Here is a 111251-nt window from a genome sequence, read left to right as displayed (position 1 = left end):
GGCGATGGACGACGAAGCCGTCGTCGTCACTGCTGGCCTGGCCGTCGCGGCTTGCGCTGCAGGGGTTCCATCGCGCGGAAACGACGCCCGTACTCGTCGGTGAGATCGCGCGCTTCCTGCGGGTTGCGGACGATGGTCGGCGTGAGCAGGACGATGACTTCGTTGCGCGTCTTGCTCGAACGCTGCGCTCCGAACAGGGCGCCGATCACGGGGATGCGGCTCAGTCCCGGGAAGCCGGACGCGCCACGCTCCACACCGTCGCTGATCAGGCCGGCGAGCATCACGGTATCGCCACTCTGCACGACCGCTTCGGTCTTGAGCTTGCGCGTGTCGATGCGCACGTTGCCATTGGGATCGGCCGTGTCCGGCGCACCGGGCGAGCTGACCTCCTGGACGATGTCGAGGAACACGACGCCGTCCTTCGCCACGCGCGGACGCACCTTGAGGATCGTGCCGGTATCCAGGTACTGCACCTGGCTGTAAGAGTTGTCGACGCCGACGCCGGGATTGACCGTGACCGAGGAGATCGGGATGCGGCTGCCGACATTCAGCGTGGCCTCCGCGTTGTTGCGCACCATCACCGACGGCGTCTGCAGCAGTTGCAGGTCGGTGACCGCGTCCAGCGCGCTGATGACGGCCGCCGCGTTGCGCCCGAGGAAGGTCCAGGCCAGGCCGGCGGGGTTGCCGGTGGCGGACTGGACGCTGCCGGCCAGCGTGCTCCACGTGGTGCGACCGACGGCATCGGGGAGGCCGGCGTCGGTGACCGCGCGCTCGAAGTACCAGTTGACGCCGTACTCGAGCTCGCCCTTGAGCTGGACTTCGACCACCTGCGCCTCGATGTGCACCTGCATCGGCATCACGTCCAGGCGCTCGATCACGTCGCGGATCGACTTCCACGCCGAAGGGCTGGAGCGGACGATGATCGAGTTGGTTTCCTCCACCGCAGACACGCCGACGCGATCGCCGTTGACGTCGAGCGTGAGGCTGGTGTTGCCGGCCTGCCGGCCGTTGAGCGAAAGGGAACCGCCCGAACCGCCTGTGCCCGAGCTGCCGCCGATGCCCGTGTCGCTGCCCGAATCGTAATTGCCTCCCAGCGTCGCGGAGCTGCCGCCGTCGGTGTCCTTCAGTTCCACCGATTCCAGGCCCGGCATCAGCGACGGAGGGCCGCCGCCGTTGTCGCCTCGCCCGGAGCGCCCGGAACCGAACACGTCCGACAGCCGGTCGGCGAGGTCCTTCGCCTTGATGTACTTCAGCTCGTACGAGTACAGCTGCACGCTGCCACCCGCGCTGTCGATGCGGTCCAGCCACTGCTGGATGTCGTCCAGGTAGTTCGCCTGCGAGGTGATGACCAGCACGGCGTTGGCGCCTTCCAGCGGCATGAAGCGGAACATGCCCGCGACCGGCGACTTGCTCTGCTCGCCGAAGACCTTCTCCAGGTCGGCCACGACCTTGGTCGCCTTGCCCGACTGCAACGGGAACACGCCCACCGACATGCCGGCGAGCCAGTCCACGTCGAACACTTCGATGGTGCGCAGGTAGTTTTCGAGTTCGGCGCGGCTGCCGCCGACGGTGATGACGTTGCGCGAGTTGTCGACGTTCACTATCGCGTTGGGTCGCGCGTACGGCTTGAGGATCTTCTCCATCTCCGTCGCCGAGACGAACTTCAGCGGCACGGTGCGCACTTCGAAACCGCGCGCGGTGTTGGCCGCGCCGGTGCGTGCGGCGACGTTGCCGGCCAGCGCCTGGTCGGAAGGCACGATGTTGTAGCGGCCACCGCTGTAGACCAGGCGCGCGTTGTTCCAGCCCAGCACCATCTCCAGCAGGTTCAGCGCTTCGGCCGGGCTTACCGGCTTGGGCGTGGCCAGCGTCACCGTGCCCTGCACGCCCGGCGCGATCACGTAGTTCTGGCCGAGCATGTCGCCCAGGATCGCCTTGACCACGGCGTGCAGCGATTCGCCTTCGAAATTGAACGTGGCCGAGCCGGTGGTGCCGCCCAGGTTCGGCGGCGGTGCGGTCGCGGCGCTGCGGTTGATGACCTGCCCCGTGCCCCGACGGATCTGCGGACGCGCATCGCCGCCCACGGTCGACTGCGGCAGCGGTTCCTGCGCGCCCGGTGCGGCGGCGGTGTTGCCGGGCTGCGGTCCGGGCACGCCGTCGCGTCGCACGCTGGGCACCGGCGCGGTCGCGCACGAGGCCAGCAGGCTGGCGATGGTGGCCGCAGCCAGTGCCTGCGTGGCGCACGCTCTGGCCTTGGAGCAGAGGGGACGTGGTGTTATCGGGCGGTGCTTCATGCGGTCTCTCATGGCGTCTGGCCGGGGGGCGCGGCTTGCTGCTGCCGCATCTGCGCGCGACGTGCTTCGATCCGCTTGCGGATCGCTTCCATCTGCGCCTCCGGCGTCATGGGCGCGTTTTCGCTGGGGTCGACCACCGGCGGCGTAACGGGGGTCGTCGGGGGACTGGCTGGCGTGGCGGCGTTGCGGTTCTGGGACGGGGCGTTGCCGCCCGAGGGCGGCGCCACGCGCTGGGCGGTGGTCTGGATCTTGTCGGCGCCCGGCGGTGGTGGCGGCACCGGCACGCCGACCGGCAGCGGACGGTTCATGCCGGGCGCTGCGGTGTTGATCGCGGTCGGCGGCTGGCCGCCCTGCCCGTCGAACACGCGCAGGGTCATTTCGCGGCGGCCTTCGGGTCCTTCGAAGACGGCGCTGCGCGCGTCCAGCGACGTCAGTCGCCAGGCCGGATGCGAGTCGGGCACTTCGCCCAGCCGCACACGCACCGACTCGCTGCCGTCGGCCGGCTGCAGGATCGCCATGCGCAGGTTCGGCGTGATCAGCACGCTGGTCAGCACGTAGTCGAACGCGGTCTGCTGCCCCTCGCCTTCGCCCTGCCCTTGCAGGAAGAACGGCTTGGGTTGGCGATCCTGCGTGAACAGCGGGCGCTGCGCGATGGCGGCGTATTGCGGGAACGGTCCCAACCGCTGCGGCGCCGACGCGCGCGCCTGCGGCAACGGGCGCAGCAGGCCGGGATCGGGTTCCAGCGCGTCGGCATGGCGCCCCATGCCGAGCAGCGCCAGCAGCCATGCAAGCAGTGCCCAGCCGGCGACGGTCGCCAGCAGCCAGGTGCGGGGGCCGGCGTCGTCAAGGCGCACGCGTCGCCTCCGTGCCGGTCGGTGCCGGTCGCAGGTAGCCGTAGAGATCGAACGACACGTCCAGGCCGCCGTCGCCGGTGGGCTGGGTGTTGCCCGGCAGGAAGTAACCACGCGAGGACAGCACGTTGAGATTGCCGACGAACAGGCGCGGTGCGCCGCTTTCCAGCGCGTAGAGCACGCTGGCCAGTTCCGGCGTGCCGCAGCGCATGCGCACCTGCACCACCACGCGCGCGTAGCGTTCGCGGCGGGGCTCGCTGAGCGGCGAACGGTTGCTGATCTGGCAGCTGCGATTGCCCGGACTGGCCTGCGCGACCACCGCCTCCAGCCGCTGCACGAGGCTGGCCGTGGCCAGTTCGGCGCTGCTCTCGGGCAGGAAACCCGGCGTGCGCGCCTGCTGCGCGCGCACCTGCGTCAGCCGTTGCTGCACCTGCGGCGCCTGCTGCAACTGCATGCGCTGGCGCAGTTCGCGCTGCTGCAGGGAGGCGATGCGTTCGTTCGCATCCAGCATCGGCACCGTCCACCACGGATGCACGAGCACCAGGTACCCCATCGCCAGCGCCGCGAACAACAGGCCCAGTGCGAGCCATTGGTCGCGGCCGATGCGGCGCGCGGGTGTGGCAGGCACGTGGGCGAGGGTCATCGGATCAGCCGCCATCGGCGTCCTCCGTCGATGGCGGCGGGGTTTGGGCGCGCGAAGCGGCGGCGGGCGTGGCGGGGCCGAGCTCCGCGGTCAGGGTGAAGCGATCCCGGCCGCTGGCCGGATCGGGCATCAGCGCGCCGGTGAGCGAAGGGGCGCGCCACAGCTTGGATTCCTGCAGGCGCTGGATCAGCGACGGCGCTTCGCGGCTGAGGCCGATCATCAGCAGGTTGTTGTCCTCGATGGCCAGCTTTTCCAGGTACGTGGTGTCGGGCAGACGACGGGTGAGTTCGTCCATCACCTCCACCGCAGTCGGACGCTGCGCGCGTTCGCGGTCGAGGAAGGCCTGGCCTTCGATCAGGTCGATCAATGCCTGCCGCTGCGCGGCGGCGCTGCGTGCGGCGGCGGCCTGGCTGGCGATGCGCTGCTGGAGTTCGTCCGCGGCGGCACGGCGGTTCTCCAGCAACTGCCACATCGTCGCCGCAGCGGCGACCACCGCCACCGCGGCGAGTGCGAGATTCCAGAAGCGGAACGCGTCGCCATGGCGGCGGCGCTGCGCGGGATCGAGCAGGTTGACGCCCAGCGGCGTGCCGTTCTCGGCGCACAGGTCCACGCCCGCCAGCGAGCGCGCGAGCGGGCCGAGCGCGGCCAGTGGCGCGTCCAGGCGCTGGCGCGGCACGACCACCAGTTCGGCGTCGATCAGGCCATCGCCATCGCGGCGTGCCAGCACGCGTGCGTCGTAGGCGACGGTCTCGACGGTGAAGGGCGTCTGCCGGTCGATCTCGAAGCCCACCACGTCGCGCAGTCGCTCGCCCGCGGCGGCGGGCAACGACAGGCGACGGCGCAGGCCGGTCGCGGCCGGCAGGAGCAGCCAGCGCGGCAGGTCGGTCAGGCGCGCGGGCAGCAGGGTCGCCAGCGGATCGACCGGGGCGACGATGGCGTTGTCGTCGGGCAGGCCCAGTTGCGGCACGGTGCCCAGGTCGCGCAGGTCGCCGCCTTGTTGCAGGCGAAGCTGCACGCCATCGCCTTGCAGTTGCAGCAGCAGGCGGCCCCGGTCGAAGCCGAGCACGCGCCGCACCCGCGCCGGCAGCCATGCGGCGAGGTTGTGCGCCCACCAGTGGACGAACCCGCCCGCGCCGGGCGCCAGCCGCGCGCCGAGGCGGCGCAGCGTGTCCTGCGCCCAGTCGGCGGCAGGCCGGTTTCCAGGCCGGCTTTCGCTCCTTGCGTTCATCGCGGTGATGCTCCCTCCTCCCAGCGCAACGGCACATACGCCATGCCAGGCAGGCCCCCTCCGCCCGTGCGAACCACCGCTCGCAGCAGCGACTGCCGACCATCCGGAAGCCGTGCGCGGCTGTCGATACTATAGGTGCCGCTGCCGGCGCCGACCATGTTCGCACCTGGCAGGGCTCCGTCCACGGGAAGGCCACCGCCCGGCCCTCGCCGCTGGGCAACCAGGTCGGTGCCGTTCATCCCCATCGCGTCGAGCACCTCCGCCGAGGCATACGCCGGGTCGGGCTGGGCACGGCCACTGAAGACGGTGAGGTCCGGCTCCAGCTTCGCGTACAGCGCCGGCGTCATGCCCAGCACCTGCTGGAGTTCGGCCACGCTCTCGAAGTCGGCATCCTTGGCCCCGTAGGGCCGGCCGGCGGCTTCGTAATCGCCGTCCTCGGCGCCACCTGCGGGCTGGGTGAGCGGATCGGAGTCGCGCCAGTCGATGATCGCCGCAGCGATTCGCTCGGCCTGCTGCGGCTCGGCTCCGGCCTTGCGGACCAGCGCCGACAGCAGGGGATGCCCGGCCTGGTTGAGATCGACCTTGCCGTTCTCGTCGACGATCTTCACTTCCACCTGCGCATCGCCGAAACGCCAGCGGTAGGGGCGTCCGTCGGGCTTCCATTGCAGGCGCGGATCGGTGAGCGGAATGCGGGTCAGCGCGTATTCGAGCCCGGCGCGCGAGGCGTTGGACGCGACCAGCCCGCGCACCAGCACGCGCCCCTGCAAGGCCTCCACGCGCGCGGCGAGGGCGAAGCCGCCGATCAGCGCCGTCAGCAGCACGATCAGCCACAGCACCAGGATGAGCGCCGCACCGCGCGACGCGGCGCCACGCACGGGAACCAGGGTACGCGCGCGACTCATTGCGTCTGCACCGGCGCGGCGAAACTGCTGAAGGCCGGCGCCAGCGGCAACGCGACCACCACCGGCGGCCAGGCGGCGCCGTTGCGATCGATCATCCTGACCTCGACCAGCAGCGGCAGTTGTTCGCTTGCCTCCCACTTGTCGAGCCACTCGCCCAGGCGTCCTTCCTCGTCCAGCGCGCGGTAGCGGAAGCGCGCTTCACGCAGTCCATCGACCAGCACTTCCGGCGGTCGTGCGTCGCGTTCCTCCACGGTCTTGCCGGCCAGCACCATGTTCAACGCCAGCGTCATGCGGACTCCGTCGCCGTCGTCCTCGACGGTGAAGTCGTGCAGATACGGGCCGCCGCGGCCGAGGTAGTCCGGCAGATCGGCGACGAAACGCATGCGCTCGGGCTCGCCGATGAAGCGCACCGCCACCGCGCGCGATTGGTCGAAATCGAAACCGACCGGACGCGAGCCGGTGATGCGCGTGCGCAGGAAACCTTCGACCGCGCGCATGCGCTCGCTGCGATCGGCCATCGCCTCGCCCCGCGTCGCGGTTCGCGTGGCGGCGCCGAGCGTGGCGAACGCCAGCGCCAGACCGGCCACGAGCAGCACCATCGCGATCAGCACCTCGATGAGCGTGAAGCCGTGCGCGCGCCTCATGGCAGCGAGCCCCCGCTGCCGGCCGCGGCGATGCGCAGCGTGCGCAGTTGCAGGCGCTGGTTCGGGCCGTCTCCCCACTGCATCGCCAGGGTGATCTCGAACAGTTCCGGCGCGGCCATCGCCATCGGTTGGTTACTCGCGGCCACGGCGGCATCGCGCCAGGGCGACACACGCAACTGCCAGCGGTAGCGGCCTTGCTCGAATTCGCCGTCGCGCTGGCCGGCGGCGATGCGTTCGCCCACGCCGACCTGGTCCATCAGCGACTGCGCATACAACGCCGCGCGTCCTGCATCGCTCGACACGCGCACCTGCCGCGCCGCGCCCGAGAGAATGCCCAGCAACAACGTCAGCGCCATCGCCAGCAGGGCGAAGGCGACGATCACTTCCAGCAACGTGTAACCGCGTTGGGCGCGTCTCATTGCGACACCTGCGCGCGCTTGAGCTTCACTTCACCGGTCAGCCAGGCGACGTCGATGTTCCATGCCGCCTTGCGCGCACCCAGTTGCACGCGACCGCCGGTGCTGGCGCCGTCGGGAAAGAACACGATCGCGCCTTCGCTGCGCCTGGGCTGGACTTCGCGCGCGCCGGTGAAGGTGATGCGCAGGTTTGGCGGAATGTCGCCGCTGCGGCCCATCGGCGCGGTCCACGCGTGTTTGGCCGGATCCAGCGTGAACCGCTGCGGCTGTCCGGTGGCGATGGCGTGCGTGCGTGTGAAGCGCAACGCCGCCGCCACCGTCTTGGCTTGCGAGCGCAGTTGCAGGCCTTCGCGTCCGCCGCTCATTGCCGACAGGGCGAGCACGCTGATCGCGGCGATCAGCGCGATCACCAGCAGCATCTCCAGCAGGGAAACGCCGCGTGCCCGACGATGCATGGGAAGACCCCGGACCTGTCTGGCTTACTCGTACTTGATGTCGCCGTCGACGCTGGTGCCGCCGGGCTTGCCGTCCTTGCCCAGGCTGACCAGGTCGAACGGTCCGCTCTCGCCCGGCGCGCGGTACTCCAGCGCGTGGCCCCACGGATCCTTCAATTCCGCCGGCTTGGCATACGGACCCAGCCAGCCGTTGACGTCGCTGGGCTGGGTGACCAGTTCATCCAGCGCGGTCGGCAGGCGCCCGGTGTCCATCTGGAACGACTCGATTTTGCCCGCCATCGTCTGCACCTGCGCCTTGGCGATGTTGTAGTCGCCACGGTCCTTGCCACCGAGCACGCGGCTGCCGACGAAGGCCAGCACCGCACCGATCAGCACGATCACGATGATGATCTCGATCAGGCTCATGCCGCGCTGGCGGGCGGACGACGGCGAACGGGTCAAAGAGCGGCGATTGCGCATGTGGGTTCCTTGTCGAAAGGCGTCCGGGGTGAACGTGGGTCGAATGATGATCGCAAAGCAGGGGTATCAGGGTGACTGCGCGGGACGGCGTTCAGTTCCATGACTGCGCAGAACGCTTGCCGCGTGAGCGCGATCACCCTATCGCATTGGTCAGTCCATACAGCGGCATCAGCACGGCCATGACGACGATGCCGACGACCGCGGCCAGCACGATCGTCACCACCGGCACTAGCGCCGCCAACATGCGGTCGAGCGCGAGCGAGGTTTCCTGCTCGAACGTCTCGGCCGTCTTCACCAGCATCGCGTCCAGCGCACCGGACTCCTCGCCCACCTGGATCATCTGCAGTGCCAGGCGAGGGAAGCGCTTGCCGCGTCCGAGCGCGGTGGACAGCGCGATACCGTTCTTCACTTCCTGCGCCGCCGCTTCCACGTCCGCCGCCAGCACGCGGTTGCCCAGCACGTTGCGGCCGATGCCCAGCGCGGTGATCAGCGGCACGCCGTTGCGCACCAAGGTTCCGAGCGTGCGCGCCAGGCGCGCGGTCTCGGCCTTGGCCACCAGGCCGCCGACGAAGCGTCGCTGCAACAGCCACGCATCGAAGGCTTCGCGGAATACCGGATCGCGGCGCTTGCGGTCAAACCACCACAGCGCCAGCGCGGGCAATGCCAGCAGCACGATCCACCAGTCGCGCACGAACAGGCCGATGCCGAGCACGATGCGGGTGAACAGCGGCAGCTCGGCGTCGAGGCTTTCGTACATCGCGCCGAACTGCGGGACCACGTAACCGAACAGGAACAGCAGGCTGCCGCCAACCATCACCAGCAGGATCGCCGGATAGATCAGCGCGTTGACGACCCTGCCTTGCAGGGCGCGCGTGCGTTCCAGGTAATCGGCCAGGCGCGCGAGGGTTTCCTGCAGGCTGCCGCCGGCTTCACCCGCGCGCACCATGTTCACGTACAGGCGCGAGAACGTGCCGTGCTGGCGTTCCAGCGCCGCAGACAGCGAACTGCCGCCGCGCACGGCATCGCGCACGTCGCCGATGGTGCGGCGTGCGGCCTCGTCTTCGGGCAACTCGAGCAGGATCGTCAGCGCGCGATCGAGCGGCTGGCCCGCGCCGAGCAATGTCGCCAGCTGCTGGGTGAACTGCACCAGGCGTGCGCCCGCAAAGGGCCTGGGCTTGAACAGCGTGCGCCACGTCGAAGCACCCGACGCCTCGCTGGCGAGTTTCGCCTCCACCGGCAGATGCCCCTGCTCCTGCAATCGCGCGACGACTTCGGCGCTCGTGCCGGCTTCCATCTGGCCGTCGAGCAGTTCGCCGCGCGGGTTGAGCGCCTTGTAGTGGTAGAGGGGCATTGTCGGCCGGGATTCGGGATTCGGGATTCGGGATTCGGGATTCGGGATTCGGGATTCGGGATTCGGGATTCGGGATTCGGGTAGAGCGCATCTGTGTTGCACGTCATTCCCGCGAAAGCGGGAATCCAGTGACTTCCTTGCGCCTCAGGTCGCTTGATCGCCGCTTTGGCGAGGATGACGAATAGGCGATTGCGCGCCTGTCATCTCCGGCCACAAGTCACGCCAATAGGGATTGCCCGCCTCGACAAGCTCGATCTTCCATTGCCGCCGCCACTTCTTGATCTGCTTCTCGCGTGTGATTGCCGACTCCATCGTCTCGTGCGCTTCGTACCAGACCAGACGAGTCACTTCATACCGATCACTGAACCCCTCGACTACATGCTCGCGGTGCTGCCAGATGCGCTTGACTGGATCGCTCGTCACGCCCAGGTACAAGGTGCCGTTTCGACCACTCGCCAGGAGATAAACGCAAGGCTGCCTTTCCATTCTCGTCCGTGAAAGATAAGTCGCTGAATTCCCGCTCCCGCGGGAATGACGTGAGGGGATGACTACGCTCCCGCCAACATCAGTACGCTCACGCATCCTCCGTAACGCGCAAAACCTCCTCGATCGTCGTCTCCCCGCGCAGCGCCTTGGCGATGCCGTCCTCGTACATCGTGCGCATGCCGTGCTGGCGCGCGATCTGCTCGATCTCGCCCATGCCCGCATGACGCATCACCGCGCGGCGCAGCTCGTCGTTCATCACCAGGAATTCCATGATCGTCGTGCGACCGTGATAGCCGGTCGTCGACAGCGGCGACGGCATCGGGTGGTACAGGAAGATCTCGCCTTCGGGCTGGTAGCGGCGCAGGTTGAACTTCTCGATCTCTTCCGGCGAGGCCGGATAACGCCGCGCATGCGTCGGCTCCAGCCTGCGCACCAGACGCTGGGCGAGGATGCCGTTGACGGTGGAGGTGAGCAGGTAATCCTCCACGCCCATGTCGAGCAGGCGCGTGATACCGCCGGCGGCGTTGTTGGTGTGCAGCGTCGACAGCACCAGGTGGCCGGTCAGCGCGGACTGGATCGCGATGCGGCACGTCTCCAGGTCGCGCATTTCGCCGATCATGATGATGTCGGGGTCCTGTCGCACGATGCTGCGCAGCGCATGGGAGAAATCCAGCCCGATCTGCGGTTTCGCCTGTATCTGGTTGATGCCTTCGATCTGGTATTCCACCGGATCTTCAACGGTGATGATCTTGACGTCCGGCGTGTTGAGCTTGCTCAGCGCGGTGTATAGCGTGGTCGTCTTGCCCGAGCCGGTCGGGCCGGTGACGAGCAGGATTCCGTGCGGCTGGTCCAGCACTTTCTGGAACTGCGGCAGGAACGCGTCGGTGAAGCCCAGCCGCTTGAAATCGAAGACGACGGTTTCGCGATCCAGCAAACGCATCACCACGCTTTCGCCGTGCGCGGTCGGCACGGTGCTTACGCGCAAGTCCAGTTCCTTGCCCTGCACGCGCAGCATGATGCGGCCGTCCTGCGGCAGGCGGCGTTCGGCGATGTTGAGCTTGGCCATGATCTTGATGCGGCTGATCACGGCGGCGGTGAGATTGGCCGGCGGGCTTTCGCCTTCGCTGAGCACGCCGTCGATGCGGTAGCGCACCTTCAGACGATTCTCGAACGGCTCGATGTGGATGTCGGAGGCGCGCAGCTCGACGGCACGCTGGATGATCAGGTTCACCAGTCGGATCACCGGCGCTTCGGACGCGAGGTCGCGCAGGTGCTCCACGTCGTCGAGGTCGCCCCCGGCGCCCTCGCCTTCGGCCGTTTCCACGATGGCACCCATCGCGCTGCGGCCCTGGCCGTACCAGCGTTCGACGAGGTCACCGATTTCCGAACGCAGCGCCACCGCCGGGCGGATGTCGCGGCCGGTGGCCAGGCGCAGGGCATCGAGCGTGTAGAGGTCCTGCGGATCGGCCATGAGCACGTCGACCGCGCTGTCGCTCTCGCCGACCGGACAGACGGCGAACTGCTTCATGAAGCGCATGGACAGCGTGACGCCTTCCGGTGGCAGCTCCGGCGCGTCCTTCACGCTGACCAGCGGCAGGCCAAGGACCTCGGCGCAGGTTTCGGCGTGGTCGCGCTCGGACACCAGGCCCAGTCGCGCCAGCAATGCGAGCAGGCTGCCGCCCGTCTCGTCCTGCAGGCGGCGCGCGCGGACGAGGTCGGCGTCCTTGAGGCGTCCTCTGGCGAGCAGCGCATCGACGATGCGTTCCTCGGCGGCGGAGGCCATGGCGATGTCGTGGGCGACTGCGTTCACGCTCTCCAGGTCGTTGCCGACCTCCTCCGCTGTGGTCCCGCCGACTTTAGCAGGCAGGCGTCGACGTTAGCGCGCATGCGGCAGGGCCCGGTGCACCGATTGAGACATTCACCGCACCCGCCCCCATTGGCGCCGCAGGCACTGCTTGCGTAGGCTCTCCCCATTCACCAGGGGAAACACGCATGAAGACCTCTCTCGCGGCCGTCGCGGCCGTGATCGTGTTCGTCGCGGGCGCCGGCGTCGGCTACACCGCACAGAAGCAGCAGCGCACCGCCACCGCGATGTACCACGCGAAGGAGAACCAGGACGCCGCCCGCGAACTGCTCGCCGTCGCCCGCATCCAGGCCGGCAAGGGCAGTTGGGAGCAGATCGCGGTGGGCCGCGTCTATTACCTGGGCGGCTACAAGCCGGACGGACAGGCGATCTTCGACGCGATCCTCGCCGGCAAGCACGAGGACAGCGACGTCTACCGCATCGCCCGCGTCTACAGCGAGGCCGGCGAATGGGACAAGGCGAAGGACCTGTTCCAGCGCTACTTCAAGGGCACCGACGACGATGCCGCCGCCTACGCCGAAGTCGGTGCGCTGTATCTGCTGAAGGGCGACCGTCAGACGGCCGAGCAGATGTTCGACCGCTCGGTGGCGATCGAACCGGAAGACCTGTGGGCGACGCTGCACATCGCCGGCGCGTATCTCAATGTGAAGCCGCAGGAGTAAAGGGAGCTTCCTTCTCTCCTTGGGGCGACCGTAGGAAGTGCAGAGCTGAGAAGGTGGTGCGAAGCGCCGAAAGAGGGACGCGCAAAGCGCGGGCTTTCCGTCGGCGCCCCCTCTCCCTGGTCGTCTTCGGCGGCCTGTCCCTCTCAGCTCTGCACTCCCTACGGTCGCTTCAAGGCGAGAGGGATGGCGCTTCCCTTGCTACAGCCGCTTCCATTGCGGCTGACATAGCGAAGGACGCCGCTCAGCCCACCCAGACCCGCGCGTTGCGGAACATCCGCATCCACGGCGAATCCTCGCCCCACTCGGCCGGTGCCCAGCTCAGGTTGGCGCTGCGCAGGGTGCGTTCCGGGTGCGGCATCAGGATCGTCGCGCGGCCATCGGCACTGGTCAGGCCGGTGATGCCGTCGGGCGAGCCGTTCGGGTTGAGCGGATAGCGCGTGGCCACGTTGCCGTTGCCGTCGATGTAGCGCAGCGACACGTGCGCGGCCGACTGGTCCAGCGAGCTGTCGAAATCCGCACGACCTTCGCCATGCGCCACCGCCACCGGGATGCGCGAGCCGGCCATGCCGCGGAAGAACAGCGACGGCGACTCGACGACTTCCAGCAGGCCCAGGCGTGCTTCGAACTGCTCGCTGCGGTTGCGCAGGAACTTCGGCCAGTGCTCGGCGCCCGGAATGATGGGCTTGAGTTGCGAGAGCATCTGGCAGCCGTTGCACACGCCCAGCGAGAAACTGTCTTCACGCGCGAAGAACGCGGCGAAGGCATCGCGCAGCGCGCTGCGCTCCAGCACCGACGTCGCCCAGCCACGACCCGCGCCCAGCACGTCGCCGTAGCTGAAGCCACCGCAGGCGGCGAAGCCCTTGAAGTCGGCCAGGTCGAAGCGGCCGGCGATGAGGTCGCTCATGTGCACGTCGACCGCTTCGAAGCCGGCGCGCGTGAACGCCAACGCCATTTCGACCTGGCCGTTGACGCCCTGCTCGCGCAGGATCGCCACGCGCGGACGCACGCCGGTGTTGATGAACGGTGCGGCGACGTCGTCGGCGGCAGCGAAGGTCAGCTTCGGCTTCAGGCCCGGCGCGTTGAAGTCGCGCGCGACCGTGCGCTCCTCGTCGGCGCCTTCCGGGTTGTCGCGCAGCTTCTGCAGCGCATGGCTGGTGGCCCACCAGGCGTCGAAAAGTTCTTCCCAGCGCCATTCGACCAGCGTCTTGCCTTCGTCGCGCACGCGGATCACCGGCGCCGTGGTCGGCTTGGCGATGCGCTGGGCGCAGTCGATCAGGCCGTGACGCGCGACGAGGTCGGCGAACTCCGCGCGGTCCTCGACGGACACCTGCACGATCGCGCCGAGTTCCTCGTTGAACAGCGTGCGGAAGGGATCGTCGCCCCAGCCGTCGAGGTTGATGTCCAGGCCCGTGCGCGAGCAGAACGCCATCTCGCACAGCGCAGCGAACGCGCCGCCGTCCGAGCGGTCGTGGTAGGCCTTGGCGATGCCGGCCTCGCGCGCGTCGCGGATGAGTTCGAAGAAGTCGCGCAGGCGCTGCGGGTTGTCGAGGTCAGGCACGCCCAGCGCGCCGGCGAACGCCGGCAGCGTGCCGTTGCCGTCGGCCGCTTCGGGGTGGCACTGCGCCAGCACCGAACCGCCCAGGCGCTGCTTGCCGGCGCCCAGGCCGATCAGCCACAGCTCGCTTTCTTCTTCGCGCGCGAGCAGCGGCGTGAGCTGCGCGCGCACGTCGACCACCGGCGCGAACGCGCTGACGATCAGCGACACCGGCGACACCGACTTGTGCGCCTTGCCGTCGGCATGCCACTGCGCCTGCATCGACAGCGAGTCCTTGCCGACCGGGATGCTGAGGTCGAGTTCCGGGCACAGCTCCAGGCCCACGGCCTTCACCGCGTCGAACAGGCGCGCGTCCTCGCCGTCGTGGCCGGCGGCGGCCATCCAGTTGGCGGACAGCTTGATGCGGTTGAGCGATTCCACCGGCGCGGCGCACAGGTTGGTGATCGCCTCGCCCACGGCCATGCGCGCGGCGGCGGCGGCGTCGATCAACGCCAGCGGCGTGCGCTCGCCGATCGCCATCGCCTCGCCGACGAAACCGTCGAAGCCGGCGAAGGTGATCGCGCAATCGGCCACCGGCAGCTGCCACGGGCCGATCATCTGGTCGCGCGCGGTCAGGCCGCCGACGGTGCGGTCGCCGATGGTGATCAGGAAGTTCTTCGAAGCGACCGCCGGGTGCGCCATCACGCGCAGCGCGGCGTCGCGCAGTTCCAGGCCGTCCCAGCGCAGCGCCGGCCACGGCGCGGCGGGCGGGCGGCGCGCGTCGCGGTGCATCTTCGGCGGCTTGCCGAACAGCACGTCCATGGGCAGGTCGATCGGCCAGTCGCGACCGGCTTCGCGCGCCGTCTCGCGCGTGGCGCCGTAGCCGACGACCAGGCGCTCTTCCGCCGTGGCGAAGCCGACGGCCGCGAACGGGCAGCGCTCACGGGCGCAGATCGCGGCGAACTCTTCGACGCGATCGGCGGGAATGCCGAGCACGTAGCGTTCCTGCGATTCGTTGCACCACAGCTGCATCGGCGACAGCGACGGATCGTCGCTGGGCACCTTGGCCAGGTCGATGATGCCGCCCAGGCCGGAATCGTGGAGCAGTTCGGGAATCGCGTTGGACAAACCGCCCGCGCCGACATCGTGCGCGGTGGCGATGGGGTTGTCCTCGCCGCGCGCGACGCAGCGGTCGATGACTTCCTGCGCGCGACGCTCCATTTCCGGGTTGTCGCGCTGCACGCTGGCGAAATCGAGTTCCTCGTGGCTGTCGCCGGAGGCCACCGAACTGGCGGCACCGCCGCCCAGGCCGATCAGCATGGCCGGGCCGCCGAGCACGATCACCGCATCGCCCGGCTGCAGGCCGAGCTTTTTCACCTGCACGCGGTCGATGGCGCCCAGGCCGCCGGCGAGCATGATCGGCTTGTCGTACGCGCGGGCGTGCGTGCCTTCGTCGAGCTCGAAGCTGCGGAAGTAACCCGCCAAGTTCGGGCGGCCGAATTCGTTGTTGAACGCGGCGGCACCGATCGGGCCGTCGAGCATGATTTCCAGCGCCGAGGCCATGCGCGGGTTGAGCGAACGCTCGCGTTCCCACGGCTGCGGCAGCGTCGGGATGCGCAGGTGCGAGACGCTGAAACCGCACAGGCCGGCCTTGGGACGGCCGCCGCGCCCGGTCGCGCCTTCGTCGCGGATCTCGCCGCCGTTGCCGGTGGATGCGCCCGGGAACGGCGCAATCGCGGTGGGATGGTTGTGGGTTTCGACCTTGATCGCGAAGGCCGAATCGACCTGCGCTTCCTCGCGGTACGCGTGCGTGAGCGGGTCCGGACGGAAGCGGCGGCTGGCGTAGCCTTCCACCACCGCGGCGTTGTCGCTGTAAGCCGAGAGCGTGTGCTCGGGCGTGGTCGCGTGCGTGTGCTTGATCATCTTGAACAGCGACGTGGTCTGCTCGACGCCGTCGATGGTCCAGGACGCGTTGAAGATCTTGTGGCGGCAGTGCTCGGAGTTGGCCTGCGCGAACATCATCAGCTCGACGTCCGCCGGTTCCCGGCCGAGCGCGGTGTAGCGCTCGCGCAGGTAGGCGATCTCGTCTTCGGCCAGGGCCAGGCCCAGGCGCGTGTTCGCCAGTTCCAGGTCCACCAGGGGGATGCGCTCCAGTTCGCCGCGGGCCGGCACGGAGAACAGCGCGACGGCGTCCTCGCGTGCGTCCAGCAGCGACTGGGTCATCGGGTCGTGCAGCACCTTCGCCAGCGCGCCCTGCGTGGGCGCGTCGGCCGGCCAGCCGGTCAGGTCGAACCGGGTGCCGCGCTCCACGCGCTTGACCGGCAGACCGGCGCCGTGGAGGAGCTCGGTCGACTTGCTCGCCCAGGGCGAAAGCGTGCCCAGGCGCGGCGTGACGTAGCGGGAAATCGCCTCCGGCGCGCGAGGTGCCTCGGCGGGCTCGGCCTGGAGGATGCGACGCAGCGCATCCGGATCGGGCGTTGCACCGGCCTCCGGCTCGACCCAGTAAACGGGCCAGGCGCCGAGGACGCGGATGGACGGATGGAGGGCTTGCAGGCGGGCTTGGAGCCGTTCCAGGCGGAACGGCGACAGGGCGGAAGCGCCCTCGAGGACGATCATGTCCGGGGAACCGTGCAACGTCGGGCCCGCCATTGTACTCAAAGCGCCCGCCTGCCCCACGCCGGAACCTGACCGATGTGGGGTCCGGAAACGCCGACGCCGCCCGTAGGGGCGGCGTCGGTGGGTCTGTCGGAGGTTTCAGGCGCCCGGTTTGGCGGGCGTGGCCGAGGCGGTATGCGCCTGCTCTGCCGCCAGCTTGTCCAGCGCCTCGCGCAGGGCGGCCGGCGGGATGTAGCCGCCGAGCTGGACGCCCTCGCGGGTCAGGATCATCGGCGTGCCGGTCAGACCGACGCGCTGGCCCACGTCGTACTGCTGGTTCACGCTCGACTTGCAGTCGGCCTTGGTCGGGCCGCGGTCGTTCTTGGCATCGGTCAGCGCCTTGCGGCGGTCCGGCGCGCACCACACGGCAACCATCTTGCGGTAGTCCTCGCTGCCCAGGCCCATGCGCGGGAAGGCCAGGTATTCGATGGCGATGCCCTGCCGGTTGTATTCGGCGATCTCGCTGTGCAGCTTGCGGCAGTAGCCGCACTCCACGTCGGTGAAGACGGTGACGGTGTACTTGGGCTTGGCCGGCGAGAAGACGATGCGCTCGCTGGTGGGAATGGTGCCGAGCAGGTCGCGGCGCACGGCGGCCATCGCGTCCTCGCTCAGGTTCTTTTTCGCGGCGACGTCGAACAGCGCGCCGCCGGAACCGGGCAGGAACAGGTAGCGGCCGTCGTCGCTGACATAGACGACCTGGCCGCTGACGATGGCCTCGCGGAAGCCGGGCATCGGCGCGGCGGTCACGTGATCGACCTGGACCTGCGGGTTGAGCCTGCGCACGGCCTCGATGGCGCGAGCCTCCGGCGTTCCCGCGGCCGGCTTGGGCGCGGCGGCCTGCTTCACCGGAGCGCTCGCGGCGGTGGGCGCCTGCGCGGCGGTTCCGCTGGGCGCCTGGGCGCAGGCAGAGAGGCTGATGGCGCCGAGCACGGCAAGGACGAGTCGCTTCATTCAGGAATCCTGTCGGGGCAGCCCGGGGCCGCTGGGGGAATGGCCGATTGTGGCACGCAGGGGCGGCGGGGCGCGTGTCGTTGGTCCCAGGCGAGAGTGGTGTTCAGGAGCGGAAGTTCTGCAGGGTTCTGGCGGGGAACGGAGGGGCCATGCACCGGGGCCGCGGGACTGCGGGCCTGGGTCCCGGCCTGCGCCGGGATGAAAGCGGGAAGTGCGAGGCTTCGGGCGTTCGGCAGGCCACGCGGCAGTGCCGCGTATGCAAGTGCTTCGAGCTGGTTGCCGTTGCCGTCCATGGCGGCACGTGACCCGCTTCGGGTCGCCCGGCCCGGCCATCCATGGCCGGGCGTTCGGCAGGCCACGCGGCAGTGCCGCGTATGCAAGGGCTTCGAGCTGGTTGCCGTTGCCGTCCATGGCGGCACGTGACCGGCTCCGGGTCGCCCGGCCCGGCCATCCATGGCCGGGCGTTCGGCAGGCCACGCGGCAGTGCCACGTATGCAAGGGCTTCGAACTGGTTGCCGTTGCCGTCCATGGCGGCACGCGACCGGCTCCGGGTCGCCCGGCCCGGCCATCCCTGGCCGGGCGTTCGGCAGGCCACGCGGCAGTGCCACGTATGCAAGGGCTTCGAGCTGGTTGCCGTTGCCGTCCATGGCGGCACGCGACCGGCTCCGGGTCGCCCGGCCCGGCCATCCATGGCCGGGCGTTCGGCAGGCCACGCGGCAGTGCCGCGTATGCAAGGGCTTCGAGCTGGTTGCCGTTGCCGTCCATGGCGGCACGCGACCGGCTCCGGGTCGCCCGGCCCGGCCATCCATGGCCGGGCGTTCGGCAGGCCACGCGGCAGTGCCGCGTAAGCGGCCTGCCTCACCCCCTAGGATGGTGCTTCGCGTGCAGTTGCTTGAGTTGCTCCCGCGCCACCAACGTGTAGATCTGCGTCGTGGACAGCGAGCTGTGCCCCAGCAGCATCTGCAGCGCGCGCAGGTCGGCGCCGTGGTTGAGCAGGTGCGTGGCGAAACTGTGGCGCAGTCCGTGCGGGCTGATCCGCGCCGGATCGATGCCGGCCAACGCGGCGTACTTCTTCACCAGTTGCCAGAACTGCTGCCGCGTCGGCACCTCACCACTCACGGCCAGGAACAGCGGCGCCAACGCGCGCTTGCCGGCGATCTGCGGGCGCGACTGCGCCAGGTAGCGTTCGAGCCAGTGCTGCGCTTCCTCGCCCAGCGGAACCAGGCGTTCCTTGCTTCCCTTGCCCATCACGCGAAGCACGCCCTGGCGCAGGTTCACCGCGGTGGCGGGCAGGTTCACCAGCTCGCTCACGCGCAGGCCGGCGGCGTACATCAGCTCCAGCATCGCGCGGTCGCGCAGGCCCAGCGGCGTGGCGATGTCGGGCGCGGCCAGCAGTGCCTCGATCTGGCTTTCGGCCAGGGCCTTGGGCAACGAACGCGGCAGCTTGGGCGGGTCGAGCAGCGCGGTCGGGTCGTCGCCTCGCGCGCCGCGGCGCACCAGCCACGCGTAATAGGCACGCAGCGCGGACAGCAGGCGCGCATTGCTGCGGGGCGAATAGCCCTGCTTCGAACGCCAGGCGAGGTAGTCGAACAGCGCAGCGCGATCGGCCCCGTCGAGCCCGCCATTGCGTGAACCACGCCAGCGCGCGAGCAGTTCGAGGTCGCGCCGGTAGCTGTCCAGCGTGGGCTGGGCGAGGCCGTTCTCGGCCCAGATCGCATCGAGGAAGCGGCCGATCTGCGCCGCATCGGCATCGGCCAGTTCCGGCAACGCCATGGCGATGGTGCGGCGTTGCGCAGGCGTGCGTGCAGTCATCGCCGCAGCTTAGCGGCTATCCTGATGCGATGGCATCGGCTCCCACTTCTTCCCGTCCTTCCGCGCTCATCGGCTGGCGCTTGCTCGCGATGGTCTACGACCTGTGGCCGGTGCTCGCGTTGTGGATGCTCGCCTCGCTGGTGTTCACCGTCGGCTTCACGCTGAGCGGGCATGCAAGCCGCGAAAACATCGCGCCCTTCAGCGGTCTGCAATGGCTGCTGTGGCTGGTGTGCTGGCTCATCACCGCCGCCTATGCGTTGCCGAGCTGGCGCCGCGGCGGGCAGACGCTGGGCATGCGTCCGTGGCGATTGAAGGTGGTGGGTGCGGATGGGATTGCTTCGCCGACGTGGCGCGCGCTGTGGCTGCGTTACGCCGTCGGAACCGTCTCGTTGCTTCTGGGCGGGCTGGGCTTTTGGTGGGCGTGGTTCGACCGCGACCGCCTTACCTGGCACGACCGCGCGAGTGGGACGCGGATGGTGCGGATGGCGAAGCAGGTGAAGTAGCGCACTGCCGTCTTTTGATCTACTCGCAAAAAAAGGGCGCCATCGGCGCCCTTTTTTCTTCAACCCGACCGGCGTTTGAACAGGAAGTACGACACCGCGAGCATGATGATCGTTGGCAGCAGGTAGGCGAACCGAAGATCGAACTTCACCACCTTCGCCAACCCGACCGCTTGTGTCTGCAACTGCCAGAAGATGAGCGAGAACACGATGCCGATGAACAACCGCTTGCCCATGCCGCCGCTGCGCAGCGTGCCGAAGGCGAACGGCACGGCCGCCAGGCACAGCGCCAGCACGTTGATCGGGTAGAACCAGCGGCCCCAGTAGTGCTCTTCGAACTCCGACGCATCCAGGTCGTTGCGCTTGCGGTACTGGATCGCATTGCGCAGGTCCATCGCGGAGAGATAGCGCGGTCGTTCGGTCCCCGCCGACAACGCGGCGGCGTCGAGCTGCGACTTCCAGCGCTCCTCCGGGATTTTTTCCTGGCGGACCGAACGTTCCTCGAAATGCGTGCGGGTCACGTCGCGCAGCAGCCAACCGCCGGGGCGGTGTTCGGCGATGCGCGCGTAAGCCATCGAATGCATGTGCCCATCGGGCGCGAACTCGAACAGCGTGACGCCGTGCAGTTCGAGCCAGCGGTCGCCATTGCGCTCGCGTTCCTGTCCGCCGGCCGCGCTGAGGATGGTCTCGCCCTCGCGCGCCCACAGGCCGCTGTACTGCGCCATCACCGTGTTGCCGGACTTGGCGTTCGCCTTCAGTGCGTCGGCACGCTGCTGCGTCCACGGCGCGATGCTCTCGCCGTTGATGACCATCAGCGCCGTCAGCAGTGCCAACGCGCCCGCGACCGCCAGGCCCAGTCGGCGACGCGACAGGCCGAGCGCGCGCAGCGCGGTCAGCTCAGACGTCGCGGCCAGTTGGCCCAGCGCCATCAGCGAGCCGATCACCGCCGCGTACGGGAACAGGTAATACAGGCGTCGCGGAACGCTGAGCGCCATGTAGACGAAGGCTTCGGACAGGCCGTACTTGCCCTTGCCGATGTCGCCGAACTCGCTCACCAGGCCGAGCATCACGTCCAGGCCCCCGAGCACCGCCCAGGTCAGCGCCACCGTGCCCAACACGGTGCGGCCGACATAGAGGTCGTGGAGCTTCGGGAACGGCTTCATGGCGTCGCCCCCGTGACTGCGGCCGCGGATTTGCGCCGGCCCAGGCGACCGTCGGTGAAGTACAGCCACAGGGCGATCGCCATGATCGGCACCACCAGCCACCACAACCCCAGGACGCTGGCGATGCGGCCGCTTTCCAGCCAGCCGCGCCCGGCGGTCATCAGGTTCTGGCCGATCAGATAGGCGAGGAAGCCGATGAGGATGCGGCCGTAACGGGCCTGGCGCGGCATGCTGCGCGCCAGCGGCACCGCCATCAGCGCGAAGGCCAGCGCCAGCAGCGGCGGGGCGATGCGGTAGTGCAGCTGGGCGCGTGCCTCGCGGCTGTTGTCGCCGAGCAGGGTGAGGGTCGACTGCGTTTCCGGGTCGTCCGGGTCGTAACGCATCTCGTTGGCGGGCAGGAGGATTTCGTTGCGCGCGTAGCGCAGCAGGCGGAAGTCCTGCGCGCCTTCGCGCTGGCCTTCGATCTGGAAGCCCTTGTTGAGCGTGAGGTAACGATGGCCCGCCTCATCGACCGTGAGCTTGCCGTCGTTGGCGGTGACCACGTCGATGCGGTTCTCGCCGGCGTCGCGGTAGACGAAGATTTTCTCCAGCCCGCTGCCGTCCTTGGACATGTTGGAGACGTAGATCACGCCGCCGCCGTTGGGAATGCCGGTGAAGGAGCCCGGCTCCAGTCCGGCCATGACCAGGCTGCGGTTGGCGTCGTTGATCATCTGCCTGGAGACGCGGTCGGCCCAGGGCCCCAGCCACAGCGAGCAGGCCGCCACGACGCCCACGAGCGGACCGACGACCAGCAGCAGCGGCTTGAGCATCCGCTTGGGGCCCACGCCGATCGAGGAGATGACCGGCATCTCCGAATCGCGATAAAGCCGGCCCACGCCCATCATCAGGCCCAGCATCAGCGCCAGCGGCAGGATCAGCGGCAGCCACTTGAGCAGCACCAGTCCGAGCTGGGCGAGCATCAGCCCAGCCGGCACGCGGCCGCGGGCGATGTCCTGCAGCACGTCGGTGAAGGCGCCGCCGACGGTGACGATCAGCAGCACGGCCAGGGTGGCGAAGATCGACTGGGCGAATTCGCTGATGAGGTAGCGGTCCAGCTTGAGCATTGAGTCGGTTCGGCCGGGTGCGATCGGGTTGGGGGACGGGCCAGTGTGGGGCAGCCGGCGCATGCGGCGCGTCTTCGCCGGCCAGGGCCGGGAAGCCCGCCCGCGCCGTCGCGCCGCATACGCTTGAACCTTCACCAGCCCCGGAGCCCGCGGGTCCGCGGGCCGGGTTCGGTGGCCTGCTAGAATCGGGGGTTCGTCCGAGGGCGTGAGGTGGCTGCGCAACGCGCGGCCCGGGAACAAACATCCCCCTCACCGCTCGATTGTACGTAACTGACTCTTCAATCTGCTTCGGGAATCTGTTGGATGGCCCTCGAATTCGACCTGAACCGCGACGCGCCTGCCGCCGCCCACACTGACTGCATCGTGATCGGCGCCTTCGCCGACAACAGCCTGACGCCCGCGGCGAAGGCCATCGACGAGGCCAGCGGCGGCCGCATTCGTGCGCTGCTCGAGCGCGGCGACGCCAGCGGCAAGACCGGCAAGACCGCACTGCTGCACGACCTGCCGGGCGTGACTGCGCCGCGCGTGCTGGTGATCGGCCTGGGCGATGCCACCAAGTTCGGCGTGCCCCAGTACCTCAAGGCCGTGGGCGATGCCGCCCGCACGCTGCGCAGCGGCCCGGTGGCGACGGCGGTGTTCACCCTGTCCGAGCTCACCGTCGCCGGCCGCGACAACGCCTGGAACATCCGCCAGGCCGTGATCGCCGCCGACCACGCCTGCTACCGCTACACCGCCACGCTGGGCACCTCGCGCAAGAAGGAAGAACCGGGCCTGCGCACGTTCTCCGTGCTGGGCGAGGATGCCACCGCGCTGGCCCACGGCCAGGCCATCGCCGCCGGCGTGCAGTTCTCGCGCGAGCTGGGCAACCTGCCGCCGAACATCTGCAACCCGGCCTACCTGGCGCAGCAGGCGCAGGAATTCGCCGGCCGCTTCCCGACCGCGTCGTGCGAGGTCCTCGACGTCGCGCAGATGACCGAACTGGGCATGGGCTCGCTGCTGGCCGTCGGCCGCGGTTCGGCCAACCCGCCCAAGCTCATCGTCCTGAAGTACAGCAACGGCGGCGACGCGAAGCCGTTCGTGCTGGTCGGCAAGGGCATCACCTTCGACACCGGCGGCATCAACCTCAAGACGCAGGGCGGCATCGAGGAGATGAAGTACGACATGTGCGGTGGCGCCACCGTCATGGGCACCTTCGTCGCAGCGGTGGGCATGCAGTTGCCGATCAACCTCGTCGTCATCGTGCCGGCCGTGGAGAACATGCCCGACGCCGACGCGTACCGTCCGTCCGACGTGCTCACCAGCATGTCCGGCAAGACGATCGAAGTCGGCAACACCGACGCCGAAGGCCGCCTGATCCTGTGCGACGCGCTGACCTACGCGCAGCGTTTCGAACCGCAGGCGCTGGTCGACGTGGCCACGCTCACCGGCGCCTGCATGGTCGCGCTGGGCAAGTTCGCCTCGGGCCTGATGAGCAAGCACGACGACCTGGCCGCCGAACTCATCGACGCCGGCGAGAACGTGTTCGACCGCGCCTGGCGCCTGCCGTTGTGGGACGAGTACCAGACGCTGCTGGAATCCAGCTTCGCCGACGTCTACAACATCGGCGGCCGCTGGGCCGGCGCCATCACGGCCGGCTGCTTCCTCGGCCGCTTCGCCGAAGGCCAGCGCTGGGCGCACCTGGACATCGCCGGCTCCGCGTCGGACGAAGGCAAGCGCGGCATGGCGACCGGCCGACCGGTCGGCCTGCTGAGCCAATGGTTGCTGGACCGAACCGGGATTTGAGATTGGGGATTCGGGATTCGCAAGAGCGCAAACCGCTCGCGAGTCCCACCGCCCGCATCCCGCCTTTGCGAATCTCCAATCCCGAATCACGAATCCCATCTATGGCGCGTGCCGATTTCTACCTGATCCAGAAGGAGCGCTTCCGCGAGGAGCCGCTCCTGCTGGTGTGCGAACTGGCGCGCAAGGCGCACGACGCCAATCTGTGGACGCTGGTGCTGGCGCGTGACGACGAACAGGCGCAGCGGCTGGACGAACTGATGTGGGAATTCGACGCCGACGCGTACATCCCGCACCAGGTGGCCGGCGATGAAGAGGACGAGCTCACCCCCGTCCTCATCGCCACGCCCGACAGCGACACGCCGATGCGTGCACTGGTGATCAATCTGCGCGACGACCCGGTCAACGGCAGCTTCGAGCGCGTGCTCGAAGTGGTACCCGCCGACGACTCCGCGCGCGGCCCGCTGCGCGAGCGCTGGAAGCAGTACCAGGCGCGCGGACTGGAATTGAAGAAGTACGACATGTAAGTGCCGGGATTCGGGATTGGGGATTCGAGATTCGCCCCACCCGGCCGGCGCTCTTACGAATCCCGAATCCCGAATATCGAATCCCCGCTCCCATGTCCCTCGCCTCCTCCTACGATCCCAAGCAGTTCGAAACCCGCCTGTACGAAGAGTGGGAGCGCAGCGGCGTATTCCAGCCGCGCGGCGAGGGCGAGCCGTACTCGATCCTGCTGCCGCCGCCCAACGTCACCGGCACGCTGCACATGGGCCACGCGTTCCAGCACACGCTGATGGACGCGCTGATCCGCTACCACCGCATGCGCGGCTTCGATGCGCTGTGGCAGATGGGCACCGACCACGCGGGCATCGCGACGGAAATGGTCGTCGCGCGCAACCTCGGACGCGAAGGCATCACGCGGGACCAGCTCGGCCGCGACGGTTTCATCGAGAAGGTCTGGGAGTGGAAGCAGCAGTCCGGCGACACCATCGAGCGGCAGATGCGCCGCCTGGGTACGTCCGGCGACTGGTCGCGCAGCGTCTTCACGATGGACCCGATGGCCGCCGAAGCCGTGGTCGAGGCTTTCGTGCGACTGCACGAAGAAGGCCTGATCTACCGCGGCCAGCGCCTGGTCAACTGGGACCCGGTGCTGAAGACCGCGATCTCCGACCTGGAAGTAGTGAACGAAGAAGAGGACGGTTTCCTGTGGTCGATCAGCTATCCGCTGACCGACGGCAGCGGCGAGCTCGTCGTCGCCACCACGCGTCCGGAAACCATGCTCGGCGACGTCGCCGTCATGGTGCATCCGCTCGACGAGCGCTACACGCATCTGATCGGCAAGACCGTCACGCTGCCGCTGACCGGCCGCGAAATCCCGGTCATCGCCGACGATTACGTCGATCGTGAATTCGGCACCGGCGTGGTGAAGGTCACGCCCGCGCACGACTTCAACGACTACGCCGTCGGCCAGCGCCACGGCCTGGCGATGATCAACATCTTCACCCCCGATGCGGCGGTGAACGACAACGCGCCCGACAAGTACCGCGGTCTCGATCGCTACGAGGCGCGCAAGGTCGTGCTCGCCGATCTGGAAGCCGAAGGCCGCCTGGTGGAAACCAAGCCGCACAAGCTGCAGGTGCCGCGCGGCGACCGCACCAACCAGGTGATCGAGCCCTACCTCACCGACCAGTGGTTCGTGAAGATGGACGGCTTCGGCGCGCGCGGCCTCGAACTGGCCGAAAAGGGCGACGTGAAGTTCGTCCCGCCGAACTGGATCAACACCTACCGCCACTGGATGGAAAACATCCAGGACTGGTGCATCAGCCGCCAGCTCTGGTGGGGCCACCGCATCCCGGCGTGGTACGACGACGACGGCCACATCTACGTGGGCCGCAGCGAAGAGGAAGTGCGCGCCAAGCACGGCCTCGGCGCCGGCGTGAACCTGTCGCAGGACAGCGACGTGCTGGAGACCTGGTTCTCCTCCGCGCTGTGGCCGTTCTCGACGATGGGCTGGCCGAACCAGGCGCGGATGGACGAGCGCGGCTTCGACCGCTACGTGCCGTCGAGCGTGCTGGTCACCGGTTTCGACATCATCTTCTTCTGGGTCGCTCGCATGATCATGACGACCGACCACTTCACCGGGCGCGTGCCGTTCCGCGACATCTACATCACCGGCCTGATCCGCGACGCGCAGGGCCAGAAGATGTCGAAGTCGAAGGGCAACGTGCTCGATCCGCTGGACCTGATCGACGGCATCTCGCTCGACGACCTGCTGGCCAAGCGCACCACCGGCCTCATGCAGCCCAAGCTGGCCGAGAAGATCGAGAAGGCCACACGCAAGGAATTCCCCGAAGGCATCCCGGCCTTCGGCGCAGATGCACTGCGCTTCACGATCGCCGCGCTCGCCACGCACGGCCGCGACATCAAGTTCGACCTGGGTCGCGCCGAGGGCTACAAGAACTTCTGCAACAAGCTGTGGAACGCCACGCGTTTCGTGCTGATGAACACCGAGGACGCGCAGTTCACCGGCGCGCCCGAACCGCGCACCGACGCCGAGCGCTGGATCCTCTCGCGCCTGTCCACGGTCGCCGCCGAAGCGCAGACGCACTTCGCGTCCTACCGTTTCGATCTGCTCGCGCAGGCGCTGTACGAGTTCGCCTGGAACGAGTTCTGCGACTGGTTCGTCGAACTCGCCAAGCCCGCGCTGCAGGGCGACGACGCAGCGGCGGCGGCGAGCACGCGCCACACGCTGCTGTTCGTGCTCGAGCGATTGCTGTCGCTGCTGCACCCGCTGGTTCCGTTCGTCACCGAAGAGCTCTGGCAGCAGGTCGCGCCGAAGCTCGGCGTCTCCGAGAAGACGATCATGCTGCGTCCTTATCCGCAGTCGTCGGACTTCGCGGGCCAGCACTACGCCTCCGCCGAAGCCGACGTGGAGTGGCTCAAGGCGATGGTCACCGCGCTGCGCAAGATCCGCAGCGAACTCAACGTCGCGCCGTCCAAGACCGTGCCGCTGCTGGTGGCCGATTGCAGCGCCGGAGACCGCGAGCGCGTGGCGCGCTTCGATTCGCAGCTGCGCTTCCTGACGCGGCTGGAGTCGATCGCCGTGCTCGACGACGCCAATGCCGCGCCGGCCGCGGCCACCGCGGTGGTGGGCGAGATGAAGTTGTTGGTGCCGCTGGAAGGCCTGGTGGACCTCGGCGCCGAGCGTGCGCGTCTGGACAAGGAACTCAAGCGCGTCGACGGCGAGATCGCCAAGTGCCACAACAAGCTGGCCAGCGAGACCTTCGTCGCCAACGCACCGCCCGCCGTCGTAGAACAGGAGCGCAAGCGCCTGGCCGACTGGAACCTGCAGCGCGAAGCGCTGGCGTCGCAGCGGGCAAAGCTGGGCTGAGGCTTTACGGGACCCGGTTACGCCGCTGGGCGCAACCGGGATCACGGCGTTATTGCGGGCCCGTCCCTACTCCGACTTCGGTTCCGGGCGGACGCGGCGTGAGATCGCATCTTGCGTTCGCGGCCTTTCAATCCTTCGCATACACATCGTTCGAGAAGGCCCTTTCCGGCTTGCCGCGCGAGCGCGCTTCCAGTTCCGCCAGCTTCACCGGCTTCAGCGGGCATTGCGCCAGCGCTTCGGGAGTCATGCGGATCGCGCCACCGCGCAGCTTCACGTACACCGGCTTGCGGCTGCGCTTGCCGTTGTAGGTGAAGTACACGCCCTGGTGGAAGCGCAGCACGACGGCATTGGCGCCCTTGTCCTGCGCGGCATCGGCGAGCTTGTCCATGGCCAGGCCGTACTCGACCGTGGGCACTCTGGGATCATGGGTGATCTCGCTGACCTTCTCGCCGGCGCTGACTTCCACCGTGCCGAGCTTCTCGTGGTCGCAACCAGGCGATTCCCAGACGATGGGCACGCGGGTATCGATCACCTCGACACGCTCCAGATCGGTCGCGTCCGTGCCGGGCTCACCGGCCAGGAGCGGGCCCATCTGGGCGATCAGGCCCAGCGCGAACAGCAGCGATCCGTGCGAACGACGCATGCTCCACTCCCCTGTCATGTCCCTGCCCGCGAGCATGCCAGCTTTGCGGTCGCGAAGGGGCTCGCCGTCGATTACAACTCCGGCGGCAACAGCTCGATGGCCATCACCTGCGCATCCTCGCGGCCGTCGCGCGCCGGGTAGTAGCGCGGGCGGCGGCCAATCTCGTTGAAGCCTTCGGAGTGATAGAGCGCGATCGCCCCGGCATTGGAGGGGCGTACTTCCAGGAACACGCGTTCGGCCTTGCGGCCGCGCGCGACGTGCATGAGCGCACGCAGCAGCTGGCGGCCGTGCCCCTGGCCCTGGAAGGCCGGGTCGATGCAGATGTTGAGCACGTGCGCTTCGTCGGCGGCGATGCTCATCAGGAAGTAACCGATGATGCGCCCGTTGTGCTGCATCACCCAGGCCGGGTAATCGGCGCGCAGGCAGTCGCGGAAGATGCCGACCGTCCACGGAAATTCGTACGCCCGGATCTCCACCGCGTGCACCGCGTCCAGGTCGTCCTCGCGCATCGGTCGCAACGCCCCTTGCAGCGGGCGGTGGTTCGCGTCGGAGGCGCGCGCGTTCATGCCTGCGTCGTCCGGCGCAACGCGCGCAGGCGCGGCCACAGCGCGCGCTTGGCGGCGGCGTTGCCGCGCAATGCGGAGACGTCGTCGACCATCCGTGCGAGCGTTGCTTCATCGACACCGGCCGCGGCACGCATCAGGGCCTGCATCAGCCGGTCTGCGGTGCGGGGCGCGGAACGCGACGCCGGGCGTTCCTCGCGCGCGAGCAGCGCCGCCGCTTCGCGCATGGCACCGCCACCGCGCGGAGAATCGGCCAAAGGTTCTTCGGGCCGCGATTCCGCCGCACGCGCCTCGGGTGAGGCGACGGACCACACGGCATGGCCCATGGCGTGCAGCCATTCGCGTTGCTCGGCGGTCCACAGCTCGCTCATGGCGCCGCCTCGACGGCCGGTCGGCGGATGCGTCGGAAGATCGCATAACCCGGCCCGGACAACGCATACAGCGCACCGATCGCCAGCAGCACGCGTGGCGGATCGATCGCGATGCCGACGACCACCGCCAGCACCACGACGATGGCGAGGAACGGCACGCGATCGTGGCGCGGACCGCCACCCTTGAAGCTGAAGTAACGCAGGCGACTGACCATCAGCAGGCCGGCGGTGATGGTCACGCCGAGCGCGAGGTAGCGCAGTTGTTCGCCGCTGTAGCCCAGGTCGTGGCACGTCCATACGAAGCTGGCGACCAGGCCCGCCGCGGCTGGACTGGCCAGGCCGATGAACCAGCGCTTGTCGACCTGCCCCACCTGCGAGTTGAAGCGCGCCAGCCGCAATGCGGCGCACGCGGCGTAGAGGAATGCCGCCACCCAGCCGATCTTGCCGGGGATCGCGCCGTCCAGCCGCATCTCCTGCAAGGCCCAGTGGTACATCACCAGCGCCGGGGCGAGGCCGAAGCTGACCAGGTCGGCCAGCGAGTCGTACTGCACGCCGAACTCGCTCTGCGTGTTGGTCAGGCGCGCCACGCGTCCGTCCAGCCCGTCGAGGATGCCCGCCACGAACACCGCGATGCAGGCGTCGTCGAACCGCCCCTGGGTCGCGGCGATGATCGCGTAGAAGCCGGCGAACAGGCCGCCGGTGGTGAACAGGTTGGGCAGCAGGTAGATCCCGCGGCCGCGCGGTCGCGGGGGCTGTTGCGTGTCGTCCATGTGGGGGGCTGTCGGCATCTCGGATGGGGCGAGGGGGCTCTCGCGGCGGACCGCGACAGGAAAGTGTAAGACGATCGGCCCTTCGACCGGCACCTTCATGCGGCGACGGGTGCCGGAACACAACGAGACCGCCTCCACATATGCGTACACTCCCGGAGGCGGGCGCTTGCCTGGGGCCCGGCGCGGTGCTGCAATCGCGCCATTCCCCCGCCCGACCGAGCCCGGAGCCCCGCATGTCCAAGACGTTCCGCCTGTTGCCCGGCCTCGTGGCCGGCCTGAGCCTGCTCCTCGCCACCCCGGCCTTCGCTGCCAAGGTCTATCAGTGGAAGGACGAGAAGGGCGTCACCCACTACTCCGACGCACCGCCGCCGGGCCAGGACATCAAGGGTCGCAACCTCGCCACCAAGGACGGCACCGCGCCGGCCGCTCAGCCGGCAGCCAAGCCGGTGGCCGCCAATGCCAACTGCACCAACGCCCGCAGCAACCTGTCGGTGCTCCAGGGCGGTGGCCAGGTCGGCATCGACGAGGACAAGGACGGCAAGCCCGACCGCAGCCTCAACGACAGCGAACGCGCCAACCGCACCGCGCTGGCCGAAGCCCAGATCAAGACCTATTGCGAGAGCACGGCCGTCTCCAGCGGCAGCTGATCCGCAGCGCATACCGTCGAAGCCGGCCCCCTCGCGGGCCGGCTTCGTCGTTTCCGGGCCTCCGGCGGGGCCGGCCATGCATGGCAGAATGGCCGCTTCCCTCACGTTCGAAAGCCCCACGCCGATGCGCCTGTCGCAGTTCCACCTCCACACCAGCAAGGAAACCCCCGCCGAGGCCGAAATCGTCAGCCACAAGCTGATGCTCAAGGCCGGCATGATCCGCAAGCTCGCCGCCGGCCTGTACACCTGGTCGCCGCTGGGCCTGCGCGTGCTGCGCAAGGTCGAACGCGCCGTGCGCGAGGAAATGAACGCCGCGGGCGCGATCGAGGTGCTGATGCCGGCGGTGCAGCCCAAGGAACTGTGGGAAGAAACCGGCCGCTGGGAGAAGTTCGGCGGCCAGCTTTTGAAGATGCAGGACCGCAAGGAAGCCTGGTACTGCTACGGCCCCACGCACGAGGAAGTCATCACCGACTTCGCGCGCAACGAGCTGTCCAGCTACAAGCAGCTGCCGGTCAACTTCTACCAGATCCAGACCAAGTTCCGCGACGAGATCCGCCCGCGCTTCGGCGTGATGCGCGCACGCGAGTTCCTGATGAAGGACTCGTACTCCTTCCACGTCAGCGACGAGGACCTGGGCCGCGAGTACAAGAACATGTACGACACCTACGGCCGCATCTTCACGCGCCTGGGGCTGAAGTTCCGCGCGGTATCGGCCGACAGCGGCGCGATCGGCGGCGCGGTGTCGCACGAGTTCCAGGTGCTCGCCGATTCGGGCGAGGACGCGATCTTCTTCTCCGACGGTTCCGACTACGCCGCCAACGTCGAGCTGGCCGAAGCAATCTCGCCCGGCCCGCGCGCCGCGGCGGGCGAAGCGATGCGCAAGGTCGACACGCCGCACCAGAAGACCTGCGAGGACGTCGCCGCGCTGATGGGCATCACGCTCGATCGCACGGTCAAGTCGGTGGCCGTCATGGGCTCCGACGCCGAAGGCACCGCGCAGTTCGTGCTGGCGCTGGTGCGCGGCGACCACGCGGTCAACGAGGTCAAGCTGGGCAAGATCGAAGGCCTGGCCGGTTATCGCCTGGCGTCGGAAGCCGAGATCCTCGAACACCTCGGCAGCGAGCCCGGTTTCCTCGGCCCGGTGCAGCCGAAGAAGGCCATCCGCATCATCGCCGACCGCAGCGTCGCGGCGATGGCCGACTTCGTCGTCGGCGCGAACGAAAAGGGCTTCCACCTGGCCGGCGTGAACTGGGGCCGCGACCTGCCCGAAGCCGACGTCGTGGCCGACATCCGCAATGTCCTGGAAGGCGATCCCTCGCCCGACGGCCGCGGCACGCTGGCGATCGCGCGCGGCATCGAGGTGGGCCACGTGTTCCAGCTCGGCAGCAAGTACGCCGAAGCACTCAAGCTCACCGTGCTCGATTCCAACGGCAAGGCCACCACGCCGGTGATGGGCTGCTACGGCATCGGCGTGTCGCGGATAGTGGCAGCGGCGATCGAGCAGAACCACGACGAGAACGGCATCGTCTGGCCGGAGGCGATGGCGCCCTGGCAGGCGGTGGTGTGCGTGATCAACCCGAAGAACGACGCGGCCGTGGCCGAGGCCGCGCAGGCGCTCTATCGCGACCTCAATGCCGCCGGCATCGAGACCGCGCTGGACGACCGCGGCCTGCGCCCGGGCGCGATGTTCGCCGACATGGAATTGATCGGCATCCCGCACCGCGTCGTGGTTTCCGAACGCGGTCTGGCGGCGGGCACGTTCGAATACCGCCACCGCCTCGCCACCGAGGCGGAAAACCTCGACCGCGCGGGCGTGTTCGCGAAGTTCGGGAAGTAATCGCCGCCCGCGATACTCAAACCCCTCTCCCCTTGCGGGAGAGGGAAAGCCGCGCAGCGGCGAGGGAGAGGGGACGGCTTTTCGCGCAGCGGCCGCCCTTTTTGGCGCTTGGCGCCAGCCCCTCTCAGCTCTGTGCACTCCCTTCGGTCGCCGCAACGGGAAAGGGACACGACACGCCCCGCATTTACGCCGCGCGAGTCCGGCGACTATCATCGGGAAAACCCGCCGATTATCGACTTCGATAATCCTCCCGATAATCCGCCGAAAATCCCCGCCACCCCGGAGGCCTCATGTCGATCAACCTCGAATCCCTGTCGGCGAAGGAACTCGACGCGCTCATCAACCAGGCCAAGAAGCGCAAGACCACGCTGAGCAAGCGCAAGCCGATCGCGGTGGTTCGCAAGAAGCTCACGCAGCTGGCCAAGGCCGAAGGCTATTCCATCGCCGAGTTGTTCGGTGGCTCGGCACCGGCCGAACGCAAGCCGGCCAAGGCCGCCAAGGCGCCGTCGCGCAAGGCCGGCAAGAGCACCGGCAAGGTCGCGCCGAAGTATCGCAATCCCGCCAATCCGTCCGAAACCTGGGCTGGCCGCGGCAAACCGCCGCGCTGGATGGCGGCGCAGATCAGCGCGGGGAAGAAAATCGAGGATTTCCTGATCCGCTGATCGCAGGATCCGGTTCGAAACCGAAAACCCCGGGCGACCGGGGTTTTTTCATGGTCACGCGAAAGCGGCCAAACCCCTCAGAGGTTCCGCCGCGACGGCAGCAGCAGGTTGCCGAACAGCAGGCCGGCGATGAGCGCCAGCAGGATGTTAAGCACAGCCAGCAATGCCGCCTGGCCGGCGTCGATGTCCTGCTGCTGGATCAGCGTCAGCAAGCCGCGCAGGCTCACGCTGCCGGGCACCAGCATGATGATGCCGGGCACGCGCAGGATCGCGCCGGGCCGGTTCCACCAGCGCGCGTAGGCGTTGCCGGCGGCCGTCAGCACCAGCGCCGCGAGGAAGATGCCCGCCGGATTGCCGAACGCCTGCCCGCCGTAACGCGAGATGAGGTATCCGCTGGCGGCGGCGGCCATCACCTTGGGATAGTCGCGCCGGTGCGCGCGGAACAGCACCGCGAAGGCGAACGCCGCCAGTACCAGCGCGCCCCACTCCACCCATTCCGGCTGCGGGCGCGAAGCGCGCACCTGCGCATGCAGGCCGATCAGGTCCGCCAGATACAGCGCGATCACCGTGCCGATGGCGAGCTTGAGCACCGTCGTCAACGCACCGGCGAATCGCGCCGTGCCCGACACCAGGTGCTGGCTGGTGAGTTCGTTCACCGCATTCGTCAGCGCCATGCCGGGCAGCAGCACGATCAGCGAGGCGATGATCACCGTGTTCTGGTTCAACGGTGCCACGAACGAAGCCACCAGCAAGGTCACGGTCGCGGCGAACATCGCCGTCACCGCTTCCAGCGCTTCCTTGAAGCGCGGATGCGTCTCCGACCATTGCACCAGCACGCCGATCAGCAATCCGTTGACGCCGGCCACGCCGATGTCGAGCCAGGGCAGTCGCAACAGGCCGGCAATGCCGGTCGCCGCCAGCCCGTAGGCCGCCACCTGCATGGCGCGGAAACGTCGCGTCGGCGGTCTGTCGAGCGCGCTCATCTGCGCATGCGCCTCGGCAAGGCCCAGCCGGCCGGCCATCACGTCTTCGGCGATGCGATCGGTTTCGGCCAGCCGGTACAGGTCGTTCTCGCCGGGCGGCAGACGGATCACGCGCGTGGTGTCGCTCTCGCCCGGAGGACGTTGCGGATCGGCGAAGGTGAGGATCAGGCCGGTCGGGTTCGACCAGGGTTCGCACTCCAGCCGCAGGCGCTGCGCGACCGCGCTGATCGCGCCCTCCAGGCGCTGCGCGGTGGTGCCGTAGGCGTGCAGGCGCTCGGCCAGCTCGATCACGAAGTTGATGCGTGCGGCGTAGCTGGCGGCGCTCAGGGGCGGCGGATTCGACATGCGCGAAGCATCGCATGCGGCCGCGCCGCTTGGCAGCGGGCGGCGCCTTCGCGTGGCTTTCGCAGCGGTCGCGATACGGAGGCTGTTATCCTCGCCGCAGCTTCCAGGGCCCGCTGATGACGGAAACGACCGCGCACCCGCCGCAGATCGACGCCGATGGCCGGGCGCCGTCGCGGTTGCGGCTGTCCGGCTCGTGGACGCTGGACTTCGCCGGGGACATCGGTGCCGCGCTGAAGTCGGTTCCTGCCGGGATCGATGCGATCGACGCCACCGGCGTGGAGCGGCTGGACTCGGTCGGCGTGCTGCAGTTGCTGCGCTTCGCCCGGCGCAACGATCTGGACTTCGACGTGCTCACCTTCCACGAGTCCCACCAGGCGCTGGTGTCGGCGATCGAGGACGTGGCCGACGACCGCCCGCGCAAGAAACGCGAATACGGCGTGAGCGCCGCGCTCGCGCGCCTGGGCCGCGCGGTGCACAACAACTGGAAGGAAGCGCTGGCGCTGATCGGGTTCCTCGGCGAGACGCAGGTCAAGCTGCTGCGCATGTTCAAGGAACCCGGTCGCTTCCGCCCCACCGCGACCGTCTTCCACATGGAGCAGGTCGGCCTGGATGCCGTGCCGCTGGTCGCGCTGCTGTGTTTCCTGGTGGGCGCGGTGGTGGCGTTCCTGGGCGCGAACATCCTGCGCGACTTCGGCGCGGAGATCTTCGTCGTCGAGCTGGTGAGCATTTCGTTCCTGCGCGAGTTCGCGGTGCTGCTTACCGCCATCGTGCTGGCCGGCCGCACCGCAAGCGCGTTCACCGCGCAGATCGGTGCGATGGTCAGCCGCGAGGAAGTGGACGCGATCCGCACGCTGGGCATGGACCCGATCGACCTGCTGGTCATTCCGCGCATGCTCGCACTGCTGGTGATGTTGCCGCTGCTGACGTTCATCGCGATGGTGTTCGGACTGCTCGGCGGACTCACCGTTGGTGCGTACAGCCTCGATATCCCGCCGCAGCAGTACCTGGCGCGCATGCACGAGACGATGGAACTTCGGCACTTCCTCGTCGGGCTGGCGAAGGCGCCGGTGTTCGCGCTGCTGATCAGCCTGATCGGTTGCCTGGAAGGTTTGCAGGTGGAAGGCACCGCGCAGTCGGTCGGCGAACGCACGACCTCCAGCGTGGTGCAGTCGATCTCGATGGTGATCATCCTCGACGCCTTCTTCGCGATCTGGTTCATGGAGATGAACGTTTGAACGCGCTGCATCCCCGCTGCCCCAAGCGCGACGAGGAGCAGCCGATCGTGCGCGTGCGCGGCCTGGTGAACCGCTTCGGCGAACAGATCGTGCACGACGGCGTGGACCTGGACGTAAGGCCCGGCGAGATCCTGGGCGTCGTCGGCGGCTCGGGCACGGGCAAGTCGGTGTTGATGCGCGCGATCCTCGGCCTGCGCGAACCGCAGGCGGGCGAGATCGAAGTGCTCGGACTGAACGCACTGAGCGACGATGCCGACCAGCGCCGCGCGATCGAACGCAATACCGGCGTGCTGTTCCAGGACGGCGCGCTGTTCTCCTCGCTCACCGTCGGCGAGAACGTGCAGGTACCGCTGAAGGAATACCACGGCGACCTGCCCGATTCGCTGCGTTACGAACTGGCCCTGCTGAAGGTGAAGCTGGCCGGGTTACCTGCCGATGCGCTGAACAAGCTGCCCTCGCAGCTCTCCGGCGGCATGCGCAAGCGCGCCGGACTGGCGCGTGCGCTGGCGCTGGATCCGCCGCTGCTGTTCCTGGACGAGCCCACCGCCGGCCTGGACCCCATCGGCGCGGCGGCGTTCGACCGCCTGATCCGCACCCTGCAGCAGGCGCTGGGGCTGACGGTGTTCCTGATCACACACGATCTCGACACCCTTTACGCTATCTGTGACCGCGTCGCTGTGCTGGCCGACCGCAAGGTGATCGTCTGCGCGCCCATCGACGAGGTCGAACGTTTCGACCACCCGTGGGTGCAGGAGTATTTCCACGGTCCGCGTGCACGAGCTGCACGCACCACCCGCGAAGCGACGAGCTGAAGTCATGGAAACCCGGGCCAATTACGTCCTCATCGGCGCCTTCACCATCCTGGTCACGCTGCTCCTGCTGCTGTTCGCGCTGTGGGCGGCGAAGTACTCCTCGGAAAAGGAATGGCGCACCTATGCCGTGCTGTTCAACGAACCGGTGACGGGCCTGACCGAAGGCAGCTCGGTTCAATACAACGGCATCTCCGTGGGCACGGTGCAGAAGCTGAGCCTGGCGCCCGACGACCCGCGCCGGGTGATCGCGCTGCTGCGCCTGCAGGCCAATGCGCCGGTCAAGACCGACACGCGCGCCAAGCTGTCGATCCAGGGCATCACCGGCAGCCCCTTCATCCAGCTCACCGGCGGCAGCCCGGGCAATCCGTTGCTGGCCGATTCGGACCGCCGCGAAGTGCCGGTGATCCAGACCGAAGCCTCGGCGCTGCAGAACATCGCCGACACCGCCAACCGCCTGGTCGCCCGACTCGATCAGGTGCTCAGCGACGAGAACGTAAAACGCGTGTCCAACACGCTGGCGAACGTGGAATCGATGACGGCCTCCATCGCCGGCCAGCGCGAGGACCTGCGCGCGCTCATCGTCAACGCGCGCAAGTCCAGCGAGCAGCTGTCGGCCACGCTCGACAACACCAACCGCGCGGTGCAAAGCGTGGATCGCGAACTCGTCGCCAAGCTGCCGGGGCTGATCGCCAAGCTCGACAGCACGCTTACGCGACTGGATTCGGCGGCCGGCAACGCCAACGGCGTGCTCACCGACAACCGCGCCGCCATCAACAGCTTCGCCAACGAAGGCCTGGCGCAGCTCGGCCCGACGCTGGCCGAACTGCGCTCGCTGGTGCGCGACCTGCGCCGGATCAGCGACCGCCTCGACGGCAACCCGACGCGCTACCTGCTCGGTCGCGACGGCCCCAAGGAATTCGAACCCGAATGATTCCGCGCGCCGAAATGACGACGAACGAACGCACGTCCCGACGCCACTCCCGCGTCCTGCTGGCCGCGACCCTGCTGCTGACGCTCGCCGGCTGCTCGATCCTGAGCGACAAGCCCAAGAGCACCAGCACCATCTACGCACCCGAACCCAAGGTGCAGGCCGATCCGGCCTGGCCGAAGGTGGACTGGCAGCTGGTGATCGCCCCGCCCATCGCGGCGCGCATCGTCGACAGCCTGCGCATGGCGGTTCGACCCACGCCGGGCGAGCTGCAGGTCTACCGGGGCGCACAGTGGGCGCGCCCGCCGTCGGACATGCTGGTGGACACGGTGCTGCGCGCGCTGGAGGACTCCGGCCGCATCCAAGGCGTCGCGCGCCAGGGTGCCGGCGTGGCGTCCGACTTCAAGCTGCTGTTCGAAGTACGCCGTTTCGAGTCCGATTACGCGCAGGGCGCGGTGCCGTCGGCGACGATCGAGGTCAGCGCCAAGCTGCTGCACGTGCGCGAACAGAAGGTCGCCGCTTCGAAGGTGTTCGTGCAGGCCACGCCAGCGGCGAGCACGGGCGTGGCCGATGTCGCGCAGGCGTTCGAACAGGCGCTGTCGACCGTCGGCCACGACATCGCCGGCTGGACGCTGGTGAGCGGCGAAGCCTACCGCCGCACGCTGCCACCGCCCGCGAAGGGTTGAGTCACGCGGGAAAGATTCGCCGGAACGTCAGGTTGACGCGCGGCCCGATGGGTCGCGCCGTGCGCGGCAGCGCGTGCCGGTAATGGCGCTGAGTCGTTCCCGACATCACCAGCAGGCTGCCGTGCGGCAGGTCGATCGCCAGTTTGCGCGACGGATCGTCGCGATGCTTCAGCGAGAACCGGCGTGTCGCGCCCAGGCTGACCGAGGCGATCACAGGCGTGGGCCCGAGTTCGGGCTCGCTGTCGCTGTGCCATCCCATGGCGTCGTCGCCGTTGCGGTACAGGTTCGCCAGCACGCTGTTGAAGGGCGTGCCCAGGTCGTGTTGCAGACGCTCGCGCACAGGGCGCAGCGCATCGGGCCACGGGCGTGGCTCGAACAAGGTGCCCGAATAGCGGTAGCGCGCCTGGGGGTCGCCGATCCAGCAGCTCCGCCGCGGCGAATCGACCTCCCGGCCGAACAGGCGGATGCGGTGGACCTCCCACGGCACCTGTCGCATCAGCGCGGCCAGCAGCGCGTCCGCGTCGGCGGGACTCATCCAGTGGGAATCCAGGCGGACCTCCCCATCGGGCAGGGGGAACGCAGACAGGACCATACGGCAAGCTAACACGGCGTATCCCGTCGGCGGCTGATTTGGCGCCGACCCCGCAAACCCGCGACAATCCATGTCGAATTCAGCCAGCCGCTGTACGCCAGCCCGTCCCGGAGTGCCCCCGCATGAGCCAACCTGATCAGTCCGCCGTCGAACGCGACGTGATGGAGTACGACGTCGTCACCGTGGGCGCAGGTCCCGCCGGTCTGTCGTTCGCGATCCGCCTCAAGCAGCTCAATCCCGACATCTCGGTGTGCGTGATCGAGAAGGCCTCGACCATCGGCGCGCAGATCCTCTCCGGCGCCGTCATCGAACCGGCGCCGCTGGACGCCCTGCTCCCCGGCTGGCGCGACAATCCGCCGCCGATCTGCGTTCCCGCCAAGCACGACGAGTTCTGGCTGCTCACGCACAAGGGTCACCACCGCCTGCCGATCCCACCGGGCATGCACAACCACGGCAATTTCATCGTCAGCCTGGGCGCGATGTGCGCCTGGCTGGCGCCGCAGGCCGAAGCGCTGGGCGTGGAGATCTACCCCGGCTTCGCCGCCGCCGAAACGCTGCACGATGACAACGGCGCCGTCGTCGGCGTGCGCATCGGCGACATGGGCGTGGCGAAGGACGGTTCGCACAAGCCGGGCTACACCGCCGGCATCGACATCCGCGCCAAGGTCACCGTGCTGGCCGAAGGCGCACGCGGCCATCTCACCAAGCGCCTGATCAAGCAGTTCAAGCTCGACGAAGGCAAGGAGCCGCAGGGCTACTCCATCGGCATCAAGGAACTGTGGCAGGTGCCGGAAGACCGCGTGACGCCGGGCAAGATCGTGCACAGCTTCGGCTGGCCGGCGGACAACCAGATCTACGGCGGCGGTTTCCTGTACCACCTGGACAAGGGCCGCATCGCGCTGGGTTATGTCAGCGGCCTCGACTACAAGGATCCGGAATACAAGCCGTGGGAAGCCTTCCAGCAATGGAAGAACCACCCGCTGTTCGAGCCGCTGCTGGAAGGCGGCAGCATCCTCTCCGCCGGCGCGCGCGCGATCGTCACCGGCGGCTGGCAGTCGCTGCCCAACTGCGAGATGCCCGGCGCGCTGCTGATCGGCGACACCGCCGGCCTGCTCAACGTGCCCAAGATCAAGGGCACGCACCAGGCGATCCGCTCCGGCATGCTCGCCGCCGAGCACCTGGCCGCTTCGCAGCTGTCGCCGCAGGGCTTCGACGCGAAGCTGCGCGGTTCGGAGGCGATGGCCGAACTGAAGAAGGTGCGCAACATCAAGCCGGGCTTCAAGCGCGGCCTGTGGTTCGGCATCCTCAACTCGGCGTGGGAAACGATGACGATGGGCCTGTCGCCGTGGACGCTGAAGAACAAGGCCGACTGGAACTCGCTCGACAAGATCGGCGACCACGAAACGCCCAGGCGCGACTACATCGACCGCAAGCTCGCCCCGCGCGATCGCCTGCAGGGCGTGTACTACGCCGCCACCGAGCACGACGAGGACCAGCCGGTGCACCTGAAGGTTCGCGACACGTCCATCTGCGTGACGCGCTGCGCCGAGGAGTACGACAACCCCTGCACGCGCTTCTGCCCGGCCGGCGTGTACGAGATCGTGCAGGACGAGGCCGGCAAGCGCCTGCAGATCAACGCGGCCAACTGCGTGCACTGCAAGACGTGCGACATCAAGGATCCCTACGAGATCATCGACTGGGTGACGCCGGAAGGCGGCTCGGGGCCGAACTACCAGAACCTCTGAGTGTTGCGTTTGCGCCGGATGCCGAGGCGTCCGGCGCTTGGTTGCCCCGCCAATCCGGTGCGGTCAGTAACGCGGCTGCCGGTGCCAGCGCCAGGCGGTCTCGACGATCTCCGCCACGTCGGTATAACGCGGCGCCCATCCGAGTTCGCGCTGCGCTTTCGCGCTGCTGGCCACCAGGCGGTCGGGGTCGCCCGCACGACGCGGCGCCAGGTCGTAGGGAATCTCGCTTCCGACCACGTCCGACGCCGCGCGGATCATCTCCAGCACGCTGAACCCGCTGCCGTTGCCGAGGTTGAAGGCATGTGCGCCTTCGTGGGTCGCCATGAACGCCAGCGCTCGCGAATGCGCGTCGGCCAGGTCGTCGACATGCACGTAGTCGCGCACGCACGTTCCGTCGGGCGTCGCATAGTCGTTGCCGAAAACCTTGAGCGACGGCCCCTTCCCTGTTGCGGCACGCAGCATGTTCGGGATCAGGTGCGTTTCGGGCTCATGCGATTCACCGATGTCGCCCTGCGGTGATGCACCGGCGGCATTGAAATAGCGCAGCGCCACCGAACGCAGGCCGTAGGCGCGTCCGGCGTCTTCCAGGATGCGTTCCACCATGAGCTTGCTCGCGCCATACGGATTGATGGGCTGCCGGGGATGCGATTCGTCGATCAGATCGGATTCGGGAACGCCGAACACGGCGGCCGTGGACGAGAACACCAGCTTGCCGACGCCGGCTTCGTGCATCGCCTGCAACAGATTGAGCGTGCCGGCGACGTTGTTCTCGTAGTACGCGTACGGCTGCGTCATGGACTCGCCCACCAGCGAGCGCGCGCAGAAGTGCATGACGGCATCGAAGCGGTACTGCGCGAACAACGCGCGCAGGTCGTCGCGTTCCAGCAGATCGCCCTGGACGAAGGGCGCATCGCCGACGGCCTCACGATGGCCCGTGGAGAGATTGTCGAAGACGACCGGCTCGATACCGTCGCGCGACAGGCGGCGCACCATGTGCGAGCCGATGTAGCCCGCGCCGCCACACACCAGAACCTTCATCGAGGCTTACGCCTTTGCGTTCGAGAAGCTCACGCCGGTCTTCTCGCGAAGTTCGTCCTCGCTCACGCCCGGCGCGAGCTCCACCAGCGTCAGGCCCTGCTCGGTCACGTCCATCACCGCCAGATCGCTGATGATGCGGTTGACCACGCCGACGCCGGTCAGCGGCAGCGTGCATTCGGGCAGGATCTTGTGCTCGCCGCCCTTGGCGGTGTGCTCCATCAGCACCACCACGCGCTTCACGCCGGCGACCAGGTCCATCGCGCCGCCCATGCCCTTGACCATCTTGCCGGGGACCATCCAGTTGGCGAGATCGCCCCGGTCGGTCACCTGCATCGCGCCGAGGATCGCCAGGTCGATGTGGCCGCCGCGGATCATCGCGAAGGAATCGTGGCTGCCGAAGTAGCTTGCGCCGGCACGCGCGGTGACGGTCTGCTTGCCGGCGTTGATGAGGTCGGCGTCCACTTCGGCTTCCGTCGGGAACGGGCCGATGCCGAGCAGGCCGTTCTCGCTCTGCAGCCACACGTCCATTCCGTCGGGAATGAAGTTGGCCACCAGCGTCGGCAGGCCGATGCCGAGGTTGACGTATGCGCCGTCGGTGAGTTCCTGCGCGGCGCGCTGCGCCATCTGGTCGCGGGTCCAAGCCATGTCGTTCTTCCTGTATTCGATGGGGTCAGGCGGCGCGCACGGTGCGCTGTTCGATGCGCTTCTCGGGCGAGGCGTTGACGACGATGCGGTCGACGTAGATGCCCGGCAGGTGGACGTGGTCGGGATCGATGTCGCCGATCTCCACCAGTTCCTCCACCTCGGCCACGCAGATCGCGCCGGCCATCGCACAGGCGGGATTGAAGTTGCGCGCGGTCTTGCGGAACACCAGGTTGCCGGCCTTGTCGGCCTTCCACGCCTTGACCAGCGAGACGTCGGCCTTGAGCGCGGTTTCCATCACGTAATGGTGGCCGTCGAACTCGCGCGTTTCCTTGCCCTCGGCCACCACCGTACCGTAGCCGGTGCGGGTGAAGAAGGCGGGAATCCCCGCGCCGCCTGCGCGCAGGCGTTCGGCCAGTGTGCCTTGCGGATTGAATTCGAGTTCGAGTTCGCCGGAGAGGAACTGGCGCTCGAATTCCTTGTTCTCGCCGACGTAGGACGAAATCATCTTCTTGATCTGCCGGGTCTCCAACAGCAGGCCCAGGCCGAAGCCATCCACGCCGGCGTTGTTGGAGATGGCGGTGAGCCCCTTGGCGCCGCTGTCGCGCAGCGCGGCGATCAACGCCTCGGGAATGCCGCACAGGCCGAAGCCGCCGACCGCGAGGGTCTGGCCGTCGGCGACGATGCCGTCGAGCGCCGCCTTCGCACTGGGGAAAACCTTGTTCTTGCCGTTTTGCGTCGCGGCCATGACGGGCTCCATTCGGGATCTGCGCAATGGGCCGGAGTTTACCGTGGCGACGGCCACCTCCCCCACCGTACGTTCGGGCATGCCAGCCGGCCTGTGCGGCGGGTCGCGACCGCAGGCCGCGGCAGCGTCTAGACTCCATGGCCATGACCCGAATCGCCCTCGTGACCGCCATCGCCGCCGCCGGCCTCGACGACGACCTGGCGCCGCTGCTGGACGCCTGCGCGCGCGCCGGCCTGGCCACGCAGGTACGCGCCTGGGACGACCCTACCGTCGGCTGGGGTCGCTTCGACGCGGCGATCCTGCGTTCGCCCTGGGATTACATGACGCGGCTGGGAGAGTTTCTCGACTGGTGCGAGCACGCCTCCTCGCGCACGCGACTGCTCAATCCGTTGCCGGTGGTGAAGTGGAACACCGACAAGCACTACCTGGCCGAGCTCGCCGCGCGTGGCGTGCCGGTGGTGCCGACCGTGTTCGTCGAACCGGAGACGGAGCCGCTGCCCGCATTGCAGGCGTTCCTCGCAGCGCATTCCGATACGCAGGAATTTGTCGTGAAGCCGAGCGTGGGTGCGGGCTCGAAGGATGCGCAGCGCTATGCGCGCACGCAAGAGTTCGCCGCGGCCAATCACCTCGCGCGGCTGCTCGATGCCGAACGCAGTGCGATGCTGCAGCCCTATCTGGACGCGGTGGACGAACACGGCGAGACCGCGCTGATCTACTTCGCCGGCGAGTTCAGCCACGCCATCCGCAAGGGGCCGTTGCTGCGGGCCGACGAGGGCCCGACGCCGCATCTTTTCGCCGCCGAAGCGATCACGCCACGCACGCCGTCGCAGGAGGAGATGTCACTGGCCGGACACGTGCTCGCCGCCGCCCGCGATGCACTGCAGCTGCACGAGGCACCGCTCTACGCGCGTGTGGACCTAATCGGTGATCGCGACGGCCGGCCGTGCCTGCTCGAACTGGAGCTGTGCGAGCCGTCGCTGTTCTTCGCCCATGCGGCGGGCAGCGCGGATCGGTTCGCGGCGCTGCTGGCGAAGACACTGGAACGCGCGCCGGCCTGAGCACGGCGCGCGCGAAGGACGGTCCGGTCAGGAGCGCCCGTACACGTCTTCCAGGCGGACGATGTCGTCCTCGCCCAGGTAACTGCCCGACTGCACTTCGATGAGTTCCACCGGCTCCGTGCCGCGGTTGCGCAGGCGGTGCACGCTGCCCAGCGGGATGTAGGTGCTCTCGTTTTCGTGCAGGTCGAACACGCGGTCATCGCACGTGACCTCGGCCACGCCGGACACGACGATCCAGTGCTCGGCGCGCTTGTGGTGCTTCTGCAGGCTCAGCGCCGCACCCGGCTTCACGACGATGCGCTTGACCTGGAAGCGCTCGCCCATGTCGATGGAGTCGTAGCTGCCCCACGGGCGGTAGACCTTGCGGTGGAACAGGTGCTCCTGGCGACCGGCCGCCTTCAGGTGATCGACCACCGTCTTGACGTCCTGCACCCGGTCCTTGCGCGCGACGAGCGTCGCGTCGGGCGTGTCGATGATCACCAGGTCTTCCACGCCGATGGTCGCGATCATGCGGCGCTCGGAAGCGCGCACGAGGCTGCCCTTGGTGTCGACGGAGATGACATCGCCTTCATGGCGGTTGTCGTCGTCGTCGCGCTGGGCGACCGCCCACAGCGACGACCACGAACCGATGTCGCTCCAGCCGCAGCTCACCGGCACGACCGCGGCGCGCTCGGTCTTCTCCATCACCGCGTAGTCGATGGAGTCGTTGGGGTTGGACGCGAACGCGTCCTTGCCGACGCGGATGAAATCCAGGTCCTGTGCGGCCGAGGCGTAAGCGGTGCGGGTCGCCTCCAGTACCGCCGGCGCATGGCGCGCCAGTTCGTCCAGGTAGGCGCTGGCCTTGAACAGGAACATGCCGGAGTTCCAGGCATAGGTGCCTTCGGCGACGTAGCGTTCGGCGGTGGCCTGGTCGGGCTTTTCGACGAAGCGCTGCACGCGGTAACCGTCCGCGCTCAGCGAATCGCCGCGCAGGATGTAGCCGTAGCCGGTCTCGGCATAGTCGGGCGTGATGCCGAAGGTCACCAGCCAACCTTCCGAGGCCAGACCGGTCGCCGCCGCGACGGCGGTGCGGAACGCGTTCTCGTCCTCGATCAGGTGATCGGCCGGCATCACCAGCAGCGCGCCGTCCGGATCGGTCGACAGCACGTGCAGCGCGGCCAACGCGATCGCCGGGGCGGTGTTGCGCGCCACGGGCTCGAGCAGGATGCCGCCACTGGGGATCGCCACCTCCTGCAACTGCTCACCGATCATGAAGCGATGGTCTTCGCTGCACACGGTGACCGGCGGCTGCGCGTCCGGCAGCTTGCTGGCACGGATCACGGTCTCCTGGTACAGCGAGTGGTCGCCGATCAACCGGAGGAACTGCTTGGGCTGGTTCTGACGCGAGAGTGGCCAAAGGCGAGAACCGCTTCCGCCACTGAGAACTACGGGGTGAAGCATCCTGGCTCCGGGAACTTCTAGTTAAACGGGACGCCAAGAATACCGGAGCGCATCCATCGCGGCTGAACCGGGAAGCCCCGGCAAGTCCGGGCCGCCCCGGGGTCAGGCCCCACCATCCGCCTGCGTAGGGAACCCTCGCTGGGCTAGAATCGGCGGTTCTCGGCCGCCCATCGGCCGCGCAACCATAGGAACCCCCGCACGATGAAGATTCTCGTCGGCTACAAGCGCGTGGTGGACTTCAATGTCCGCATCCAGGTCAAGCCGGACGGCTCCGGCGTGGTCACCGACGGCGTCAAGCTGTCGGCCAACCCGTTCGATGAAATCGCCCTGGAAGAGGCCCTGCGCCTGCGCGACAAGGGCATCGCGACCGAGGTCGTGGTCGCCACGATCGCTCCCGCCGACGCCCAGGCCCACCTGCGCAACGGCCTGGCCATGGGCGCCAACCGCGCCATCCACGTGGTCGCCGACGGCCCGATCCAGTCGCTGACCGCCGCCCGCGCCCTGCTCAAGCTGATCGAGAAAGAGCAGCCGGACCTGGTGATCCTGGGCAAGCAGGCCATCGACGACGACGCCAACCAGACCGGCCAGATGCTGGCCACGCTGTGGGGCCGACCGCAGGCGACGTTCGCTTCCAAGCTCGAGATCGCCAGCGGCAAGGCCACGGTGACGCGCGAAGTCGACGCCGGCCTGGAAACGCTGGAAGTCGACCTGCCGGCCGTGGTCACCACCGACCTGCGCCTGAACGAGCCGCGCTTCATCAAGCTGCCCGACATCATGAAGGCCAAGAGCAAGCCGCTGGAGAGCATCCCGTTCGCCGACCTCGGCGTGGACACCGGCGACACCCTCAAGACCACCCACTACGCCGCGCCGGCCAAGCGCAGCAAGGGCGTGATGGTGAAGGACGCGGCCGAACTGGTCGCCGCACTCAAGCAGAAGGGGCTCCTGTAATGAGCAAGGTTCTGATCGTCGCCGAACACCTGGACGGCAAGCTCAATGCCTCCACCGCCAAGTGCGTCTCCGCCGCCCAGGCACTGAAGCCCGACTCCATCGACATCCTGGTGCTGGCCGCCGATCCGGCCGCCGTCGCCAGCAATGCCGCGCAGATCGCCGGCGTCGGCAAGGTGCTCACCGTCGCCAACGCCGCCAACGCGAACGCCATCGCGCAGGTGCTGGCGCCGCAGGTGGCGAAGGTCGCCTCCGGCTACAGCCACGTCTTCGGCCCCAGCACCACCTTCGGCAAGGACCTGATGCCGTGCGTCGCCGCCCTGCTGGGCGTGGCGCAGGTGTCGGACGTGATGGCCGTGGAAGGCAGCCACGTCTTCAAGCGCCCGATCTACGCCGGCAACGCGATCATCACCGTCGAGGCACCGTCGGATCACACCGTGGTCGCCACCGTGCGCACGGCCTCCTGGCCGGAAGCGGCCAAGGGCGGCAGCGCCGCCGTCGAAGCCGTCTCCGTCGACGCCACGCTGCCCACGCACACCCGCTACGTCGGCCTGGCCGCCGGCAAGTCCGACCGTCCGGACCTGCAGAGCGCCAAGCGCGTCGTCTCCGGCGGCCGCGGCGTCGGTTCGGCCGACAATTTCAAGGTGATCTACGCGTTGGCCGACAAGCTCGGCGCCGCTGTCGGCGCCTCGCGCGCCGCGGTCGATGCCGGCTACGTGCCCAACGAACTGCAGGTCGGCCAGACCGGCAAGATCATCGCGCCGGAGCTGTACATCGCCGTCGGCATCAGCGGCGCGATCCAGCACCTGACCGGCATCAAGGACGCCGGCACCATCGTCGCGATCAACAAGGACGGCGATGCGCCGATCTTCGAGATCGCCGACATCGGGCTGGTGGGCGATCTGTTCGCCCTTCTGCCGGACTTCGAGAAGGCACTGGGCTGAGCCCGCGCCACCCCTTCAACGTTCGACCATTGCAGGACGCATGCAATCGCCTTCCCTCGCCGGTAACCCAACGCCCACCGTTTCCGTGGTTTCGCCGGTGTACGGCTGCCGCGGGTGCCTGGAAGAGCTGGTCGATTCGGTGGCCGCGCAACTGCGCGGTACCGTCGACGATTTCGAGGTGATCCTCGTCGACGACGCCAGCCCGGACCAGGCATGGTCGCGCATCCAGGAACTCGCGACGACGCGCCCGTGGCTGCGAGGCCTGCGCCTGGCCCGCAATTTCGGTCAGCATTCGGCGATCTCCGCGGGCATCGAGCACGCGACGGGCGAGTGGGTCGTGGTGATGGACTGCGATCTGCAGGATCCACCCGCGGCGATTCCGGACCTGTACCGCAAGGCGACCTCCGAGAATTTCGACGTCGTCTTCGTGCAGCGTCAGAACCGCAAGGACAGCTGGAGCAAGCGCCTGTCGTCGTGGGGCTTCTTCCGGCTGCTGACCTGGCTGACCGGCTCGCAGCAGGACGCAAGCACCGCGAACTTCGGCATCTTCCGCCGCCCGGTGATCGACGCGGTGTGCCGCATGCCGGAACGGGACCGCTCCTTCCCGCTCATGGTGAAGTGGGCCGGCTTCCGCCACGGGCTGCTTCCGGTCGAGCACGCACCGCGTGCCGAAGGACGCAGCACGTACACCCTGCGCAAACTGCTGCGCCTGGCGACCAACATCACCCTGGGCTATTCGGAAAAGCCGCTGAAGCTGGTCGCCTTCGCCGGCATCCTGTGCTCGCTGGTGTCGTTCTTCATGGTGGCACTGGCGGTGGCACGCTGGATCGACGGCGACATGGCCGTGGCCGGCTACACCTCGGTGATCGCATCGATCTGGCTCGTCGGGGGCATGCTGCTCTTCAGCCTGGGCGTGGTGGGCCTGTACGTGGGCCAGGTGTTCCGCAACGTGCAGGGGCGCCCGTACTACATCCTCGCCGAGGACACCCGTCGATGAGCGCCACCGTCATCGAACATGCCGGTGGCCGCGCCGAAGTGCGCCTGACGCCCTGGGACGAACGCGCGCTGGGCATGCGGACCGCCGAGATCGTACGTCTGGAGGTTTCGGACGATCCGGCCGGGCGCCCGCTCATCGAAGAGGTTGAGCGCTGGGGCCGTGAGAACGGTGTCCGTTACCTGTTCGGCCGCGTGGACGCGGCAGCGCCATCGGCGAAGAAGGCCGTGCTCGATGCCGGCTTCGCGATCGTGGAATGTTCGATCGCACTGTCCCGCGCCGGCTTCGCCGGACTGCCGCCGGTGCCCGCGCGCATGCGGCCCGCGTTGCGTCCGGCGGAAGAGGCCGACATCGGCGAACTCGAACGCATCGCGCGCGACGACTTCAATCACGGCCGCTTCCTGGAAGATCCCGCCATCGACCCCGCCCTCGCGGCGGCACGCACCGCGAACTGGATCGGAGACCTCGTCCGCCAGCGCCTCGCCTATGCGGCCACGTCGAACGGCAAGCTCATCGGCTTCCATGCCGAACGCGTCAGCGCCGACGGTCGTCATGCCGACCTGATCCTGACCGGCGCCACCGGACGCTATGCCATCATGGCAATGCCACTGTGGATTACCGCGCTGGAGTCCCTTTCCGCGCGCGGCGTGCAGGACTGCTCGACGCTCATCTCCGCCGCCAACACCGGCATCGTGAACCTGTACGCCAGGCTCGGATTCCGGTTCGACACCACTCTTTTCGGATTCAGGAAGTACCTATGAACGACAACACCGACCGCGTCGTCCAGGCGTTCTCCAGCGTGCTCGGCATTCCCGCCGATCGCATCACCGACGACCTGCGCTACGCCACGATCCCGGAGTGGGATTCGATCGCGCACATGTCCGTCATCGCGGCGCTGGAAGATGCCTTCGGCGTGATGATCGACATGGACGACGTCATCGACATGAGCTCCGTCGGCAAGGCGCGCGAGATCCTCGCCAAGTACGGCGCCGCGGCCTGACATGTCGCTGAAGGACCAGGTCATCGTGGTGACGGGCGCATCGCGCGGCATCGGCCGTGCGATCGCCCTGCATTGCGCTGGTCAAGGCGCGCAGCTGGTCCTCGTCGCGCGCGACGCGGATGCACTGCAAGGCGTGGCGGACGAATGCCTTGCCGCGGGCGGACCGGAACCGCATTGCGCTTCCCTCGACCTGACTCGCGACGACGGCATCCCGGCGCTGTTCCAGGATCTGTTCGCGCGTTACCGCAAGCTCGACGGGCTGGTGAACAACGCCGGCATCCTGCACGAAGGCGTGCTCGGCATGATCCGCCCCGACGACATCGACCGCGTGCTCGCGGTCAACGTCAAGGCGCCGCTGATGCTGATGCAGTACGCCGCGCGCCTGATGACGCGCAACAAGCGCGGGAGCATCGTCAACCTGGTTTCGATCATGGGCGTCCAGGGCGCGGCCGGCCTGACGCTGTACTCGGCGAGCAAGGCCGCGATGATCGGCGCGACGCTCTCCGCCTCGAAAGAACTCGCGCCACGCGGCATCCGCGTCAACGCGGTTTCTCCCGGCTTCATCGACACCGACATGACACGCGAGATGCCCGAGGCCGCGCACGCCGCACGCGTCGCGTCGATCGGCCTGGGCCGCGCAGGAACGCCTCAGGAAGTCGCGCAACTCGTCGCCTTCCTGCTCGACGATGCGTCGGCCTATGTCAGCGGGCAGGTCGTCGGCATCGACGGCCGCATGGTGGTCTGAGCGATGGCCTTCTGGGAACTGGAGCGGCAACGCGCCGACGCGATCGCGCTTGTCGATGCGCAGCGCTCGTGGACGTACGGCGAACTGGCGCGCCTGTCCGACAGTGCCGCGGCCGTGCTGGGACCGGGCCGAACGGTCGGTTTTCTGTGCATGCCCAGCACCGTCGACGCGGTTGCGCTGTACCTGGGCGCGCTGCGTTCGCGGCGGCATGTTCCGCTGCTCGTACAGCCGGATGTCGATGCGACGCTGCTTGCCGCGCTGGTGGCGCATTACCGTCCCGACTGGCTCGCCCTTCCGGACGGCAGCGAAATGGCCGGCTACGCCGTGGCGCATCGCGGCGGTGGCCTGGTCGTCCTCGTCCGCGACGAACCGGTGCACGCGCAGGCACCGCATCCGGACCTTGCCCTGCTGCTGAGCACGTCCGGCAGCACCGGCTCGTCCAAGCTGGTGCGCCTGTCGTACGAAGGCCTCGCCTCCAACGCGCGCGCGATCGCGCAGTACCTCGCCCTGCGCGAGGACGACCGCGCGATCACGACGCTGCCGCTGGCCTACTCGTTCGGCATGTCGATCCTCAACAGCCATCTGGAAGTCGGCGGGTCCATCATCCTCACCGAGGAGAGCCTGGTCGGTCGCGGCTTCTGGGATCTTGCCCGCACTCATGGCGTCACGTCGCTCTCGGGCGTGCCCGCGACCTTCGAAATGCTGCGGCGCGTGGGGCTTGAGCGCTTCCAGCTCGATCGCCTGCGCATGCTCACGCAGGCCGGCGGCCGCCTGCGCGACGCGATGATCGAGACCTTCCTCGATTTGTGCGGGCGCATGGGGCTTGAGTTCTTCGTGATGTACGGGCAGACCGAGGCCGGCCCGCGCATCAGTTACGTGCCTGCCGCGCGGCTTCGCGAGAAGGTCGGCAGCATCGGCATCGCCATTCCCGGCGGCGAATTGCGCATCGACGCGGACACTGGCGAACTGATCTATCGCGGGCCGAACGTGATGCTGGGCTACGCGGAGGCGCGCGGCGATCTGGCGCTGGGCGATCAGGCGAACGGGGAGCTTCGCACCGGTGACCTCGCCCGCCGCGACGAGGACGGGTTCTTCCATCTCACCGGGCGCGCCAAGCGCTTCATCAAGGTGTCGGGCAACCGGGTGAACCTCGATGAAGTGGAATCCATGCTCTCCGCCGAGCTGCAGCGCCTGGTGGCGTGCTCCGGCCGCGACGATGACCTGGTCGTCTTCGTCCCGGGCGAGTCGCCCGTCGAGCCCACGCGCATCAAGCAATTGATCCAGCAGCGTTACAAGCTCTTTCCCGGGCATGTGCGGTCGGTGGCGCTGGACACCCTGCCGCTGTTGCCGACCGGCAAGACCGACTATCAGGCGCTTCGCAGCATGAGCGAAGCCCAGGATGTACGAGCATGAGCGCCACTGAAGCGATCGCACCGCTGGAAGCGGACGTGTACGGCCTCGACCGGGAATCCAAACGGCGCTGGCTGCTGGACGGACTCAACGAACTGACGCGGCACCATCGCGCGAACTGCCCCGAGTACGGCCGCATGGTCGATTCGCTCTGGCCGGCCTCGATCCAGGCGCAGGACCTCGAATCCGTGCCCTGGCTGCCTGTCCGGTTGTTCAAGATGCTGGACCTCAAGAGCGTTGCGCAGGAGGAAGTCTCGCGTACGCTCGTATCCAGCGGCACGACGGGAGCCGCGGTGTCGCGGATCTTCCTCGACGCCGACACCGCCCGCTCGCAAACGCGCGCGCTGACCCGGATCTTCGCCGAGTTCGCCGGCAACAAGCGCATGCCCATGCTCGTCGTGGACGACGACAGCTTCCTGCGCGATCGCACGCGGTTCAACGCGCGCGCCGCCGGCATCCTCGGCTTCGCCAATTTCGGTCGCGACCACAAGTACCTGCTCGACGAACAGCTCCGGCCCGACTGGGACGCACTGCAGGCCTGGCTGGAGCGCCATCCCGACCAGCCGGTGTTCCTGTTCGGCTTCACGTACATCGTGTGGCAATCGCTGGTGATGGCCGCACGACGCGACGGCCGCCGCTTCCGCCTTCCGCATGGCAGCCTGCTGGTGCATGGCGGCGGCTGGAAGAAGATGGAGGAAGCCAAGGTGGACAACGCCGCGTTCAAGGCGGCCCTGCATGACGTCCTGGGCCTGGAGCGCGTGCACAACTACTACGGCATGGTCGAGCAGGTCGGCTCGGTGTTCTTCGAGTGCGAACACGGCCACCTGCACTCACCGGCCTATGCGGACGTGATCGTTCGCAGCACGGACGACCTGACTCCCGTGCCCAATGGAACGTCTGGTGTGATCCAGGTGCTGAGCCTGCTGCCGCGCAGCTACCCCGGGCATAGCCTCCTGACGGAGGACCTGGGCGTCGTGCATGGCGAGGACGATTGCCCTTGCGGACGCAAGGGCAAGCATTTCGGCGTGCTGGGCCGCCTGAAGAACGTGGAAGTACGCGGTTGCAGCGATACCCGGACGGTTCCCACGCCATGACGACGTTCCTGTTCTCCAGTTCGGCCGACCCCGACCTTTCGGCGCAGCTCAAGCGGCTGCGGACGCTGGGCACGCTGCAGCCGTTCTCGCACGCCGCCACGGAGTTCGTCGGCGATTTCTCGCGGCGTGTGCTCAAGCTCCCGCAGCTTCGCGCGCACCCGGAACTGGCGACGCTCGCGCACTGGTTCCGCCCGGCCGGTATCGCTCATCTTGAGCGGCGCGCGTCCGCGGTCGAAGGCAACCGCATCCTCGCGCGCGGCCTCGTGTTCCATCTGGCTCCGGCCAACGTCGACGTGCTGTTCGCCTACGCCTGGCTGATGTCGGTGCTGTCCGGCAACGCCAACGTAGCGCGCCTGTCGCAGAAGCCCAGCGCGCAGCGCGACGCCCTGATCGGCATCCTCGGCGCGATGCGCGAGGAGGGCCTGCACGCGGAGGTCCTCGACCGGACGATCCTGCTCACCTATCCGCACGACGCCGCGATCACCGCGCAGCTTTCCTCGCACTGCCACGCACGCATCGTCTGGGGCGGGGACAGCACGGTTCGCACCATCCGCGCGATATCGCTGCCGCCGCTTGCAGTGGAGCTGGCGTTCCCGGACCGCTTCGGCGTCGCTGCGATTTCCGCGGCCGCGCTGGACGCGGTCGGCGAAGACGATCTGCAACCGCTCGCGCGGCGTTTCGCCAACGACATCCTGTGGTTCGGCCAGCAGGCATGCTCGTCGCCGCGCTGCCTGTACTGGATCGGCGATCACGAGACGATCGCGCGCGCCAAGTCCCGCCTATGGCGCGCGGTGCGTGAGGATTCGGCGCGCTTCGAGGACGAGGCCGCCGCGCTGATGAGTCGCGTGACCGATGCGCACCTGCTGGCCGCGCTGGGGCACGCCGAGACCATCGACGGCGGCTTTGCGTCTTTTCCGATCCGTCTGCAGGCCGCACATTCGGATGGCGATGTTCGCGAGCTCCAGTCCGGCAACGGGCTGGTCGTGGAAGTGGAACTGCCGTCGCTGGCCGACATGGGCGCGCAGCTCGACGATCGCGATCAGACCCTGGTGCAGTTCGGCTTCGACTCCGCCGACATCGACGCCCTGCTCGCGCAACTGCGCGGCCGCGCCATCGACCGCGTCGTGCCCTTCGGCCGCGCGCTCGACTTCCATCATGTCTGGGATGGCACCGACCTGTTCAGCGTCCTGCGCCGACAGGTGACGCTCGCCAGCGTCTGAGCCATCCGCAACCCATACGCGAGACGAACATGACCCTCTCTGCCTTCAAAGCCTATGACATCCGCGGCCGCGTGCCGGATGAACTCAACGAAGACATGGCGACCCGCATCGGCGTGGCGCTCGCGGGAATGCTCGATCCCGGTCGCATCGTGGTGGGCCGCGACGTGCGTCTGAGCAGCGTCCCGATCCAGACCGCGCTCATCGACGGACTTCGCGCCACGGGCCGCGATGTGCTCGACATCGGGGAATGCGGCACGGAAGAGGTGTATTTCCAGACCGATCATCTGGACGCGGCAGGCGGCGTCATGGTGACCGCCAGCCACAACCCGATCGACTACAACGGCATGAAGCTGGTGCGCGAGGAGGCCAAGCCCATCAGCGGCGACTCGGGCCTGTTCGCGATCCGTGACTCGGTGTGGACGCTTACGGTTCCCACCGACCGCGACGCCGGCGCGCGCCTCCCGCATCCGGAGAAGTCGGCGTTCATCTCGCACCTGCTCGGCTATATCGATACCGCCGCGCTGCGTCCGCTGAAGATCGTGACGAATGCGGGCAATGGCGGCGCCGGTGCGATCGTGGACCTGCTTGCGCCGCACCTGCCGTTCGAGTTCGTGCGGGTGTTCCACGAACCGGACGGTCGCTTCCCCAACGGCATCCCGAATCCGCTGCTTCCGCAGAACCGCCAGGCCACCATGGACGCCGTGATCGCAAGTGGCGCGGACCTGGGACTGGCCTGGGACGGCGACTTCGACCGCTGCTTCTTCTTCGATCATCGCGGCCGTTTCATCGAGGGTTACTACCTGGTCGGCCTGCTGGCCCAGACCATCCTGCGCCGCAATCCGGGCGCCAAGGTGATCCACGATCCGCGGCTGACCTGGAACACGATCGAGATGGTCAACCAAGCCGGTGGCATCCCCGTGCTCAGCAAGACCGGCCATGCCTTCATCAAGGAACGCATGCGGACCGAGAACGCCGTGTACGGCGGCGAGATGAGCGCGCACCACTACTTCCGCGACTTCGCCTATGCGGATTCGGGAATGATCCCGTGGCTGCTCATCGCCGAATTGATCTCGACCAGTGGGACCTCGCTCGCCGATCTGGTGGAGGAACGCATGCGCCGTTTCCCGTGCAGCGGCGAAATCAACTTCAGGGTCGCCGATTCGCGCGAGGCCATCGCCCGGGTGATGGACCATTACCTGCCGAGGAACCCCGTGCTGGACTACACCGACGGCACCAGCGCGGACTTCGGCGATTGGCGTTTCAACCTGCGCAGTTCGAACACCGAGCCGCTGCTGCGCCTCAACGTCGAAACGCGTGGCGACGCCGCGCTGCTTGAGCGGCAGACGGCCGAACTGTCGGCACTCATCGGCACGCCGGATGCAGGCCACTAGCGCCGTCCGCACGCCGGTCCCAGAATCGCCCGGGCCGGGCACCGCCCCAGGGGCCGCCCGCCCACAGAACCAGGAAATACCGTGAGCTATGTCTTCATCGCCCTGACGATCCTGCTGACCGTGTACGGTCAGATCGTCCTGAAATGGCAGGTTGGCCTGAATCCGACGGCGACCATCGAGAACCTGACGCTGCGTCCGATCCTGACGCTGTTGTTGAATCCATGGGTCATCAGCGCCTTTGCCGCGGCGTTCGGCGCATCGCTGTGCTGGATGGCCGCCATCAGCCGATTGCCGCTGAGCAAGGCGTATCCTTTCACCGCCCTGAGTTTCCCGCTGGTGGCGCTGCTGGCCGCCTGGCTGTTCCACGAGAATTTCGACATGCACAAGGTCGGCGGCACTGCGCTGGTGATCGCCGGTGTCATCGTTCTTTCACGATCAGGAATCTAGACGTGGCACAGATCACCCATGGCGTTCGTTCGGTACTCTCCTCGGCCGTCGTCTACGATCTGACCCAGCGGATACTGGGTGCCGAACGCAGTCGCCGCATCCTGGTCCGCGATTACATCCGGCCCGAGCAGGGCGACCTCGTGTTCGACATCGGCTGCGGCACGGCCGAAATGCTGCGCCACCTGCCCGAGCACGTTCGCTACATCGGCTTCGACCTGTCGCAGGATTATATCGACGCAGCGCGCCGGCGCTTCGGTGATCGCGGCAGCTTCGAGTGCATCGACGTCGCCGACTACCAGGACACTGCGCACGACGGCGGCGCCGACATTGCCCTGGCCATCGGCCTGCTGCACCACCTCGACGACGATCGTGCGGCCGCCCTGATGCGGACGGCCTGGAACAAGCTGCGCCCGGGCGGCCGACTCATCACCATCGACGGCACCCTCGTCCCGGACCAGTCCGGCATGGCACGCACGATCATCCTCAAGGACCGAGGGCAGAACATCCGCGAACCCGGGCAGTACACGTCCCTTGCGACGCAAGCGTTCGGCTCGGTGAAGACGACCGTGCGGCATGACATGCTCTACGTGCCTTACACCCACTGCATCCTCGAATGCACGCGCTGAACGCAGCGCCCCAGGAAACCCGGAGCTTCCAGTGATTCCGTTCAACAAGCCCTATATGACGGGCCGCGAGCTGTCGAACATCGCCCAGGCGCACACCAATGGCCATCTGTCGGGCGATGGGATCTTCACCAAGCGCTGCAACCAGTGGCTGGAGCAGCACACCGGGGCCCGCCGCGCGCTGCTCACGCACTCGTGCACCGCGGCGCTGGAGATGGCAGCCCTGCTCCTGGACCTGGAGCCCGGCGACGAAGTGATCATGCCGTCCTTCACGTTCGTTTCGACCGCCAACGCCTTCGTGTTGCGGGGCGCCATACCGGTGTTCGTCGACATCCGGCCGGACACGCTCAACCTCGATGAGCGCCTGATCGAAGCCGCGATCACGCCGCGCACGAAAGCCATTTGCGTCGTGCACTACGCCGGTGTCGCGTGCGAGATGGACGCCATCATGGACATCGCCCGTCGTCATGGCCTGCACGTCGTGGAAGACGCCGCACAGGGCATCTACTCCACCTACAAGGGACGACCGCTGGGCGCGATCGGCGAACTTGGCGCGATGAGCTTCCACGAGACGAAGAACATCATCTCGGGCGAAGGCGGCGCGCTGATCGTTCGCGACGAGACGTTCGCCGAGCGTGCCGAGATCATCCGCGAGAAGGGCACCAACCGCAGCAAGTTCTTCCGCGGCCAGGTCGACAAGTACACCTGGGTCGACAAGGGTTCTTCCTACCTGCCGAGCGAACTCATCGCCGCGTTCCTGGCCGCGCAGATGGACGAGGGCGACGAGATCACCCGTCGCCGCATCGCCATCTGGGATCGCTACCACGCCTGGGCCGAACGCCACGAGGCCGATGGCCTGCTGCGCCGCCCGATCGTTCCGGAGCATTGCGGGCACAACGCGCACATGTACTACCTGCTGATGCCGAGCCTGGAGCACCGCACGCGCTTCATGGCGCGGATGAAGGAGTCCGGCGTGGGCACGGTGTTCCACTACATCCCGCTGCACAGCGCACCGACCGGCCTTCAGTGCGGCCGTGCCCATGGCGAGTTGCCGGTGACCGACACGACCAGCGATCGTCTGGTGCGGCTGCCCCTTTGGGTGGGACTGGAACCGCAGCTCGATCGCGTCCTGGAAGCGGCGGACGAAGCGCTGGGCGTCATGCTCGGCGCCTGATCGCCGCAGGCATTCGGGGCAGACGAGAAAAGGCGGCCGGTGACGGCCGCCTTTTCTTTTCTCAAGGCTTGGGCGGCTTGCCCGCGACCGGGCCGCGACGCTGCAACTGGATGCCGTACAGGCGAAGTTCGCTGGAGCCGTCGGTGAGGACGCGGATCTCCAGATCGCTGACATCACGGGGCAGATCGAACGGGAGCGTGACGCGCTGCCGCCCGGCGCGCGTAGGCGCACCGACAGCGCGTACATCGGCGCCCGCATTCGCCACGACGTCCAGATGCGCGACGCCTGGCCGCGGAGTGCCCGTCACTTCAATATCGAACGTGGCACTGTACTGGCCGTCCTCGAGCTTCACGTATGGGCCGAAGTGGAGATAGCCGCTCGTGCCTTTGCTGACCAGCATGGGCGCTCCACCTGCGGGCTGGACCAGTTCGCCCACGTTGTGCATCGACATCGGCGAGGGCGTGAGCCGCAGCGGCCGCCTCAGCTCGTCGTCCCAGCCGGGCAGAATATCTGCCGGGTTGCGCGGAAAGACGAGCACGGTGAACTTGCCCAACTTTTCGCTCTGGACCACGTCGCCAATCAGGGAAGTCAGCAGCGGCATGTCGAGCGCGGCAAGTTCCTCGTCAGTCAGTACGAAGAATGTCTTGCCCTGCCACGCATCAGGGCGATACCAGCGTTCGGAAGACAGATGGAACATGGGCCTTGGCAAGCCGCGCACGATCTGGATCTGCCGAACCTTGAAGCGTGAATCGCCCATCACCGTCAGTGCGCCGGCATTCCAGTACGAGCCGTAGCCATAGCGCAAGCCCTGCTCCTTCAGCCATCCGACTACCGGCGTCTGAAGGTTCTCAGGCCGATGAACCTGCGGGCGCGATATGGGATTGTCGGGGGAAATGCCGCTCCCAAGCAGCACGAGCGAAACGAGCACGCCGGTCACACGGAACAGGGGCCGCGCGTTCGGATCGAACGCATGGGCCACCACGACCAGGAGCGAAAGCACGACCGAAGGCACGAGATACCGGGAGGAGAACGCAGGATTCGACATATCCGGAATCGTGGTCGTCGCCTGCAGAAAGCAGAACAGCACCAGCGACGCTGCCGCAAAAGCCGCCAGGAAGCGACGTCCCGGTTGTGGATTACGGATTTCGGCGATGAGTGCCACGACGATGAGCGGCACGAGTGCCAACCCCGCGATGAAGCGCACAGCCTGGTATGCACCCACCAATCCGACCACATCGGCGCCCGCCGTCGGCATCGCGCCAAAGATCTCCAGCACGCCCTGCAGCGTGAACCCAAGATTGCGCATCATCTCGCCGGGGTTCAGCCAACGGGCCATGCCGGCCCCCTGGATGTTGTCCACTCGCGCGAGCACCGCCGCGTGAAGGACAGCGCCAAGCAATCCTGCGCCAAGGATGATTCCGGCAAGGACAATGGACTTTCGCAGCCGCTGGTCCACGTGAAAGCCCGAACTCCACGCGCGGAAGAGGACGTCGACCGCGATCACCGCCAACAGCGGCAACGCGTACGAGGCCGCTGCGCGCTGCGTATTGCTCCAGAAAGCCAGCGTGACAACGATGGCAAGCAGAGCGCCCCACAGCCAGTTACTGCGCCCGTCGGCCTGCATGAATCGCCATGCCAGGTAGACCTGAAAACAGGCGAGATAGAACACGGCGCCGTAAGACCCCTGGCCGAAAAAATTCTCGGCGACCTGTAGCGACAGACCGCTGGCGACGATCGCCACGCAGAGCAGGCGGATCCAGGCCGACCGTATCGCGATGCCGGCCGCCAGCCAGGTTCCCCAGAGCACCAGCAGCGACGTCACTGCACCCGCGATTGCATGCAGCAAGTAACCATTCTTCGCGAATGGAAGGAACGGCAGGATGAAGAGCTGCCCGAACACGACCATGAGGTCGCCATTCACGTATGTCCAGTCCGGCGGGAAGTACGAACCGGCCTCGTACATTTCCTGCGCCAGAAGATTCTTGGCCGCAGAATCAGAATGGAAGTATCCGAAGTAGCCGAAGAAGACGTAGTCCATCATCAGCGCCAGATTGCACGCCAGCACCACCAGCAGCGCCATCTTCGCAACGCGCGCCGCGGCAACGTGGTGACGTTCCCACTGGCCGCCGGTCAATCCCCAACCGCTCGACATTCCAATCCCCCTTATTGCGCCCTGTGGGCAGGCAGCGGCCCGGCTTTCAGGCTTCGTTTCGATATATCCACTCGAGCGTATCCCGCAACGGAATCTGCGGCAGCGGCCCGATCGCGCGTGCAAGTCGCCCGGCGTCGCCCCGCAAGCGCTTGACCTCGTTCGCGCGGACGAACGCGGGGTTGACCCTCACGTCCATGCGATGACCGCTGATCGACTCCATCAACGCGATGACCTCGCGCAATGAATACTCCTGCCCGGAACAGACGTTGAAGACGTCGTCCGCCGTCGCGCTTTCCGTCAGGCGCGTGTAGATCTCGGCCACGCCTCTCACGTCGTAGAAGTCCCTGGAGACGTCCAGGTTCCCCAGTTCGATGTGATCGGCCTTGCGCTTGAAATGCGAGACGATCTTCGGGATGAGGAACTTGTCCGACTGGCCGACACCGGTGTAGTTGAACGGCCGGGTGATCGTGATCGGCAGTTGCGAACGCCACAAGTTCGCCATGAACTCCATCGCCAGCTTGCTCACCGCATAGTCGTTCTGCGGCGCAGGGGCGACCTGCTCATCGACGCTGCCTTCGGCGTTGCCATAGACGTTCGCGCTGCTGGCGAGCAGCACACGACGCGGCTTGTGCTCGCTGGCGACCAGCCCTTCCAGCAGGTTGCGGGTGCCCACGACGTTGACGCGGTAGATCTCGTCCGCGTCGCCGTGTGCGACGAATGAGATCGCCGCGAGGTGGACCACGACGTCCGGCCGGGCCTGCGCCGCAGCCGAAAGCGTCGCATCCCGATCCAGGAGGTTGACGGCTTCCCCTTCGCCGCCGCCGTGCGACCAGGCCGCGACGCGGTAACCGGCGCGCTCGAGCGAAGCACGGACGTAACGCCCCGTGAAGCCCTCGGCGCCCGTCAGCAGCGCGATGGGAGCCCGATCAGAAGGAGAAGCCACGCTCGTTCCTAGCCAGGTCGGCACGGACCATCATTTCGCACAGTTCCTCAAGCGAGGTGCGCGGCTCCCAACCCAGCTTCTCCTTGGCCTTGGACGGATCGCCGATCAGCAGGTCCACTTCGGCCGGTCGATGGAACTTCGGGTTGATGCGCATGACGACCTTGCCGGTCGCCGTATCGAGCGCCGTTTCATCCTGGTCCCGGCCACGGAACTCGACATCGATTCCCGCTCCCTTGAACGCCATGCGCACGAAGTCGCGGACGGTCTCGGTGCGATTGGTCGCCAGCACGAAGGTGTCCGGCTCGTCCACCTGCAGCATCCGCCACATCCCTTCGACGTACTCCTTCGCGAAGCCCCAGTCGCGCTTGGCGTCGAGGTTCCCCAGCTCAAGGCAGTCGAGCATGCCGAGCTTGATCTTGGCCACCGAGTCGGTGATCTTGCGGGTAACGAACTCGCGACCACGCAGCGGACTCTCGTGATTGAAGAGAATGCCGCTGGTGCCGAAGATGTCGTAGCTCTCGCGGTAGTTCACCGTGATCCAGTGCGCGTAGAGCTTGGCCACGCCGTACGGGCTGCGCGGGTAGAACGGCGTGTCCTCGCGCTGGGGTACGGCCTGCACCTTTCCGAACATTTCGGAAGTCGAGGCCTGATAGAAGCGGATCTTCGGATTGACCAGACGGATCGCCTCAAGCAAATGCAGCGCGCCGACGCCCGTGATCTGCGCGGTCGTACCGGGCTGGTCGAAGCTGACCCCGACGAAGCTCTGCGCGGCGAGGTTGTAGATCTCGTCCGGCTGCACGCGCTGCACCAGCGCGATGCTGGAACCCAGGTCGGTCAGGTCGTACTCGACCAGATGGAGATTGGGATGCCCGCTGACGCCCAACTCGTCGATGCGCCAGAAGTTGACGGAGCTGGTTCGCCGATACGTGCCGTAGACGGTGTACCCCTTCTCCAGCAGCAGTTGTGCGAGATAGGCACCGTCCTGACCGGTGATCCCCGTGATGATTGCCTTCATGGCCATTCCCGTTAGTTAAGTAAATCTTCCAAAAACCAAGCGCGGCATCATACTTCGTTGGCCACGAGGTTCGGGCTACGTAGCGTGGCAACGCCATTGGCCACGTCCAGCTGCGCACCGCGAACTCGCAGGCGGGCAAGCAGATCGCGCTGAACCACGCCGCGTTCAGCTTCGCTCGCCCAGCAGGTGACAACGTCGCCTTGCTGAAGTTCCAGTACGTCGTCATTGAGTACGTCGGCCGGCAGTTCGAGCAGCGACATGGCCAGCTTGCGGGCATAGCGATAGCAATGCTCGTCCTGACGAATGTGAACGAGTTCGGTACGCCACCCCGGACGAGTGGCCGCAAGCGCGTTCCGCACGACCTGTGAGAACTCCGCCCAACCCGACTGCCCCTCAGAGGGAGCACCCGTGACATCAATAAGCCATTGGCGCGCCGGCAGGCGTGCCGGAAACGTGAGGGCAGCCGACTCCGCGATGGCGATAAGGTCGCGCTCGCTTGCTTGCGCGGCGTGGGTGCCGATCTCCCTGACCAGAGCCAGCTCGCCGTCGCGCTGCGCTTCATAGAATGCCTCAATGCGCTGATGGTACTGCTCTGCGCATGCGCGAGGCGCGTGCTTCTCTGCCACGATCCGAGCCGCGTTGCGCCCCAGTTCCTTGCGGAAGGCTTCATCGCGCCAGAGAGATTCCAAAGCCGCGACCAATTCGGCATCGGCGAACTCGTCATCCACGACAAGCACGGCCTCTCGAGGCAGATCGGCCATGGCCCCGTTGGCGTTCACGACGGTGGCAAGGCCGTAATTCATGCAGTCATAGACCGCGCCCGACGTTTCGCCTCTGGAGAGGGTTCGCAACTGGACCGCCACATCCGCCGCAGCCAAGTAGGCTTGGTACGTTTCCGTATCCGCCCATCCCGTGATGTTGACCTGGCCGCCGAGGCGCTTTTCGTCGATTTCGTGCTGCAGGCGTATGCCGTAGTCGCCGGTGTAGTTCTCTCCGACGAACACCAACTGCGACTTTGCCTGGCGCGATAGCTCCGACGCTGACCACGCATCGAGCAGCCGCGCGCTCAGCTTCGTCGGAGCGACATGCCCAAAACTGCATACTACGAAGTCATCGGGGTCGATGCCGAGCTGCCGGCGAGCCTCCTCGCGATCGATCCTCGTCGGCGGAGCGCGCAGATGCGGAATCTCGGCCCACGCATCGCTGGTGCCCGCGCCATACCATGCATTGCCCAGGCGCTGCGCGTAGCGCGAATGGACGATCAGCCCAATGTTCTCACCGAGCACATCGAAGTTGCAGGGATACTTGAAGATCATGCGCGCTATGTCAGTCGACGAAGCGTTATCCAGTAGCGCCGGATACCCATGAGAGCGGAAGAGGTCCTGCATCCATAGCTGTGGCTTGTCGCTGCTCAGCGCCAAATGCGCGCGAATGCCGCTGAGGAAGAAATCGTGCAGTACGACCACACCCGGGTTCGTCCGCATGAGATCGAACATGTGCGCATGGAACTGCGAATTGCCGACCTGATAGACGATCCGTTCGTAGTCCGCGTGGTGTTGCACGAACCATTCCACACTGCGCACCTCGGCGCACGCGCTGACCTGTGGCGCGACGAACTCATCCTGCGCCACGATCACGTCGATCTCGTAGAAGCGCGACAGCTCCGGGATGAGCTCCGTGCTGTAGTTCGCGATCCCGCTCCGCTCTGGCGGCAGCGGGGTAAGCAGTGCCAAGCGAGGACGCCGCGCGGGAACGGCAACGGCGGTCTGATCCGACGCGGTAGCGCGCCGAGCGGATTCTTCGAACGCCCCAAGGGCGCGACGCGCGCTTTCCTGCCAGGAGAATCGCTGCGCCTGTTCGTACCCATGGCCGACGAGATCGGCGCGGAATGCTTCGTTCGTCAGCACCTCGAACATCTTGGCCGTCATCGCCTGGTCGGAGCGCGGATTGAAAAGCGCATCGCGCCGTCCCACTACTTCGGGAAGGCTCGATGCATCCGCCGCGATCACGGGCGTGCCGCAATGCATCGCCTCAAGCACCGGCAGGCCGAATCCCTCATGGATGGAGGGAAACACGAACGCCTTGCTGAGGTTGTAGAGCGCAACGAGTTCGTCGTCGGACACGAAGCCTGTCAGGACGAGTTCGGATTCCTCCAGCCCTGCCGAGCGTGCGATTGCATGCAGCGTCTGCCGGCTGTCGTCCGTCACGGAGCACACGACAGCCAACTGGTGCGCGCGGCGGACATCGGGCGGGAGGGCCGCGAAGGCACGAATGAGCCCCTCGATGTTCTTCCGGTAATCGATCCCGCCGGTGTACATCACGAAGGGACGCACCAAGCCAAGCTTGCTGCGAAGTGCCAGCTCCGCTTCCGCGCTCACCTCGATGCGGCGGAACCGGTCATCGGCGGCAGAGGAAATGTTGACCACCGCGTCGGACGGAAACTCCAGGTACTCCACCGCCTCCTGCCGCGCGGATTCGGAAATCGCCAGCAGCAGGTTGGCACGCTTGAGCTGGTCGATCTTGGACAGGTACCAGGTCGCAGACGCCGGGTCCGACAGGTACTTCTCGCGATGGATGTACGGAATCAGGTCGTACAGCGTGGGGGCCACCGGGGTTCGCCCGGAGAATCGGCCGATGCTGGTGACGGCTGCGTCGCTCATGCCTTCGAAAAGGCTGGTGACATGCACGAAGTCGGGCTTGAGCCCCGTCAGGAAACACTCCCGGAGGATCTCATCGGCCACGCGACGCGCGGGCGAGAGGTGGCCGCCAGAAGGGTGCCACACGCGGATCGCATCCGATGGCAGCAGGCCGCTGAATGCTTCGCGGAGCGGCTCGATGCTGTCGGCCAGCGCGCCGTTGAGAGCGATGAGGATCTCGTGATCGCCTGCCTGCCCGGCCATCGCCTGGGCGAGTGACAGCGAGTAACGTCCGATCCCGCGGAACCGGCTGACACTCTGCGCACCCTGCAAATCGATCACGACCCTCATCACGCCGCTCCCTTTCTCGAAGCCTCACGCAAGGCATGCAAGAACTGCTGACCGCGGACGGAGAGGACTTCATCGGCCTTCACCGGCTCGCTGCTGGCCGCGACGAGCGTCTGCATCCGCGCGGTTTGCTCCCAGGCCCTGAGGCGCGCGTCCGCGCTCGGGACGAGTCCCACGATAAAACCCCTCAGTGCCGGTCGACGGTTGATCGGGCCGGCGACGGCGACGAAGAACGGGCTTGCGCCCCGCTTCACCCCTCTTTTCGCCGCGCCCACGAATTTGGCTGGCGAGCGAAACAGCATGCGCAACACGCGTCCAGTGAAACGGATCGGCCACGTCACTCGCCACGACAAGCTGCTCGCCATCAGGGCCACCTGATGTTGACCCTGCTGCGCTTCCAGTTCCCAACGATGCGCCTGCTCGCGCAGGTTGGCGATGGTTTCGTGTGACTGCTTCCACTCCCGCGCAAGCCACTGTCCCTGGGCAAGCTGTTCCTTGAGCAGTTCATCGAGCCGGTTGCGCGCGCTTTCGACGTTTTCAAGGTCACGCCGAAGACCCGCCACGTTCGACTCGGAAGCGGCCAGCTCGTTGCTCCACTTGCGCTCCTGCTCGGCCCATTGCTCGCGCCACCGCGCGCCAAAGGCGGACGTCGCCGTGCCGCTCAACGACACGCCATCGAACACGTTCGGCGGCACTGCGAATGCCGCGACGAGTTCGGGGTGCTCGGAGGAAACGTAGAAGCGGTTGAGGCCGTCGAAGTAGACGAACTCGTACCCCTTCTCGACAAGGATGGGATCCCACTCGTGGTGGTTTTCCACCTTCGTCATCGGCAGCGTGCTCTCCACGACGACGACCCAGGGCCGCACGGGCGATTCGCGCCAGCTGCGCAGCACCGAGGTCTCGGCGCCCTCGACATCCACCTTCAACCAGTGCACGTCACCGGGGGCACGCGCGAGCACTTCGTCGAGCGTAATGGAGGGCACGACGGTTTCGATGACTTCGAACTTGCTGGAGTGGCGCTCGGCCAGTGTTGGATCCAGCGTGCTCAGACCGGTCTTGGGCATCTCGTAGAACGAGAGCGTGCCCGGCGTGTCGGAGACGGCCGCATGGATGACCACTTCGTCCGGACGTGCAGCGCGCAGCTGCTGCGCGTACGTGGTGGCCGCGTCCACATGGATTCCCCGCCAGCCCTGTTCGTAGAACATGCGGCTGACCGAGTCCTCGTCGGGGCTCTGCGCGCCGATGTCGATGTAGGAGCCGTGCTCGACATGGCCGAGGGCCCGCCAGAGCATGACGTCTTCGAAATTCTGAGCGTAGGAAATCAGTCGGGTCATGGATGAGATGTGGAAGTCGTGGGCGCGGGGGCGGAAAAGTCCGGCCTCATTCGCGCGAGTTCGCGCTCGACCCGGCGCCGCCGATGTCGAAGCGTGCATCTAGCCAGTTGCTGCCGATGAACGTCGGCGACGAAACGTTCATCACGTCGAAAACGAGCAGGTTGTCGACCCACTCGTAGTTGTTCACCAGGTGGGTGTCCGTGCTCACCAGCGCCGGCGAGACGGAGTAGGAGCCCGGACCCAGCGTGCAGGTGAAGTTCATCGCGAACTCCACCGTGTCGCCCGCCTTGAGTCCAGAGCGCACCTGTCCGGTGTGCCAGGTGTTGGTGCCCCACACCACGTGCCCCTGCCGGTCGCGGAGCATGTACCCCAGGACGAGCTGCGGGACATCGCCGTGGATCTCCGCGCGCAGGCGCAAGTTCAGGCGCTGGCCGACCGTCGCCATCGACACCTCGCTGCCGGTGTCCGCATCGAACAGGCGCAGATCGACGATGCGCGCCTCGCCGGTTCCGCTGCGGGTCTGCAGCCAGCCCGCCTCGTGGCGAACCTGTTCGATGGAGCCGGCTTCGTTTTCCTTCTCGGCGATCATCGCGTTGTAGAAATCGACCACCTCGTCGGGCGCACCGTCCTTCACGACCCGTCCCTTGTCGAGCAGGATCACCCGGTCGCACAAGGTGCGCACGTCGCCCATGCTGTGGGTCACCAGCAGGATCGAAACGCCCTGGTCGCGATAGGAACGGATGCGATCGAAGCTCTTGTGCTGGAAGTAGCTGTCGCCGACAGACAAGGCTTCGTCGACGATCAGCAGGTCCGGCTTGAAGGCCGTGGCCACGCTGAATGCCACGCGCATCTGCATGCCGCTGGAATAGGTGCGCACGGGCTCGTCGAAGTACTCGCCGATCTCGGCGAAGGCTTCGATGTCCGGCATGGCTTCGGCGATCTGCGCCCGGCTGTATCCCATCAGGCCGGCCGAATGGAAGGCGTTCTCGCGGCCGGTGAGGTCCGGGTTGAATCCCATGCCAAGTTCGAGGATCGCGGCGATGCGACCGCCGGTGGCAACACTTCCCTCGGTCGGTCGGGTCGTGCCGGTGATGAGCTTGAGCAGCGTGCTCTTCCCCGCTCCGTTCTGGCCGACGATGCCGACCGTCTGTCCGGCTTCCACCGCGAAGTCGATGCCGCGCAGGACCCAATGCTCCTCGGCAGGCCGGACCGGAGCGCCGAACCACGAAGCTGCGCGCAGCCACTCGCTGCGCCAGCGGCGATAGGCCTTGCCCAGGCCCCGGGCTTCAAGCACACCGCTCATAGCGCGTCCACGATTTCAGGGCTGGCGCGACGGAACACGACCAGCGAGACGACAAGCAACGCGATGATCCCCACGCAAAGCCACAGCAGCTCCCTCCACAGCGGAGCGGTGCCGAAAACCAGCACGTTCTGGTAGCTGGCCACCAGCGGATACAGCGGGTTGAGCTTGAACCAGAACTGGAACTTCTGCGGCATGATATTCGTCACGTAGACGATGGGCGTCAGCCAGAACAACGCCTGCAGCACTACAGGCACCACCTGCCCGATGTCGCGCATGAACACGTTCATCACGCCAAGGATCAGTCCGAGCCCCATCGAAAGGGCGAGCGTGATCAGGATCAGCAGGGGCAGCCACACGATGTGGTAGCCCGGGAAGTGGCCGAGCACGGCGAACACCAGCAGGATCGCCGCCAGCAGCAATACATTGGTGACGAGCATGGTGCCCGCCGCGATGAGCGGAAGGCAGATGCGCGGAAACGCCATCTTCTTCATCAGGTTGCCGCTGTCGATGAACAGCGAAAGGCAACGCGTGACCGTCTCCGTGAAGAGCGTCCAGCAAAGCATGCCCGCCATCAGGTACAGCGCGTAGGCGTACTTGTTATCGATGCCGGGAAGCTTGGCGGCGAGCACTTCGGAAAGGATCGTCGCGAAGATCAGCACCTGCGCGAGCGGGTGGATGACCATCCACAGCCCACCCAGCTTGCTGCGGATGAAACGCGAGCGCAGGTCGTTACGGATGGAGGACAGGACAAAGAAGCGATAGCGCCATGCGGCGAGCAGCATGTCCATGTCACTTACCCGCGAATTGCGAAGCAGCAGGCTGGTTCATCGCGCGCTTGTGTCCAGCGCCCGGTCGATGTCGTTACGCAGATCGATCTCATCCTCCACGCCCACACTCAAACGCACCAGATTGTCGGTGATGCCCAGCGCCGCGCGGCGTTCGGCCGGGACGGAGGCGTGCGTCATGATCGCGGGATGGTTGATCAGGCTTTCAACGCCGCCCAGGGATTCGGCCACGGCGAACAGCTCGCAGCGCTCCATCATGCGGCGTGCAGCGGCTTCGCCGCCCTTGACGTAGATGCTCACCATGCCGCCGAAACCGTGCATCTGACGCTTGGCCAGTTCGTGCTGCGGGTGCGCGGCCAGGCCCGGATAGATCACCTTCTCGATCGCCGGATGCGTCTGCAGCCATTCCGCCAGGGCCTGCGCGTTCTCGCAGTGCGCCTTCATGCGCAGGTGCAGCGTCTTCAGGCCGCGCAGGGCGAGGAAGCTGTCGAACGGGCCCTGCACGCCGCCGATGGCGTTCTGCAGGAAGGTCATGCGATCGGCGATCTCGGCGTCGCCGCCCACCACCGCCATGCCGCCGACGATGTCGGAGTGGCCGTTGAGGTACTTGGTCGCCGAGTGCATGACGATGTGCGCGCCCAGTTCCAGCGGGCGCTGCAGGATCGGCGAACAGAAGGTGTTGTCGACCACGACGATCAGGCCGCGCTTGCGGGCGATCGCGGCGATCTGCGCGATGTCCACCAGCTTCAGCAGCGGATTGGTCGGCGTTTCGATCCAGACCATCTTCGTTTCAGGGCGGATCGCCGCTTCGAACGCGGCTGCGTCGCTCAGGTCGACCCAGCTGAAGTCCAGGCCGGCGGAGCGGCGGCGGACGCGCTCGAACAACCGGTAGGTGCCACCATAGACGTCGTCCATCGCGATGACGTGGCTGCCGGAATCCAGCAGTTCCAGGATCGTCGACGTCGCCGCCAGACCGGAGGCGAACGCGAAGCCGCGGGTGCCGCCTTCCAGGCCGGCGACGCAGCGCTCGTACGCGAAACGGGTGGGGTTGTGACTGCGCGAGTACTCGAAACCCTGATGCACGCCCGGGCTGCTCTGGGCATACGTCGAGGTGGCGTAGATCGGGGTCATCACCGCGCCCGTGGTCGGGTCCGGGGACTGTCCAGCGTGAATCGCGAGGGTACCTAGACCGGGCTTCTTCGCCCCGCCTTCGGCATGTCGTTCAGTCATTACGTCCTTCCAATTCCGCTAGCATGGGCGGCCGACGATTCTAGCACCGCACATGAGCCCTCCCAGGCGTTTGCCCCCGGATTTCAGCCGCAGTGCAGCTTATCCGCTGTTCGCGTTCGATCCAGCCGAAAACCGGGCCTGGGTGCTTCATTTCGAAGCAGATGACTACCGCCGGGCGAGCTTCCTCGACCGCCGCTCGCTGGGCCGCAGGGACGTCTCCGGCTGGACCGTCGACCGGGCCGAACTGGAAGCCGCGCTGGCCCGGACCGCGCCCCTGCGCGACGTGCACTGGCTGTTCCACATCGGCCACTGCGGCTCCTCGCTGGTGAGCCGACTGCTGGACCTGGTGCCCGGCGTGCTCGGCTTGCGCGAACCCCTGCCCCTGCTCACCCTCGCCCACGGCCGCGAGGATCCGGTGGTCACCGCCTGGGAAGCGCCTGTGCTGGCGTCGCTGGCGCGCGGCTTCGCCGACAGCACCGCGGTGATCGTCAAACCCACCAGCGTGGTCACGACCCTCGCCGATCGCCTGCTGCCCACCACCGGCCGCGCATGCCTGCTGTGGGTGGACCTGCGGACCTGGCTGGCGACCATGCTCCGCGACGCGCAGTTGATCGAAGGTGTGCTTTCGACCGAGCCCCTGCGCCTGGCCGGACAACCGGATCTGCCGGCGGCGGAGAGCGATGGCGCCCGCCTGGCCCGTGCCTGGCTGGTCGAGCAGCTGCGCTGGCGGCAACTGGCCGCCGAGCCCGAGCTGTCGGGCCGCCTGATCGACCTGGATTTCGCCGACGTGCTGCTCGATCCGGCGCCGACCGTCGCTCGACTGGCGGCCCACTACGGTCTGCAGGTGCCGGCGGACTGGACGCAGCGCATCAAATCGTCGGAGCTGCTCAGCCGGTATTCGAAGGACGGCGGCGCGCATTTCGACGCCAGCGCGCGACGTCGCGAACTCGCCGTTTCCGCACAGAAACATGCCGATGGCATCGGCGATGGCCTGGCGTGGGCGCAGGCCGCGCTCGCCGAAAGCGGACACGCCGACCTCGCCGCACGACTGCAACCGCGCGGCTGATCAGGCCAGGAACGTCGTCATCGCGTAACGCGTGCCGCGCTCGACCGGCCGCACTTCGTGCAGCAAAGAACACGAGAACACCAGCGCCGCGCCGGTGGGTGGGGAAAACAGGTGCGGGCCGAACTCCGGATAGCGGAATTCGCCGCCGACGTACTCGCCCTGGTTGAGGTTCACCGACAGGGCGAAGCGGCGATAGGCCACGTCGGGCGTTTCGTTGTCGCGATGCGCGCGGAAGTAACCCGCGTCTTCCGGATACGCCAGCAGCTTGAACGGATCGCGCCGGCGCACTTCGAAGTTGAACGCGCGCGCGATCTCCGGCAGCGCGCGGCGCAGCAGGCGCTCGTGCATGCGCGCCTCCAGCTGGGGGTCGCGCGGATTCACTTCGCGGCGTTGCTTGATGTCCGGATCGACCTGCAAGCGCTGTTGGCCGTCCTGCAGCACCAGCACCGCCGAAACGTCACCGCCGCCGCAGTCCACTTCCAGGTGGCGGATCAATGCCGCGCACAGCTCCGGTTCGAACACGCCGGGAATCTGCAGGACCGGCGCGATGGCGAGCGTGCGCTCACCCGGCAGCGGCGCGACTTCGCTCGCGATCTGCGGCGGCGCGTGGAGCGGCAACGGATGCGACGCCAGCAGCCGCAGGTTCGCATCGGCCTGCCAGAGCAGGCCCGCGCCGACTCCCGCGCACCAGCGGGCATCGGCGGAAAACGCGTGCCAACCGGCGGGCGCACCCTGCGTCACTTCCGCACCGACACACAGCGCCGTCACGCCCGCGGGAGGCGACGGAAGATGCGCGGCGGCCTGCGCGTCGACGGGCGTCGCCAGCCACAGCGGTGCGCCCGCGAACTCGGCATGCAGCGTTCGACCGGAGCCGTCGGCGGCGCGCAGGCGCACGTCGGGCAGGCGATCGCCCGGCAGCCAGTGCGCGGACGCCGCGGCGTTCATTACTGCACGCGCCTGCGCAGGTAGTTGAGCAGGTCGATGCGCGTGATCAGGCCGATGAACTTCTCGCCATCCACCACGATCGCCACGTGCCCGCGATCGAACACCGGCAGCAGCGACTCGATCGGCGAACGCACATCGATCTTGTCGAGCTTGCTCACCATCGCGGTCGACACCGGATCACGGAAGCGCGCTTCGTCGCCGTACACGTGCAGGAGCACGTCGCTTTCATCGACGATGCCGACGATGACGTCGCCGTCCATCACCGGGAGCTGCGAGACGTCGTAGAGCTTCATGCGCTGGTAGGCGGTGACCAGAAGATCGTTCGGACCGACCACCACCGTGTCGCGCTGCGAGAACGGGCGCAGGATCAGGTCGCGCAGGTCGCCGGTGGGCTGGCGCGCGAGGAAGCCGTTGTCGAGCATCCAGAAGTCGTTGTACATCTTCGACAGGTACTTGTTGCCCGTGTCGCAGACGAAGACGAGCACCTTCTTCGGCGTCGTCTGCTCACGGCAGTACTTCAGCGCCGCGGCGAGCAGCGTGCCGGTGGACGAACCGCCGAGGATGCCTTCCTTCTCCAGCAGCTCACGCGCGGTGAGGAAGCTTTCCTTGTCGCTGATCGCATAGGCCTTCTTCACGCGGGTGAAGTCGGAGATCGGCGGCAGGAAGTCCTCGCCGATGCCCTCGACCATCCAGCTGGCCGACTTGTCCGACAGCGTGCCGCGGTTGATGTACTCCTCCAGGATCGAACCGACCGGATCGGCGAGGATCAACTCGGTGTGCGGCGACTTCTCGGCGAAGCAGCGCGACAGGCCGGTCATGGTGCCCGAGCTGCCGCAACCGAACACGATCGCGTCGACGCCGCCGGCGTCGGCCATCTGCGCGAGGATTTCCGGGCCGGTGCCGAATTCGTGTGCGGCCGGATTGTCCGGGTTGCCGAACTGGTTGATGAAGTACGCACCGGGCGTTTCGCGCGCCAGTCGCTCGGCGAGGTCCTGGTAGTAGTCCGGATGGCCCTTGGCCACGTCCGAGCGCGTGAGCACGACCTGCGCACCCATCGCCTTGAGGTTGAAGATCTTCTCGCGGCTCATCTTGTCGGGCACGACCAGGATCAGCTTGTAGCCTTTCTGCTGCGCGACCAGCGCCAGGCCGATGCCGGTGTTGCCTGCCGTGCCTTCCACGAGCGTGTCGCCGGGGCGGATCTTTCCGGCCTTTTCCGCGGCTTCGATCATCGACAGGCCGATGCGGTCCTTGATGGAGCCGCCGGGGTTCTGCGATTCGAGCTTGAGGTAAAGCTCGCACACGCCGGTGTCCAGGCGCTGCGCCTTGATGACCGGCGTGTCGCCGATCAGTTCGAGTACGGATTGATGGATGCTCATCGGGGCAGTTTAAGAGCCCCGGGCGAATGGCGGGAATAGGCCGCAGGCATCAGCCCATGACGCGGTCGTGCTTGCGCGGCGCCGGCAGACGTGCGGGGGCAGGCGCCCATGGGCGGGCGCCGTGCGGAGTCAGGCGGGATCCTTCGCACCGGGGCGGCTGCTGGAGGCAGCCGCCCCGGTTCCGGGAGACGCGGGCGGAGAGACCGACGAGGAAGTCGCCGCCCGCGGCGAGGAAGTGGGTGGGCGTCAGTGGTGTTGCAGATCGTACATGCGGACCAGGCGGTCCTTCGCAGCCAGCTTTTCGCGCTTCATCTGCGCCAGCGTGATGTCGTCGATGGGGAGCACGCCCAGTTCGGCGTCCATCACCTTCTTGTCGAGATCCTTGTGGCGCTGGTAGAGCTGCTTGAACTCCGGGTTGGACTTCATCAGCGCGTCGATCTCTGGCTGCGGTCGTTCTTCGAACATGTAATGCCTCCTTCAGCGGGTAGGGAAGCCCGGACGCAGGGTCCGAGCCCGTGCAGAAGGCCCCGCAGACAAAAACGCCCCGGTCGTCAGACCAGGGCGTTGCGCGGGGTCATGGAGGAGCAGGTCACCGGCGCCGGCTTCACAAGGACCGGCCCCGGTCTGGCGTGGGGCGGCGGGGTCCTGCGAGAGGGGCGTTGACGTCATCGACCGTGCTCATCGCCGAGCGGAAAACAGGCCGCTCGGGTATTTGACCCTACTCCTCCCTCCCCCGGTCGGCAAGGGAGAAGAAGGCGGGATGTGAGCACGGTCCCGAAGGTCGCGACGAGCGGGAGGCGGCCGTGGCCGCGCCCCCGCGGACTCAGCGTAACTACTTGTTTTACTTGGACTGAACGAGGACTTCGGTGCGATCAGTCTTGCCACTCTTGCCGCTGACCTGGACCTTGCCCTGGGGCCAGCCACCGGCCACCAGCGCGTCGCGGACGGCCTCGGCACGACGCTGGGCGAGCTTGGCGTCGACCGCCGTCACGTCGACCCGCACGCCCGGCGACGAGGACGCGTCGGCATAGGCCGCCAACGTCTTCACGGTCGTCTGCGCGCCGTCGCTGAGGCTGGCCTTGCCGGCACCGAAGCTGCCCTTGGCCAGGGCGAAAACCTCGCCCCGGTTGTCCCGCTTTGCGGCGGGCAGCTTGCCGCCGGTGACCAGTTCGGCCTCCTCGCGGGCAAGCTTGGCTTCGCGCTCGCGCGCGGCATTCAGGCGGGCGGTCTGCGCGCCGGCAACGCCCTTCAGCGCGGTCTCGACATCCTGCAGCGATGCCGCGTCGGCCTCGCTCTGCACGCGCAGGCGCTCGGCTTCCTCGGCCTGCATCTGCGCCTGTAGGCGCAGGCGTTCGCTCTCGGCCCGGGCGCGGGCGGCGTCCTGCTGGCTGGCTTCGACCAGCAGTTCGCTGCGCTCGCGATCCAGGCGATCGAGTTCGCGCTGCATCGACTGGCTGCGCGCGGCGGCTTCGGCGATCTGCACGCGCCGCTCGGCGACGTAGAGCGCGCCGGGGCGGTCGCGCTTGGCGGCCTGGTCCAGCGTCGTCACGGCCTGTCGTGCCTGCAGGCGCTCGTAGGCGGCGAAGGTGTTCATGGACGGGTCGGCGTCCAGCACGGTCAGCCGCTGCGACAGGCGCGTGGCATCGGGATTGTCGGCGGCGAAGGCCGGCGCGGCGGCGACGAGCGCGGCCAGCGCGGCCGGAAGGATGAGGCGGTGAAGGTTCACGGCTGGCCCTCCGTCTGCAGGCGGCGGCGCAACTCGGCGACTTCCGCGCGACGCTGGTTGAGTTCGGCGGTGGCCAGCGCTTCGCGGCTCCTGGCGTAGGCCAGGTCCGCGTCGGCCGCCGCCGCCAGGGCGAGGCGGCGGGCGTCGTCCTCGTCGCCGGAGCTCATCGCGGCCTGGGCCTGGGACAGGCCATTGCGGGCCACGCCCAGCTCCTGTGGCGCGTACTGGTCCGCGTCGGCACCCTCGGCGCGGGTCACGGCCTGGCGGGCCGCCGACAGCTCGCCGGTCGGCGGGGGCACGGAGGCGCAGGAGGAGAGTACGGAAGCGAGAACTGCAGCCAGCAGAGGTATTCGAATTTGTGCGAAGCTTGGGCGCATTGGGGAGGCCGTGCCTGTGGTAGACGCCCGGCCATTGTCGTAAAGCCGCCGCCGAGCTTGCAACGGGCACGACGGTGTAAGAAAAGGGGTTGCTTGCATGGACATCGGCTATTTCCTGAAGCTGATGACGGAAAAGAACGCGTCGGACATGTTTTTGACCACCGGCGCGCCGGTTTACATCAAGGTCGAAGGCAAGCTCTATCCCCTGGGCAATACCGGCCTGCCGCCGGGCATGGTCAAGAAGATCGCATACTCGTTGATGGACGAGGGGCAAGTTCCGCTGTTCGAGCGTGACCTCGAACTGAACATGGCGCTCGCCCTGCCCGAAGCCGGCCGCTTCCGCATCAACGTGTTCAAGCAGCGCGGCGAGGTCGGCATGGTGATCCGCGCCATCCGCAGCGTGATCCCGTCGATCGAGGAACTGCAACTGCCGCAGGTGCTGAAGGACATCATCATGGCCCCGCGCGGCCTGGTGCTGATCGTCGGCTCTACCGGTTCGGGCAAGTCGACCACGCTCGCGTCGATGATCGACTACCGCAACAGCAACATCTCGGGCCACATCCTCACCATCGAGGACCCGATCGAATACCTGCACAAGCACAAGAAGTCGATCGTGAACCAGCGCGAAGTCGGCCTGGACACGCACGCCTTCCACAACGCGCTGAAGAATGCGATGCGCGAGGCGCCGGACGTCATCCTGATCGGCGAAATCCTCGACGCCACTACGATGGAAGCGGCGATCGCGTTTGCCGAAACCGGCCACTTGTGCCTGGCGACGCTGCACTCCAACAACGCCGACCAGACGCTGGAGCGCATCCTCAACTTCTTCCCGGAAGCGGCGCACAAGAACGTGCTGATGAACCTGGCGCTGAACCTGCGCGCGGTGGTCAGTCAGCGACTGGTGATCGGCACCGACGGGCGCCGCCTGCCGGCCGCGGAAGTGCTGATCAACACGCCGCACATCCGCGACCTCATGCGCCGCGGCCAGGTGCACGAGATCAAGCAGGCGATGGAGGAAACGCTGGAGGAAGGCATGGAATCCTTCGACCAGTGCCTGTTCCGCCTGCACAAGGAAGGCAAGATCGACATGGAAGAGGCCCTGAAGGCCGCCGACTCGCGCGAAGGCCTGGCGCTCAAGTTCCGCCTCTCCGAAGGCTCCAGCGGCGAGCACGACCCGTACGCGGACATCTACGACGCCGCGACGCAGTGATGGCTCTGGGCTCCTCTCCCTGCGGGAGAGGGGCCGGCAAACGAAGACGCGCCCTCAACCCACCGCGGGCGCGTCGGGCTGCTTCTCCGGCCGTGCCGCGTCGAACGCCGGCAATGCGAGGCAGGCCTTCTCGATGCGCATGATCGTTGGATACAGCGACAGATCGACTGCGAAACGGCGCGCGTTGTACACCTGCGGCACCAGACAGCAATCGGCCAGCGTGGGCGAATTGCCCTCGCAGAACGCCCCGGTCGAAGGGTGATCCGCCAGCATCGCCTCCAGTGCGGCGAACCCCTCCTTGATCCAATGCTGCACCCAGGCGTCGCGTTCGGGCTGCGGCACGTGCCAGCCGCGATCGAAGTGCTGCAGGACGCGCAGGTTGTTGAGCGGATGAATGTCGCAGGCCACCACCTGTGCGAGCGCACGCACGCGCTGGCGATCGCGCGCCGCGGCCGGCAACAACGGCGGTTCCGGCCAGGTCTCGTCCAGGTATTCCAGGATCGCGACCGACTGCCGCATGATCCGATCGCCATGTTGCAGCACCGGCACCAGCTCCTGCGGATTCACCTGGTGGAACGCGGGCGAATGCTGCTCGCCGCCGTCGCGGACCAGATGCACGGGCACGGTCTCGTACGGCAGCGATTTCAGGTTCAACCCGATGCGCACGCGGTACGCCGCGCTGGAGCGCCAGTACGAATACAGCCGCAGATGCTCAGCCGCCATGCCCATCCCCCACAGACGCCGCGCGTCCGTCTGTGCGCGGCGGGATCGCCGCGCACGTTGCCTGATTCAGGCGTTGCCGCCCTTCTCGATTCGCTGCTCGATCGCCCCGAACACGCTCTGGCCATCGCGAGACAGCATCTCGATGCGCACCGTGTCGCCGAAGCTCATGAACGGCGTGATCGGCTTGCCGGTCTCCAGCGTCTCCACCGTGCGCTTCTCGGCGAAGCACGACGCGCCCAGCGAGGTGTCTTCGTTGGCGACGGTGCCGGAGCCGACGATGGTGCCGGCCGACAGCGGGCGCGTCTTCGCCGCGTGCGCGACGAGCTGGGCGAAGTCGAACTGCATGTCCACGCCCGCTTCCGGCGCGCCGAACCATTCACCGTTGATGTGCGTGGTCAGCGCCAGGTGCACCTTGCTGCCCTTCCACGCGTCACCGAGCTCATCCGGCGTGACGAACACCGGGCTCAGCGCCGAACGCGGCTTGGACTGCAGGAAGCCGAACCCCTTCGCCAGTTCGTTCGGAATCAGATTGCGCAGCGAGACGTCGTTGACCAGCCCGACCAGTTGGATGTGCGAGGCGGCCTGCTCGGGCGTCGCGGCCATCGGCACGTCGTCGGTGACGATGACGACTTCGGCCTCCAGGTCGATGCCGTACTCCTCGCTCGGCACGCGCACCGGGTCGCGCGGACCGTAGAAGCCGGCGCTCACGGCCTGGTACATGAGCGGGTCGGTGTAGAAGCTCTCCGGCACTTCGGCACCGCGTGCGCGGCGCACGCGCTCCACATGCGGAAGGTAAGCCGAGCCGTCGACGAACTCGTAGGCGCGCGGAAGCGGTGCAGCCAATGCGCTCATGTCGAGATCGAACGCACCCTCGACGTTGCCGTCGTTGAGCGCCTCGTACAGCGCGTTGAGGCGCGGCGCGGTGTTCGACCAGTCTTCCAGCGCGCGCTGCAGCGTGTCGGCAATGCCGGCGGCGCGCACGCCGCGCGCGAGATCGCGCGAGACCACGATCAGCGTGCCGTCGCGGCCGCCTTCCTTCAGTGAACCAAGCTTCATCGAAACTCCCGGATTCCAGCGCTGCCGCGCAATGGTTTCAATTGTAACGACTGCGCGCGACGTGGCGAGACATCAACCAGAACGCAAAGCGAGGGCGCATTCTGACAGCGCCTCTGGAACGCCGCAGCCCCACGGCGCGCGGCCGATTCCGGTGCGCGCAGGATCGCACACGAACTCACAGGCAACAAAAAACCCGCCTTGCGGCGGGTTTCTTGTTTTGTCTGGCAGCCCCGGAAGGATTCGAACCTCCGAATGTCTGAGTCAGAGTCAGATGCCTTACCGCTTGGCGACGGGGCTATGGGACAGATTGTAACCCAAAAACGATTAGCGCTTGGAGAACTGCGTAGCGCGGCGGGCCTTGTGCAGACCGACCTTCTTACGCTCGACTTCACGCGCGTCGCGGGTCATGAAGCCGGCCTTGCGCAGCTCGGACTTCAGGGTTTCGTCGTACTCGACCAGCGCGCGGGCGATGCCCAGGCGGATCGCACCGGCCTGGCCGGTGATGCCGCCGCCGGCGACGGTGACGACGACGTCGAACTTGTCGGTCGACTGGGTGAGTTCGAGCGGCTGGCGCACGATCATGCGCGCGGTTTCGCGACCGAAGAACTCATCCAGCGGACGCTGGTTGACGGTGATGTTGCCAGCGCCCTTGCGCAGGAAAACGCGGGCGGTGGAGGACTTGCGGCGGCCGGTGCCGTAGTTCTGCTGGAGTGCCATGGGATGTCTCTAAGAAGGGGTCCGAATCAGAAGTCCAGCGGCTGCGGCTGCTGGGCGGCGTGCGGGTGCTCGGAGCCCTTGTAGACCTTGAGCTTGCGGTACATGGCGCGGCCGAGCGGATTCTTCGGCAGCATGCCCTTCACGGCGATCTCGATGACGCGCTCGGGATGGCGCTCAAGCGCCTGGGCGAGGGTCTCGGTCTTGAGGTTGCCGATATAGCCGGTGAAGCGGTGGTATTCCTTGTCCTGCAGCTTCTTGCCGGTAACGACGATCTTCTCGGCGTTGATGACGACCAGGTAGTCGCCCGTGTCGACGTGCGGGGTGAACACCGGCTTGTGCTTGCCGCGCAGACGGCGGGCGAGCTCGGAAGCGAGGCGGCCGAGGGTCTTGCCTTCGGCGTCTACGACGTACCAGTCACGCTGGACGGTCTCGTTCTTGGCGGTAAAAGTCTTCATGACTGGTCTTTTATGGTGTTCCGGTCGGGCTGATTCCGTGAGGGTTTCCGGCAAGGCCGGACCGGCGGAATTTCGCCACGCGTTGTCGAGGGGGTAAAACGAAGAGGCGGAATGATAGCCGGCCGGGCCGGCCGCCGCAAGTCGACCGCCCCGGGCCGCTAGAATCGCCGGATGCCGCCCGCCACCCCGTCGCCCCGTCCCGCCGTGCCTGATCCGCTGGTGGCCCTGGCCGACCGTTGCGTGCAGTGCGGCCTGTGCCTGCCGGCCTGCCCCACGTATGGCGAGGCCCGGATCGAAGCCGAATCACCGCGCGGCCGCATCGCCCTGGCGCGTGCGTGGGCGTTGGAGGCGGTGGAAGAGACCCCGGCCGGCGAGGCGCACCTGGACCACTGCCTGGGCTGCCGCAGCTGCGAGGCGGTTTGCCCGGCCGGCGTCCGCTACGGTGCCCTGCTCGTCGAAGCCCGTACCCGCCAGCGCAAGCGCCGCCCCGCGGGCCTGCGCCAGCACGCGATCGAGGCCCTGGCGGCCCGCCCGACCCTGCTGACCTTGATATTGCGCGTTTACGGCCTGCTGCACCCGCTCCTGCCCGCGGCCTGGCGCCCGCTTCCGGCGCCGCCACCTCGCCCGTCCCGACAAGCCGCACCTGCCCCGTTCCCCGGCGACACCGCTCTCTTTGTCGGTTGCGCCGCCGACGCCTATGAATCCGAGGTGCGCGCGGCGGTGTCCCGCTGCCTTGCCCAGCTGGGGATACAGGTGAGCACGCCGCCCGGCCAGGGTTGCTGCGGCAGCCTGCACGCGCATGCCGGCAACGCGACCGGGGCCGCGGCGCTCCGCCAGCAGAACCTGCGCGCCTTCGCATCCGCCCGGACCGTCCTCACTTTCGCCAGCGGCTGCCATGAAGCCGTGGCCGAAGCGATGCCCGCTTCGACGCGCACCGTCGATGCGGTGGCGTTCCTCGCCGAGCAGCTCGCCGCACGCGCCGGCACCTGGCAATGGCGCACCGGCCGGGAGCGCATCGCCCTGCACCTGCCGTGCACCCAGCGCAACGTCGTGCGTTCGGCGCCTTCGTTGCGCGCGCTGCTGTCCGCGGTGCCGGAGCTGGAGGTGGTCGAACTCGACGCCAACCTCGGCTGCTGCGGCGCATCGGGCACGCAGATGCTCGAAGACCCCGAGCGTGCCGCGTCCTTCCGCGCACCCCTGCTGCGTCAACTCGCCGAGAGCGGCGCGACGCGGCTGCTCAGCGCGAACCTGGGCTGCCGGCTCCATCTCGCCAACGGCACGCGGATCCCGGTGCAGCATCCGCTGGTGTTCCTGGCCGAACGACTGGAGACCGTCCCTTCACCGCGTCCGCCTTCCGGCGACGCGTAAACTTCCGCCATGGACACGTCTCGCCAGCTCACCCCGCTCGACCGATTCCTTTCCGACACCCAGCGCGCGCTGGACACCGTGTTCGGCGCGCCCGGCGCGGAGCGCCCGAACCCCGCCCGCGACGTCGCCCAGATCGAACTCGACGAGCACGAGCGCCGCCACGCCAGCGGCCTGATGCGCATCAACCACGTCGGCGAGGTCTGCGCGCAGGCGCTGTATTGCGGCCAGGCCGCAGTGGCGCGAGACGAGACGACGCGCGCGCACCTGCTCGCCGCGGCGCAGGAGGAAACCGACCACCTGGCCTGGTGCGCCGACCGCCTGCGCGAACTCGACAGCCGCCCCAGCCTCCTCAATCCGCTCTGGTACACCGGCAGCTTCGCCATCGGCGCGCTCGCCGGCCTGCGCGGCGACGGCTGGAACCTGGGCTTCGTGGTGGAAACAGAGCGCCAGGTCGAGGCGCACATCGACGAGCACCTGGATTCGCTGCCCGCCGCCGACGCACGCAGCCGCGCGATCCTGGAAGTGATGAAGGCCGACGAGGCCCGCCACGCCGATCACGCCGAAGCCGCCGGCGCGCGCATCCTGCCGCCGCCGGTGCCGTCGCTGATGGCGGCGGCGTCGAAGGTGATGAAGGCGGTGGCGTACAGGTTGTAGTTCGGGGTTCGGGTCCGGGAATGGAGCAACAAAAAGGCCCGCAGTGCGGGCCTTTTTGCTTTCGTTCCTGGCTCTTCGCTCGTGCGAATCCCCAATCCCAAATCACGAATCCCGGCTTCAGTCAGCCAGATTGCGCCCGTGATAGAGCTCCTCGATCTCCCGCCGCAGGCGCGCTTCGATCTTCATGCGCTCCTTGAACGACAGGTTCTTGGCCTTCTCCTCGAACAGGTACGTGTCGAGGTCGAACTCCTTCAGGTGCATCTTCGTGTGGAAGATGTTTTCCTGGTAGACGTTCACGTCGAGCATCTCGTAGCGCGACTTGATGTTCTTGGCCAGGTAGTCCTGGATCGAGTTGATCTTGTGGTCGATGTAGTGCTTCTTGCCCTTGATGTCGCGGGTGAAGCCGCGCACCCGGTAATCCATGATGACGATGTCGGATTCCAGGCTTTCGATCAGGTAATTCAGGGCCTTCAGCGGCGAAATCACGCCGCAGGTCGCCACGTCGATGTCGGCGCGGAAGGTCGCGATGCCGTTGTCCGGATGCGTCTCCGGATACGTGTGCACCGTGATGTGCGACTTGTCCATGTGTGCGACGACCGCGTCGGAGATGATCTCCTTGCCGGCGTCCTTCTTGTCGATCACCGGCTCCTCGGAAATGAGGATCGTCACCGACGCGCCCTGCGGGTCGTAGTCCTGGCGGGCGATATTGAGGATGTTCGCGCCGATGATCTCGGCGACATCCGTCAGGATCTGGGTCAGGCGGTCGGCGTTGTACGCCTCGTCGATGTATTCGATGTAGCGACGACGCTCGTCCTCCGACGCCGCGAAGCAGACGTCGTAAATATTGAACGAGAGGGCCTTGGTGAGGTTGTTGAAACCTTGCAACCTCAGGCGAGGCAACGGCTTGACCACGGCAGTGAGATCCCGGTAGGGCGGCGGAGGGCCGCGATTATGAGGCACAAAGCCCCCCGGGGGAACGCGCCCGACCCGCGAGGCCATGCACGACGGCTCCCGGAGAAAGGGGCTGAATCGGATTGCCGTCACAGGTTAGAGTTCAGGGAGGGTGACGCGGTAGGGCGGATATTTGCCCAACGCGTTACTTCAGCCTAAGCTCGACCGATCACATAACCTTCACGCCCATGTCCGCAAACCCGGCTGCAACCTCATCTGTCATGCGTCGCACCAACAGCCCGCTGCTGCCGGACGGTGCAACCATTGAACGCTTCCTGGCCCACTGCCACCGCCGCCGCTACCCCTCGCGGACCGACGTGTTCCGCCCGGGCGACCCGGCGAGCACGCTGTACTACATCGTGTCCGGCTCGGTTTCGATAATCACCGAGGAGGAAGACGGCCGTGAGCTGGTGCTGGGCTACTTCGGCCCGGGCGAGTTCGTCGGCGAGCTGGGCCTGTTCATCGCCAGCGACCAGCGCGAAGTCATCCTGCGCACCCGCAGCACCTGCGAGCTGGCCGAGATCGGCCACGAGCGCCTCTACGACCTGCTGCTGACCCGCCTGTCGCTGGACGCGCCCAAGCTGCTGTACGCCATCGGCGCGCAGATTTCCCGGCGTTTGCTCGATACCAGTAGGAAAGCCGGCCGCCTAGCATTCCTCGACGTCACCGACCGCATCGTCCGCGCCCTGCACGACCTGGCCAAAGAGCCCGAGGCCATGAGCCATCCGCAGGGCACCCAGATCCGCGTCTCGCGCCAGGAGCTCTCGCGCCTGGTGGGCTGCTCGCGCGAAATGGCCGGCCGCGTCCTCAAGAAGCTGCAGGCCGACGGCAAGCTGCACGCGCGCGGCAAAACGGTCGTCCTCTACGGCACCCGCTGACGCGCGTGGGCCGTGCCACCGCACCCGACGAGGCCGCGACGCCAAGGGTGCGGTCGGCCGAACTGGGCGACGCCAGTGACGTCGCCCGGCTGCTCGGGGTGCTGGGTTACCCCTGCACCCGCGACGAGGCCGCCGAACGCATCGCCGTGGTCCGCCACGACCCGCGCCAGCATCTGCTGATCGCCGAAATCGACGGCGACGCCTGCGGCCTGATCTCGCTCTACACGCTCTACTCGGTCGTCCACGGCTGCGAACTGGCCCGCATCACGGGCCTGGTGGTGTTGCCCGAACGCCAGGGCGCCGGCGTGGGCCGCCGGCTGCTGAAGGAGGTCGAGGCGATCTCGCGCCGCTGCGGCGTGCGCCGCATCGAAGTGACCAGCAACGCCAGCCGCACCGACGCGCATGCGTTCTACCGCCAGTGCGGCTATCTCGACGGCTCGATGCGCTTCGTCAAGGCGCTCGGCGACTGACTCACCATTCCAGGGGGGAATGACCATGCAATGCCCGAAGTGCGACTCGACGATGCAGCCACTCGACATTCCGTCCTCGCGTTCGCTGCGCTGCACGCAATGCCAGGGGCTGTGGGTGTCGGTGGGCGAGGAACGCGAACTGCACGCGCACGCCGACGGCGTGGACACCGGCGACATCGTCGTCGGCCAGCGCTACAACCAGATCGACCGCATCACCTGCCCCAGCTGCCCGGACTGCCAGCTCATCCGCATGGTCGACGCCGCGCAGTCGCACATCTGGTTCGAGAGCTGCGGCGTCTGCTTCGGCCGCTTCTACGATGCCGGCGAACTGCGCGACAGCGCCGAGCACACTGTGATGGAGTTCATCCGCAACCTCGACGCGCCCGAGCGCGTCTGAGTCGCGCGGCGGTCAGCCCTTCACGGGCTCGCCGCCGCGATCCTTGCAACCCCAGTTGAGGATCGGCGTGCCCGGCGGCAGCACGCGCCGGAACATCGCCACGCGCCGACGCTTGGGATTGACCACCACGGGCTTGCGCGCGGCCTTGAGCAGCGGCAGGTCGGCGCTGCTGTCGGAGTAGGCGGCCGCGATCTGGTCGTAGCCGGCATCCCAGATCATGCGCATCTTGTTCTGGTGATGGCAGTGCTCGACGGTGACCATGCCGCCCAGGAACGGCCCGCTGATGCTGCCGATCACCGGCAGATCCTCGTGCGCGACGAAGTCCAGGATCGCCCGCGCCAGTTCCGGCGACGCGCCGGTGGCGATGATCACGCGATCGCCGGCATCGCGGTGCTTCTGCAGCACCTTCAGCGCGATCGGCAGCAGGCGCGCGCGGATGTCCTTCGCGTGCGTGCGCACGTAGTGGTCGATCAGCCGGTCCATGTCGTGACGGCGGTGCGTGCCGATGGTCGCGATCCACAGGTACACGGAGATCGCGCTGCGGCGCGTGGGGAGCCAGGCGATCATCGGCAGCAGCAGCGGCGACAACGCAATCGACGCGGCCACGCGCGCCCAGTGGCGCTTGATCAGCCACAGCACCAGGTGGCTGCCCGAATCGCCGTCGTAGAGCGTGTGATCGAAGTCGAACACGACCAGCGGCGCGTACGGCCGCTCGCCGCCCCTCCCCTCGCCCGCCGGCGCGACGGCCGCCGCGCCCGGCAGGTGCTCGACCCGCGCGCCCTCGACCCCCATGTTTCCGGCCGGCGCGTTCATGCGGCGAACAGGCGTTGCAGCGCGGCGCCGGGCTCGGCTTCGCGCATGAAGGATTCGCCGACCAGGAACGTCTGCACGCCGGCCTCACGCATCTTCGCCACGTCCGCCTGCGTGGCGATGCCGCTCTCCGTCACCAACGTGCGATCGCGCGGCACGGCGTCGCGCAGCGCGAGCGTGGTGTCCAGCGAAACCTCGAACGTGCGCAGGTTGCGGTTGTTCACGCCGATCAGTTCGCAGTCGGTCTGCAGCGCGCGCTCGAGTTCGTCGATGTCGTGCACTTCCACCAGCACGTCCATGCCCAGTTCCATCGCCAGATTCGCCATCTCCACCATCGGGCCGTCTTCCAGCGCGGCGACGATCAGCAGGATGGCGTCGGCGCCGATCACCCGCGCCTCGTACACCTGGTACGGATCGATGGTGAAGTCCTTGCGCAGCACCGGCAGCGAGCACGCACCGCGCGCCTCGCCCAGGTAGAGGTTGCTGCCCTGGAAGAAGTCCACGTCGGTCAGCACCGACAGGCACGCCGCGCCGCCTTCTTCGTAGCTGCGCGCGATCTGCGCCGGGTTGAAGTCCTTGCGGATCAGGCCCTTCGACGGGCTGGCCTTCTTCACCTCGGCGATCACCGCCGCTTCGTTCGCGGCGTGCTTGCGGCGGATCGCCTCGACGAAGCCGCGCGTGGGCGGTTGCTGCAGCGCGCGCACGCGCATGTCGTCCAGCGGCCGCACGCGGCTGCGCTGCTGGATCTCCTCGGCCTTGCGGGCCAGGATGGTGTTGAGGATGTCGCTCATTCGTCGTGCTTGGGTGTCGTGTTCGGCTTGCCGTAGGCGCGTTCGACCTTGGCCACGCGCAGTTCGTAATGTTCGTACCAGTGCACGCGGCCATGGGCACGCGTGGCGGCGTGTTCGGCGTGCTGGCGCCACGCCGCGATGGAGGCTTCGCTGTCCCAGTACGAGACGGTGATACCGAAGCCGTCCGCGCCGCGCGTGGATTCCACGCCCAGATACCCGGGTTGCGATGCGGCCAGTTCGACCATGCGCTGCGCCGCCTCGCCGTAAGCGGCGTCGTCTTCGCCATTGCGGCGCGACGAGAAGATCACCGCGTAGTACGGCGGCGACGGCAGGCGAGCGAACGCATCGTTCGTCATGCGCCCACCGCTTCGCCGGCCAGTTCGCGCGTGGTGGCGACGAACTCCTCCAGCTTGTGTTTCGCCGCGCCGGAGGCCAGCGCCGCACGTGCGCGCTCGATGCCTTCGGCGATGCTGTCGGCCACGCCGGCGGCGTAGATCGCCGCGCCGGCGTTGAGCGCAACGATCTCGCGCGGCAAACCGGCTTCATTGTTCAGCGCCTGCATCAGCAGGACCTTGGATTCGGCCGCGTCGTTGACGCGCAAGTTGCGGCTGGCGGCCATGGCGATGCCGAAGTCTTCCGGGTGCACTTCGTACTCGCGCACCACGCCGTCGCGCAGTTCACCCACCAGGCTGCCGGCGCCGAGCGAAAGCTCGTCCATGCCGTCGCGGCCCCACACCACCAGCGCACGTTCCGCACCCAGCTCCTGCAGCACGCGCACCTGGATGCCGACCAGGTCCGGATGGAACACGCCCATCAGGATGCTCGGCGCGCCGGCCGGATTGGTGAGCGGGCCGAGGATGTTGAAGATCGTGCGCACGCTCATCTCGCGGCGCACCGGCGCGACCACCTTCATCGCCGGATGATGCACCGGCGCGAACATGAAGCCGATGCCGCAGCGCTCGATGCAGCGCGCCACCTGCTCCGGCTGGAGCTCGATCGCCGCGCCCAGCGCTTCCAGCGCATCGGCGCTGCCGGACTTGGACGAGACGCTGCGATTGCCATGCTTGGCGACCTTCGCGCCCGCGGCGGCCACCACGAACATGCTCGCCGTGGAAATATTGAACGTGTGCGCGCCGTCGCCGCCGGTGCCGACGATGTCGACCAAGTTCGCCCGATCGGCCACGTCGACCGGACGCGCGAACTCGCGCAGCACGGTCGCCGCGCCGGCGATCTCGCCGACGGTTTCCTTCTTCACGCGCAGGCCCGTGAGGATCGCCGCGGTCATCGTCGGCGACACCTCGCCGCGCATGATCATGCGCATCAGCTCGACCATCTCGTCGTGGAAGATCTCACGGTGCTCGATGGTGCGCTGGAGGGCTTCTTGCGGAGTGATGGGCATGGGGGCGGAGGATTCGGGCGTCGGGGCGGGCGCGGATGCCGGGGAAACCGAAACGATATCAGCTGCGGACGTGGCTTCGTTCTTTCGTGCGGCTCCGGGCCGCAGCAGGTCACCGTTCCAGGAAATTCTTCAGCAGCGCGTGGCCGTGTTCGGTGAGGATGGATTCGGGGTGGAACTGCACGCCTTCCACCGGGTGCTCGCGGTGGCGCAGGCCCATGATCTCGTCGAATTCCACCCGGCCGTCGGCGCCGTCGACCTCGGTCCAGGCGGTGATCTCCAGGCAGTCGGGCAAGGTTTCCCGCGACACGACCAGCGAGTGGTAGCGCGTGGCCTCATAGCCGTCGGGCAGGCCGGTGAACACGCCCCGGCCCTCGTGGCGGATGCGCGAGGTCTTGCCGTGCATGATCCGCTTGGCGCGCACGACGTCGCCGCCGTAGGCCTGGCCCAGGCTCTGGTGGCCCAGGCACACGCCGAACACGGGAATGCGCGGGCCGAGCTCGCGGATCACGTCCACCGACACGCCCGCCTCGTTGGGCGTGCACGGGCCGGGCGAGACGACGATCCGCTCGGGGGCGAGCGCCTCGATCTGGGCGACGCTCAGCTCGTCGTTGCGGACCACCTTCACCTCTGCCCCGAGCGCCTGCAGGTACTGCACGAGGTTGTAGGTGAAGCTGTCGTAGTTATCGATCATCAACAGCATCGGTGCGGGCTCGGGATTCGTCGGGGCACGGTGGCGAAGACGCGATTATCCCGCGCGGCGGCGGGCCGGCGGGAGCGTCGGGAAGGAGATGCGGCGGGGTGGAGCGCGGCGGCGTGGGCCGGCGGTGGATCAGTGCGTGGGGCGGGAAACACTCGGCAGTTCCTCGGACGACGGGGACGGGCGGACGGTAGCCAACGGCCACCATCGCCAACCCTGGTCGGCTTTGCGGAACTGCGGGAAGGAACGCACGGACATGGCCCTACTGTAGCGGCTCCACGCGCCCGACGCGACCGCCGTACCTCAGGCGGCGGGCCACCAGACCTGCACCCGCAGCCCGGGCGCACGGTCGAGCAGTTCGATCCGTCCGCCGTGCCGGTGCACGATCGCCCGCACGAGGCTCAAGCCCAGGCCGCTGCCCGGCGTGCCGCGATGCGATTCCAGGCGCTGGAAGCGGTCGAACACCCGTTCGCGGTCGGCTTCGGGAATGCCCGGCCCTTCGTCGTCGATGCACAACACCACGCCGCCGGGCCCCGCCTGCAACGACAGTGCGACTTCGCTGCCGGCCGGTGCGTACTTCAGCGCGTTGTCGAGCAGGTTCACCAGCATCTGGAAGAGCTGGTCGCGGTCGCCATGCACGCTTGCCGGTTCCAGCGAGGTGCGCAGGCGCACGCTGCGTTCGGCGCCGATGGGCGTGTACAGCTCGGCCGCATCGGCGGCCAGTGCGGACAGGTCCAGCACGGGACCGCTGCCCGCCGGCGGCTGGGCTTCGATGCGTGCAAGCCTCAGCAGCGCGCCGAAGGTGGTGAGCAGCTGGTCGGTCTCCTGCACGGCGCCGTCGAGTGCGGCGCGCTCCGGCGGCGTTGCGCCGGGCCGGTGGCGCAGATCCTCCAGGCGATTGCGCAATCGCGTGAGCGGCGTGCGCAGGTCGTGTGCGATGTGGTCGGTGGCGTGGCGCACACCGCCGAGCAGGTCCTCGATCCGGTCGAGCATCGCGTTGAAGCGGCGACCGAGGCGATCGAACGCATCGCCGCTGCCGTCCAGCGGCACGCGCAGCCCGAGCTCGCCGCCGCCCACGCGCGCGGCGGTGAGGTCCAGGCTGCTCAGGCGTCGCGATACCCAGCGCGAAGTGAACCAACCCACGAGCACGCCCAGCGACGCGGCCACCGCCAGCGCCACCAGCGCCGTGCGCAGCATCAGATGCAGGAAACGGTCCTGCGATTGCAGGCGCAGCCCCGTGAGCAGCGTCTCGCCTCCCGGCAGCGGTTGCAGTTGCGCCAGCACGCGCATCGAATGCGCGCCATCGCCCGGTGCGTCCGGATCCGCATGTTCGAATGTCGTCCAGCGTGCGCCTTTCGTGGCGCTCATCGCGGACACGTCGCCGATCTCGGCCTTGCCGTTGGCCGCGATCAACGCGTACACCGCATCCGGATCGTCCGGCGCATCGAGCCGGTCGCGCAGTTCCTGCGTCAGCGCCGCGCGTCCGCCATCGCGATACAGCTGCATCAACCCGGCGGCGTCGGTACGCACCAGCTCGCGCGCGTCCTGCAGCAGCAGCGTCGATACCGCCACATACACGCCTGCGCCCAGCAGCACGAACGCCAGCAGGAACGAACCCGCCACCGCCAGGGCGAGCCGCGTGCTGGTGGAACGCAGCGGGCGGCTCATTCGCCCAGCCGGTAGCCGGCGCCGCGCACCGTGTGCAGCAGCGGGCGTTCGAATCCGTGGTCGATCTTCTGCCGCAGCCGGCTGATGTGCACGTCGATGACGTTGGTCTGCGGATCGAAATGGTAGTCCCACACCGCTTCCAGCAGCATCGTGCGCGTGACCACGCGGCCGGCCTGGCGCATCAGGTATTCGAGCAGGCGAAACTCGCGGGGCTGCAATTCGATGCGCTTGCCGTTGCGGCGCGCATCGCGGGCGAGCAGGTCCAGCTCCAGATCGTTCACCTGCAACCGCGTCGGCTCGCGCTGCGCATCGTCGCGATGACGACGCACGATGCTGTCCACGCGCGCGCTCAGTTCGGAATACGCGAACGGTTTGACGAGGTAATCGTCGGCGCCGGCACGCAATCCCTCGACGCGGTGATCGACTTCACCCAGCGCGGTGAGCAGCAGCAGCGGCGTGCGATTGCCTGCGCCGCGCAGCGTCTGCAGCAGGACCAGGCCGTCCAGTCCCGGCAGCATGCGGTCCAGGACGATCGCGTCGAAGGTCTCGGTGGTCGCCAGGAACAGGCCCTGCTTGCCGTCGCCGGCATGGTCGACGGTGTGCCCGTCCTCGCGCAGGCCCTTGCCGATGAAGGCGGCGGTGTGGGGATCGTCTTCGATCAGCAGGACGCGCATGGCAACTCCGGACGGCTGAAAAAGGATACCCCGCCGGTGCGCACCGACGGGGTATCCGCCCGCGTTGCGCGGGCTCCGGGGATCGTCAGCGCTCAGCTCTTCTTGGCGTCGCTCTTGGTGGAAGCCGGGGCAGCCTCGGCCTTCTTGGCATGCTTGTGCTTGGAGACCGTGGTCTTGGCCGGCGCGGCCGGCGCAGTGGCCGGCGAAGCGGCCAGCGCGGAACCGGCCAGCGCGGTCAGGGCAACGGCGAACAGGGACTTGCGCAGGTTCATGGGTGACTCCTTGGATAAGACGGGGATGACTTGGACGAGGATTTCAACTCGGGCGGGGACTCGCTTCCCGACCGCAGGAACAGATTGCGCGCGCAGGGTTCTCCGCAGGATTTCCGGCGGATTAACTATCGGTAATGTTCGGGAGCGGTTTTGGAGGGCGGCGTTGGCGTGCTTCGCACACGCAGGCGCCCTTCGAACACGCAGGCGTCATTCCCGCGAAGGCGGGAATCCAACCGTCAGTGCACCACGCCTTCCGGAGAGCGAAGAAGGTCGGGGCGTTGGATCCCCGCCTTCGCGGGGATGACGGCTTCAAACGCGGAGTCTGGCGACACTCTCACGCTGCCCCGCTGCCCCGACGCAACGGCACCGGCGCCGTGGCGATGCGCGCCTTCAGATCGCTCATCGTGCCGGGCAGCACCACCAGGTAGGTGATCAACTGCTCGGCCAGTTCCAGCAGCAGTTCCGCGGTGGCCTTGTCGATCGTCGCCTCGTCCTCGAACTGTCGCCCGAACGTCCCGCCCGGCGCGAGCAGTTGCGCGACGTCCTGCAGCGGACGCGACAGGTCCACGTCCTGCTGCAGCGCTTCGAGCTTGCGCGAGAGCGACAGGTCGCCCTTGTCTTCGGCGAGCATGCGCGCGGCCAGTCCGCCCAGCAGGTGGCGCACGACCAGCGAACTGGCGCCCCACTCGGCGCGGTTGTAGAGCTTCAGCGCCGACTCGTAACTGCGCGCCAGCGGCGCCGCCAGCGACTGCAGATGATCCACCCCCGCCATCGCCTCCCGCCCGCCCGGGCCGGGATGGCAGAACAGGCCGGCGTCCTTGCGGGTGCCGTCGCTCTCCAGCAGCTGGATGAAGAGCACCTCGCGTTCGCAACGCGCACATTCCAGCTCGCTCGCCGCCACTTGCCGGCCGTGTTCCTGCCAGGTGCTCGCCTCGAACACCGCCTCTTTGAGGCAATGGGGGCAGAGCATCTCGACCGTGCGAGGGAAGGTGTTCGAGAAACGGGACTGGACGAGAGCATCGTGGACCAGTTGCATGGCCGCCTCCTCTTCCCGCGGCGCTGCATCGCCGCCGTAGTCCGCAGTGAATACCGCCGTTTGTGAATAAAACGTTGTGGCGGCGCGCATGCGGTCACGCGCGTGCGAGATGAAGGCGGCGTGGAGGCGGCTTTACGCGATCCTCGTCACAGTCCGCGTGCGGCCTGCGCCACCGCGCGAAACAGGGCCCGGCCCTTGTTCATCGTTTCTTCCCACTCCATCGCCGGATCGGAGTCGTAGACGATGCCCGCGCCGGCCTGCACGTACAGGCGCCCGTCCTGGATGACGGCGGTGCGGATCGCGATGGCGGTGTCGGCATCGCCGCTGCGGCCGGGCTCGCCCCAGCCGAGGTAACCGATGGAACCGGCGTAGACGTTGCGCTTGATGGGCTCCAGTTCGCGGATCACTTCCAGCGCGCGGATCTTCGGCGCACCGCTGACGGTGCCGGCCGGGAACGTCGCGCGCAGCACGTCGGCGTAACTCAGGCCCGGCTTCAACGTGCCGGTGACCTCGCTGACGATGTGCATGACGTGGCTGTAGCGTTCGATCACGAACTGCTCGCCCACTTCCACCGTGCCGGCCTCGGACACACGACCGACGTCGTTGCGGCCCAGGTCGATCAGCATCAGGTGCTCGGCGCGTTCCTTCGGATCGGCCAGCAGCTCGGCTTCCAGCGCGGCGTCCTGCTCGGGCGTTTCGCCGCGCGGGCGGGTGCCGGCGATGGGGCGCACGGTGACATGGCCGTCCTGCAGGCGTACCAGGATCTCCGGCGAAGAGCCCACCACCTGCGTGCCGCCGACATCGAGGTAGTACATGTACGGCGACGGATTCAGCGCACGCAGCGCGCGGTAGACATCCACCGGACGCGCCTTGAAAGGCACCGACAGGCGCTGGCTCAACACGACCTGGAAGATGTCGCCGGCGCGGATGTATTCCTTCGATTTCTCCACCGCGTCGATGAAGCCCTCGCGGGTGAAGCCGGACACGAAATCGCCCTCGTCCAGCAGGCGGCCTTCCAGCGTTTCCGGATAGCCCGGCCCGCCCTGGCGCAGTCGGTGCACGAGTTCGTCCAGGCGGCGGTTCGCGCGCGCCATCGACCGCGGCTCCGACGGGTCGGCGTGGACGATCAGGTACAGCCGGCCCTTGAGGTTGTCGAACACCGCCAGCTCATCGCTCTGCATCAGCAGGATGTCGGGCGTGCCGAGTTCGTCGGGCTTGTCGCTGCCGGCAAGCCGGGGCTCGATGTACTGGATGCACTCGAAGCCGAACCAGCCCACCAGCCCGCCGGTGAAGCCCGGCAGCCCCGGGATGTTGGGCACGCTGTGCATGGCGCGCAGGCGTTCGACTTCGGCGAAGGGATCGTCGACGAGGCGGCTTTCGATCAGCTCGCCGTCCTCGGTCACGAACAGCGTGTGCCCGGCGAACGCGTACACGCGCCGCGCCGGCAGGCCGATGATCGAATAGCGGCCGAAGCGCTCGCCGCCTTCGACCGACTCGAACAGATAGGTGTGCGGGCCGTCGGCAAGCTTGAGGTAGACCGACAGCGGCGTGTCGAGGTCGCTCAGGACCTCGCGCACGACGGGAACGAGGGTGTGGCCGTCAGCGGTCTGCGGCTGGAAGGGATCGTTGGACACGCAGCATTTCCTTGGAAGTCGACGAGAGGTGGGCAATGGCGGGCAGTCGCCATCGCCAACCCGCGCCGGCGCGGAAATGCGGGATCGTCCTGGAGGGTGCGGGCTCGCGGCTCATCACCCGTACTGTACCGGCTCAGCGCAGCGGCAGGCGAGCCGTCGCCAGCAGCGGACAGTGTTCGGGCAGATGCATGCGCAGCCGCGCCGGCACGCAGGCGATCTCGAAACGCCGTGCCTGCACGGGCTCGCCGTCGAGGTTGAGGGCCATCGGCGTTTCGGCTTCGATGACGAGCGCGCGCATGCGGGCGCGCTCGCCCACGCGCTCCAGTGCCGCGCCGCGCCCTTCGCGCACGAGCGTGCCGACGGTGGTGGCCAGCTCGCCGGAGAGTTCGGGAATCACCGTCAGGTCGAGCAGGCCGTCGTCGATGCGCGCGTCCGGGCACAGGACCTGCCCGCCGCCGGCCTGGCGTCCGTTGCCCACGCCCAGTGCGATCAGTGCGCCGCGCCAGTCGAAGCCGTCCGCGTGCAGGTGCGCCACGATCGGTTCGATGCGGCCCACGCGCGCGATGCCCGTGACCAGATAGGCCAGGCCGCCGAGCAGCTTCTTCAGGCCGTCGTCGGTCTCCACGGTGACTTCGGTGCCGAAGCCGCCGCTGGCGAGGTTGGCGCACCAGTGGCGTTCGCCGTCGGCCGCCACACGCAACAGGTCGATCGCGTGGGGCGTGGTGCCGCGTATCAGTCGCAGGGCGTCGAGCGGTTCCTGCGGGATCGTCGCGGCAGTGGCGAAATCGTTCGCCGTGCCCAACGGCACGAGGCCGAGGGCGGGCAAGGCGTCGGCGTCTTCATCGCGATCGGCGAGCGCCGCGGCCACTTCGCCCAGCGTGCCGTCGCCGCCTGCGGCGATGACGCACGATGCGCCGTCGGCCAGGGCTTCATCGACGTAGCGCTTCGCATCGCCCCGCTCCCAGCTCACGCGCACGTCGAGCGCGACGCCTGCTTCGCGCATCGAGGCGACCGCCTCGCGCAACGCGTCGTCGGCCGCGGATTTTCCGTTGAGGAGCAAGCGCCAGTGATCGGCCATCGCGTCTGTGTTCGGGGACCAGCGCGCAGGCTACGCAATGCGGGCGCGAGCGGTCGTGAACATGCGATCTGCGTGCACGCGTGCGAAATCCCGGGACGCGTCACATCTCCGTCATCGAAGATCGGGAGAATCAGAGTCCATCTTCAAGGACGACGGGCGGAGGCGGGATTGCCTCCAAGTATTCCGCGGCAGGCCAGCGATGGCCTGCCGTTTTGCTTTGCGAAGATCAGCGCAAATCGGTATCGGCCACGACCACGCCGTCTTCGTCCGCGCACAGCCAGTCGCCCGCGCGGATGCGTACGCCGCCGAATTCCACGTCCACGTCGCGCTCGCCCGCGCCGAGCTTGTCGGTCTTGCGCGGGCAGGTGCCCAGCGCCTTCACGCCCAGGTCGATCACGCCAATGGCGTCGCTGTCGCGGATCACGCCGAACACCACCACGCCGGCCCAGTTGTTCTCCGCGGCCTTGGCGGCGAGCAGGTCGCCGAGCATCGCGCGGCGCGTGGAGCCGCCGCCGTCGATCACCAGCACGCGGCCCTGCCCCGGTTCCTCGACGGCTTCGCGAACACGCGAGTTGTCCTCGAATGCCTTGACCGTGCTGACCACGCCGTTGAACGCGATCCGACCGCCGAAATCCATCAGCGGCAAATCGACGACGCGCACCTGAGCGTCGTGCAGGTCGCACAGGTCGCAGGTCTTCATCCGCGCACCTTCGTCACGGCGTCCTTCATTCGCTTGATGACGTCGGCATAGTCGGAGGCATTGAAGATCGCCGAGCCGGCGACGAAGGTGTCAGCGCCCGCCGCGGCGATTTCGGCGATGTTGTCGGCCTTCACGCCGCCGTCGATCTCCAGGCGGATCGGCTTGCCGGTGGCGTCGATCTTCTCGCGCACGCGGCGCAGCTTCTCCAGCGCGGAGGGAATGAAGCTCTGGCCGCCGAAGCCGGGGTTGACCGACATCAGCAGCACCATGTCCAGCTCCTCCAGCACCCAGTCCAGCACGTCGATCGGCGTGGCGGGATTGAGCACGAGCCCGGCCTGGCAGCCGTGCGACTTGATGAGCTGGATCGTGCGGTGCACGTGCGCGCTGGCTTCGGGGTGGAAGCTGATCAGCGTGGCGCCGGCCTTGGCGAAGTCGGGCACGATGCGGTCCACCGGTTCGACCATCAGGTGCACGTCGATCGGCGCGGTGACGCCGTGCTTGCGCAGCGCCTCGCACACCATCGGGCCGATGGTCAGGTTGGGGACGTAGTGGTTGTCCATCACGTCGAAGTGCACCCAGTCGGCACCGGCCTTGAGGACGTTGTCGACCTCCTCGCCGAGCTTGGCGAAGTTGGCCGAGAGGATGGACGGGGCGATGACCGTGGATTGCATGAGGGAAGTCTCGGGAGCGGGGAGAACGGTGGAGCGGACGCTATCGACCACGACGCATCGTCTTGATGCGGTCGTAGGCCTGGTTGATCTCGCGCGCCTTGAGCTCGGCGTGCTCGCGCAGTTCGGCCGCGGCGCCGGCCATGCGGTCGGGGTGGTACTGGGCGATCAGGCGCCGGTAGGCCTGGTCGACCTCGGCATCGGTCGCATCCGACGTCAGGCCCAGCGCGGCATACGGGTTGTCCCGGCGCAGCTTGAACCAGTCGGTGTCGAAGGCATGGCCGATCAGCAGCCCGACCAGGGCCCCGAACAGCGGGTTGGTGCGGAACAGGGCGGCGCCCGCGAAGAAGCCGAGCAGCTTGCCGTACCAGCGTTTCATCGTCCTCCCGCGGGGTCGCGGCCGCCTGTTTAGGTCCATCGACAGTGTACCTGCACGCCGCCGCCGGCCGGCGTACACTGGCCGGCCCTGTCGCGCACGCGCGCGAGGCAAGGCGAGCGTCAGGCGGGGACTCCATGCACCCATCGGGGATTCCTGCGTTGTCCACGACCCTGCTCCAGTCCGACCTTCCCGGCCTCCACCTGCGCCATCGCGGCAAGGTCCGCGACGTATTCGACCTGCCCGCCGACCGACTGCCCGCCGGCGCCGGCGAATGCCTGTTGATGGTCGCCACCGACCGGCTCTCGGCCTTCGACGTGGTGCTGCCCGACCCGATCCCCGGCAAGGGCGAGATGCTCTGTCAGATCAGCAACTTCTGGTTCGGCAAGACCGAGCACATCATCCGCAACCACCTCACCGGCATCGACGTCGCTTCGGTCCTGCCGCAGGGCGTGGACGCCGCGCTGTACGGCAAGCGCGCGGTGGTGACCAAGCGCCTGAAGCCCGTGCCGGTGGAATGCATCGCGCGCGGCTACCTCATCGGCAGCGGCTGGAAGGACTACCAGCGCACCGGTCGCGTCAGCGGCATCGCCCTGCCCGACGGCCTGCGCCAGGCCGAGCAACTCGCCGAGCCGATCTTCACCCCGTCGACCAAGGCCGCCGTCGGCGACCATGACGAGAACATCGACTTCGACACCGCCGTGCGCACGGTCGGCGCAGACCTGGCCGAACAGGTGCGCGACGCGACGTTGCGCCTGTACAAGTTCGCCCGCGATTTCGCGGCCGAGCGCGGGATCATCCTGGCCGACACCAAGTTCGAGTTCGGCCTGGATGCCGACGGTCGCCTGTACGTGATGGACGAGATGCTCACGCCGGACTCCTCGCGCTACTGGCCGGCCGATCAGTACGAAGTCGGCACCAGCCCGCCGAGCTACGACAAGCAGTTCGTGCGCGACTACCTGGAAACGCTGGAGTGGAACAAGACGCCGCCGGGCCCGAACCTGCCGGCCGAGGTCATCGATCGCACGCGCGCGAAGTACGCCGAAGCGTTGATGAAGCTGGCGGGGATTTCGGTCGATTGATGGCGGACCCTGACAGGTCTACGCCGAGCGATTCACGGATGCACGCCTCGCATCCCTTTGCCGGCAAGCACGTCGTGATCGTTCACGGCTACACCGCATCGCCTGCAGCCAACTGGTTCCCCTGGCTCGCCGATACCTTGGTCGCCGCGGGCGCGCGGGTCGATGTACCGGCGATGCCGGCCCCGCTGGCGCCCGAGCCCACCGCGTGGACGGCGGCACTGCGCGCGGTGGCGCCCATCGTGGACAACGACACCTTCCTGGTGGGCCACAGCCTCGGGTGCATCGCGGTGCTGCGGCATCTGCTGGCGCTGCCCGAGCGCACGCAGGCGGGCGGCATCGTGCTGGTGTCGGGCTTCGAGCGCACGCTGGACACGCTGCCGGAACTCTCGGCTTTCACCGACAGCCCGCTGGATCATCTCCAAGTCCGGCGCCGTGCCGGGCATCGGGCGTCGATCTTCTCGGACAACGACACCATCGTGGCGCCGGCAGCGTCGCGCGACCTGGCCGTCGCGCTGGATACAACGGTCGCGATGGTGGCCGGCGGCGGCCACTTCCTCGACCGGGACGGCTTCACCCAGCTCCCCCAGGTCCTGGAAACGCTGGAACGCTTCGCGACCTCTCCGGACTGACCGCCGATCCCCTCGATGGCGGGAGCGGCCGGAATCCCGTTATTCTCAAAGTCCTCCGCGCACTGAGCGCGGACGTCCATGGGCCTTGGGAGGGGTCGCCATGAACACCGCCACCGAATCGCACTCGTCCGTCGAACGCCCCATCGACCGCTGGTTCGCCCACTACTCGGCCGACCATCGCAATGCCACCAACCAGATGATCCATGTGATCTGCGTGCCCGCGATCCTGTGGAGCGTGATCGCGCTGCTGTGGTGCATCCCCGCACCGGGCACGTGGTTCAGCGCCGGCTTCTGGGCCGGCGCGGCGATGCTGGCCACCGTACTGTTCTACTACCGCGCCTCGCGCATGCTCGGCCTGGCCATGCTGGTGATGTACGTGCTGATGGGCCTGCTCACCAAGTGGATCCACGACAGCTTCGGCACCGCGACGCTGCTGTGGTTGGCCGTCGGCGTGTTCGTGGTGGCGTGGATCGGACAGTTCATCGGCCACAGCAAGCGCTTCGAGAACAAGCGCCCCAGCTTCCTCACCGACCTGACCTATCTGCTCATCGGTCCGGCGTGGGTGCTGTCCAAGCTGCTGCGCAAGGCCGGCATCCGCTACTGAGGCCAGGTCAGAGCCGGTAGTCCGCCGGCCCGACGAGGTCCACGCCGCACTCCAGGCCTTCGAGCCAGTCGAGGAAGCTCGCCATTTCCTCGCCGCGCATCGGCAGCCCGTGCTGCGGCACGATCATCGCAGGCGCAAGTTCGCGCACCATCCGCGCCCACAGGCGCGTGACGCGATTGGACGCCATGTAGCGCCGATGGAAGCCTTCCATGCGCGGCACGTGCGCGTGGAAGTCGGTGACGAACGCATACGGCGTGCGGCTGGGCACCATCGAGGCGCCGACGTCGCCTGAAAACAGGATCCGGCTGATCGGATCGAAGAAGCTGAAATTCCCCACCGAATGCATGAAGTGCGCCGGCAACGCGCGCACGAAGCTGTCGCCCATCGGGATGCGACCGCCTTCGTCGGGCAGCAGCAGGTAGCGGTCGCTTCCGGTATTGCGAAGGTAGCCCGGCACCACGTGCGGCACGAAACGGCCCCACAGCTTCGAGCACACCACGGTGGTGTTGGTGTAGAGCAGCCACTTGTCGACCGAACCGATGATGTCCGGGTCCTGATGGGAACACAGCAACCAGGTCACATCGGTCGGCGCGACGAACTCGCCCATCGCCAGGATCAGGGGGTTGTAGAGCAGCGCACCGCCGGGATCCAGAAGCGCGTTGTGGGCGCCGTGCTGGATCAGGAACTGGTTGGCCTGTACGCCGTCGTCGCCGCGCACCAGATCGCTGAAGGCGATGCAACGGTGGCCGGGCTGGTCGAAAAGAATGGTCGCCATCGCGCCCCCCAAAAACAACGGGACTCTAATGACGGCCGGAACCGAAGGTTTGAGGTGGATCAATTCTCGCCAAACGCGTGCGATGCCGGAGCAGCAGGCGCCGCTCCGGCATGCCCGTCAGCGGGTCACTCGCACTTGAGCATCGCGGCGGTTTGCGCGAACTGGTCGTTCGCGGCCTTGCACGACGGGACCAGGCTGGCCTTGTCGGGCGTGGCTTCCCACTGCGCCTTCGACTGGTCCAGCATCTGCTGGAACTGGGCCGCCGCCGCCTCGCCACCCGACTTGGCCACGCAGGCCTTCACGCGGTTGATGTAGTCCTCGCACTCGGCGGGCAGGCCGGTGTTGGCGGGTGCAGCGGCTGCGGGGGCAGGCGTGGCGGTGGGGTTGGCGGCGTTGGTGTCTTCCTTCTTCGCGCAGGCGGTCAGCGCGAGGCCGCACATCAAGGTGATCAGCAGGTGCTTCATGCATTCTCCCGGGAGTGATGGAAATGCAGGACCGCCTGCGTGGCGTCGAACGACGGCGCAGACGACCCGCTTCACAGGCTGTGCGTGCCCGCCCCGCCCCTCCATCAGAGTCGTCTGGAAATTCCGCATGCGAAGCTGAAATACTCGCAGCGCGAAAGCGCTCTCCCCCGCCGCACGAACCTCCGTCGGCGCACCTCCCCAGCCCCCCATGCCCGCCCGCGATCTCATCCTGGTCCTCATCGTCGTCCTGTCCTGGGCGGTGAACTTCCTCACCTCCGCGCTGGCGATGCGCGAGATCCCGCCGTTCCTGTTCACCGCGCTGCGTTTCGCGCTGCTCGCGCTGCCGCTCATGTGGCTGGTCAAGCGACCGGCGCCGGGGCAGTGGCCGCGCCTGCTGGCGGTGTGCCTGTGCATCGGCGTGCTGCATTTCGGGTTGAGCTTCACCGCGCTGAAGCTGGCCGGCGACCTCTCCTCGCCCGCGATCGTCATGCAGAGCTACGTGCCGATGACCACGCTGCTGGCGTGGTGGTGGCTGGGCGAGCGCTTCGCATGGCGCACGGGATTGGCGATCGCGATCAGCTTCGCCGGCGTGCTGGTGCTGGGGTTCGATCCGATGGTGCTCGACCATCCGATGTCGCTGCTGCTGATGCTGGTGTCGGCGGCGTTCCTGGCCATCGGCACGGTGCTGATGAAGGGCCTGCGCGACATGGACGTCTACAGCCAGCAGGGCTGGACGGCGGTGTTCAGCGTGCTGCCGTTGCTGGCGATCAGTGCCTGGCTGGAGCCGGGCGCGCTGGCGCGATTGCCGGAGGTGAGCTGGGTCGCGTGGACGGGCGCGGCTTACGCCGCGTTCGTGTCCTCGCTGCTCGGGCACGGTCTGTACTACGTGCTGGTGCAGCGTTACCCGGTCGCACAGGTCACGCCGTGGCTGCTGCTGGTGCCGGTACTGGCGATCGGGCTCGGCATCGCGTTCTGGGGCGACCGGCCCGGCCCGCGGCTGTTGCTGGGCGGCGTGATGGTGCTGGGCGGCGTGCTGCTGATCGCACTGCGCGCACTGCGCCGCCAGCGGCCCGCGCCGGCGGCGGAAGAGATCTAACGCGCTTGCGGGAGCGGCGATGCGCCGAGCGCGCATCCGCACCGACGGCACGTAGAATCCGCTTCAAGGACGGAACCGATATCGCACGCCAATGACTGGACCCGCTCGACACCGCAAAGGCCCGCTTCTTGCGGCCACGCTGTGCACCCTCGCCTTCGCACTCGCGTTGCCGACGTCGGCAATCGCGGCCACCACCTGCCCGCTGGCGGCCGCGCAGGCACCTGCATCGCCATCGCAGGCACCGCTGGCGCCCGAGGACCGAACCTGCCTGATCGATGCGCGCGCGCTTGGCGCGAAGCCGGTGCTTTATGACCTGCGCAGCCGGAGCGACTACGCGTCCTTCCACATCCCCGACGCGCAACACGCCAGCGTGGCCGAAGTGTCCCGCCTGCTTCGCGACCGTCCCGGCGCGGTCGTGCTTTACGACGGCGGCAAGTTCCGCTCCGACGCCTTCCTGCTGTGCAAGCGCCTGCGCGATGAAGGCCTGAAGAATTTCAGGATCATCGACGGCGGCATCGCCGCGTGGGCGCAGGTGCAGCGTCGTGCGGAACGACTGGAAGTGAGCCGCCTGTCCGATGCGGAAGTATCGGCCGCGCTGTCGGACCGCAACGTTTCCGCGGTCGCGCTGAGCGACGGCTATGCCCCGGTGCTGTCCGAACACCGGATCCGGCAGGCCACCAAAGGCTCGACCGGAAGGAAGGTCCTGATCGCGGACACCTTCATCCCGAGCGCACGGCTGGAAGCGTCACTGGATGGCAAAGGCGGGCCGGTGCTGTACTGGACCGGCGACCGCGATCGACTCGTCGCCCTGATCCATACGCACCTGCGCCAGGACCAGAAGCGGACCGCCGGTCCCGCGCAGTCAACCGCCTGCAGCGCGCTGTGATGACGGCGGCCGGCCCGGCAGGCGCATTTCGGCCGGGACGGGACTCGCCCTGAACACCCAGTCGGCGTAACGCAGCGCGTTCTCGAAGTCCGCGTCATCCGGATCGAAGCCGGAGACCTTCAGCGGGACGCGTTCGGACAACGAGTGGACGCCCACGATGGCCCCCTGCTCCAGCACCAGGCCCCACTCCGCCTTGCCGGTCAGGGGGTCGGCGTAGATCTTGCGCAGGTGGCGCTGGTTGCGGCCCATGCGACGGTCGAGCAACAACTCTTCGAGCGTGCGCGGATAAGCACGCGGCATCCCGGCATCGCGATAGCGGATGATCGCGCGCCTGAACTCGTCGCCGATGCGCAGCAGCTCGGCCTCGTTGGAACGGACCCGGTCGATGTGCTGGATGCTTGCCAGCGCCAGCGCCGAGACCGCCATCAACGCCAGCAGGAACAGCAGGAACAGGTAGGCGAATCCCGACTGCCGTCGCACGGTCACAGTTCCGCGTAAGCCACGCCATCGGGCGTTGCGCCCTGCGCACCGCTGCGGACGTCGACGATGCCATCGACCTCGCCTTCGGGATCGTCCACCAGCACCCAGCTCTGCGCGCTTTCGCTGACCGGATCCATCGGCACGCCCTTGAGGTAATTGGCTTCCACCAACGCCTGCAGCGATTCGGGATAGACGCCCTTGTCCTCGTAATACCGGTCCAGGCTCGCGCGCAGGATGCGCAGGTTTTCCTTGAGCGCGGTCAGGCGGGCCGTCTGCACCGACGCCTGGTAGCGCGGCATGGCAATCGTCACCAGCGCGGCGATGATCGCCATCACCACCAGCAGTTCGATCAGGCTGAATCCACGTCGACGCGAAGCATCCATCGCTCACCAGTCCTTGTAGGCAACACCGTTGAGACCGACGCCGTCGGAAAGACTGTGCACGTCGAACACGTCATCGCCGGGAGCCGGATCGTCGGGAGGACTGTCGTAACTGCGCAGGCCCCAGGTGTCCTCCGGCGATGCTTCGCTTCCCGCGTAGAACGGGTCGCGCGGCAAACGCCGCAGGAAGTACAGCTGTTTGCGCTCCGGCGTGCTCACGTCCTCCACGCCTTCCACCAGCACCGTGAGGTCCGGCGGATAGCCGCTGGCGCCGCTTTCGACCTCGACCCTGCCCTGCTCGGCCGCGCGCTTGTAGCGATCGATCGCACCGCGGATCTGCGCCAGCGCGGTGCGCAGCTCGGCCTCGCGGTAGCGCTGCGTCGCCATGCGCGCCGCCGGCACCGCGATGAGCAGCAGCACCGCCATGATGGCGAGCGACGCCATCAGTTCGATGAAGCTGAAACCCGCGGTGCGGCGCCGGCTCATCGGACCTTGATCGCGACGCTGGCGGTGCGCGCGGGCCCCACCTGCTCCGGCGCGGGCGTGGCCGACAGCACGCGCACGTCGGTGCGGTCGGCCGCGGCCAACGCGCGGAAGTTGATCTGCAGCAGCGTGCCCTGGCCCGACACCGCCGTGCCCTGGCGCGTCGCGGTGGCGACGATCTTTCCGTCCGACAGGTTCACCTGCTGCGTCAGCGTGCTCTGGCCGCCGCCCTGCGACATGAACATGCCTTCCTCGATGCCGACCACCTGCAGCACCTTGGGATCGAAACCGATCAGCACGGGGAGCTGCTCGATCGCCTTCAACGCGCTGATGTTGAGCACCGCCGTGAACTGTTCGCCGGCGCGCACCTCGCCGGGCACGGCCCAGTCCAGCAGGACGTTGGACGAAGGCGGCAAGGGCTGCGCCTGCGCAGGCGCATCGGACGGCAGCGCCGACGGAACGGCGGCGCCCGGTGACGCCGCGCCCGCGCCGGTCGGCGCCGTCGCGGCAGGCGCCTGGACTTCCGGCTCGGCCGGCGGCGCGCCATTGCGGCCACGCAGGTACGAAGCCGTGCCGCTCTCGAACTCCATCTCGTCCAGCCCGGCATGACGCACGCCACGGACCAGGCGCGGCCGGATCGACAGCACGATCTCCGTGTTCTGGACGTCGTCCTTCTGCGTGCCGAAGATGCGGTTAAGGATCGGGAAGCGCGAGATGAACGGCCAGCCGTTGGCGACCTGTCGATCCTCCTTGTTGATCAGGCCGGCGAGGATCTGCATCTCGCCGTCCTTCAGGCGCAGCACGGTCTGCGCGTTGCGCGTACCGATCTGATAGGACAGCGTGCCCGACTTGGTCACGATCTCGCGCACCAGGTTGCTGACCTCCAGGCTCACCTTGATCGAAACCTCGTCGCCTGCGTAGACGGCGGGCTCCACTTCGAGCTTCAGGCCCACGTCCACGTAGTTGACCGTTTCCGACACGAAGCCCGTCGAAGTGGACGTGGAGGTGATCACCGGCACCTTGTCGCCGATGAGGATGCTCGCCTTCTCCTTGCTCTTCACGCGGATCTTCGGATTGGCGAGGATCTTCGCGTCCGAGCGCTCGTCGTGCAGCTTCACCGTGGCATTGGGCACGGTGGCGAAGATCGAATCGGAGTTGAGGTTGCGCAGCTGGCTGATCGGCAATGCGGTGCTGGTCTGCCCCGGCCCGACCACGGAGAAGGCGATCTCGTCCGGCAGGCTGATGCCCATGTCGAGCAGCGAGGAGCGCTTGACCTCCAGCACTTCCACATCGAGCACCACCTCCGGTTCGCCGATGTCCTGCAGTGCGACCAGGCGTTCGGCCAGGCGGATGGCGTCCGGGCTGTCGCGCATCACCAGCATGTTGAGCTTCTCGTCGACGACGAGGTTCTCGCTCTTGAGGATGGTCTTGAGCGTTTCCGCCACGGTCTTGGCCTGCGCGTTGGCCAGGTAGAACGTGCGGATGTTGAGCTGGCGGTAATCGCTGATCTTCTGCGGCGTGCGCGGAAAGACCATCACCGAGTTGTTGTTGAGCGGCCGCGTTTCCAGGTTCGTCGACAGGCCGATCATGCGGATGGCCTCGTCCAGCGGCGTCTTGCGCAGGAACACGGTGACTTTCAGGTCCGGGCGGATGTCCTGGTCGTAGACGAAGTTGATGCCCGACGCGTTGGACAGCACTTCGAACGCGGTCTTCACCGGCACATCGCGGAACTCGAGCGTGACGGGCTTGCGGAACTGCTCGCCGAGGGTGTCCTCCCGGGCCTTCTTGCTCGCCACCGCGGTGCGGATGCGGTCCAGGCTGTTCTGCGCGCGCAGGTTGTCCGGCGCTTCGGCCAGCACGTCGCGCACGCGCTCCTCGGCCTGGTCCGGCTCACCGGCGGCAATCAGCTCGTCGATCTTCATCAACTCTTCGTTGTGCCGACGCATCGCCGCCAGGCGACGCAGCCATTCCTGCGCCGCGCTGTTGCCGGGCTCGATCTGCAGGATGGTCTGATACGCGCCCTCGGCCTGCGCGAAATTGCCCTGCTGGCGCGCGCGCTCGCCGTCGCGGAACAGGGTCTCCAGGGCAAGGCGCTTCTTGAACAGATACTGCTGGCGGTAGCGCACATCGTGGGGACTGGCCGCGGAGACGGCCTCGTACTGGGCGACCGCCTGCACGTAGTCGCCGTCCTCGAACAAGCGGTCGGCCTTGCGGAACTGTCCCGCCGCGCCACAGCCGGCCAGCAGCACGGCGGCCGCCAGCACCAGCATTCCCCGCGCGCGACGCGCATAACGTGTGTGCATCCTTACCTCGATCATTCCAGCAGCGCGGGGTCGCTCACGGCATAGCGCCGCGATTCCCCCGTGGGCATATAGGTGAAGTTGGCGAAGCCGCCGCCGATCTCGTCGAAGCGGTACAGGTCTTCGACCATCTCGGTGCGCTTGAGCGTGTAGCTGGTGTCGTTCCATTCCACGAACACGTGGGGCACCGACCCGGACTGCATCCAGCCCAGCACTTTCAGGTCGGCCGGCGCGGCGGCAACGGGGGCCGCAGGCGCAGCTGGCGCGGGAACGGGTGTCGGCGGCGCGGCGTCATCCGCGAACAACGCAGCGGGGAACGCATCGCTCTCGCGCTCCTGCACCGTGGGCAGTTCGGACTTGCGTTGCGCGCGCGCGATCGGGGCCGTCGTCGTGCGCACCGGCGCCGCTTCCACCGTCGTGGTGTCGGCCGGCGACTCGCCGCCGAACAGCGCCAGCGCCGCCAGGACGACGATCGACGAATACGCCATTGGCCGGAAGTAGCGCTTCACGGCGCCTGATCTCCCTCGCTTGCCGGCGTGGTCAGCGCGACGGCGACCTGCAGCTCCGCGGTGACCAGCGGATCGCCGGGCTGCTCGCGTTCCAGGCGCAGTCGGGCGATGTAGAGCGAGCGGTCCGAGGCCTGCAATGCCGCCAGCGCCTTGGCGATCTCGCTCCACGGCGCCTTGAGCGTGAACACCGCCGTCTGCCGCACGAAGCCCGCGTCGTCGACGTTCTCGAACTTGAAGCGGATCTGCTCCGGCGCCACTGCCGCCGAGCTGAGGGCATCGAGGATGCGGCGGTTGATGTGGAAACGCTGCGAGAGCTCCGGCAACGGCAGGGCATCGTCGGGAGCCTGCTGGGCGATCGCTTGCGGTGCGGCGCGAAGCGCTTCCAGGCGTGCGCTCAGGGCCTGCTCGGTACGGTGCAAACGCAGGGCGTCCAGCGCGAGCGAGAGCATCAGGCCCAGCGCGACGACGGCTCCGGCCACCGCCAACACGAACACCGCACCCTGGCGAAGGTAGCCACGGTTGAGCGCCCACACCAGTTTCCGCGGGTCTACTGCGCCCATCGCGCGCTCACTTCGAAATGGATGCCGCCGTTCTTGCGCTCCAGCAACAGCAGCCGCACGTCGTGCAGCCCGTGCCCGCGCGCCTGCAATGCCTCCGCGTAGGCGTTCGCTTCGGCCGAATCGCCGGCATGTCCGGTGATGCGGATCGCGGCGGTGGTTGCGTTGACGTCCACGCCCAGCAGGCGCACCGCGCCCTTGGCGGGAACGATCTCCTGCAGCAGCTTCACCCAGTCGCGATTGAGCAGCGCGATCTGCGACTGGAGCTGACGCACCTGTGTCGCACTGCGCTGTTCGCTCGGCGGAGCGCGACGCGGAGTCGCCGCCGGGCGGCGCTGCATCGCTTTGTCCAGTTGCCGTTCGCGATGCTGCAATCGTGCGTCCACGCCGGAGCGCGCATAAGCGAGCACGCCGATTGTCAGCACGACGCATGCGAGCAGAGCGCACGCCAGGGCACCCGGCCGCTGCGCCCCCAGGCGCCATTCGATCCGCGGCAGAAGACTCATGCGCATGCGGCCACCAGTGCATGACCGGCCGATGCCGGCGCATCGCCTTGAACGGGCAACAGCGTGCCGGCGAACGCGTCCGGCGGCGCGGCCGAACCCAGCCAATGCAACGCGTTGTCGTCGGCAAACGCGAAACGCTTGCGCGACAGCCACAGCGTCGCATCAGCCAGCCCGTGCCCCTGCGCGGACAGGGTTTCCACCTGCACCAGCCGGCCCCGCTCCAGGGTGATGCCGGTGATGCCGTCGTCCTCGGCATATGCGAGCAGCGCGCTCGCCGTCGATGCGAGCGTGCCACCGTAGCGCCGCAGCACCGGCACCACGCTGGCGACCGTGGACTGCACGCGGCCGCCGCCGGTCTGCAGCGCGTTGCGCACGGTTTCGACCAGCGCGCGCGGATAGGCGACCGCGGGCACCGGCTGCCCGTAAGCGGGCCAGTCGATCTCGACGTGGTGCGAGGTGTCGCTTACTTCGTGTCCGGCGAACATCGCCATCACCGATGCGCGGATCGACGCGCCGGTGAAACAGTCCGACACCCACGGCGCGACGAGGAAGCGGCACAGCCGCGCCGACAGCACCAGGCGCACCGTGCCGATCGCCTTGAAGTGCGTTGACAGCGTCTGCACGATGCGCGCCCACTCCGCCGCATCGGGTTCGCCACCGCCGTGCTCGCCGGCGATCGCGCCGCCCGCGTCGCCGGGTCGCAGGGCGACCCACGTGGTGCTGGCGACGTAGAGGTGGATGGGAGGGCTTGGCACGACGATTACTCCGCGAAGGTGACGCGGTTGACTTCGGCCAGGGTGGTGTCGCCCCGGAAGAACAGATCCAGCGCGACCGCACGCAGACTTCCGCCGCCTTGTCGCGCTGCGGCCGCGCGCAATGCGGTCACGGGCGCCTTGGTGGCCACCAGCTCGCGCAGCGTGTCGTTCATCACCAGGTACTCGGCGACCACGCGGCGGCCCTTGTAACCGGTGCCACGGCAATGGCCGCAGCCGCGCCCGCAGCGCAACGGCTTGCCGACCAGTTCGCCGGCGTCCAGCCCGGACATCGCCAGCGTTTCCGCATCGGGCTGATAGGCGTGCGCGCACTCGGTGCAGTTCACGCGCAGCAGGCGCTGCGCCCACACGCCCACCAGCGCGGACGCCATGCTGTACGGGTCCACGCCCATGTGCAGCAGTCGCCCGACCACGTCGAACACGTTGTTCGCATGCACGGTGGTGAGCACCAGGTGGCCGGTCAGCGCCGCCTGCACGGCGATCTGCGCCGTGTCCTCGTCGCGGATCTCGCCCACCATGATTTTGTCCGGGTCGTGACGCAGGATCGAACGCAGACCGCGCGCGAACGTCAGTCCCTTCTTCTCGTTGACCGGAATCTGCAGCACGCCCGGCAGCTGGTACTCCACCGGGTCTTCGATGGTGATGATGTTCTCGTGGCCGCTGTTGATCTCGTCGATGGCGGCGTACAGCGTGGTGGTCTTGCCCGAGCCGGTCGGGCCGGTCACCAGCACCATGCCGTAGGGCTGGGCGACCAGCCTGCGCAGCGTCGAAAGCGCATCGGGCGCCAGGTCCAGGTCGGCCAGCTGCAGCATCTGGTCGCGACTGCCCGTCAGCGTGCTGCGGTCGAGCAGACGCAGCACGGCGTCCTCGCCGTGGATGCTGGGCATGATCGACACACGGAAGTCCACCTGCCCGTCGCGCACCTTGACGCGGAAGCGGCCGTCCTGCGGCACGCGCCGCTCGGCGATGTCGAGCTCGGACATCACCTTGATGCGCGAAATGATCCGCTGCGCGGTGTCCGCGCCGCTGACGTCCGACACCGGCACCAGCACGCCGTCGATGCGGAACTTCACGCTCATGCCCACGGGCGTGGACTTGAGGTGGATGTCCGAAGCTTCCTGTTTGAGCGCGTCGTACAGGATGGAGCTGACCACGCGCACGACCGGGCTGGCGTCGGCCTCGATCTTCTCCAGCGACAGCAGCTCGTCTTCGCCGACGGCATCGACGGTGCCCAGGCCGCCGACGCTGCCTTCGGTCGCACGCACCGTCTGCTCGGCCTGGGCCAAGTACGCGCGCAGTTCGTCCAGATGCGCCAGCCGCAGGGCGCAAGGCTCGCGGATCGCGGACTGCGCCCATTGCACGGTGTCTTCCGCGAACGGATCGGCCAGCACCAGGCTCAGCCCGCGCTGCGGATCGCGCAGCACCACGCAATCGCGACGCGCGCATTCCACGTAGGCGGCGACGTCGAAGTCCGGCGTGGCCGCGTACAACTCCACGGACGGCATCGGCTCGACGCCGGACAACTCGCCCAGCAGCACGGTGAACATCGCAGCGTCCAGCGCGAGTTCGTCCTGCAGCATCGGCAGCCACGACTGCCCGGCCGTCAGCGCGCGCGTGCGCACGTCGCGCACCTGGTCGACGCGCAGTTCCGGCCGCGGCGGAGTGACGTCCACGTTCACCGGCCCACGCTCCCCACCAGATCGAAGATCGGCGAATACATCATCAGCACGATCGCGCCGATCACCAGGCCGATGACCGACATCAGCAACGGTTCGAACAGACGCGAGAAGGTATCGACCTTGCGGTCCAGCGCGATGTCCAGGAAGTTGGCGAGCTTGCCGCTCATCTCCGCCAGCGCGCCGCCGCGCTCGCCCACGCGCAGCAGGCTTTCGGCGATCGGCGGTATCAGGCTGGTGCCGGCCAGGGATTCGGTGAACATCTGGCCCGCGCGCAGTCGCGTGATGGCCAGCGCGAGTTCGTCCGACTGCGCAGGCGTAACGATGCCGCGCGCCATGTCCATCGCCTGCACGAGCGGGATGCCGCTGTCGAGCAGCAGCGCCAGCGTGCGGTACAGGCGCGACAGGCCCATGGTGACGAAGATGTCGGACAGGACCGGAACGCGCGTCGCCTGCGCCAGCGCCGCGCGACGTCCGCGCTCGGTCGCCACCAGCCACGCGCAGCCCGCGGCGGCGGCGGCCAGCAATGCACCCGACAGCACCGGGTGTTGCTGGATGAACTCGCCCACCCGCAGCAGCACGGCCGTCGCGCCGCCGGCCGGACGCCCGCTGCCCTCCAGGATCACGCTGAACTTGGGCAGCACGTAGGCGACCAGGAACAGGACCACCGCGCCGCCGACGCCCATCAGCAGCAGCGGATAGATGGCGCTGGCCGCGACCTTGCGCTTGATCTGGTTGATCTTGGCGTCGTAGGCGAGATAGCGGTCCAGCGTGTCCGCCAGACCGCCGCTGGTTTCGCTGGCCGCGACGCCGGCGATCAGCACCGGCGGGAACAACAGGCCTTCGCGCGCCATCGCCTGCGACAGCGGGACGCCTTCGCGCAGGCCGCCGAGCAGACGGCCCAGCACCTGCCGGAAGCCGGCGTTGGCTTCCTTGCGTTCCAGTGCCTCCATGGCCTCGACCACGTTGAGGCCCGCGCGCAACAGCGTCAGCAGTTCCTGCAGGAAGACCGTGGGGGAATACGACACCCGCGCCGGTGCACGCCGTTCCATCACCGGCTCGATGCGCAACACGCGCCCGCCCATGCGCAGCGCCTTGGCGGTGGCGGCGCCGATCGAATCCGCCTCCACGTCCAGCCACTGCGACTGCCCAGCGATGGAAACCAACACCCGATGCTTCACGAACCGACCTTCATTGGCGCGTCCTTCGGACGCCTATGCCCCTGCCTGGCGACCACCGCCGCGCGTGCCATGGCACGCATCACGGCGGGCCCGCCGGATGCCGTGCCTGTACCCGCGCAACGATGGTTCCCCCCGTTCCGTCATTCCCGTGATCCGCGTCCGGCATCCCCATCGCCGTTGTCGCGACCCACGTTTCCCCTTGCTCTTGTTGTGGTTGGCCTTCCCTTAGCCTTCGCTATCGACACCGATGTCGGCGTCATCGCCTTCGCCGCCCGGTCGTCCGTCCTTGCCGTACGAAAACAGGTCGTAGTCCCCCGACGTGCCCGGCACGCGGTACACGTACGCATTCCCCCACGGATCGGGCGGCACGCGGCCTTGCAGGTAAGGACCGTTCCACTTCTTCTCGCCTTCCGGACGCGTCGTCAGCGACGACAGGCCCAGCTCCGATGATGGGAAGTGGCCCGTATCGAGCCAGTAGGCGTCGATCGCCTTGCGCAGCGCATCGATCTGCCCGAGCGCAGCGGTGCGCTCGGACTTGCCGATCTGCTGGAAGTAGCGCGGCGCGACATAGGCCACCAGCACGCCGATGATCACCACCACTACCAGCAGTTCCAGCAGCGTGAAGCCCGCCGCTGCACGGCGCATTCCCTTGCCCATCACCATCCCCTCAAGATCCACGACAACGGCGGCTGCTGGCTGCCCAGATCGGTCTGGCCGACCAGGATGATGTCCTGGCTGCTGACCACCGATTCGTTCTGGTCGACCGCGCCGTAGGTCAGTGCCCCCCAGAGCACTGTGAAGCCAGGTGCCTTGTCCACGATCGCGAACACACCCCCCACGCGTGGGCCGATGTTAGTCAACACGGGGCGGTAGCGGTAGGTCCACAAACCGGTCAACCAGTCACGCTTCTTGCTCACCAGCTGGTAGCTGGTGATCGCCAGGCCCATGTTGATGTCGAAGTCCTGGTTGACCACGGTGCCGTTCACGGGCGCGGCCGAGACGCCGATGTAGTCCGGATCGACGCTCACCGCCTTGCCGACGGTCACCGTGATGGGCTGGTCGCCGTCGCGCACCTTGTCGTGCACGGCCACCACCGTCACCGACTGCGACGTGGACCAGTTGGCCGGCGTGAACACCAGCTCGCGCGGCATGACGTAGGCCTCGCTGGCGTCGTTGACGCTCACCGGCACGGTGACTTCCGCCGTCGGCGCACGCCCCAGGCTCACCGCGATGCTGCCGGTGTCCTTGCCTTCGCGCAGGTTCATGCTCGTTCGCGGCGTGGCGACGATCGTGCCCTGCTGCGCCGGCGACGGCACCACCACCTTGCCCGGCGCATAGGCGCGGCCCATGCCCTTGTCGTCGTAGATCACGCCGTAGATCGAGTACACGCCCGGCGGCACGCCCGCGGTGTTCCAGGCGTAGGTGCCCGAATGCGTACCTGCGTCCTGGCGCAGGCCGTCGACGATCCGCGTGCCGGCGTAACCCGAGCCGGCGGCGTCGTAATACAACGCCACGGTCGGTTCGATCGCCGGACCGCTGCCTTCCCAGGCGATCACCGGGCTGCCGTCGCGTGCATCGACCAGCGTCGCCGGCTTGGACAGCGCGATGGTCGGCGCGACGTAGGTGCCGGTGCTGACGAACAACGTCATCGTCGGCGACCACGCACTCGCGGCACCGGATGCGTCTTCCGCGCGCACACGCCAGTAATGCGTGGCCTTGTCCGCCAGCGCGCCGCTGGACTGCCAGCTCAGGCCGGTGACCAGACCGCTCGATACCAGCGCCTGCAACGCGCTGTCGCGATAGACCTCGAAGCGGTAGCGCAGCAGGTCGCCGTCCGGATCGGTCGCGGGATGCGACTCGAAGGTCGGATGCAGGGTCGAGACCCATGCACCGGCACCCGGGTTGGCCGGCACCGGCGTGCCCGGCGCTTCGTTGACCGCGTTCATGCGGAACTCGCCGCCGGCCCATGCGCTTTCCGTGCGACCGTCGCTGGCCTTCACGCGCCAGAAGTAGCGCGTGTTCTCGACCAGTTCCGACGCCGTCCAGCGCGTCGTGCCGTCGCTGCCGGCGGCGATCGCAT

Annotated in this window: 112 protein-coding genes, 1 tRNA gene and 1 pseudogene (2 of these 114 cut by a window edge); 39 read left to right on the top strand and 75 right to left on the bottom strand. The window is 67.7% G+C overall.

From position 1 onward, the window contains the following. The 13 genes from AAFF32_RS07575 to gspE all read right to left on the bottom strand — a co-directional run. Positions 1 to 30 carry the start of a glycosyltransferase gene (locus AAFF32_RS07575; protein WP_216960340.1) on the bottom strand. Its footprint begins 825 nt before the window's first position, so the window shows 30 of its 855 coding nt (coding positions 1-30); its start codon is at positions 28 to 30; its stop codon lies off the left edge, out of view. Further along, positions 27 to 2291, bottom strand: a complete 2265-nt coding sequence (gene gspD, locus AAFF32_RS07570) for a type II secretion system secretin GspD (RefSeq protein WP_342316981.1) — start codon at positions 2289 to 2291, stop codon at positions 27 to 29. The genes AAFF32_RS07575 and gspD overlap by 4 nt, the downstream gene beginning before the upstream one ends. Before the next feature lie 8 nt (positions 2292 to 2299). Further along, positions 2300 to 3145: a hypothetical protein gene (locus tag AAFF32_RS07565; RefSeq protein ID WP_342316980.1), complete on the bottom strand. Its 846-nt coding sequence runs from the start codon at positions 3143 to 3145 to the stop codon at positions 2300 to 2302. Beyond that, positions 3135 to 3785, bottom strand: coding sequence for a type II secretion system protein GspM (gene gspM / locus AAFF32_RS07560; RefSeq protein ID WP_216960349.1), 651 nt, complete (start codon positions 3783 to 3785; stop codon positions 3135 to 3137). Before gspM ends, AAFF32_RS07565 begins: the two co-directional genes overlap by 11 nt. A 4-nt stretch (positions 3786 to 3789) precedes the next feature. Next, on the bottom strand, positions 3790 to 5013 hold the full coding sequence (locus tag AAFF32_RS07555; RefSeq protein ID WP_342316979.1) for a PilN domain-containing protein: 1224 nt from the start codon (positions 5011 to 5013) through the stop codon (positions 3790 to 3792). Then, a complete protein-coding gene (locus tag AAFF32_RS07550) occupies positions 5010 to 5915 on the bottom strand; it encodes a type II secretion system minor pseudopilin GspK (RefSeq protein WP_342316978.1) in 906 nt (301 codons plus the stop codon). Before AAFF32_RS07550 ends, AAFF32_RS07555 begins: the two co-directional genes overlap by 4 nt. Further along, complete coding sequence (locus AAFF32_RS07545; RefSeq protein ID WP_342316977.1) at positions 5912 to 6559, bottom strand: prepilin-type N-terminal cleavage/methylation domain-containing protein; 648 nt, start codon at positions 6557 to 6559, stop codon at positions 5912 to 5914. The genes AAFF32_RS07550 and AAFF32_RS07545 overlap by 4 nt, the downstream gene beginning before the upstream one ends. After that, positions 6556 to 6978 carry a prepilin-type N-terminal cleavage/methylation domain-containing protein gene (locus tag AAFF32_RS07540; protein WP_216960361.1) on the bottom strand — a complete coding sequence of 141 codons (423 nt, stop codon included), beginning with the start codon at positions 6976 to 6978 and terminating at the stop codon, positions 6556 to 6558. The genes AAFF32_RS07545 and AAFF32_RS07540 overlap by 4 nt, the downstream gene beginning before the upstream one ends. Next, positions 6975 to 7430, bottom strand: a complete 456-nt coding sequence (locus AAFF32_RS07535) for a GspH/FimT family pseudopilin (RefSeq protein WP_216960364.1) — start codon at positions 7428 to 7430, stop codon at positions 6975 to 6977. The genes AAFF32_RS07540 and AAFF32_RS07535 overlap by 4 nt, the downstream gene beginning before the upstream one ends. A 24-nt stretch (positions 7431 to 7454) precedes the next feature. Beyond that, positions 7455 to 7889: a type II secretion system major pseudopilin GspG gene (gspG, locus tag AAFF32_RS07530; RefSeq protein ID WP_216960366.1), complete on the bottom strand. Its 435-nt coding sequence runs from the start codon at positions 7887 to 7889 to the stop codon at positions 7455 to 7457. Between the two features lie 133 nt (positions 7890 to 8022). Beyond that, on the bottom strand, positions 8023 to 9240 hold the full coding sequence (locus AAFF32_RS07525) for a type II secretion system F family protein (protein ID WP_216960368.1): 1218 nt from the start codon (positions 9238 to 9240) through the stop codon (positions 8023 to 8025). Between the two features lie 144 nt (positions 9241 to 9384). After that, complete coding sequence (locus tag AAFF32_RS07520; protein WP_342316976.1) at positions 9385 to 9726, bottom strand: GIY-YIG nuclease family protein; 342 nt, start codon at positions 9724 to 9726, stop codon at positions 9385 to 9387. A gap of 88 nt (positions 9727 to 9814) precedes the next feature. Continuing rightward, positions 9815 to 11536, bottom strand: a complete 1722-nt coding sequence (gene gspE / locus AAFF32_RS07515; RefSeq protein WP_216960373.1) for a type II secretion system ATPase GspE — start codon at positions 11534 to 11536, stop codon at positions 9815 to 9817. Between the two features lie 182 nt (positions 11537 to 11718). Here gspE and AAFF32_RS07510 point away from each other — a divergent pair, with 182 nt between their 5' ends. After that, positions 11719 to 12252, top strand: coding sequence for a hypothetical protein (locus tag AAFF32_RS07510; RefSeq protein WP_342316975.1), 534 nt, complete (start codon positions 11719 to 11721; stop codon positions 12250 to 12252). 241 nt (positions 12253 to 12493) lie between these two features. Here the strand turns inward: AAFF32_RS07510 and purL are convergent, their stop codons facing one another. The 3 genes from purL to xerD form a co-directional block, all read right to left on the bottom strand. Beyond that, positions 12494 to 16402 (bottom strand): phosphoribosylformylglycinamidine synthase, encoded by a 3909-nt coding sequence (gene purL / locus AAFF32_RS07505; protein WP_342316974.1) that lies wholly within the window; start codon positions 16400 to 16402, stop codon positions 12494 to 12496. A 138-nt stretch (positions 16403 to 16540) separates the two neighbouring features. After that, a complete protein-coding gene (locus AAFF32_RS07500; RefSeq protein WP_216960380.1) occupies positions 16541 to 17392 on the bottom strand; it encodes a DsbC family protein in 852 nt (283 codons plus the stop codon). An 858-nt stretch (positions 17393 to 18250) separates the two neighbouring features. Beyond that, positions 18251 to 19204, bottom strand: a complete 954-nt coding sequence (gene xerD / locus AAFF32_RS07495) for a site-specific tyrosine recombinase XerD (protein ID WP_216960383.1) — start codon at positions 19202 to 19204, stop codon at positions 18251 to 18253. Between the two features lie 29 nt (positions 19205 to 19233). Here xerD and AAFF32_RS07490 point away from each other — a divergent pair, with 29 nt between their 5' ends. Beyond that, entirely contained in the window at positions 19234 to 19707 is a 474-nt protein-coding gene (locus AAFF32_RS07490; RefSeq protein ID WP_342316973.1) for an RDD family protein, read from the top strand. A gap of 59 nt (positions 19708 to 19766) precedes the next feature. Here the strand turns inward: AAFF32_RS07490 and lptG are convergent, their stop codons facing one another. Together lptG and lptF are read right to left on the bottom strand one after the other, a co-directional pair. Continuing rightward, positions 19767 to 20867 (bottom strand): LPS export ABC transporter permease LptG, encoded by a 1101-nt coding sequence (gene lptG / locus AAFF32_RS07485; protein WP_342316972.1) that lies wholly within the window; start codon positions 20865 to 20867, stop codon positions 19767 to 19769. Beyond that, entirely contained in the window at positions 20864 to 21970 is a 1107-nt protein-coding gene (gene lptF / locus AAFF32_RS07480; RefSeq protein ID WP_216960392.1) for an LPS export ABC transporter permease LptF, read from the bottom strand. The genes lptG and lptF overlap by 4 nt, the downstream gene beginning before the upstream one ends. Before the next feature lie 303 nt (positions 21971 to 22273). On the opposite strand from lptF, the gene AAFF32_RS07475 reads away from it, so the two are divergent. The 3 genes from AAFF32_RS07475 (at position 22274) to AAFF32_RS07465 (ending at position 27140) form a co-directional block, all read left to right on the top strand. After that, positions 22274 to 23752, top strand: coding sequence for a leucyl aminopeptidase (locus AAFF32_RS07475; protein WP_216960395.1), 1479 nt, complete (start codon positions 22274 to 22276; stop codon positions 23750 to 23752). A 101-nt stretch (positions 23753 to 23853) separates the two neighbouring features. Continuing rightward, positions 23854 to 24276, top strand: coding sequence for a DNA polymerase III subunit chi (locus AAFF32_RS07470; protein WP_216960397.1), 423 nt, complete (start codon positions 23854 to 23856; stop codon positions 24274 to 24276). Positions 24277 to 24368: 92 nt separating this feature from the next. Then, entirely contained in the window at positions 24369 to 27140 is a 2772-nt protein-coding gene (locus AAFF32_RS07465; protein WP_342316970.1) for a valine--tRNA ligase, read from the top strand. A gap of 127 nt (positions 27141 to 27267) precedes the next feature. Here the strand turns inward: AAFF32_RS07465 and AAFF32_RS07460 are convergent, their stop codons facing one another. The 4 genes from AAFF32_RS07460 to pssA form a co-directional block, all read right to left on the bottom strand. Beyond that, on the bottom strand, positions 27268 to 27783 hold the full coding sequence (locus tag AAFF32_RS07460) for a hypothetical protein (RefSeq protein WP_216960415.1): 516 nt from the start codon (positions 27781 to 27783) through the stop codon (positions 27268 to 27270). Between the two features lie 71 nt (positions 27784 to 27854). After that, a complete protein-coding gene (gene rimI / locus AAFF32_RS07455; protein ID WP_216960418.1) occupies positions 27855 to 28349 on the bottom strand; it encodes a ribosomal protein S18-alanine N-acetyltransferase in 495 nt (164 codons plus the stop codon). Beyond that, positions 28346 to 28717 carry a hypothetical protein gene (locus tag AAFF32_RS07450; protein WP_342316969.1) on the bottom strand — a complete coding sequence of 124 codons (372 nt, stop codon included), beginning with the start codon at positions 28715 to 28717 and terminating at the stop codon, positions 28346 to 28348. Before AAFF32_RS07450 ends, rimI begins: the two co-directional genes overlap by 4 nt. Further along, positions 28714 to 29487 carry a CDP-diacylglycerol--serine O-phosphatidyltransferase gene (gene pssA, locus AAFF32_RS07445; protein ID WP_216960425.1) on the bottom strand — a complete coding sequence of 258 codons (774 nt, stop codon included), beginning with the start codon at positions 29485 to 29487 and terminating at the stop codon, positions 28714 to 28716. Before pssA ends, AAFF32_RS07450 begins: the two co-directional genes overlap by 4 nt. Positions 29488 to 29720: 233 nt before the next feature. Between pssA and AAFF32_RS07440 the strand changes: the two genes are divergently transcribed. The 3 genes and pseudogenes from AAFF32_RS07440 to AAFF32_RS07430 all read left to right on the top strand — a co-directional run. After that, positions 29721 to 30134 (top strand): DUF4124 domain-containing protein, encoded by a 414-nt coding sequence (locus tag AAFF32_RS07440; protein WP_216960428.1) that lies wholly within the window; start codon positions 29721 to 29723, stop codon positions 30132 to 30134. A gap of 124 nt (positions 30135 to 30258) precedes the next feature. Beyond that, complete coding sequence (locus AAFF32_RS07435; protein ID WP_342317245.1) at positions 30259 to 31971, top strand: proline--tRNA ligase; 1713 nt, start codon at positions 30259 to 30261, stop codon at positions 31969 to 31971. A 290-nt stretch (positions 31972 to 32261) separates the two neighbouring features. Beyond that, positions 32262 to 32627, top strand: a pseudogene (locus AAFF32_RS07430) (H-NS histone family protein); the annotation flags it as partial. 83 nt (positions 32628 to 32710) lie between these two features. Here AAFF32_RS07430 and AAFF32_RS07425 read toward each other — a convergent pair. Then, positions 32711 to 33961: a threonine/serine exporter family protein gene (locus AAFF32_RS07425; protein ID WP_216960436.1), complete on the bottom strand. Its 1251-nt coding sequence runs from the start codon at positions 33959 to 33961 to the stop codon at positions 32711 to 32713. Between the two features lie 116 nt (positions 33962 to 34077). Between AAFF32_RS07425 and AAFF32_RS07420 the strand changes: the two genes are divergently transcribed. From AAFF32_RS07420 to AAFF32_RS07405, 4 genes are read left to right on the top strand one after another with little or no spacing between them, the layout of a single operon-like run. Next, positions 34078 to 35196: an ABC transporter permease gene (locus tag AAFF32_RS07420; protein ID WP_342316968.1), complete on the top strand. Its 1119-nt coding sequence runs from the start codon at positions 34078 to 34080 to the stop codon at positions 35194 to 35196. Next, entirely contained in the window at positions 35193 to 36008 is an 816-nt protein-coding gene (locus tag AAFF32_RS07415) for an ABC transporter ATP-binding protein (RefSeq protein ID WP_216960442.1), read from the top strand. The genes AAFF32_RS07420 and AAFF32_RS07415 overlap by 4 nt, the downstream gene beginning before the upstream one ends. 4 nt (positions 36009 to 36012) lie before the next feature. Further along, positions 36013 to 36939: an MlaD family protein gene (locus AAFF32_RS07410; protein WP_216960445.1), complete on the top strand. Its 927-nt coding sequence runs from the start codon at positions 36013 to 36015 to the stop codon at positions 36937 to 36939. Next, complete coding sequence (locus AAFF32_RS07405; protein ID WP_342316967.1) at positions 36936 to 37622, top strand: ABC-type transport auxiliary lipoprotein family protein; 687 nt, start codon at positions 36936 to 36938, stop codon at positions 37620 to 37622. The genes AAFF32_RS07410 and AAFF32_RS07405 overlap by 4 nt, the downstream gene beginning before the upstream one ends. A gap of 1 nt (position 37623) precedes the next feature. On the opposite strand, the gene AAFF32_RS07400 is transcribed toward AAFF32_RS07405, so the two are convergent. After that, complete coding sequence (locus tag AAFF32_RS07400; RefSeq protein WP_216960448.1) at positions 37624 to 38214, bottom strand: alpha-ketoglutarate-dependent dioxygenase AlkB; 591 nt, start codon at positions 38212 to 38214, stop codon at positions 37624 to 37626. Positions 38215 to 38336: 122 nt separating this feature from the next. Here AAFF32_RS07400 and AAFF32_RS07395 point away from each other — a divergent pair, with 122 nt between their 5' ends. After that, complete coding sequence (locus tag AAFF32_RS07395; RefSeq protein ID WP_342316965.1) at positions 38337 to 39959, top strand: electron transfer flavoprotein-ubiquinone oxidoreductase; 1623 nt, start codon at positions 38337 to 38339, stop codon at positions 39957 to 39959. A 63-nt stretch (positions 39960 to 40022) separates the two neighbouring features. On the opposite strand, the gene galE is transcribed toward AAFF32_RS07395, so the two are convergent. From galE to AAFF32_RS07380, 3 genes are read right to left on the bottom strand one after another with little or no spacing between them, the layout of a single operon-like run. Beyond that, the gene (gene galE, locus AAFF32_RS07390) at positions 40023 to 40997 is read right to left on the bottom strand and encodes a UDP-glucose 4-epimerase GalE (RefSeq protein WP_342316963.1); all 975 of its coding nucleotides are present in this window, start codon (positions 40995 to 40997) and stop codon (positions 40023 to 40025) included. Between the two features lie 6 nt (positions 40998 to 41003). Beyond that, positions 41004 to 41642 (bottom strand): CoA transferase subunit B, encoded by a 639-nt coding sequence (locus AAFF32_RS07385; RefSeq protein ID WP_342316962.1) that lies wholly within the window; start codon positions 41640 to 41642, stop codon positions 41004 to 41006. A 25-nt stretch (positions 41643 to 41667) separates the two neighbouring features. Further along, a complete protein-coding gene (locus AAFF32_RS07380) occupies positions 41668 to 42387 on the bottom strand; it encodes a CoA transferase subunit A (RefSeq protein WP_254200196.1) in 720 nt (239 codons plus the stop codon). A gap of 143 nt (positions 42388 to 42530) precedes the next feature. Here AAFF32_RS07380 and AAFF32_RS07375 point away from each other — a divergent pair, with 143 nt between their 5' ends. Next, positions 42531 to 43445: a hypothetical protein gene (locus tag AAFF32_RS07375; protein WP_342316961.1), complete on the top strand. Its 915-nt coding sequence runs from the start codon at positions 42531 to 42533 to the stop codon at positions 43443 to 43445. Positions 43446 to 43472: 27 nt separating this feature from the next. Here AAFF32_RS07375 and AAFF32_RS07370 read toward each other — a convergent pair whose 3' ends face one another. Beyond that, a complete protein-coding gene (locus tag AAFF32_RS07370) occupies positions 43473 to 44885 on the bottom strand; it encodes a mannose-1-phosphate guanylyltransferase/mannose-6-phosphate isomerase (protein ID WP_216960464.1) in 1413 nt (470 codons plus the stop codon). 201 nt (positions 44886 to 45086) lie between these two features. Here AAFF32_RS07370 and AAFF32_RS07365 point away from each other — a divergent pair, with 201 nt between their 5' ends. The 13 genes from AAFF32_RS07365 to rffA all read left to right on the top strand — a co-directional run bounded on the left by AAFF32_RS07365 (position 45087) and on the right by rffA (position 56872). Continuing rightward, complete coding sequence (locus AAFF32_RS07365; protein ID WP_216960467.1) at positions 45087 to 45833, top strand: electron transfer flavoprotein subunit beta/FixA family protein; 747 nt, start codon at positions 45087 to 45089, stop codon at positions 45831 to 45833. Beyond that, positions 45833 to 46774, top strand: a complete 942-nt coding sequence (locus AAFF32_RS07360) for an electron transfer flavoprotein subunit alpha/FixB family protein (RefSeq protein ID WP_216960470.1) — start codon at positions 45833 to 45835, stop codon at positions 46772 to 46774. The genes AAFF32_RS07365 and AAFF32_RS07360 overlap by 1 nt, the downstream gene beginning before the upstream one ends. A gap of 40 nt (positions 46775 to 46814) precedes the next feature. After that, positions 46815 to 47771, top strand: coding sequence for a glycosyltransferase family 2 protein (locus AAFF32_RS07355; RefSeq protein ID WP_342316960.1), 957 nt, complete (start codon positions 46815 to 46817; stop codon positions 47769 to 47771). After that, entirely contained in the window at positions 47768 to 48529 is a 762-nt protein-coding gene (locus AAFF32_RS07350) for a GNAT family protein (RefSeq protein WP_216960475.1), read from the top strand. The genes AAFF32_RS07355 and AAFF32_RS07350 overlap by 4 nt, the downstream gene beginning before the upstream one ends. Beyond that, the gene (locus tag AAFF32_RS07345) at positions 48526 to 48768 is read left to right on the top strand and encodes an acyl carrier protein (RefSeq protein WP_216960478.1); all 243 of its coding nucleotides are present in this window, start codon (positions 48526 to 48528) and stop codon (positions 48766 to 48768) included. Before AAFF32_RS07350 ends, AAFF32_RS07345 begins: the two co-directional genes overlap by 4 nt. A gap of 1 nt (position 48769) precedes the next feature. Next, on the top strand, positions 48770 to 49513 hold the full coding sequence (locus AAFF32_RS07340) for an SDR family NAD(P)-dependent oxidoreductase (RefSeq protein ID WP_216960481.1): 744 nt from the start codon (positions 48770 to 48772) through the stop codon (positions 49511 to 49513). A 3-nt stretch (positions 49514 to 49516) separates the two neighbouring features. Continuing rightward, positions 49517 to 50926, top strand: a complete 1410-nt coding sequence (locus AAFF32_RS07335; protein ID WP_342316959.1) for an AMP-binding protein — start codon at positions 49517 to 49519, stop codon at positions 50924 to 50926. Beyond that, complete coding sequence (locus AAFF32_RS07330) at positions 50923 to 52017, top strand: acyl-protein synthetase (protein ID WP_342316958.1); 1095 nt, start codon at positions 50923 to 50925, stop codon at positions 52015 to 52017. The genes AAFF32_RS07335 and AAFF32_RS07330 overlap by 4 nt, the downstream gene beginning before the upstream one ends. Beyond that, a complete protein-coding gene (locus AAFF32_RS07325; protein ID WP_342316957.1) occupies positions 52014 to 53237 on the top strand; it encodes an acyl-CoA reductase in 1224 nt (407 codons plus the stop codon). The genes AAFF32_RS07330 and AAFF32_RS07325 overlap by 4 nt, the downstream gene beginning before the upstream one ends. A gap of 29 nt (positions 53238 to 53266) precedes the next feature. Further along, positions 53267 to 54628: a phosphomannomutase gene (locus tag AAFF32_RS07320; protein WP_342316956.1), complete on the top strand. Its 1362-nt coding sequence runs from the start codon at positions 53267 to 53269 to the stop codon at positions 54626 to 54628. An 81-nt stretch (positions 54629 to 54709) separates the two neighbouring features. Continuing rightward, positions 54710 to 55075: an EamA family transporter gene (locus AAFF32_RS07315; RefSeq protein ID WP_216960496.1), complete on the top strand. Its 366-nt coding sequence runs from the start codon at positions 54710 to 54712 to the stop codon at positions 55073 to 55075. A 2-nt stretch (positions 55076 to 55077) separates the two neighbouring features. Further along, positions 55078 to 55701: a class I SAM-dependent methyltransferase gene (locus AAFF32_RS07310; protein WP_342316955.1), complete on the top strand. Its 624-nt coding sequence runs from the start codon at positions 55078 to 55080 to the stop codon at positions 55699 to 55701. Between the two features lie 31 nt (positions 55702 to 55732). Beyond that, a complete protein-coding gene (gene rffA, locus AAFF32_RS07305; RefSeq protein ID WP_216960502.1) occupies positions 55733 to 56872 on the top strand; it encodes a dTDP-4-amino-4,6-dideoxygalactose transaminase in 1140 nt (379 codons plus the stop codon). A gap of 61 nt (positions 56873 to 56933) precedes the next feature. Here the strand turns inward: rffA and AAFF32_RS07300 are convergent, their stop codons facing one another. Genes AAFF32_RS07300 through AAFF32_RS07265 form a run of 8 tightly spaced genes read right to left on the bottom strand, consistent with a single transcriptional unit; the run spans position 56934 to position 68618 of the window. Next, entirely contained in the window at positions 56934 to 59024 is a 2091-nt protein-coding gene (locus AAFF32_RS07300) for a hypothetical protein (protein ID WP_342316953.1), read from the bottom strand. Positions 59025 to 59070: 46 nt separating this feature from the next. Then, positions 59071 to 59967, bottom strand: coding sequence for an NAD-dependent epimerase/dehydratase family protein (locus AAFF32_RS07295; protein WP_342316952.1), 897 nt, complete (start codon positions 59965 to 59967; stop codon positions 59071 to 59073). After that, entirely contained in the window at positions 59951 to 60982 is a 1032-nt protein-coding gene (gene gmd, locus AAFF32_RS07290) for a GDP-mannose 4,6-dehydratase (RefSeq protein WP_216960510.1), read from the bottom strand. Before gmd ends, AAFF32_RS07295 begins: the two co-directional genes overlap by 17 nt. 47 nt (positions 60983 to 61029) lie before the next feature. After that, complete coding sequence (locus tag AAFF32_RS07285; RefSeq protein ID WP_342316951.1) at positions 61030 to 63969, bottom strand: glycosyltransferase; 2940 nt, start codon at positions 63967 to 63969, stop codon at positions 61030 to 61032. Then, on the bottom strand, positions 63969 to 65300 hold the full coding sequence (locus AAFF32_RS07280) for an FkbM family methyltransferase (RefSeq protein WP_342316950.1): 1332 nt from the start codon (positions 65298 to 65300) through the stop codon (positions 63969 to 63971). The genes AAFF32_RS07285 and AAFF32_RS07280 overlap by 1 nt, the downstream gene beginning before the upstream one ends. Positions 65301 to 65346: 46 nt before the next feature. After that, positions 65347 to 66603: an ABC transporter ATP-binding protein gene (locus tag AAFF32_RS07275; RefSeq protein WP_216960519.1), complete on the bottom strand. Its 1257-nt coding sequence runs from the start codon at positions 66601 to 66603 to the stop codon at positions 65347 to 65349. Beyond that, positions 66600 to 67391 (bottom strand): ABC transporter permease, encoded by a 792-nt coding sequence (locus AAFF32_RS07270; RefSeq protein WP_254200198.1) that lies wholly within the window; start codon positions 67389 to 67391, stop codon positions 66600 to 66602. Before AAFF32_RS07270 ends, AAFF32_RS07275 begins: the two co-directional genes overlap by 4 nt. A 36-nt stretch (positions 67392 to 67427) precedes the next feature. Beyond that, a complete protein-coding gene (locus tag AAFF32_RS07265; protein ID WP_342316949.1) occupies positions 67428 to 68618 on the bottom strand; it encodes a cystathionine gamma-synthase in 1191 nt (396 codons plus the stop codon). 52 nt (positions 68619 to 68670) lie between these two features. Between AAFF32_RS07265 and AAFF32_RS07260 the strand changes: the two genes are divergently transcribed. Continuing rightward, entirely contained in the window at positions 68671 to 69684 is a 1014-nt protein-coding gene (locus AAFF32_RS07260) for a hypothetical protein (RefSeq protein ID WP_342316948.1), read from the top strand. Here AAFF32_RS07260 and AAFF32_RS07255 read toward each other — a convergent pair whose 3' ends face one another. From AAFF32_RS07255 to AAFF32_RS07235, 5 genes are all read right to left on the bottom strand, one after another. Continuing rightward, positions 69685 to 70629: a 2OG-Fe(II) oxygenase gene (locus AAFF32_RS07255; RefSeq protein ID WP_342316947.1), complete on the bottom strand. Its 945-nt coding sequence runs from the start codon at positions 70627 to 70629 to the stop codon at positions 69685 to 69687. After that, positions 70629 to 72005, bottom strand: a complete 1377-nt coding sequence (locus AAFF32_RS07250) for a pyridoxal-phosphate dependent enzyme (protein ID WP_216960530.1) — start codon at positions 72003 to 72005, stop codon at positions 70629 to 70631. The genes AAFF32_RS07255 and AAFF32_RS07250 overlap by 1 nt, the downstream gene beginning before the upstream one ends. Positions 72006 to 72251: 246 nt before the next feature. Next, positions 72252 to 72470 carry a YdcH family protein gene (locus AAFF32_RS07245; protein WP_216960532.1) on the bottom strand — a complete coding sequence of 73 codons (219 nt, stop codon included), beginning with the start codon at positions 72468 to 72470 and terminating at the stop codon, positions 72252 to 72254. A gap of 376 nt (positions 72471 to 72846) precedes the next feature. Then, a complete protein-coding gene (locus AAFF32_RS07240) occupies positions 72847 to 73731 on the bottom strand; it encodes a hypothetical protein (protein ID WP_342316946.1) in 885 nt (294 codons plus the stop codon). Next, entirely contained in the window at positions 73728 to 74030 is a 303-nt protein-coding gene (locus AAFF32_RS07235; RefSeq protein WP_342316945.1) for a DUF4398 domain-containing protein, read from the bottom strand. The genes AAFF32_RS07240 and AAFF32_RS07235 overlap by 4 nt, the downstream gene beginning before the upstream one ends. A gap of 175 nt (positions 74031 to 74205) precedes the next feature. Between AAFF32_RS07235 and AAFF32_RS07230 the strand changes: the two genes are divergently transcribed. Continuing rightward, positions 74206 to 75318, top strand: coding sequence for a PilT/PilU family type 4a pilus ATPase (locus AAFF32_RS07230; RefSeq protein ID WP_216960540.1), 1113 nt, complete (start codon positions 74206 to 74208; stop codon positions 75316 to 75318). 54 nt (positions 75319 to 75372) lie between these two features. Here the strand turns inward: AAFF32_RS07230 and maiA are convergent, their stop codons facing one another. From maiA to rplM, 5 genes are all read right to left on the bottom strand, one after another. Then, positions 75373 to 76041, bottom strand: a complete 669-nt coding sequence (gene maiA / locus AAFF32_RS07225; RefSeq protein ID WP_216960543.1) for a maleylacetoacetate isomerase — start codon at positions 76039 to 76041, stop codon at positions 75373 to 75375. Positions 76042 to 76107: 66 nt separating this feature from the next. Further along, entirely contained in the window at positions 76108 to 77097 is a 990-nt protein-coding gene (locus AAFF32_RS07220; RefSeq protein WP_342316944.1) for a fumarylacetoacetate hydrolase family protein, read from the bottom strand. 222 nt (positions 77098 to 77319) lie between these two features. Continuing rightward, positions 77320 to 77394: transfer RNA gene (locus AAFF32_RS07215), tRNA-Gln, on the bottom strand. A gap of 27 nt (positions 77395 to 77421) precedes the next feature. Next, on the bottom strand, positions 77422 to 77814 hold the full coding sequence (gene rpsI / locus AAFF32_RS07210; protein ID WP_216960549.1) for a 30S ribosomal protein S9: 393 nt from the start codon (positions 77812 to 77814) through the stop codon (positions 77422 to 77424). Between the two features lie 26 nt (positions 77815 to 77840). Continuing rightward, complete coding sequence (gene rplM, locus AAFF32_RS07205; protein WP_216960552.1) at positions 77841 to 78269, bottom strand: 50S ribosomal protein L13; 429 nt, start codon at positions 78267 to 78269, stop codon at positions 77841 to 77843. Between the two features lie 171 nt (positions 78270 to 78440). Here rplM and AAFF32_RS07200 point away from each other — a divergent pair, with 171 nt between their 5' ends. Together AAFF32_RS07200 and coq7 are read left to right on the top strand one after the other, a co-directional pair. Then, positions 78441 to 79637 (top strand): (Fe-S)-binding protein, encoded by a 1197-nt coding sequence (locus AAFF32_RS07200; RefSeq protein ID WP_342316943.1) that lies wholly within the window; start codon positions 78441 to 78443, stop codon positions 79635 to 79637. 9 nt (positions 79638 to 79646) lie between these two features. Next, the gene (gene coq7, locus AAFF32_RS07195) at positions 79647 to 80291 is read left to right on the top strand and encodes a 2-polyprenyl-3-methyl-6-methoxy-1,4-benzoquinone monooxygenase (RefSeq protein ID WP_342316942.1); all 645 of its coding nucleotides are present in this window, start codon (positions 79647 to 79649) and stop codon (positions 80289 to 80291) included. A gap of 117 nt (positions 80292 to 80408) precedes the next feature. Here coq7 and speD read toward each other — a convergent pair whose 3' ends face one another. Then, entirely contained in the window at positions 80409 to 81203 is a 795-nt protein-coding gene (gene speD / locus AAFF32_RS07190) for an adenosylmethionine decarboxylase (RefSeq protein ID WP_216960561.1), read from the bottom strand. Positions 81204 to 81463: 260 nt separating this feature from the next. Here speD and crp point away from each other — a divergent pair, with 260 nt between their 5' ends. From crp to AAFF32_RS07175, 3 genes are read left to right on the top strand one after another with little or no spacing between them, the layout of a single operon-like run. Beyond that, positions 81464 to 82120, top strand: a complete 657-nt coding sequence (gene crp / locus AAFF32_RS07185) for a cAMP-activated global transcriptional regulator CRP (RefSeq protein ID WP_232338648.1) — start codon at positions 81464 to 81466, stop codon at positions 82118 to 82120. Positions 82121 to 82125: 5 nt separating this feature from the next. After that, complete coding sequence (locus AAFF32_RS07180; protein ID WP_216960573.1) at positions 82126 to 82590, top strand: GNAT family N-acetyltransferase; 465 nt, start codon at positions 82126 to 82128, stop codon at positions 82588 to 82590. Further along, a complete protein-coding gene (locus AAFF32_RS07175; RefSeq protein ID WP_342316941.1) occupies positions 82523 to 82987 on the top strand; it encodes a zf-TFIIB domain-containing protein in 465 nt (154 codons plus the stop codon). The genes AAFF32_RS07180 and AAFF32_RS07175 overlap by 68 nt, the downstream gene beginning before the upstream one ends. Positions 82988 to 82999: 12 nt before the next feature. Here AAFF32_RS07175 and AAFF32_RS07170 read toward each other — a convergent pair whose 3' ends face one another. The 14 genes from AAFF32_RS07170 to AAFF32_RS07105 all read right to left on the bottom strand — a co-directional run bounded on the left by AAFF32_RS07170 (position 83000) and on the right by AAFF32_RS07105 (position 94793). Further along, positions 83000 to 83800 carry a haloacid dehalogenase-like hydrolase gene (locus AAFF32_RS07170; protein ID WP_254200200.1) on the bottom strand — a complete coding sequence of 267 codons (801 nt, stop codon included), beginning with the start codon at positions 83798 to 83800 and terminating at the stop codon, positions 83000 to 83002. Next, positions 83797 to 84588 carry an indole-3-glycerol phosphate synthase TrpC gene (trpC, locus tag AAFF32_RS07165; protein ID WP_342316940.1) on the bottom strand — a complete coding sequence of 264 codons (792 nt, stop codon included), beginning with the start codon at positions 84586 to 84588 and terminating at the stop codon, positions 83797 to 83799. Before trpC ends, AAFF32_RS07170 begins: the two co-directional genes overlap by 4 nt. Beyond that, complete coding sequence (locus AAFF32_RS07160) at positions 84585 to 84944, bottom strand: antibiotic biosynthesis monooxygenase (protein WP_342316939.1); 360 nt, start codon at positions 84942 to 84944, stop codon at positions 84585 to 84587. Before AAFF32_RS07160 ends, trpC begins: the two co-directional genes overlap by 4 nt. Continuing rightward, positions 84941 to 85987, bottom strand: a complete 1047-nt coding sequence (gene trpD / locus AAFF32_RS07155; RefSeq protein ID WP_216960582.1) for an anthranilate phosphoribosyltransferase — start codon at positions 85985 to 85987, stop codon at positions 84941 to 84943. The genes AAFF32_RS07160 and trpD overlap by 4 nt, the downstream gene beginning before the upstream one ends. A gap of 109 nt (positions 85988 to 86096) precedes the next feature. Further along, entirely contained in the window at positions 86097 to 86687 is a 591-nt protein-coding gene (locus AAFF32_RS07150; RefSeq protein WP_342316938.1) for an aminodeoxychorismate/anthranilate synthase component II, read from the bottom strand. A gap of 300 nt (positions 86688 to 86987) precedes the next feature. Continuing rightward, positions 86988 to 88352, bottom strand: a complete 1365-nt coding sequence (locus AAFF32_RS07145; protein ID WP_342316937.1) for an ATP-binding protein — start codon at positions 88350 to 88352, stop codon at positions 86988 to 86990. Next, a complete protein-coding gene (locus AAFF32_RS07140) occupies positions 88349 to 89026 on the bottom strand; it encodes a response regulator transcription factor (protein ID WP_342316936.1) in 678 nt (225 codons plus the stop codon). Before AAFF32_RS07140 ends, AAFF32_RS07145 begins: the two co-directional genes overlap by 4 nt. 92 nt (positions 89027 to 89118) lie before the next feature. Continuing rightward, entirely contained in the window at positions 89119 to 89298 is a 180-nt protein-coding gene (locus AAFF32_RS07135) for a hypothetical protein (RefSeq protein WP_342316935.1), read from the bottom strand. A 334-nt stretch (positions 89299 to 89632) separates the two neighbouring features. Beyond that, positions 89633 to 90334, bottom strand: a complete 702-nt coding sequence (locus AAFF32_RS07130; RefSeq protein ID WP_216960595.1) for a hypothetical protein — start codon at positions 90332 to 90334, stop codon at positions 89633 to 89635. Between the two features lie 146 nt (positions 90335 to 90480). Further along, positions 90481 to 91968, bottom strand: a complete 1488-nt coding sequence (trpE, locus tag AAFF32_RS07125) for an anthranilate synthase component I (protein ID WP_216960639.1) — start codon at positions 91966 to 91968, stop codon at positions 90481 to 90483. Between the two features lie 133 nt (positions 91969 to 92101). Continuing rightward, positions 92102 to 93046 carry a lipid kinase YegS gene (gene yegS, locus AAFF32_RS07120; protein WP_342316934.1) on the bottom strand — a complete coding sequence of 315 codons (945 nt, stop codon included), beginning with the start codon at positions 93044 to 93046 and terminating at the stop codon, positions 92102 to 92104. Between the two features lie 226 nt (positions 93047 to 93272). After that, on the bottom strand, positions 93273 to 93746 hold the full coding sequence (rraA, locus tag AAFF32_RS07115) for a ribonuclease E activity regulator RraA (RefSeq protein ID WP_216960661.1): 474 nt from the start codon (positions 93744 to 93746) through the stop codon (positions 93273 to 93275). Continuing rightward, positions 93743 to 94417 carry a ribulose-phosphate 3-epimerase gene (gene rpe / locus AAFF32_RS07110; protein ID WP_342316933.1) on the bottom strand — a complete coding sequence of 225 codons (675 nt, stop codon included), beginning with the start codon at positions 94415 to 94417 and terminating at the stop codon, positions 93743 to 93745. Before rpe ends, rraA begins: the two co-directional genes overlap by 4 nt. Positions 94418 to 94457: 40 nt before the next feature. Next, entirely contained in the window at positions 94458 to 94793 is a 336-nt protein-coding gene (locus AAFF32_RS07105; RefSeq protein ID WP_216960667.1) for a DnaJ domain-containing protein, read from the bottom strand. Positions 94794 to 94951: 158 nt separating this feature from the next. Between AAFF32_RS07105 and AAFF32_RS07100 the strand changes: the two genes are divergently transcribed. The 3 genes from AAFF32_RS07100 to AAFF32_RS07090 all read left to right on the top strand — a co-directional run bounded on the left by AAFF32_RS07100 (position 94952) and on the right by AAFF32_RS07090 (position 97105). Beyond that, positions 94952 to 95872, top strand: a complete 921-nt coding sequence (locus tag AAFF32_RS07100) for a phosphoribosylaminoimidazolesuccinocarboxamide synthase (RefSeq protein ID WP_342316932.1) — start codon at positions 94952 to 94954, stop codon at positions 95870 to 95872. A gap of 38 nt (positions 95873 to 95910) precedes the next feature. Beyond that, a complete protein-coding gene (locus tag AAFF32_RS07095; RefSeq protein WP_342316931.1) occupies positions 95911 to 96501 on the top strand; it encodes an alpha/beta fold hydrolase in 591 nt (196 codons plus the stop codon). A 100-nt stretch (positions 96502 to 96601) separates the two neighbouring features. After that, the gene (locus AAFF32_RS07090) at positions 96602 to 97105 is read left to right on the top strand and encodes an Mpo1-like protein (protein ID WP_216960688.1); all 504 of its coding nucleotides are present in this window, start codon (positions 96602 to 96604) and stop codon (positions 97103 to 97105) included. 7 nt (positions 97106 to 97112) lie between these two features. Here AAFF32_RS07090 and AAFF32_RS07085 read toward each other — a convergent pair whose 3' ends face one another. Further along, on the bottom strand, positions 97113 to 97880 hold the full coding sequence (locus AAFF32_RS07085; RefSeq protein ID WP_216960691.1) for an MBL fold metallo-hydrolase: 768 nt from the start codon (positions 97878 to 97880) through the stop codon (positions 97113 to 97115). A gap of 125 nt (positions 97881 to 98005) precedes the next feature. Then, complete coding sequence (locus tag AAFF32_RS07080; RefSeq protein WP_216960694.1) at positions 98006 to 98344, bottom strand: DUF5339 family protein; 339 nt, start codon at positions 98342 to 98344, stop codon at positions 98006 to 98008. A 208-nt stretch (positions 98345 to 98552) separates the two neighbouring features. Here AAFF32_RS07080 and AAFF32_RS07075 point away from each other — a divergent pair, with 208 nt between their 5' ends. Both AAFF32_RS07075 and AAFF32_RS07070 read left to right on the top strand, forming a co-directional pair. Further along, positions 98553 to 99440 carry an EamA family transporter gene (locus tag AAFF32_RS07075; protein ID WP_216960696.1) on the top strand — a complete coding sequence of 296 codons (888 nt, stop codon included), beginning with the start codon at positions 98553 to 98555 and terminating at the stop codon, positions 99438 to 99440. 91 nt (positions 99441 to 99531) lie between these two features. Further along, the gene (locus tag AAFF32_RS07070) at positions 99532 to 100326 is read left to right on the top strand and encodes a rhodanese-like domain-containing protein (protein WP_216960699.1); all 795 of its coding nucleotides are present in this window, start codon (positions 99532 to 99534) and stop codon (positions 100324 to 100326) included. On the opposite strand, the gene AAFF32_RS07065 is transcribed toward AAFF32_RS07070, so the two are convergent. The 12 genes from AAFF32_RS07065 to AAFF32_RS07010 form a co-directional block, all read right to left on the bottom strand. After that, positions 100303 to 100806, bottom strand: a complete 504-nt coding sequence (locus AAFF32_RS07065; RefSeq protein ID WP_216960702.1) for a hypothetical protein — start codon at positions 100804 to 100806, stop codon at positions 100303 to 100305. The genes AAFF32_RS07070 and AAFF32_RS07065 overlap by 24 nt on opposite strands. Before the next feature lie 2 nt (positions 100807 to 100808). Further along, positions 100809 to 101189: a type II secretion system protein gene (locus AAFF32_RS07060; protein WP_216960705.1), complete on the bottom strand. Its 381-nt coding sequence runs from the start codon at positions 101187 to 101189 to the stop codon at positions 100809 to 100811. A gap of 3 nt (positions 101190 to 101192) precedes the next feature. Beyond that, entirely contained in the window at positions 101193 to 101672 is a 480-nt protein-coding gene (locus AAFF32_RS07055; RefSeq protein WP_342316930.1) for a type II secretion system protein, read from the bottom strand. Continuing rightward, positions 101669 to 103972: a secretin N-terminal domain-containing protein gene (locus AAFF32_RS07050; RefSeq protein ID WP_342316929.1), complete on the bottom strand. Its 2304-nt coding sequence runs from the start codon at positions 103970 to 103972 to the stop codon at positions 101669 to 101671. The genes AAFF32_RS07055 and AAFF32_RS07050 overlap by 4 nt, the downstream gene beginning before the upstream one ends. 11 nt (positions 103973 to 103983) lie before the next feature. Further along, a complete protein-coding gene (locus AAFF32_RS07045; RefSeq protein ID WP_342316928.1) occupies positions 103984 to 104478 on the bottom strand; it encodes a hypothetical protein in 495 nt (164 codons plus the stop codon). Further along, entirely contained in the window at positions 104475 to 105038 is a 564-nt protein-coding gene (locus AAFF32_RS07040; protein ID WP_342316927.1) for a hypothetical protein, read from the bottom strand. The genes AAFF32_RS07045 and AAFF32_RS07040 overlap by 4 nt, the downstream gene beginning before the upstream one ends. Next, on the bottom strand, positions 105026 to 105541 hold the full coding sequence (locus AAFF32_RS07035; RefSeq protein ID WP_216960719.1) for a hypothetical protein: 516 nt from the start codon (positions 105539 to 105541) through the stop codon (positions 105026 to 105028). Before AAFF32_RS07035 ends, AAFF32_RS07040 begins: the two co-directional genes overlap by 13 nt. Beyond that, on the bottom strand, positions 105538 to 106296 hold the full coding sequence (locus tag AAFF32_RS07030) for a hypothetical protein (protein WP_216960722.1): 759 nt from the start codon (positions 106294 to 106296) through the stop codon (positions 105538 to 105540). The genes AAFF32_RS07035 and AAFF32_RS07030 overlap by 4 nt, the downstream gene beginning before the upstream one ends. Before the next feature lie 5 nt (positions 106297 to 106301). Beyond that, the gene (locus AAFF32_RS07025) at positions 106302 to 107993 is read right to left on the bottom strand and encodes a GspE/PulE family protein (protein WP_342316926.1); all 1692 of its coding nucleotides are present in this window, start codon (positions 107991 to 107993) and stop codon (positions 106302 to 106304) included. Beyond that, a complete protein-coding gene (locus AAFF32_RS07020; RefSeq protein ID WP_342316925.1) occupies positions 107990 to 109156 on the bottom strand; it encodes a type II secretion system F family protein in 1167 nt (388 codons plus the stop codon). Before AAFF32_RS07020 ends, AAFF32_RS07025 begins: the two co-directional genes overlap by 4 nt. Positions 109157 to 109396: 240 nt before the next feature. Then, on the bottom strand, positions 109397 to 109828 hold the full coding sequence (gene gspG, locus AAFF32_RS07015; protein ID WP_216960727.1) for a type II secretion system major pseudopilin GspG: 432 nt from the start codon (positions 109826 to 109828) through the stop codon (positions 109397 to 109399). Then, positions 109828 to 111251, bottom strand: partial view of a hypothetical protein gene (locus tag AAFF32_RS07010; protein ID WP_342316922.1) — the 3' portion only. It continues 2419 nt past the right edge of the window; the window shows 1424 of its 3843 coding nt (coding positions 2420-3843); its start codon lies off the right edge, out of view — the gene reads right to left on this strand; the stop codon is at positions 109828 to 109830. Before AAFF32_RS07010 ends, gspG (AAFF32_RS07015) begins: the two co-directional genes overlap by 1 nt.

Origin of the sequence: Lysobacter sp. FW306-1B-D06B (assembly GCF_038446665.1) — a bacterium.
Classification (GTDB): Bacteria; Pseudomonadota; Gammaproteobacteria; order Xanthomonadales; family Xanthomonadaceae; genus Lysobacter_J.
The sequence above is the reverse complement of the archived record's forward strand: the minus strand, read 5'-3'. Positions and strand labels throughout refer to the sequence as shown.

What these genes read in the sequence shown, in the direction of transcription:
- rplM (WP_216960552.1), bottom strand. Translation starts at nt 78,269, where the DNA reads ATGAAGACTTTTACCGCCAAGAACGAGACCGTCCAGCGTGACTGGTAC.
- AAFF32_RS07095 (WP_342316931.1), top strand. Translation starts at nt 95,911, where the DNA reads ATGCACGCCTCGCATCCCTTTGCCGGCAAGCACGTCGTGATCGTTCAC.
- gspG (WP_216960366.1), bottom strand. Translation starts at nt 7,889, where the DNA reads ATGCGCAATCGCCGCTCTTTGACCCGTTCGCCGTCGTCCGCCCGCCAG.
- trpD (WP_216960582.1), bottom strand. Translation starts at nt 85,987, where the DNA reads ATGCCCATCACTCCGCAAGAAGCCCTCCAGCGCACCATCGAGCACCGT.
- AAFF32_RS07130 (WP_216960595.1), bottom strand. Translation starts at nt 90,334, where the DNA reads ATGCAACTGGTCCACGATGCTCTCGTCCAGTCCCGTTTCTCGAACACC.
- AAFF32_RS07470 (WP_216960397.1), top strand. Translation starts at nt 23,854, where the DNA reads ATGGCGCGTGCCGATTTCTACCTGATCCAGAAGGAGCGCTTCCGCGAG.
- AAFF32_RS07385 (WP_342316962.1), bottom strand. Translation starts at nt 41,642, where the DNA reads ATGGCTTGGACCCGCGACCAGATGGCGCAGCGCGCCGCGCAGGAACTC.
- AAFF32_RS07425 (WP_216960436.1), bottom strand. Translation starts at nt 33,961, where the DNA reads ATGTCGAATCCGCCGCCCCTGAGCGCCGCCAGCTACGCCGCACGCATC.
- AAFF32_RS07200 (WP_342316943.1), top strand. Translation starts at nt 78,441, where the DNA reads ATGCCGCCCGCCACCCCGTCGCCCCGTCCCGCCGTGCCTGATCCGCTG.
- AAFF32_RS07255 (WP_342316947.1), bottom strand. Translation starts at nt 70,629, where the DNA reads ATGAACGCCGCGGCGTCCGCGCACTGGCTGCCGGGCGATCGCCTGCCC.
- AAFF32_RS07500 (WP_216960380.1), bottom strand. Translation starts at nt 17,392, where the DNA reads ATGAAGCGACTCGTCCTTGCCGTGCTCGGCGCCATCAGCCTCTCTGCC.
- AAFF32_RS07270 (WP_254200198.1), bottom strand. Translation starts at nt 67,391, where the DNA reads ATGGACATGCTGCTCGCCGCATGGCGCTATCGCTTCTTTGTCCTGTCC.
- AAFF32_RS07250 (WP_216960530.1), bottom strand. Translation starts at nt 72,005, where the DNA reads ATGAGCATCCATCAATCCGTACTCGAACTGATCGGCGACACGCCGGTC.
- AAFF32_RS07420 (WP_342316968.1), top strand. Translation starts at nt 34,078, where the DNA reads ATGACGGAAACGACCGCGCACCCGCCGCAGATCGACGCCGATGGCCGG.
- AAFF32_RS07405 (WP_342316967.1), top strand. Translation starts at nt 36,936, where the DNA reads ATGATTCCGCGCGCCGAAATGACGACGAACGAACGCACGTCCCGACGC.
- AAFF32_RS07135 (WP_342316935.1), bottom strand. Translation starts at nt 89,298, where the DNA reads ATGAACCTGCGCAAGTCCCTGTTCGCCGTTGCCCTGACCGCGCTGGCC.
- AAFF32_RS07510 (WP_342316975.1), top strand. Translation starts at nt 11,719, where the DNA reads ATGAAGACCTCTCTCGCGGCCGTCGCGGCCGTGATCGTGTTCGTCGCG.
- rimI (WP_216960418.1), bottom strand. Translation starts at nt 28,349, where the DNA reads ATGAACGCGCGCGCCTCCGACGCGAACCACCGCCCGCTGCAAGGGGCG.
- AAFF32_RS07265 (WP_342316949.1), bottom strand. Translation starts at nt 68,618, where the DNA reads ATGACTGAACGACATGCCGAAGGCGGGGCGAAGAAGCCCGGTCTAGGT.
- AAFF32_RS07365 (WP_216960467.1), top strand. Translation starts at nt 45,087, where the DNA reads ATGAAGATTCTCGTCGGCTACAAGCGCGTGGTGGACTTCAATGTCCGC.
- AAFF32_RS07105 (WP_216960667.1), bottom strand. Translation starts at nt 94,793, where the DNA reads ATGAAACGCTGGTACGGCAAGCTGCTCGGCTTCTTCGCGGGCGCCGCC.
- AAFF32_RS07400 (WP_216960448.1), bottom strand. Translation starts at nt 38,214, where the DNA reads ATGGTCCTGTCTGCGTTCCCCCTGCCCGATGGGGAGGTCCGCCTGGAT.
- gspG (WP_216960727.1), bottom strand. Translation starts at nt 109,828, where the DNA reads ATGGGCAAGGGAATGCGCCGTGCAGCGGCGGGCTTCACGCTGCTGGAA.
- AAFF32_RS07220 (WP_342316944.1), bottom strand. Translation starts at nt 77,097, where the DNA reads ATGAAGCTTGGTTCACTGAAGGAAGGCGGCCGCGACGGCACGCTGATC.
- AAFF32_RS07060 (WP_216960705.1), bottom strand. Translation starts at nt 101,189, where the DNA reads ATGGATGCTTCGCGTCGACGTGGATTCAGCCTGATCGAACTGCTGGTG.
- AAFF32_RS07450 (WP_342316969.1), bottom strand. Translation starts at nt 28,717, where the DNA reads ATGAGCGAGCTGTGGACCGCCGAGCAACGCGAATGGCTGCACGCCATG.
- AAFF32_RS07175 (WP_342316941.1), top strand. Translation starts at nt 82,523, where the DNA reads ATGCGTTCTACCGCCAGTGCGGCTATCTCGACGGCTCGATGCGCTTCG.
- AAFF32_RS07520 (WP_342316976.1), bottom strand. Translation starts at nt 9,726, where the DNA reads ATGGAAAGGCAGCCTTGCGTTTATCTCCTGGCGAGTGGTCGAAACGGC.
- xerD (WP_216960383.1), bottom strand. Translation starts at nt 19,204, where the DNA reads ATGACTGCACGCACGCCTGCGCAACGCCGCACCATCGCCATGGCGTTG.
- AAFF32_RS07490 (WP_342316973.1), top strand. Translation starts at nt 19,234, where the DNA reads ATGGCATCGGCTCCCACTTCTTCCCGTCCTTCCGCGCTCATCGGCTGG.
- gmd (WP_216960510.1), bottom strand. Translation starts at nt 60,982, where the DNA reads ATGAAGGCAATCATCACGGGGATCACCGGTCAGGACGGTGCCTATCTC.
- AAFF32_RS07230 (WP_216960540.1), top strand. Translation starts at nt 74,206, where the DNA reads ATGGACATCGGCTATTTCCTGAAGCTGATGACGGAAAAGAACGCGTCG.
- AAFF32_RS07075 (WP_216960696.1), top strand. Translation starts at nt 98,553, where the DNA reads ATGCCCGCCCGCGATCTCATCCTGGTCCTCATCGTCGTCCTGTCCTGG.
- AAFF32_RS07275 (WP_216960519.1), bottom strand. Translation starts at nt 66,603, where the DNA reads ATGAGCGGTGTGCTTGAAGCCCGGGGCCTGGGCAAGGCCTATCGCCGC.
- rpsI (WP_216960549.1), bottom strand. Translation starts at nt 77,814, where the DNA reads ATGGCACTCCAGCAGAACTACGGCACCGGCCGCCGCAAGTCCTCCACC.
- crp (WP_232338648.1), top strand. Translation starts at nt 81,464, where the DNA reads ATGCGTCGCACCAACAGCCCGCTGCTGCCGGACGGTGCAACCATTGAA.
- gspM (WP_216960349.1), bottom strand. Translation starts at nt 3,785, where the DNA reads ATGACCCTCGCCCACGTGCCTGCCACACCCGCGCGCCGCATCGGCCGC.
- AAFF32_RS07055 (WP_342316930.1), bottom strand. Translation starts at nt 101,672, where the DNA reads ATGAGCCGGCGCCGCACCGCGGGTTTCAGCTTCATCGAACTGATGGCG.
- lptG (WP_342316972.1), bottom strand. Translation starts at nt 20,867, where the DNA reads ATGAAGCCGTTCCCGAAGCTCCACGACCTCTATGTCGGCCGCACCGTG.
- AAFF32_RS07550 (WP_342316978.1), bottom strand. Translation starts at nt 5,915, where the DNA reads ATGAGTCGCGCGCGTACCCTGGTTCCCGTGCGTGGCGCCGCGTCGCGC.
- AAFF32_RS07540 (WP_216960361.1), bottom strand. Translation starts at nt 6,978, where the DNA reads ATGAGACGCGCCCAACGCGGTTACACGTTGCTGGAAGTGATCGTCGCC.
- AAFF32_RS07320 (WP_342316956.1), top strand. Translation starts at nt 53,267, where the DNA reads ATGACCCTCTCTGCCTTCAAAGCCTATGACATCCGCGGCCGCGTGCCG.
- maiA (WP_216960543.1), bottom strand. Translation starts at nt 76,041, where the DNA reads ATGGCGGCTGAGCATCTGCGGCTGTATTCGTACTGGCGCTCCAGCGCG.
- AAFF32_RS07355 (WP_342316960.1), top strand. Translation starts at nt 46,815, where the DNA reads ATGCAATCGCCTTCCCTCGCCGGTAACCCAACGCCCACCGTTTCCGTG.
- AAFF32_RS07350 (WP_216960475.1), top strand. Translation starts at nt 47,768, where the DNA reads ATGAGCGCCACCGTCATCGAACATGCCGGTGGCCGCGCCGAAGTGCGC.
- lptF (WP_216960392.1), bottom strand. Translation starts at nt 21,970, where the DNA reads ATGCTCAAGCTGGACCGCTACCTCATCAGCGAATTCGCCCAGTCGATC.
- rraA (WP_216960661.1), bottom strand. Translation starts at nt 93,746, where the DNA reads ATGAAGACCTGCGACCTGTGCGACCTGCACGACGCTCAGGTGCGCGTC.
- AAFF32_RS07150 (WP_342316938.1), bottom strand. Translation starts at nt 86,687, where the DNA reads ATGCTGTTGATGATCGATAACTACGACAGCTTCACCTACAACCTCGTG.
- AAFF32_RS07435 (WP_342317245.1), top strand. Translation starts at nt 30,259, where the DNA reads ATGCGCCTGTCGCAGTTCCACCTCCACACCAGCAAGGAAACCCCCGCC.
- galE (WP_342316963.1), bottom strand. Translation starts at nt 40,997, where the DNA reads ATGAAGGTTCTGGTGTGTGGCGGCGCGGGCTACATCGGCTCGCACATG.
- AAFF32_RS07035 (WP_216960719.1), bottom strand. Translation starts at nt 105,541, where the DNA reads ATGAGTCTTCTGCCGCGGATCGAATGGCGCCTGGGGGCGCAGCGGCCG.
- AAFF32_RS07285 (WP_342316951.1), bottom strand. Translation starts at nt 63,969, where the DNA reads ATGAGGGTCGTGATCGATTTGCAGGGTGCGCAGAGTGTCAGCCGGTTC.
- AAFF32_RS07375 (WP_342316961.1), top strand. Translation starts at nt 42,531, where the DNA reads ATGACCCGAATCGCCCTCGTGACCGCCATCGCCGCCGCCGGCCTCGAC.
- AAFF32_RS07340 (WP_216960481.1), top strand. Translation starts at nt 48,770, where the DNA reads ATGTCGCTGAAGGACCAGGTCATCGTGGTGACGGGCGCATCGCGCGGC.
- AAFF32_RS07300 (WP_342316953.1), bottom strand. Translation starts at nt 59,024, where the DNA reads ATGTCGAGCGGTTGGGGATTGACCGGCGGCCAGTGGGAACGTCACCAC.
- AAFF32_RS07460 (WP_216960415.1), bottom strand. Translation starts at nt 27,783, where the DNA reads ATGCGTCGTTCGCACGGATCGCTGCTGTTCGCGCTGGGCCTGATCGCC.
- AAFF32_RS07280 (WP_342316950.1), bottom strand. Translation starts at nt 65,300, where the DNA reads ATGACCCGACTGATTTCCTACGCTCAGAATTTCGAAGACGTCATGCTC.
- AAFF32_RS07525 (WP_216960368.1), bottom strand. Translation starts at nt 9,240, where the DNA reads ATGCCCCTCTACCACTACAAGGCGCTCAACCCGCGCGGCGAACTGCTC.
- AAFF32_RS07260 (WP_342316948.1), top strand. Translation starts at nt 68,671, where the DNA reads ATGAGCCCTCCCAGGCGTTTGCCCCCGGATTTCAGCCGCAGTGCAGCT.
- AAFF32_RS07160 (WP_342316939.1), bottom strand. Translation starts at nt 84,944, where the DNA reads ATGACGAACGATGCGTTCGCTCGCCTGCCGTCGCCGCCGTACTACGCG.
- trpC (WP_342316940.1), bottom strand. Translation starts at nt 84,588, where the DNA reads ATGAGCGACATCCTCAACACCATCCTGGCCCGCAAGGCCGAGGAGATC.
- AAFF32_RS07245 (WP_216960532.1), bottom strand. Translation starts at nt 72,470, where the DNA reads ATGTTCGAAGAACGACCGCAGCCAGAGATCGACGCGCTGATGAAGTCC.
- rpe (WP_342316933.1), bottom strand. Translation starts at nt 94,417, where the DNA reads ATGCAATCCACGGTCATCGCCCCGTCCATCCTCTCGGCCAACTTCGCC.
- AAFF32_RS07040 (WP_342316927.1), bottom strand. Translation starts at nt 105,038, where the DNA reads ATGGGCGCAGTAGACCCGCGGAAACTGGTGTGGGCGCTCAACCGTGGC.
- AAFF32_RS07395 (WP_342316965.1), top strand. Translation starts at nt 38,337, where the DNA reads ATGAGCCAACCTGATCAGTCCGCCGTCGAACGCGACGTGATGGAGTAC.
- AAFF32_RS07360 (WP_216960470.1), top strand. Translation starts at nt 45,833, where the DNA reads ATGAGCAAGGTTCTGATCGTCGCCGAACACCTGGACGGCAAGCTCAAT.
- AAFF32_RS07330 (WP_342316958.1), top strand. Translation starts at nt 50,923, where the DNA reads ATGAGCGCCACTGAAGCGATCGCACCGCTGGAAGCGGACGTGTACGGC.
- yegS (WP_342316934.1), bottom strand. Translation starts at nt 93,046, where the DNA reads ATGGCCGATCACTGGCGCTTGCTCCTCAACGGAAAATCCGCGGCCGAC.
- AAFF32_RS07140 (WP_342316936.1), bottom strand. Translation starts at nt 89,026, where the DNA reads ATGCGCGTCCTGCTGATCGAAGACGATCCCCACACCGCCGCCTTCATC.
- AAFF32_RS07335 (WP_342316959.1), top strand. Translation starts at nt 49,517, where the DNA reads ATGGCCTTCTGGGAACTGGAGCGGCAACGCGCCGACGCGATCGCGCTT.
- AAFF32_RS07085 (WP_216960691.1), bottom strand. Translation starts at nt 97,880, where the DNA reads ATGGCGACCATTCTTTTCGACCAGCCCGGCCACCGTTGCATCGCCTTC.
- AAFF32_RS07545 (WP_342316977.1), bottom strand. Translation starts at nt 6,559, where the DNA reads ATGAGGCGCGCGCACGGCTTCACGCTCATCGAGGTGCTGATCGCGATG.
- AAFF32_RS07380 (WP_254200196.1), bottom strand. Translation starts at nt 42,387, where the DNA reads ATGGCCGCGACGCAAAACGGCAAGAACAAGGTTTTCCCCAGTGCGAAG.
- AAFF32_RS07070 (WP_216960699.1), top strand. Translation starts at nt 99,532, where the DNA reads ATGACTGGACCCGCTCGACACCGCAAAGGCCCGCTTCTTGCGGCCACG.
- AAFF32_RS07325 (WP_342316957.1), top strand. Translation starts at nt 52,014, where the DNA reads ATGACGACGTTCCTGTTCTCCAGTTCGGCCGACCCCGACCTTTCGGCG.
- AAFF32_RS07170 (WP_254200200.1), bottom strand. Translation starts at nt 83,800, where the DNA reads ATGAACGCGCCGGCCGGAAACATGGGGGTCGAGGGCGCGCGGGTCGAG.
- AAFF32_RS07370 (WP_216960464.1), bottom strand. Translation starts at nt 44,885, where the DNA reads ATGCTTCACCCCGTAGTTCTCAGTGGCGGAAGCGGTTCTCGCCTTTGG.
- coq7 (WP_342316942.1), top strand. Translation starts at nt 79,647, where the DNA reads ATGGACACGTCTCGCCAGCTCACCCCGCTCGACCGATTCCTTTCCGAC.
- AAFF32_RS07080 (WP_216960694.1), bottom strand. Translation starts at nt 98,344, where the DNA reads ATGAAGCACCTGCTGATCACCTTGATGTGCGGCCTCGCGCTGACCGCC.
- AAFF32_RS07345 (WP_216960478.1), top strand. Translation starts at nt 48,526, where the DNA reads ATGAACGACAACACCGACCGCGTCGTCCAGGCGTTCTCCAGCGTGCTC.
- AAFF32_RS07440 (WP_216960428.1), top strand. Translation starts at nt 29,721, where the DNA reads ATGTCCAAGACGTTCCGCCTGTTGCCCGGCCTCGTGGCCGGCCTGAGC.
- AAFF32_RS07535 (WP_216960364.1), bottom strand. Translation starts at nt 7,430, where the DNA reads ATGCATCGTCGGGCACGCGGCGTTTCCCTGCTGGAGATGCTGCTGGTG.
- AAFF32_RS07410 (WP_216960445.1), top strand. Translation starts at nt 36,013, where the DNA reads ATGGAAACCCGGGCCAATTACGTCCTCATCGGCGCCTTCACCATCCTG.
- pssA (WP_216960425.1), bottom strand. Translation starts at nt 29,487, where the DNA reads ATGGACGACACGCAACAGCCCCCGCGACCGCGCGGCCGCGGGATCTAC.
- AAFF32_RS07465 (WP_342316970.1), top strand. Translation starts at nt 24,369, where the DNA reads ATGTCCCTCGCCTCCTCCTACGATCCCAAGCAGTTCGAAACCCGCCTG.
- gspD (WP_342316981.1), bottom strand. Translation starts at nt 2,291, where the DNA reads ATGAAGCACCGCCCGATAACACCACGTCCCCTCTGCTCCAAGGCCAGA.
- AAFF32_RS07090 (WP_216960688.1), top strand. Translation starts at nt 96,602, where the DNA reads ATGAACACCGCCACCGAATCGCACTCGTCCGTCGAACGCCCCATCGAC.
- AAFF32_RS07555 (WP_342316979.1), bottom strand. Translation starts at nt 5,013, where the DNA reads ATGAACGCAAGGAGCGAAAGCCGGCCTGGAAACCGGCCTGCCGCCGAC.
- AAFF32_RS07145 (WP_342316937.1), bottom strand. Translation starts at nt 88,352, where the DNA reads ATGAGCCGCCCGCTGCGTTCCACCAGCACGCGGCTCGCCCTGGCGGTG.
- AAFF32_RS07475 (WP_216960395.1), top strand. Translation starts at nt 22,274, where the DNA reads ATGGCCCTCGAATTCGACCTGAACCGCGACGCGCCTGCCGCCGCCCAC.
- purL (WP_342316974.1), bottom strand. Translation starts at nt 16,402, where the DNA reads ATGATCGTCCTCGAGGGCGCTTCCGCCCTGTCGCCGTTCCGCCTGGAA.
- AAFF32_RS07050 (WP_342316929.1), bottom strand. Translation starts at nt 103,972, where the DNA reads ATGCACACACGTTATGCGCGTCGCGCGCGGGGAATGCTGGTGCTGGCG.